The organism is Desulforamulus aquiferis (genome assembly GCF_030577015.1).
Taxonomy (GTDB): Bacteria; Bacillota; Desulfotomaculia; order Desulfotomaculales; family Desulfotomaculaceae; genus Desulfotomaculum; species Desulfotomaculum aquiferis.
In genome coordinates this window covers 1-115,343 of record NZ_JARPTC010000016.1, presented here as the reverse complement: position 1 = coordinate 115,343, position 115,343 = coordinate 1, and the positions used below count along the sequence as shown (strand labels likewise).

At 41.7% G+C, this 115,343-nt stretch carries 115 protein-coding genes and 2 pseudogenes (1 of these 117 running past the window's edge); 60 read left to right on the top strand and 57 right to left on the bottom strand.

All coding sequences use genetic code 11. The annotated features are described in order from the left end of the window. The 5 genes from P6N53_RS11400 to eutJ form a co-directional block, all read left to right on the top strand. Positions 1-596 carry the 3' portion of an energy-coupling factor ABC transporter permease gene (locus P6N53_RS11400; RefSeq protein WP_304543224.1) on the top strand. 148 nt of this gene lie to the left of the window's left edge, so the window shows 596 of its 744 coding nt (coding positions 149-744); its start codon lies beyond the left edge, outside the window; the stop codon is at positions 594-596. Positions 597-609: 13 nt separating this feature from the next. Continuing rightward, positions 610-903 (top strand): energy-coupling factor ABC transporter substrate-binding protein, encoded by a 294-nt coding sequence (locus tag P6N53_RS11395; protein ID WP_304543222.1) that lies wholly within the window; start codon positions 610-612, stop codon positions 901-903. Beyond that, a complete protein-coding gene (gene cbiQ, locus P6N53_RS11390) occupies positions 890-1,669 on the top strand; it encodes a cobalt ECF transporter T component CbiQ (RefSeq protein WP_304543220.1) in 780 nt (259 codons plus the stop codon). The genes P6N53_RS11395 and cbiQ overlap by 14 nt, the downstream gene beginning before the upstream one ends. Further along, complete coding sequence (locus P6N53_RS11385; RefSeq protein WP_304543218.1) at positions 1,670-2,521, top strand: energy-coupling factor ABC transporter ATP-binding protein; 852 nt, start codon at positions 1,670-1,672, stop codon at positions 2,519-2,521. Positions 2,522-2,638: 117 nt separating this feature from the next. Then, a complete protein-coding gene (eutJ, locus tag P6N53_RS11380; RefSeq protein WP_304543216.1) occupies positions 2,639-3,457 on the top strand; it encodes an ethanolamine utilization protein EutJ in 819 nt (272 codons plus the stop codon). Positions 3,458-3,508: 51 nt separating this feature from the next. Here the strand turns inward: eutJ and P6N53_RS11375 are convergent, their stop codons facing one another. Beyond that, positions 3,509-4,666 carry an iron-containing alcohol dehydrogenase gene (locus tag P6N53_RS11375; protein WP_304543214.1) on the bottom strand — a complete coding sequence of 386 codons (1,158 nt, stop codon included), beginning with the start codon at positions 4,664-4,666 and terminating at the stop codon, positions 3,509-3,511. Positions 4,667-4,902: 236 nt separating this feature from the next. On the opposite strand from P6N53_RS11375, the gene eutS reads away from it, so the two are divergent. The 23 genes from eutS to P6N53_RS11260 all read left to right on the top strand — a co-directional run bounded on the left by eutS (position 4,903) and on the right by P6N53_RS11260 (position 23,360). Continuing rightward, positions 4,903-5,244 carry an ethanolamine utilization microcompartment protein EutS gene (eutS, locus tag P6N53_RS11370; protein ID WP_304543212.1) on the top strand — a complete coding sequence of 114 codons (342 nt, stop codon included), beginning with the start codon at positions 4,903-4,905 and terminating at the stop codon, positions 5,242-5,244. A 4-nt stretch (positions 5,245-5,248) separates the two neighbouring features. Next, complete coding sequence (locus P6N53_RS11365) at positions 5,249-5,686, top strand: EutP/PduV family microcompartment system protein (protein ID WP_304543210.1); 438 nt, start codon at positions 5,249-5,251, stop codon at positions 5,684-5,686. Beyond that, entirely contained in the window at positions 5,680-5,955 is a 276-nt protein-coding gene (pduA, locus tag P6N53_RS11360) for a propanediol utilization microcompartment protein PduA (protein WP_304543266.1), read from the top strand. Before P6N53_RS11365 ends, pduA begins: the two co-directional genes overlap by 7 nt. 22 nt (positions 5,956-5,977) lie before the next feature. After that, entirely contained in the window at positions 5,978-6,763 is a 786-nt protein-coding gene (gene pduB, locus P6N53_RS11355) for a propanediol utilization microcompartment protein PduB (protein ID WP_304543208.1), read from the top strand. 19 nt (positions 6,764-6,782) lie between these two features. Beyond that, entirely contained in the window at positions 6,783-8,453 is a 1,671-nt protein-coding gene (locus P6N53_RS11350) for a propanediol/glycerol family dehydratase large subunit (protein WP_304543206.1), read from the top strand. Positions 8,454-8,470: 17 nt separating this feature from the next. Continuing rightward, positions 8,471-9,115, top strand: a complete 645-nt coding sequence (locus P6N53_RS11345) for a propanediol/glycerol family dehydratase medium subunit (RefSeq protein WP_304543204.1) — start codon at positions 8,471-8,473, stop codon at positions 9,113-9,115. Between the two features lie 20 nt (positions 9,116-9,135). Beyond that, on the top strand, positions 9,136-9,657 hold the full coding sequence (locus tag P6N53_RS11340; RefSeq protein ID WP_304543202.1) for a diol dehydratase small subunit: 522 nt from the start codon (positions 9,136-9,138) through the stop codon (positions 9,655-9,657). 11 nt (positions 9,658-9,668) lie between these two features. Next, complete coding sequence (locus P6N53_RS11335) at positions 9,669-11,507, top strand: diol dehydratase reactivase subunit alpha (protein ID WP_304543200.1); 1,839 nt, start codon at positions 9,669-9,671, stop codon at positions 11,505-11,507. A 4-nt stretch (positions 11,508-11,511) separates the two neighbouring features. Further along, a complete protein-coding gene (locus tag P6N53_RS11330; RefSeq protein WP_304543198.1) occupies positions 11,512-11,973 on the top strand; it encodes a glycerol dehydratase reactivase beta/small subunit family protein in 462 nt (153 codons plus the stop codon). Positions 11,974-11,978: 5 nt separating this feature from the next. Then, positions 11,979-12,536: a BMC domain-containing protein gene (locus P6N53_RS11325; protein ID WP_304543196.1), complete on the top strand. Its 558-nt coding sequence runs from the start codon at positions 11,979-11,981 to the stop codon at positions 12,534-12,536. Between the two features lies 1 nt (position 12,537). Then, entirely contained in the window at positions 12,538-12,816 is a 279-nt protein-coding gene (eutM, locus tag P6N53_RS11320; RefSeq protein ID WP_304543194.1) for an ethanolamine utilization microcompartment protein EutM, read from the top strand. Between the two features lie 35 nt (positions 12,817-12,851). Next, a complete protein-coding gene (locus P6N53_RS11315; RefSeq protein WP_304543192.1) occupies positions 12,852-13,520 on the top strand; it encodes a phosphate propanoyltransferase in 669 nt (222 codons plus the stop codon). Beyond that, positions 13,510-14,289, top strand: a complete 780-nt coding sequence (locus tag P6N53_RS11310) for a flavoprotein (protein WP_304543191.1) — start codon at positions 13,510-13,512, stop codon at positions 14,287-14,289. The genes P6N53_RS11315 and P6N53_RS11310 overlap by 11 nt, the downstream gene beginning before the upstream one ends. Before the next feature lie 40 nt (positions 14,290-14,329). Next, the gene (locus P6N53_RS11305) at positions 14,330-14,611 is read left to right on the top strand and encodes a EutN/CcmL family microcompartment protein (protein WP_304543189.1); all 282 of its coding nucleotides are present in this window, start codon (positions 14,330-14,332) and stop codon (positions 14,609-14,611) included. 6 nt (positions 14,612-14,617) lie between these two features. Continuing rightward, complete coding sequence (locus tag P6N53_RS11300; protein WP_304543187.1) at positions 14,618-15,598, top strand: cob(I)yrinic acid a,c-diamide adenosyltransferase; 981 nt, start codon at positions 14,618-14,620, stop codon at positions 15,596-15,598. Between the two features lie 14 nt (positions 15,599-15,612). Continuing rightward, positions 15,613-17,049 carry an aldehyde dehydrogenase family protein gene (locus P6N53_RS11295; RefSeq protein WP_304543185.1) on the top strand — a complete coding sequence of 479 codons (1,437 nt, stop codon included), beginning with the start codon at positions 15,613-15,615 and terminating at the stop codon, positions 17,047-17,049. A 28-nt stretch (positions 17,050-17,077) separates the two neighbouring features. Further along, positions 17,078-18,415, top strand: coding sequence for a 4Fe-4S dicluster domain-containing protein (locus tag P6N53_RS11290; protein ID WP_304543183.1), 1,338 nt, complete (start codon positions 17,078-17,080; stop codon positions 18,413-18,415). Continuing rightward, the gene (locus tag P6N53_RS11285) at positions 18,412-18,963 is read left to right on the top strand and encodes a BMC domain-containing protein (RefSeq protein WP_304543181.1); all 552 of its coding nucleotides are present in this window, start codon (positions 18,412-18,414) and stop codon (positions 18,961-18,963) included. The genes P6N53_RS11290 and P6N53_RS11285 overlap by 4 nt, the downstream gene beginning before the upstream one ends. A 24-nt stretch (positions 18,964-18,987) precedes the next feature. Further along, a complete protein-coding gene (locus P6N53_RS11280) occupies positions 18,988-19,755 on the top strand; it encodes a DUF7973 family transport facilitator (RefSeq protein WP_304543179.1) in 768 nt (255 codons plus the stop codon). A 163-nt stretch (positions 19,756-19,918) separates the two neighbouring features. Then, the gene (locus tag P6N53_RS11275) at positions 19,919-20,581 is read left to right on the top strand and encodes an S-layer homology domain-containing protein (RefSeq protein ID WP_304543177.1); all 663 of its coding nucleotides are present in this window, start codon (positions 19,919-19,921) and stop codon (positions 20,579-20,581) included. A gap of 331 nt (positions 20,582-20,912) precedes the next feature. Continuing rightward, positions 20,913-21,179: a FeoA family protein gene (locus P6N53_RS11270; protein ID WP_304543175.1), complete on the top strand. Its 267-nt coding sequence runs from the start codon at positions 20,913-20,915 to the stop codon at positions 21,177-21,179. Between the two features lie 4 nt (positions 21,180-21,183). After that, positions 21,184-21,972, top strand: coding sequence for a FeoB small GTPase domain-containing protein (locus P6N53_RS11265; RefSeq protein ID WP_304543173.1), 789 nt, complete (start codon positions 21,184-21,186; stop codon positions 21,970-21,972). Beyond that, positions 21,969-23,360: a nucleoside recognition domain-containing protein gene (locus P6N53_RS11260; protein ID WP_304543171.1), complete on the top strand. Its 1,392-nt coding sequence runs from the start codon at positions 21,969-21,971 to the stop codon at positions 23,358-23,360. Before P6N53_RS11265 ends, P6N53_RS11260 begins: the two co-directional genes overlap by 4 nt. On the opposite strand, the gene P6N53_RS11255 is transcribed toward P6N53_RS11260, so the two are convergent. Further along, on the bottom strand, positions 23,357-23,815 hold the full coding sequence (locus P6N53_RS11255) for a metal-dependent transcriptional regulator (protein ID WP_304543169.1): 459 nt from the start codon (positions 23,813-23,815) through the stop codon (positions 23,357-23,359). The two genes, P6N53_RS11260 and P6N53_RS11255, sit on opposite strands and share 4 nt — an antisense overlap. 338 nt (positions 23,816-24,153) lie before the next feature. Between P6N53_RS11255 and P6N53_RS11250 the strand changes: the two genes are divergently transcribed. Further along, on the top strand, positions 24,154-27,207 hold the full coding sequence (locus tag P6N53_RS11250) for an EAL domain-containing protein (protein ID WP_304543167.1): 3,054 nt from the start codon (positions 24,154-24,156) through the stop codon (positions 27,205-27,207). Positions 27,208-27,473: 266 nt separating this feature from the next. On the opposite strand, the gene P6N53_RS11245 is transcribed toward P6N53_RS11250, so the two are convergent. From P6N53_RS11245 to P6N53_RS11225, 5 genes are all read right to left on the bottom strand, one after another. Further along, entirely contained in the window at positions 27,474-27,887 is a 414-nt protein-coding gene (locus P6N53_RS11245; protein WP_304543166.1) for a RidA family protein, read from the bottom strand. Between the two features lie 19 nt (positions 27,888-27,906). Further along, the gene (locus P6N53_RS11240; protein ID WP_304543164.1) at positions 27,907-30,384 is read right to left on the bottom strand and encodes an ATP-binding protein; all 2,478 of its coding nucleotides are present in this window, start codon (positions 30,382-30,384) and stop codon (positions 27,907-27,909) included. Further along, positions 30,384-31,481 (bottom strand): metallophosphoesterase family protein, encoded by a 1,098-nt coding sequence (locus tag P6N53_RS11235; RefSeq protein ID WP_304543162.1) that lies wholly within the window; start codon positions 31,479-31,481, stop codon positions 30,384-30,386. The genes P6N53_RS11240 and P6N53_RS11235 overlap by 1 nt, the downstream gene beginning before the upstream one ends. A 39-nt stretch (positions 31,482-31,520) precedes the next feature. Beyond that, positions 31,521-32,372, bottom strand: a complete 852-nt coding sequence (locus P6N53_RS11230; RefSeq protein ID WP_304543161.1) for a DegV family protein — start codon at positions 32,370-32,372, stop codon at positions 31,521-31,523. A gap of 208 nt (positions 32,373-32,580) precedes the next feature. Then, positions 32,581-34,017, bottom strand: a complete 1,437-nt coding sequence (locus tag P6N53_RS11225) for an NAD(P)/FAD-dependent oxidoreductase (protein ID WP_304543158.1) — start codon at positions 34,015-34,017, stop codon at positions 32,581-32,583. Positions 34,018-34,283: 266 nt separating this feature from the next. Between P6N53_RS11225 and P6N53_RS11220 the strand changes: the two genes are divergently transcribed. The 5 genes from P6N53_RS11220 (at position 34,284) to P6N53_RS11200 (ending at position 38,213) form a co-directional block, all read left to right on the top strand. After that, positions 34,284-35,189, top strand: coding sequence for a phosphate ABC transporter substrate-binding protein (locus P6N53_RS11220; protein ID WP_304543156.1), 906 nt, complete (start codon positions 34,284-34,286; stop codon positions 35,187-35,189). Between the two features lie 61 nt (positions 35,190-35,250). After that, the gene (pstC, locus tag P6N53_RS11215; RefSeq protein WP_304543153.1) at positions 35,251-36,147 is read left to right on the top strand and encodes a phosphate ABC transporter permease subunit PstC; all 897 of its coding nucleotides are present in this window, start codon (positions 35,251-35,253) and stop codon (positions 36,145-36,147) included. Beyond that, on the top strand, positions 36,144-36,983 hold the full coding sequence (gene pstA / locus P6N53_RS11210; protein WP_304543151.1) for a phosphate ABC transporter permease PstA: 840 nt from the start codon (positions 36,144-36,146) through the stop codon (positions 36,981-36,983). Before pstC ends, pstA begins: the two co-directional genes overlap by 4 nt. A 3-nt stretch (positions 36,984-36,986) precedes the next feature. Beyond that, a complete protein-coding gene (locus P6N53_RS11205) occupies positions 36,987-37,730 on the top strand; it encodes a phosphate ABC transporter ATP-binding protein (RefSeq protein WP_304543148.1) in 744 nt (247 codons plus the stop codon). Positions 37,731-37,742: 12 nt separating this feature from the next. Further along, positions 37,743-38,213, top strand: coding sequence for an HAD family hydrolase (locus P6N53_RS11200; RefSeq protein WP_304543146.1), 471 nt, complete (start codon positions 37,743-37,745; stop codon positions 38,211-38,213). A 39-nt stretch (positions 38,214-38,252) separates the two neighbouring features. On the opposite strand, the gene P6N53_RS11195 is transcribed toward P6N53_RS11200, so the two are convergent. The 5 genes from P6N53_RS11195 to P6N53_RS11175 all read right to left on the bottom strand — a co-directional run bounded on the left by P6N53_RS11195 (position 38,253) and on the right by P6N53_RS11175 (position 43,543). Beyond that, the gene (locus tag P6N53_RS11195; protein WP_304543145.1) at positions 38,253-39,830 is read right to left on the bottom strand and encodes a methyl-accepting chemotaxis protein; all 1,578 of its coding nucleotides are present in this window, start codon (positions 39,828-39,830) and stop codon (positions 38,253-38,255) included. A gap of 287 nt (positions 39,831-40,117) precedes the next feature. Further along, complete coding sequence (locus tag P6N53_RS11190; RefSeq protein ID WP_304543143.1) at positions 40,118-41,329, bottom strand: EAL domain-containing protein; 1,212 nt, start codon at positions 41,327-41,329, stop codon at positions 40,118-40,120. A gap of 160 nt (positions 41,330-41,489) precedes the next feature. Further along, positions 41,490-41,993: a hypothetical protein gene (locus P6N53_RS11185; protein ID WP_304543141.1), complete on the bottom strand. Its 504-nt coding sequence runs from the start codon at positions 41,991-41,993 to the stop codon at positions 41,490-41,492. Positions 41,994-42,025: 32 nt separating this feature from the next. Next, complete coding sequence (locus P6N53_RS11180) at positions 42,026-42,910, bottom strand: diacylglycerol kinase (protein ID WP_304543139.1); 885 nt, start codon at positions 42,908-42,910, stop codon at positions 42,026-42,028. A 78-nt stretch (positions 42,911-42,988) separates the two neighbouring features. Beyond that, the gene (locus P6N53_RS11175) at positions 42,989-43,543 is read right to left on the bottom strand and encodes a hypothetical protein (protein ID WP_304543136.1); all 555 of its coding nucleotides are present in this window, start codon (positions 43,541-43,543) and stop codon (positions 42,989-42,991) included. Between the two features lie 168 nt (positions 43,544-43,711). Between P6N53_RS11175 and P6N53_RS11170 the strand changes: the two genes are divergently transcribed. Then, complete coding sequence (locus P6N53_RS11170; RefSeq protein WP_304543134.1) at positions 43,712-44,068, top strand: DUF2512 family protein; 357 nt, start codon at positions 43,712-43,714, stop codon at positions 44,066-44,068. A 306-nt stretch (positions 44,069-44,374) separates the two neighbouring features. Here P6N53_RS11170 and P6N53_RS11165 read toward each other — a convergent pair whose 3' ends face one another. Then, on the bottom strand, positions 44,375-44,560 hold the full coding sequence (locus tag P6N53_RS11165; protein WP_304543132.1) for a hypothetical protein: 186 nt from the start codon (positions 44,558-44,560) through the stop codon (positions 44,375-44,377). A gap of 85 nt (positions 44,561-44,645) precedes the next feature. Next, the gene (locus tag P6N53_RS11160) at positions 44,646-44,891 is read right to left on the bottom strand and encodes a hypothetical protein (RefSeq protein WP_304543131.1); all 246 of its coding nucleotides are present in this window, start codon (positions 44,889-44,891) and stop codon (positions 44,646-44,648) included. A 185-nt stretch (positions 44,892-45,076) separates the two neighbouring features. Here P6N53_RS11160 and P6N53_RS11155 point away from each other — a divergent pair, with 185 nt between their 5' ends. Next, the gene (locus P6N53_RS11155) at positions 45,077-45,505 is read left to right on the top strand and encodes a gamma-glutamylcyclotransferase family protein (protein WP_304543129.1); all 429 of its coding nucleotides are present in this window, start codon (positions 45,077-45,079) and stop codon (positions 45,503-45,505) included. Between the two features lie 40 nt (positions 45,506-45,545). On the opposite strand, the gene P6N53_RS11150 is transcribed toward P6N53_RS11155, so the two are convergent. Continuing rightward, a complete protein-coding gene (locus P6N53_RS11150; protein WP_304543127.1) occupies positions 45,546-47,480 on the bottom strand; it encodes a [Fe-Fe] hydrogenase large subunit C-terminal domain-containing protein in 1,935 nt (644 codons plus the stop codon). Positions 47,481-47,786: 306 nt separating this feature from the next. Between P6N53_RS11150 and P6N53_RS11145 the strand changes: the two genes are divergently transcribed. Further along, positions 47,787-49,112, top strand: a complete 1,326-nt coding sequence (locus P6N53_RS11145; RefSeq protein ID WP_304543125.1) for a substrate-binding domain-containing protein — start codon at positions 47,787-47,789, stop codon at positions 49,110-49,112. A gap of 237 nt (positions 49,113-49,349) precedes the next feature. On the opposite strand, the gene htpG is transcribed toward P6N53_RS11145, so the two are convergent. The 5 genes from htpG to P6N53_RS11120 all read right to left on the bottom strand — a co-directional run bounded on the left by htpG (position 49,350) and on the right by P6N53_RS11120 (position 54,232). Then, a complete protein-coding gene (gene htpG / locus P6N53_RS11140) occupies positions 49,350-51,194 on the bottom strand; it encodes a molecular chaperone HtpG (protein ID WP_304543123.1) in 1,845 nt (614 codons plus the stop codon). A gap of 93 nt (positions 51,195-51,287) precedes the next feature. Beyond that, the gene (locus P6N53_RS11135) at positions 51,288-52,448 is read right to left on the bottom strand and encodes a hypothetical protein (protein ID WP_304543121.1); all 1,161 of its coding nucleotides are present in this window, start codon (positions 52,446-52,448) and stop codon (positions 51,288-51,290) included. Positions 52,449-52,615: 167 nt separating this feature from the next. Beyond that, positions 52,616-53,035, bottom strand: coding sequence for an NUDIX domain-containing protein (locus P6N53_RS11130; RefSeq protein ID WP_304543119.1), 420 nt, complete (start codon positions 53,033-53,035; stop codon positions 52,616-52,618). Between the two features lie 96 nt (positions 53,036-53,131). Further along, entirely contained in the window at positions 53,132-53,512 is a 381-nt protein-coding gene (locus tag P6N53_RS11125) for a DUF4363 family protein (RefSeq protein ID WP_304543117.1), read from the bottom strand. 39 nt (positions 53,513-53,551) lie between these two features. After that, positions 53,552-54,232, bottom strand: coding sequence for a DUF421 domain-containing protein (locus P6N53_RS11120; protein ID WP_304543115.1), 681 nt, complete (start codon positions 54,230-54,232; stop codon positions 53,552-53,554). Positions 54,233-54,432: 200 nt separating this feature from the next. Here P6N53_RS11120 and P6N53_RS11115 point away from each other — a divergent pair, with 200 nt between their 5' ends. From P6N53_RS11115 to P6N53_RS11070, 10 genes are all read left to right on the top strand, one after another. Then, positions 54,433-54,639 carry a DUF1657 domain-containing protein gene (locus tag P6N53_RS11115; RefSeq protein WP_304543114.1) on the top strand — a complete coding sequence of 69 codons (207 nt, stop codon included), beginning with the start codon at positions 54,433-54,435 and terminating at the stop codon, positions 54,637-54,639. Positions 54,640-54,728: 89 nt separating this feature from the next. After that, positions 54,729-54,944, top strand: coding sequence for a DUF1657 domain-containing protein (locus tag P6N53_RS11110; RefSeq protein WP_308447270.1), 216 nt, complete (start codon positions 54,729-54,731; stop codon positions 54,942-54,944). Positions 54,945-54,972: 28 nt separating this feature from the next. After that, positions 54,973-55,833 carry a DUF421 domain-containing protein gene (locus P6N53_RS11105; RefSeq protein WP_304543111.1) on the top strand — a complete coding sequence of 287 codons (861 nt, stop codon included), beginning with the start codon at positions 54,973-54,975 and terminating at the stop codon, positions 55,831-55,833. Positions 55,834-55,844: 11 nt separating this feature from the next. Beyond that, a complete protein-coding gene (gene spoVAC, locus P6N53_RS11100; protein WP_304543109.1) occupies positions 55,845-56,330 on the top strand; it encodes a stage V sporulation protein AC in 486 nt (161 codons plus the stop codon). Next, complete coding sequence (gene spoVAD / locus P6N53_RS11095) at positions 56,331-57,341, top strand: stage V sporulation protein AD (RefSeq protein WP_304543108.1); 1,011 nt, start codon at positions 56,331-56,333, stop codon at positions 57,339-57,341. After that, positions 57,342-57,695 (top strand): stage V sporulation protein AE, encoded by a 354-nt coding sequence (gene spoVAE, locus P6N53_RS11090; RefSeq protein ID WP_304543105.1) that lies wholly within the window; start codon positions 57,342-57,344, stop codon positions 57,693-57,695. 14 nt (positions 57,696-57,709) lie between these two features. Then, a complete protein-coding gene (locus tag P6N53_RS11085; RefSeq protein ID WP_304543103.1) occupies positions 57,710-58,162 on the top strand; it encodes a YhcN/YlaJ family sporulation lipoprotein in 453 nt (150 codons plus the stop codon). 95 nt (positions 58,163-58,257) lie between these two features. Further along, entirely contained in the window at positions 58,258-58,761 is a 504-nt protein-coding gene (locus tag P6N53_RS11080; protein WP_304543101.1) for a BglII/BstYI family type II restriction endonuclease, read from the top strand. A gap of 93 nt (positions 58,762-58,854) precedes the next feature. Beyond that, positions 58,855-60,783, top strand: a complete 1,929-nt coding sequence (nadE, locus tag P6N53_RS11075; RefSeq protein WP_304543099.1) for an NAD(+) synthase — start codon at positions 58,855-58,857, stop codon at positions 60,781-60,783. Between the two features lie 152 nt (positions 60,784-60,935). Further along, the gene (locus tag P6N53_RS11070) at positions 60,936-61,664 is read left to right on the top strand and encodes a hypothetical protein (protein WP_304543097.1); all 729 of its coding nucleotides are present in this window, start codon (positions 60,936-60,938) and stop codon (positions 61,662-61,664) included. A 124-nt stretch (positions 61,665-61,788) separates the two neighbouring features. On the opposite strand, the gene malQ is transcribed toward P6N53_RS11070, so the two are convergent. From malQ to P6N53_RS11030, 8 genes are all read right to left on the bottom strand, one after another. Continuing rightward, on the bottom strand, positions 61,789-63,348 hold the full coding sequence (malQ, locus tag P6N53_RS11065; protein WP_304543095.1) for a 4-alpha-glucanotransferase: 1,560 nt from the start codon (positions 63,346-63,348) through the stop codon (positions 61,789-61,791). Continuing rightward, positions 63,348-65,306 carry a glycoside hydrolase family 13 protein gene (locus P6N53_RS11060; RefSeq protein ID WP_304543093.1) on the bottom strand — a complete coding sequence of 653 codons (1,959 nt, stop codon included), beginning with the start codon at positions 65,304-65,306 and terminating at the stop codon, positions 63,348-63,350. The genes malQ and P6N53_RS11060 overlap by 1 nt, the downstream gene beginning before the upstream one ends. Positions 65,307-65,356: 50 nt before the next feature. Then, a complete protein-coding gene (gene glgA, locus P6N53_RS11055; protein ID WP_304543091.1) occupies positions 65,357-66,781 on the bottom strand; it encodes a glycogen synthase GlgA in 1,425 nt (474 codons plus the stop codon). Between the two features lie 20 nt (positions 66,782-66,801). After that, complete coding sequence (gene glgD / locus P6N53_RS11050; protein ID WP_304543089.1) at positions 66,802-67,917, bottom strand: glucose-1-phosphate adenylyltransferase subunit GlgD; 1,116 nt, start codon at positions 67,915-67,917, stop codon at positions 66,802-66,804. A 33-nt stretch (positions 67,918-67,950) separates the two neighbouring features. Next, complete coding sequence (locus P6N53_RS11045) at positions 67,951-69,150, bottom strand: glucose-1-phosphate adenylyltransferase (RefSeq protein ID WP_304543087.1); 1,200 nt, start codon at positions 69,148-69,150, stop codon at positions 67,951-67,953. A 59-nt stretch (positions 69,151-69,209) separates the two neighbouring features. Beyond that, positions 69,210-71,090, bottom strand: a complete 1,881-nt coding sequence (gene glgB, locus P6N53_RS11040; RefSeq protein WP_304543086.1) for a 1,4-alpha-glucan branching protein GlgB — start codon at positions 71,088-71,090, stop codon at positions 69,210-69,212. Positions 71,091-71,374: 284 nt separating this feature from the next. Further along, positions 71,375-72,223, bottom strand: coding sequence for a prephenate dehydratase (pheA, locus tag P6N53_RS11035; protein ID WP_304543085.1), 849 nt, complete (start codon positions 72,221-72,223; stop codon positions 71,375-71,377). A gap of 30 nt (positions 72,224-72,253) precedes the next feature. Next, positions 72,254-73,639 (bottom strand): methyl-accepting chemotaxis protein, encoded by a 1,386-nt coding sequence (locus P6N53_RS11030; RefSeq protein ID WP_304543083.1) that lies wholly within the window; start codon positions 73,637-73,639, stop codon positions 72,254-72,256. A gap of 255 nt (positions 73,640-73,894) precedes the next feature. Here P6N53_RS11030 and uppS point away from each other — a divergent pair, with 255 nt between their 5' ends. Both uppS and P6N53_RS11020 read left to right on the top strand, forming a co-directional pair. After that, the gene (uppS, locus tag P6N53_RS11025) at positions 73,895-74,551 is read left to right on the top strand and encodes a polyprenyl diphosphate synthase (RefSeq protein ID WP_304543081.1); all 657 of its coding nucleotides are present in this window, start codon (positions 73,895-73,897) and stop codon (positions 74,549-74,551) included. A 236-nt stretch (positions 74,552-74,787) separates the two neighbouring features. Further along, complete coding sequence (locus tag P6N53_RS11020) at positions 74,788-76,002, top strand: DUF4365 domain-containing protein (RefSeq protein WP_304543079.1); 1,215 nt, start codon at positions 74,788-74,790, stop codon at positions 76,000-76,002. 166 nt (positions 76,003-76,168) lie between these two features. Here P6N53_RS11020 and P6N53_RS11015 read toward each other — a convergent pair whose 3' ends face one another. The 3 genes from P6N53_RS11015 to P6N53_RS11005 all read right to left on the bottom strand — a co-directional run bounded on the left by P6N53_RS11015 (position 76,169) and on the right by P6N53_RS11005 (position 80,417). Beyond that, positions 76,169-77,803, bottom strand: coding sequence for a (Fe-S)-binding protein (locus tag P6N53_RS11015; RefSeq protein ID WP_304543077.1), 1,635 nt, complete (start codon positions 77,801-77,803; stop codon positions 76,169-76,171). A 31-nt stretch (positions 77,804-77,834) separates the two neighbouring features. After that, positions 77,835-78,749 carry a respiratory nitrate reductase subunit gamma gene (locus P6N53_RS11010; protein WP_304543075.1) on the bottom strand — a complete coding sequence of 305 codons (915 nt, stop codon included), beginning with the start codon at positions 78,747-78,749 and terminating at the stop codon, positions 77,835-77,837. 1,020 nt (positions 78,750-79,769) lie between these two features. After that, complete coding sequence (locus P6N53_RS11005) at positions 79,770-80,417, bottom strand: O-methyltransferase (protein ID WP_304543073.1); 648 nt, start codon at positions 80,415-80,417, stop codon at positions 79,770-79,772. 133 nt (positions 80,418-80,550) lie between these two features. Between P6N53_RS11005 and P6N53_RS11000 the strand changes: the two genes are divergently transcribed. Next, complete coding sequence (locus P6N53_RS11000) at positions 80,551-81,468, top strand: LysR family transcriptional regulator (RefSeq protein ID WP_304543071.1); 918 nt, start codon at positions 80,551-80,553, stop codon at positions 81,466-81,468. A 320-nt stretch (positions 81,469-81,788) separates the two neighbouring features. Here the strand turns inward: P6N53_RS11000 and P6N53_RS10995 are convergent, their stop codons facing one another. Next, entirely contained in the window at positions 81,789-82,931 is a 1,143-nt protein-coding gene (locus P6N53_RS10995; protein ID WP_304543069.1) for a cache domain-containing protein, read from the bottom strand. A 550-nt stretch (positions 82,932-83,481) separates the two neighbouring features. Between P6N53_RS10995 and P6N53_RS10990 the strand changes: the two genes are divergently transcribed. The 3 genes from P6N53_RS10990 to nrfD are packed head-to-tail and all read left to right on the top strand — an operon-like array spanning position 83,482 to position 87,004. Continuing rightward, complete coding sequence (locus tag P6N53_RS10990; RefSeq protein WP_304543068.1) at positions 83,482-85,047, top strand: [FeFe] hydrogenase, group A; 1,566 nt, start codon at positions 83,482-83,484, stop codon at positions 85,045-85,047. A gap of 24 nt (positions 85,048-85,071) precedes the next feature. Next, complete coding sequence (locus P6N53_RS10985) at positions 85,072-85,848, top strand: 4Fe-4S dicluster domain-containing protein (protein WP_304543067.1); 777 nt, start codon at positions 85,072-85,074, stop codon at positions 85,846-85,848. A 22-nt stretch (positions 85,849-85,870) separates the two neighbouring features. Next, entirely contained in the window at positions 85,871-87,004 is a 1,134-nt protein-coding gene (gene nrfD, locus P6N53_RS10980) for an NrfD/PsrC family molybdoenzyme membrane anchor subunit (protein ID WP_304543065.1), read from the top strand. Between the two features lie 54 nt (positions 87,005-87,058). Here nrfD and P6N53_RS10975 read toward each other — a convergent pair whose 3' ends face one another. From P6N53_RS10975 to P6N53_RS10895, 17 genes and pseudogenes are all read right to left on the bottom strand, one after another. Next, a complete protein-coding gene (locus P6N53_RS10975) occupies positions 87,059-88,519 on the bottom strand; it encodes an SLC13 family permease (protein WP_304543062.1) in 1,461 nt (486 codons plus the stop codon). Between the two features lie 623 nt (positions 88,520-89,142). Beyond that, on the bottom strand, positions 89,143-89,526 hold the full coding sequence (locus tag P6N53_RS10970; RefSeq protein ID WP_304543060.1) for a universal stress protein: 384 nt from the start codon (positions 89,524-89,526) through the stop codon (positions 89,143-89,145). Between the two features lie 32 nt (positions 89,527-89,558). Further along, entirely contained in the window at positions 89,559-91,337 is a 1,779-nt protein-coding gene (locus P6N53_RS10965) for a Na(+)/H(+) antiporter subunit D (protein WP_304543058.1), read from the bottom strand. Further along, positions 91,330-91,575, bottom strand: coding sequence for a hypothetical protein (locus P6N53_RS10960; RefSeq protein ID WP_304543056.1), 246 nt, complete (start codon positions 91,573-91,575; stop codon positions 91,330-91,332). The genes P6N53_RS10965 and P6N53_RS10960 overlap by 8 nt, the downstream gene beginning before the upstream one ends. A 53-nt stretch (positions 91,576-91,628) precedes the next feature. Then, complete coding sequence (locus tag P6N53_RS10955) at positions 91,629-93,101, bottom strand: monovalent cation/H+ antiporter subunit D family protein (protein WP_304543054.1); 1,473 nt, start codon at positions 93,099-93,101, stop codon at positions 91,629-91,631. A 13-nt stretch (positions 93,102-93,114) separates the two neighbouring features. Continuing rightward, positions 93,115-94,635 carry a monovalent cation/H+ antiporter subunit D family protein gene (locus P6N53_RS10950; RefSeq protein ID WP_304543052.1) on the bottom strand — a complete coding sequence of 507 codons (1,521 nt, stop codon included), beginning with the start codon at positions 94,633-94,635 and terminating at the stop codon, positions 93,115-93,117. Further along, positions 94,628-94,987 (bottom strand): cation:proton antiporter subunit C, encoded by a 360-nt coding sequence (locus P6N53_RS10945; RefSeq protein ID WP_304543051.1) that lies wholly within the window; start codon positions 94,985-94,987, stop codon positions 94,628-94,630. Before P6N53_RS10945 ends, P6N53_RS10950 begins: the two co-directional genes overlap by 8 nt. Beyond that, positions 94,980-95,450, bottom strand: a complete 471-nt coding sequence (locus tag P6N53_RS10940) for a Na(+)/H(+) antiporter subunit B (RefSeq protein ID WP_304543049.1) — start codon at positions 95,448-95,450, stop codon at positions 94,980-94,982. The genes P6N53_RS10945 and P6N53_RS10940 overlap by 8 nt, the downstream gene beginning before the upstream one ends. Continuing rightward, positions 95,447-96,007: a DUF4040 domain-containing protein gene (locus P6N53_RS10935; RefSeq protein ID WP_304543047.1), complete on the bottom strand. Its 561-nt coding sequence runs from the start codon at positions 96,005-96,007 to the stop codon at positions 95,447-95,449. Before P6N53_RS10935 ends, P6N53_RS10940 begins: the two co-directional genes overlap by 4 nt. A 36-nt stretch (positions 96,008-96,043) precedes the next feature. Next, a complete protein-coding gene (mnhG, locus tag P6N53_RS10930; RefSeq protein ID WP_304543045.1) occupies positions 96,044-96,436 on the bottom strand; it encodes a monovalent cation/H(+) antiporter subunit G in 393 nt (130 codons plus the stop codon). 31 nt (positions 96,437-96,467) lie between these two features. Then, a complete protein-coding gene (locus tag P6N53_RS10925) occupies positions 96,468-96,737 on the bottom strand; it encodes an MrpF/PhaF family protein (RefSeq protein WP_304543043.1) in 270 nt (89 codons plus the stop codon). Continuing rightward, on the bottom strand, positions 96,730-97,233 hold the full coding sequence (locus P6N53_RS10920) for a Na+/H+ antiporter subunit E (RefSeq protein ID WP_304543041.1): 504 nt from the start codon (positions 97,231-97,233) through the stop codon (positions 96,730-96,732). The genes P6N53_RS10925 and P6N53_RS10920 overlap by 8 nt, the downstream gene beginning before the upstream one ends. A 382-nt stretch (positions 97,234-97,615) precedes the next feature. After that, positions 97,616-99,061: an SLC13 family permease gene (locus tag P6N53_RS10915; RefSeq protein ID WP_304543039.1), complete on the bottom strand. Its 1,446-nt coding sequence runs from the start codon at positions 99,059-99,061 to the stop codon at positions 97,616-97,618. A gap of 181 nt (positions 99,062-99,242) precedes the next feature. Then, positions 99,243-99,425 (bottom strand): annotated as a pseudogene (locus P6N53_RS10910) (IS1634 family transposase N-terminal domain-related protein); the annotation flags it as partial. Positions 99,426-99,679: 254 nt separating this feature from the next. Continuing rightward, a complete protein-coding gene (locus P6N53_RS10905; protein WP_304543035.1) occupies positions 99,680-99,889 on the bottom strand; it encodes a hypothetical protein in 210 nt (69 codons plus the stop codon). A 285-nt stretch (positions 99,890-100,174) separates the two neighbouring features. Further along, positions 100,175-100,546 carry a response regulator gene (locus tag P6N53_RS10900; protein WP_304543033.1) on the bottom strand — a complete coding sequence of 124 codons (372 nt, stop codon included), beginning with the start codon at positions 100,544-100,546 and terminating at the stop codon, positions 100,175-100,177. Between the two features lie 91 nt (positions 100,547-100,637). Continuing rightward, complete coding sequence (locus tag P6N53_RS10895; protein WP_304543031.1) at positions 100,638-102,134, bottom strand: ATP-binding protein; 1,497 nt, start codon at positions 102,132-102,134, stop codon at positions 100,638-100,640. A gap of 299 nt (positions 102,135-102,433) precedes the next feature. Here P6N53_RS10895 and P6N53_RS10890 point away from each other — a divergent pair, with 299 nt between their 5' ends. After that, positions 102,434-102,874: a hypothetical protein gene (locus P6N53_RS10890; RefSeq protein ID WP_304543029.1), complete on the top strand. Its 441-nt coding sequence runs from the start codon at positions 102,434-102,436 to the stop codon at positions 102,872-102,874. A 61-nt stretch (positions 102,875-102,935) separates the two neighbouring features. On the opposite strand, the gene P6N53_RS10885 is transcribed toward P6N53_RS10890, so the two are convergent. Together P6N53_RS10885 and P6N53_RS10880 are read right to left on the bottom strand one after the other, a co-directional pair. Then, positions 102,936-103,436: a CBS domain-containing protein gene (locus P6N53_RS10885; protein WP_304543027.1), complete on the bottom strand. Its 501-nt coding sequence runs from the start codon at positions 103,434-103,436 to the stop codon at positions 102,936-102,938. A gap of 263 nt (positions 103,437-103,699) precedes the next feature. Continuing rightward, a complete protein-coding gene (locus P6N53_RS10880) occupies positions 103,700-104,518 on the bottom strand; it encodes a YkgJ family cysteine cluster protein (RefSeq protein ID WP_304543025.1) in 819 nt (272 codons plus the stop codon). 220 nt (positions 104,519-104,738) lie between these two features. Between P6N53_RS10880 and P6N53_RS10875 the strand changes: the two genes are divergently transcribed. Further along, a complete protein-coding gene (locus P6N53_RS10875) occupies positions 104,739-104,894 on the top strand; it encodes a hypothetical protein (protein ID WP_304543023.1) in 156 nt (51 codons plus the stop codon). Positions 104,895-105,375: 481 nt separating this feature from the next. Beyond that, the gene (locus P6N53_RS10870) at positions 105,376-105,621 is read left to right on the top strand and encodes a hypothetical protein (protein ID WP_304543021.1); all 246 of its coding nucleotides are present in this window, start codon (positions 105,376-105,378) and stop codon (positions 105,619-105,621) included. Between the two features lie 89 nt (positions 105,622-105,710). On the opposite strand, the gene P6N53_RS10865 is transcribed toward P6N53_RS10870, so the two are convergent. The 5 genes from P6N53_RS10865 to P6N53_RS10845 all read right to left on the bottom strand — a co-directional run bounded on the left by P6N53_RS10865 (position 105,711) and on the right by P6N53_RS10845 (position 111,913). After that, positions 105,711-106,985, bottom strand: coding sequence for a [Fe-Fe] hydrogenase large subunit C-terminal domain-containing protein (locus P6N53_RS10865; RefSeq protein ID WP_304543019.1), 1,275 nt, complete (start codon positions 106,983-106,985; stop codon positions 105,711-105,713). 415 nt (positions 106,986-107,400) lie between these two features. Continuing rightward, complete coding sequence (locus P6N53_RS10860; RefSeq protein WP_304543018.1) at positions 107,401-107,814, bottom strand: hypothetical protein; 414 nt, start codon at positions 107,812-107,814, stop codon at positions 107,401-107,403. Between the two features lie 85 nt (positions 107,815-107,899). Then, positions 107,900-109,033, bottom strand: a complete 1,134-nt coding sequence (locus P6N53_RS10855; protein ID WP_304543016.1) for an FUSC family protein — start codon at positions 109,031-109,033, stop codon at positions 107,900-107,902. 26 nt (positions 109,034-109,059) lie between these two features. After that, entirely contained in the window at positions 109,060-110,307 is a 1,248-nt protein-coding gene (locus P6N53_RS10850) for a BaiN/RdsA family NAD(P)/FAD-dependent oxidoreductase (protein WP_304543014.1), read from the bottom strand. After that, positions 110,300-111,913, bottom strand: coding sequence for an NAD(P)/FAD-dependent oxidoreductase (locus P6N53_RS10845; protein WP_304543012.1), 1,614 nt, complete (start codon positions 111,911-111,913; stop codon positions 110,300-110,302). Before P6N53_RS10845 ends, P6N53_RS10850 begins: the two co-directional genes overlap by 8 nt. A gap of 274 nt (positions 111,914-112,187) precedes the next feature. Between P6N53_RS10845 and P6N53_RS10840 the strand changes: the two genes are divergently transcribed. Together P6N53_RS10840 and P6N53_RS10835 are read left to right on the top strand one after the other, a co-directional pair. After that, positions 112,188-112,361, top strand: coding sequence for a hypothetical protein (locus tag P6N53_RS10840; RefSeq protein WP_304543010.1), 174 nt, complete (start codon positions 112,188-112,190; stop codon positions 112,359-112,361). Positions 112,362-112,479: 118 nt separating this feature from the next. Then, the gene (locus P6N53_RS10835; RefSeq protein ID WP_304543008.1) at positions 112,480-112,743 is read left to right on the top strand and encodes a GIY-YIG nuclease family protein; all 264 of its coding nucleotides are present in this window, start codon (positions 112,480-112,482) and stop codon (positions 112,741-112,743) included. 27 nt (positions 112,744-112,770) lie between these two features. Here P6N53_RS10835 and P6N53_RS10830 read toward each other — a convergent pair whose 3' ends face one another. Further along, complete coding sequence (locus P6N53_RS10830; RefSeq protein WP_304543007.1) at positions 112,771-113,607, bottom strand: MBL fold metallo-hydrolase; 837 nt, start codon at positions 113,605-113,607, stop codon at positions 112,771-112,773. A 246-nt stretch (positions 113,608-113,853) separates the two neighbouring features. On the opposite strand from P6N53_RS10830, the gene P6N53_RS10825 reads away from it, so the two are divergent. Further along, complete coding sequence (locus P6N53_RS10825; RefSeq protein WP_304543006.1) at positions 113,854-114,708, top strand: DNRLRE domain-containing protein; 855 nt, start codon at positions 113,854-113,856, stop codon at positions 114,706-114,708. A gap of 52 nt (positions 114,709-114,760) precedes the next feature. Beyond that, positions 114,761-115,343: pseudogene (locus tag P6N53_RS10820) on the top strand (hypothetical protein); the annotation flags it as partial.

Here is a 115,343-nt window from a genome sequence, read left to right as displayed (position 1 = left end):
GGGGCTTCTTCTCCATAAAAAAAATAGTCAGTGAAAAGCCTGAGCTTAAAATGCTGCTGGGCTTGGTATGTGCCTTTGCCTTCGTTCTTTCTGCCCTTAAGATCCCTTCAGTGACCGGCAGCTGTTCACACCCCACCGGTGTAGGTCTGGGTGCAATATTGTTTGGTCCAGCCACCATGAGCGTCCTTGGCAGTATTGTACTCCTGTTTCAGGCCTTATTGTTAGCCCACGGTGGCATAACCACCCTTGGTGCCAACATTTTTTCTATGGCTGTGGTTGGCCCCTTCGTTGCCTATGGTGTTTATTTAATTATAAATAAATCAGGAGGACCTAAGTGGTTGGCGGTTTTCTCTGCTGCTGCCTTAGGTAACCTGCTGACCTATGTAACCACCTCCTTCCAGCTTGCCTTTGCCTTCCCTGACGTGACAGGGGGAATCATGGTTTCCCTAGTTAAGTTCTTGGGTATTTTTGCTGTTACCCAGCTGCCACTGGCAATTAGTGAAGGACTGCTAACGGTGCTAATCTACAACTTACTGACTGCTCACAGCAGCAATGAACTTAAGTCCATCCAGACCCTGAAGTATAATTTAAAATAAAGGGTGATTTTTTATGAAGAAGAATTTAATATTAATCCTTTGTGTTGTCCTACTGGCTGTGGCCCCTATACTTATACTTAATGATGCCGAATTTGGAGGAGCAGATGGGCAGGCTGAAGAAATTATCAGTGAAGTTAGCCCGGACTATACCCCCTGGATGGAGCCAATCTGGGAGCCCCCCAGCGGGGAAATTGAGAGCCTGCTGTTTGCCTTGCAAGCAGCCCTCGGAGCAGGATTTATTGGCTTTTATCTTGGCAGCAAAAGGGGAAGCAGAAAGGCGGCAAGCTCTATAGATGCTTCATCTTGATAGGTACGCTTACAATAATTCCCTAGTACACATACACCCCCTGGAAAGATTTCTCTTTTCAGGGGTCACCCTTATAACCAGTCTGATCTTAAACTGCGAGGTAGTTTCCCTGCTGGTTATCCTATTAATGGCCTGGGTAACTGTCCATAAGGGCAGTTTACCCTTTCGTTTTTACTTTAAACTCATGCTTTTACCTATGACCTTTCTTTTAGTTGGAATTATAGCTATTGCAGTTAATATCGTTCAGGAAACGTCCACCTTACTTTGGGGTGTAAATCTTTTCAGTATGACTATAGGGATAAACTACGATAGCCTATATACAGCAGTCAATCTATTTTTAAGGGCTCTCGCTGCCGTATCCTGCCTTTATTTTCTGTCCCTTACCACACCATTAACAGAAATAATCTCGGTTCTAAGAAGGTTTAAGTGCCCGGAACTACTCTTGGACCTAATGTCCCTTACCTATCGCTTTATATTTGTATTATTGGAAACTGCAGAAAAAATATATACCTCACAGTCTGCCAGACTCGGCTATGCAAGTCTAAGAAAAGGCTACCAGTCCACAGGTAGTTTAGCCACCAGCCTATTTGTCCGTACCTACAAGCGTTCCCTTGATTTATATAACACCCTGGAGGCTAGATGTTATAACGGAAAATTAGAGGTTTTGGAGCAGGATTATGAGGTATCTAAAAAAAATATATTTATGATTCTCTTTATACAGGTTTTATTAGTTTTTATAGCACTATTTTACGGAGGCATTATTTAAATGTCGGCTAGTATACTACAAGTACAAGGGCTTCACTATACCTACCCAGACGGAACCTTAGCCCTGCGGGGGCTTTCCACTGATATTGCAAGGGGTAAAAAAATTGCCCTCCTGGGAGCAAATGGTGCCGGAAAATCTACCTTCTTACTTCATTTAATAGGAATATTAAAACCCTTCAGTGGTAAAATTTTGCTGCATGGGGAGGAAGTAAAATATAATCGCAAAGCACTGCATAATTTGCGCAGTAAAGTGGGCTTTGTATTTCAGGACCCGGACACCCAGCTATTTTCCGCCAGTGTATGGCAGGAGGTATCCTTTGGGCCCATCAATCTAGGTCTATCCAAAGAAGAGGTAAAAGCAAGGGTTATTAAAGCCTTAGATGACACGGGTATTACTAGTCTTAAGGATAAACCAACCCATTTCCTAAGTTATGGCCAAAAAAAGTTGGTGTCTATAGCCGATATTTTGGCCATGGAGCCTGAAGTATTGATCTTCGATGAGCCTACCGCCTCCCTGGATCCACGGTATACAAAGCATGTCATGGAGCTGCTTGACCAATTAAATCAAAGTAACATCACAATAATTATGGCTACCCATTGCGTTGATATCGCCTATGGTTGGGCAGATTGGGTTTTAGTCATGAAGGAAGGTATAATTACCAAAGAAGGCACTCCTGAAGAAATATTTACTAATGATCAGCTGCTCATTTCCACCAACCTTAGCAGACCCTTTTTGCTGGAGGTCTTTCAAGAACTATCTTCCAATAACTACCTACCCAGGAATATCTCCTTGCCAAAAAAGATGGCTGATTTTAAGAAAATCCTGCAAGAAAATGCCCCAAAAAACAAATAGTTTATAAAACGCGTCGGAATTCCCTACGCGTTTTTCCTTTTCCCTGTCAAGGTCTAAAGTGTCGGCACACAGTAAATACTACTGTTAAATTTTTAATTAAGGACGGGGAGATTACCAATGGAAACAGATTATTCCAGAATAAAGCAACTACACCACCTGATAGAAACTAAAACAGCCACTAAGCTTTCTGGTCCCTATAAAGTAGGAGTGGATTTGGGAACTGCAGATGTCGTCCTGGTGGTTACAGATAATGAAGGTAATCCTGTGGCAGGCAGTATGAGGTGGGCCTCGGTGGTTAGGGATGGCTTAGTGGTGGACTTTAGGGGTGCAACATCCATTGTCGAGGAACTAAAGGATGAGGTAGAGCAATTAATTGGTGTCAAGTTAGAAAAGGGTGCCACTGCAGTGCCTCCTGGAACAGTAGGTCGTAATGCCTTAGCCTGTGGTCATGTAATTGCCGGTGCAGGTATAGAACCAGTTTCCCAGGTTGATGAGCCTGTGGCAGCAGCCAAGGCCTTAAATATAGATCATGGTATTGTTGTAGACATTGGAGGTGGTACCACCGGAATAGCTGTTCTAAAAAATGGTGATTTAGCTTTTACAGCCGACGAGCCAACAGGAGGAACACACATTTCCCTTGTGTTATCAGGAGCATATAACATTCCCTTTGCAGAGGCCGAACACATGAAACGTGATGAAAGCCAACATAGAAAAATCATGCCTGTGATCTTTCCAGTTGTTGAAAAAATGGCTACCATTGTGAAGGACATGCTGGCAGGTCACCGGGAGTACCATGACTATCCTGTCTACGTGGTTGGAGGAACTGCTTATTTACAAGATTTTGAAACCCACTTTAGTAAAGCCTTTGGCCGAAGGGTGCATGTCCCCCCCCACCCCTTGCTCGTTACTCCCTTAGGAATTGCCATGTTTGGATAATAAATAAAAAAATCCGGTACTACTGGTTATTCAACAGCAGTACCGGGTTTTTTATACGATGGAGCGATATATTTCCTCAACATCCTCCTGGTTGCCTTGCCGTGGATTTGTGAGCCTGGTAATGTCCTTTAGGGCATTTTCTGCCAATTGGGGAATATCCCCGGCATTAAAGCCTCTTAGTTCACTAAGCTTCAAAGGTATAGATAATTCCTTATTAAGCTGTTCAATTTTTTCTATTAATAACTCTGCGCTCTGCTCGTCAGTCAGACCTCCTGTGTCAATACCTACTGCCCTGGCTACCCTTGCATATTTTTTAGCCACTACCGGGAGGTTAAATCTCATTACCGCTGGCAATAGCACCGCATTGCAGAGACCGTGTGGCAAATCATAAAAACCTCCCAGTTGGTGGGCCATGGCATGTACATAGCCTAAACCCGCATTATTAAAGGCAATTCCTGCTAAAAATTGGGCATAAACCATCCCTTCCCTTGCCTCTATGTTATTACCATCTTTATAGGCTTCCAGAAGGTGATTAAATACCAAGTCTATGGCCTTACGGGCCTGGCAATCTGTTATGGGGCTGGCATTGACAGAAACATAGGCTTCTATGGCGTGGGTTAAGGCATCCATTCCCGTGGTAGAAGTAAGACCTGGGGGCTTGCCTATCATAAGTTCCGCATCATTTACAGCAATCACAGGTGTCACTCGCCAATCATTAATGGCCATCTTTATTTGTCTCTCTTCATCTGTTATGATGCAAAATCTGGTCAGCTCGCTGCCTGTCCCTGCTGTTGTATTTATGGCAATAAGTGGCGCAGAGGACTTTTTAACTTTGTTGATACCCTCGTAATTCCTTATGTCTCCCCCGTTTGTTGCTAATAGGGCAATGGCTTTAGCACAATCATGGGGTGACCCACCGCCAAAGGAGATTAAAAAATCACAGCCGTTATCTTTCATTAATTTTAGGCCAAAATCCACTTGGTTCACTGTTGGGTTGGGTGAAACATCTTTATAAACTATGTACAAAATTCCTTCCCGATCAAGAACGGTATATAACTTATCTACTAAGCCAGTATCTACCAGTACTTTATCCGTTACAATCAGGGCTTTTCTGAACGACATGGGCTTAAGATAATTTTTAAGTTCTTCTAAACACCCTACACCTAAAAGGCTAATTGGAGTAATAAAATACTCAAAAACCTTTTTCAAATTTTCCTCTCCCTTCCAGCCTTGCTTTTATAATGACACCTCATATGCTGAGTATAGTTTTTATTATTTGTGTAAGACCAAAATCCTAAACCAAAATCCTCTGTTAAATATTTTTTATCCCAAAGAATGTCATCATCTCCATAAGGAAATCAGAATTTTTTCTTTTTTTGTGCATAACTAGAAGCTACCGAGAAAGACTTTAGATAGTCTTTTTTATTTTTGTGAGGTAATAAATCATGTGCGCTGAAAAACAGAGAGTGGTTCAAGAGTATGTACCGGGAAAACAAGTTACCTTAGCCCACCTTATAGCCAACCCGAAAGAGGAACTATGTGAAAAGCTTGGTATTAGCAATAACGGTGCCATTGGTATTTTAACAATTACACCTAGCGAGGCAGCAATAATTGCAGCGGATGTTGCTACCAAAACTGCAGCGGTACAGCTTGGGTTTATGGATCGTTTTACAGGCTCTCTAGTTATTACCGGAAATATATCTTCGGTAGAGGCTGCCCTGAAGCAGGTAACTAATCTTTTGGCTGAAGGGCTAGGATTTACTCCAGCCACCATGACTAGGTCCTAAATCTATGATAATGGTAGTCGGTCCCATAGGTACAGGAAAAACATCTCTGCTAAATGCCTTACAGCAAAATGGCCAAAAGGCAGTTAAGACCCAAAGTATCAGCTATGTCAATGGGTCAATTGATACTCCTGGGGAATATGTGCAAATGCCACGTTTTTATTCCTCCCTCACAGTTACTGCTGCTGAGGCCAAAATTGTTCTTGTTGTACAGGATGCAACAGATACCAAGGTTTCACTACCACCTGGTTTTATCTCACTACTTATAAGACCCGTTGTGGGAGTGATTACAAAAATAGATCTTCCCGGTGCTAACCGGGAAAAAGCTAAGGCACTCCTTAAACAAGCGGGAATAAAAGAGCCATATTTTTATGTTTCCGCACATACTGGGGCTGGTTTGCCTGAATTGATTGCATATCTCAGGGAAAGGGGGGAGAAATTATGAACGATGCTTTAGGAATGGTAGAGACCAAGGGTTTAGTAGGAGCAATTGAAGCTGCTGATGCTATGGTGAAGGCAGCAAATGTTTCCCTAGTCGGTTATGAAAAAATTGGTTCCGGTCTGGTTACCGTAATGGTACGTGGTGATGTTGGTGCTATCACTGCTGCCACCGATGCCGGTGCAGCTGCAGCCCGAAACGTAGGAGAGGTCGTCTCAGTTCACGTTATTCCAAGACCTCATTCAGACGTGGAAAAAATTCTTCCTAAGAATTAGAAAGATCATGGAGGTGTAAGAAATGACAGACCAGTTGATCGAAAAGGTCATGGACGAAATTAAAAAGCGTACAGCCACTGTACAGGATTCACCTGCTACTGGCCAGAGGGTTTTTTCTAAGCCCAGTCTAACCGAATTTGTAGGCACTGCAATAGGCGATACTATTGGTCTGGTTATTGCCAATATTGACCCCACTTTGCATGAGAAAATGAAGCTGGATCCCAAGTACCGCTCCCTTGGTATTCTTGGTGCCCGTACCGGTGCAGGTCCCCATATTATGGCCGCAGATGAAGCTGTCAAAGCTACCAATACCGAGATCGTTACTATTGAGCTACCTAGGGATACCAAAGGTGGCGCCGGCCATGGTTCCTTAATTATTTTTGGAGCTGAGGAAGTATCCGATGCCCGCCGGGCCATAGAGGTTGCCTTAGGTGAGCTTGAACGCACCTTCGGAGATGTATATGCCAATGATGCCGGTCACCTTGAAATGCAGTACACCGCCCGGGCCAGCCTAGCAATTAATAAGGCCTTTGGTGCTCCCCTTGGCAAGGCCTTTGGCCTAATCGTAGGAGCCCCGGCTGCCATAGGGGTAGTAATGGCAGATGTGGCTGTAAAAACTGCCAGTGTGGAAGTGGTTGGCTTTGCCAGCCCAGCAAATGGCACCAGCTTCTCTAACGAGGTTATTCTAATGATTACAGGAGATTCCGGTGCAGTACGTCAGTCAGTAATTTCTGCCAGGGAAACCGGAAAAAAATTATTAGAAGCTATGGCTGGCCCTGCTCCATCGGTAACTACTCCTTACATCTAAACAACAGGGGGAAACAGAGATGAAGAGATCAAAACGTTTTGAAATGCTGGCTGCCCGCCCTGTTAACCAGGATGGCTTTGTAGTTGAATGGCCAGAGGTTGGCCTGGTAGCCATGGATAACCCAAAGGATCCTAAGCCAAGTATTAAAATCCAGGGCGGAAAAGTAATTGAAATGGATGGTAAGCCCAGGGAGCAATTTGACTTTATTGACCAGTTTATTGCGGACTATGCCATAGACACAACCGTAGCCGAAAAAGCCATGGCTATGGACAATACCGAAATTGCCAGGATGTTGGTGGATATACATGTCTCCCGGGATGAAGTTATCAAAATTACCCGTGGTTTGACAGCCGCTAAAATCGTTGCAGTCTTAAACACCATGAACGTGGTTGAAATGATGATGGCCATGCAGAAAATGCGTGCCCGTAAAATCCCGTCAAACCAGTGTCACGTTACCAATACCCAGGACAACCCGGTATTAATCGCTGCTGATGCTGCTGAAGCTGCCTTGCGTGGCTTTGATGAGATGGAAACAACTGTGGCGGTTGTTCGCTATGCCCCCTTTAACGCCCTTTCACTGCAGGTAGGGGCCCAGGTGGGACGTGGTGGAGTACTTATCCAGTGTGCTTTGGAAGAAGCAACTGAGCTTCTCCTTGGTATGCGTGGAATCACTGCCTATGCCGAAACAATTTCTGTATACGGCACTGAAAACGTATTTGTTGACGGTGATGATACTCCCTGGTCAAAGGCCTTTCTGGCCTCGGCCTATGCCTCCCGCGGCTTAAAAATGCGCTTTACATCCGGTACCGGTTCCGAGGTGCAAATGGGCTATGCCGAGGGTAAGTCCATGCTGTACCTGGAAGTACGCTGCATTATGTTGACTAAAGGTGCCGGCGTTCAGGGTCTGCAAAACGGTTCTGTAAGCTGTATCGGGGTTCCCGCAGCTGTTCCTTCGGGAATTCGTGCGGTATTGGGTGAAAACCTTACTGCTGCCATGCTTGACCTGGAAGTGGCCTCCAGTAATGACCAGACCTTTACCCACTCGGATATTCGCCGTACCGCCCGTACCCTAATGCAAATGCTGCCAGGCACTGACTTCATTTGCTCCGGCTACAGCGCAAGTCCAAACTATGACAACATGTTCGCAGGTTCCAACTGGGATGTTGATGACTATGATGACTGGAACATCATCCAGCGTGACCTCATGGTTGATGGCGGTCTGCGTCCGGTTTCTGAGGAAGCGGTCATTGCCATACGTCATAAGGCCGGCAAAGCCCTACAGGCTGTGTTTAAGGAATTAGGCTTCCCTGCCATTACTGACGAAGAGGTTGAAGCTGCAACCTATGCCCATGGAACTAAAGAAGTCATCAAACGTAACGTAGTAGAAGATTTAAAAGCAGCTGAAGAAATGATGAAACGTGGTATTACAGGTGTAGACATCGTTAAGGCTCTGGCCAAAAACGGCTTTACAGATGTGGCTGAGAATGTCCTAGGCACACTTAAGCAGCGTGTTTCCGGTGATTACCTACATACATCTGCCATCCTTGACAAGAAGCTTAATGTTATCAGTGCTGTCAATAATAAAAATGATTACAGAGGTCCAGGAACCGGCTACAGACTAAGTAAGGAACGTTGGGATGAAATTAAAAACATACGTCAGGCCATCAATCCAGCCGAACTGGACGTATAACGGGAGAGGTGACAAATATGCAAATAAGTGAACAATTGATCCGGGAAATTGTTGGTCAAGTTCTCTCTGGCATGGAGCAGCCCACACCTGCCAAGAAAATGGCTGTTGCTACCGGGCGCACCATGACCCTATTGGAAAAGGGCAATGCAACCACCGGTACAAAATCAGATGAGGTAGTTATTGCCCTGGCCCCTGCTTTTGGCAAGCATCAAAACAAAACAATTGTAAATATCCCCCATAGTGATGTGCTGCGTGAAGTTATTGCCGGCATTGAGGAAGAAGGTATACGTCCAAGGGTGATCCGGGTATTAGGTACCTCTGACGTTGGCTTCCTCGCCTACGAGGGTGCAAAAATCTGTGGTTCAGGTGTCGCCGTCGGTCTTCAATCCAGAGGCACCACGGTAATTCACCAGAAGGATTTACCACCTTTAAGCAACCTTGAACTTTTCCCCCAGTCACCTCTACTGGATCTAGAAGCCTACCGGGCAATAGGACGTAATGCTGCAAAATATGCCAAGGGTGAGCATCCAACACCAGTGCCCACCAGAAATGACCAAATGGCTCGGCCTAAGTATCAGGCAAAGGCCGCTGTACTTCATATTAAGGAAACAGAGCACGTTGTTCCCGGCGCCAAGCCCGTTGAACTGGAAGTACAGTTTTAATTAAGTGGAGGTGAATAATAATGGCTGATCAAAAAACTATTGAGAATATCGTACGTGAAGTATTGAAATCCATGGCCCAAACACCCCAGGCATCTACACCCAGGGTTACTACCCAGACTGGAGCTGTTGGACTATCTCCAGATCGTGATTACCCCCTGGCTACAAAGCGGCCTGAACTATTAAAAACTCCTACTGGTAAAAAAATACAGGATGTCACCCTTGAGGGTATACTAAACGGCAACATCAAATCAGAGGATGTTCGCATTACACCAGAGACCCTTCGTCTGCAAGCAGAAATCGCCGATGGCGTTGGCAGAACCCAATTTGCTAATAACCTCCGTCGGGCTGCGGAATTGGTGGCAATCCCTGATGAGCGCCTGTTGGAAATCTATAATGCCCTGAGGCCGTACCGCTCAACAAAGCAAGAACTTATGGAAATAGCTGAAGAAATGGAAGTAAAATATAACGCTAAAATTAACGCCGCTTTTGTCAGAGAGGCTGCTGGAGTTTACGAACGACGGAAACGTCTCAAAGCGGAATAGGGTGGGATTTCATGCCTATCATAGCGGGAGTTGATATTGGTAACTCCACCACTGAAGTATGCTTGGCCAAGGTTGATCACGGCCAAATATATGAATATCTGTCCAGCAGCATAACTAAGACAACAGGTATCAAGGGCACCCTTGCCAATGTTCCGGGGGTGGTAACCGCTCTCCGGGATGCAATGAAAAAAGCCAATATCAATATAGAAGATGTGGATCATGTCAGGCTAGATGAAATTAGGCTTAATGAGGCTACCCCGGTTATTGGTGATGTGGCCATGGAAACCATCACTGAAACTATCATTACTGAATCAACAATGATAGGACATAACCCTTCTACACCTGGAGGGATCGGACTGGGGGTTGGAACAACTGTCACCTGGGAAAGTCTTCCTGATATATCCCCCGGCGAAAAGGTAATTTGCCTTATTCCCAAGGGCATTGATTTTGAAGATGCTGCAGAGGGAATAAATGCTGCAATGGAAGCTGGTGTGGATATTCAAGGTGCCGTTGTACGCCAGGATGATGCTGTATTAATAGCCAAAAGGCTTAAGCATCAAATCCCTGTTGTTGATGAAGTAACCCTGATTGAGAAGGTTCCCGTTGGCATGCTGTCAGCTGTTGAAGTTGCTGAGGCCGGTCAAACCATTACTACCCTATCAAATCCCTACGGTCTGGCCACCGTCTTTAACCTTAGCTCCGATGAGACTAGAATTGTGGTGCCAATTGCCCGGGCATTAATAGGTAATCGTTCGGCAGTAGTAATACGCACACCCCAGGGTGATGTAAAGGCCCGCTCAATACCGGCCGGTTCCCTTAATGTCATGGGAGAAAGGGGACGGGTTGAAATTGATGTAGAGTCCGGGGCTGAGGCAATCATGGAAGTTGTGGAGCGGGTTCAGCCAATTAATGACGTGCAGGGAGAGTCTGGAACCCATGTTAACGGCATGCTGGAAAGGGTGCGTCAGGTAATGGCGGAGCTTACCAACCAGCCCCTTTCAGAAATGAAAATACAGGATGTGTTAGCTGTAGACACCTTTGTGCCGCAAAAGGTCCAGGGTGGTCTTGCCGGTGAGTTTGCTTTGGAGAATGCAGTTGCCCTTGCTGCCATGGTTAAAACCAGCAGACTGCCTATGCAGCAAATAGCCGATAAGCTTACCGAGGAATTGGGAACCAGGGTTATTATAGCTGGTGTTGAAGCTAATATGGCTATTCACGGGGCCTTAACAACTCCAGGTACTGATCGTCCTCTGGCAATTTTGGATATGGGCGGCGGATCAACAGATGCTGCCATCGTTACCCGGGAAGGTAAACCCATCTCCATTCATTTAGCCGGGGCCGGTGACATGGTAACCATGCTAATCAATTCGGAGCTTGGCCTAAATGATTTCGATTTAGCGGAGGATATTAAAAAATATCCCCTGGCCAAGGTTGAGAGCCTATATCATGTCAGACTGGAGGATGGGACTGTTAAGTTCTTTGAGGAGCACCTTCCCCCCGAGGTCTTTGCCAGGGTGGTCATATTAAAGGATGACGGAATGACCCCTATCCCCCATGATCACCCAATGGATAAAATCAGGCATATCAGACGGGAATCTAAAAAGCGTGTTTTTGTCACCAATGCCCTTCGCTCCCTGGCCAGGGTTGCCCCTACCGGCAATATAAGGCACATTGAGTTCGTGGTGTTGGTGGGAGGTTCCGCCTTAGACTTTGAAGTGTCTGATATGGTAACTGACGCCTTGGCCCATTATGGCATTGTCTGTGGTCGAGGAAATATTCGCGGGTGCGAAGGTCCTAGAAATGCCGTGGCTACCGGTCTGGTGCTATCTTATCTTAATGGTGAGGCGTGAAGCTATGCGGTCTGATAACAAGCCAACCAAGCCTAGCATTATTATATGCACAGCGGTGCTGCAAGGCTACGAATACAAATTGCGTGAACTTAGGGCGGGCATGGAAGAAGAGGGTATACCCTATTCACTGCAAAGGGTTGAAGGCAGTGATGCAGTATCCCTTGCCTACCAGGGAGCTAATACATCTGAGCTTGGTGTAGGTGTAGGTATTAGCCAAAATAAAATATGCATTCATTTTAAGAGACTGCCCCCACTAAAACCACTTTTCACCATGGATAGTGCGGGAACCCTTGATGAATGGCGACATTTCGGGTTTAATGCTGCCCGCCTGGTTAAAGGACTTCCTTTCAAAGCTATGCCCGGTCAAGGCCCTGTTATTGATTCGGAGGAAGCTGACTTATATGAGCTTGTCCGTAAAATAGTCTTGAAAGTGCTACAGGAGTCTGCTGAGGGCCAAAGGGAGTGAATATTATGGACAAAAACGCTTTAGGCCTTATCGAAGTAGTGGGTTTAGCCGCCGGAATGGAGGCTGCTGATGCAGCAGTGAAAGCAGCCAATATAGAATTAGTAGGCTATGAGCTTACTAAGGGTGGCGGTATGGTGGTTATAAAGCTCTCCGGGGATGTGGGAGCCGTTACGGCGGCTGTGGATGCAGGTGCTGCCGCAGCCTCACGGATTAATCAGGTTTATGCTACCCATGTTATCCCCCGCCCTGCAGGTGGCTTAGAAAAAATAATCACCACTAACGAAACCGTTGGTAACAAAGCTCTCCCGGAAGAAACATCACCCTTGGAGATAATGCCAACTACTCCAACAGAGCAAGCTGATTCCATTTTTGCCAATGTTACCATTGAGGAATCGAACAATGCTTTGGATTTGGCCAATGATACTGCTGATATTGACCAAGTAAAAGAACCCAAGATTTCTCAGTCTCATGTATGTAATTTATGCGGTGATCCTGCCTGCCCCCGAAAAAAAGGTGATCCCAGGGTTTCTTGTATTCATTACCAAAATAAGGAGGATGAGTAGGATGCGTGGAGAGGCATTAGGATTGGTAGAAACTAAAGGCCTTGTGGGTGCCATCGAAGCCGCTGATGCCATGGTAAAAGCCGCCAACGTGATATTGGTGGGCTATGAGAAAATTGGCTCCGGACTGGTTACAGTGATGGTCCGAGGAGATGTTGGAGCTGTCAAGGCTGCCACAGACAGTGGAGCTGCTGCAGCCCAGCGTGTTGGTGAATTAATTTCTGTTCATGTAATACCTCGCCCTCATACCGACGTTGAGAGAATTCTTCCTAAGGTCGAATAGTCTGGCTGTTATATTAAGGCGGAGTGTGGTGAGTTATGGAGCAACAAATGATCGAGCAAGTTGTCAGTCAGGTATTAGCTGAAATCTATAGCAGGGAAAAACAGGGACAGCCGGTAGACGGTATACCTGTGGGTATATCTAACCGGCACATCCACCTCTCTGCTGAGCATATTGAGCAGCTTTTCGGTAAAGGTTATACCTTAACCCCGGAAAAAAATTTGAAGCAGGTTGGGGAATACGCTGCTAAGGAAACCCTTACCCTTGTGGGACCAAAGGGAGCTCTCAGGAATGTTCGGGTCTTAGGCCCAGTGCGTAAATTTACTCAGGTTGAAATCTCCCGTACCGACGGTTTCAATCTAGGTATTGTCCCCCCCATTCGTGATTCGGGAAAATTAGAAGATACCCCAGGTATTGTTTTGGTAGGTCCAAAGGGTGGCGTATCTCTAAACAAAGGTGTAATAGTTGCTGCTAGACACATTCATATGGGAGTTGAAGACGCCCATAGGTACAATGTGTCAGATGGTGACCGAGTTACTATTAAGATTAACGGTCCCCGGGGTGGTTCCTTTGATAATGTCTTGGTTCGGGTCAATCCAAACTTCCGTCTGGAGTTTCACATTGATACGGATGAAGCCAATGCCGCAGCCCTTAAAAACGGCGATACAGTCAGTATTGACATAAGGGAGCAAAGCTGTGGAGCATGAAAAACTTGTGGAGATAATAACCACCGAGGTGCTACGTCGGCTTAGTTCAAAAGACATCCCAGGACATCCCCAGGCTGGTTACTCCAAAAAGGCTCTCGTAGTTTTCACCGGGGGTACCATTGGCCTTAAGTCGGGCCTTGAGGAAATAAAAATTATCAAAGAGCTTGGTACTGACCTAACGCTGGTTCTTTCGGAGGCTGCTGAAAAAATAATTGACGTTACCAGTCTTGTGGAAATGCTAGGTAATGATATCAAAATTATTACCTCTCAATCTCCTTATCCGAAAGAGCCTTTAAGGCAAGCCGACGTAGTAATTATCCCAGTACTAACACAAAATACTGCGGCAAAGGTAGCATTGACCATATCCGACACCATGGCCTCCTATTTAATTATATCTGCATTAATGCTTAGTAAGCCTGTAATTGCTGCCAGGGATGCAGCGGAACCCATTAATCGTCCCCAGGTAGAGTTATCAAAGCTCAAGCCAGCTTTTAGAGAAGTACTGGAGGGCAACCTCAAAAAGCTAAGCACATACGGTATTCAGCTCACTTCCGCAGATAATCTGTCTAAGGTAACAAAAGGGATTTTACTTTCGGAGCGGCTGAACTTAACGGAAATGCCCTTAAAAAGGCAAGTACTTGATGCTGGAACGTTAAAAAGTGCTTTACTTTCAGGAAATAGAACAATTTCTGTAGCAAAGGGTACCATTGTCACCCCTTTGGCCCAGGATATTGCCAGGGAATATAATGCTGAAATTGTGTTTAGATAAATGGAATTACGGTATCTGGTTTGGAAAGGAAGATTTTCCTATGTGGATCGGTAAGGTTGTGGGCACTTTGGTGGCCACACCCAAGAATGAGAGTTTAAAAGGCAGCAAGCTTCTTATTGTTCAGCCATTTTCATTCATCGGCAGTGTACATGAGCCCATCGTGGCTATCGATGCAATCGGTGCGGGAACCGGCGAGAACGTCCTTGTTGTTGAAGGCAGCACAGCACGTTATGTCACCGGCAAGCCTAATGCAGCGGTGGATGCAGCCATTGTAGGCATTGTCGACAGTATGGAGATTGATAGAGGTCTTATTGAGGAGTAGTGCACCATGAAAGTATATACAAAAACCGGGGACCAAGGGCAAACCAGCCTTTTAAGTAAACAAAGGGTTTATAAGGATGATGACCGGGTACACGCTTATGGCACGGTTGATGAGGCTAGCTCTGCCATGGGTTTGGCCAAATCTTTAACCCAAAAGGAATGGGTGGTCAATATTATCCACCCTATCCAAGTAGAGCTAATCAGTTTAGCTGCTGATCTAGCAACCGAGGGCACAGAAGATGCCGGTAAGTATCGAATATCCGAGAGTCATGTACAAAACCTTGAGGGCATAATTGACGAGTTGGAACAGCAGCGCATCCCTGATAAACATTTTGTGATTCCGGGCGGTACACCCGTCAGCGCAGCATTAGATTTGGCCCGGACCATAGTGCGCCGGGCCGAGCGCTGCGTAGTCAAGGTTAGACGCTTAGATCATGTTCATCCTCCTGTTGCCCTGTATTTAAACCGTTTATCGGACTTATTATTTGTTTTGGCCAGGTGTGTTGAACAGGAAGAATTGGTGGTTAAGGTGACCAGCAACGTTATGGAAAATCTTGCTGGGACAAACAACGTGAGCGGTGAGATTGTAAACATGATGACATTAAACAAGGCCATGAAAATGATCCAGACAGCAGAAGCTAAGGCTAAAGAAATTGAGGTGCCAATGGTTATTGCCGTGGTTGACTGCGGCGGCAATCTTGTGGCCCAGCATCGCATGGATGGTGCAATACTGGCCAGTATCTCCATATCACTGGACAAAGCCTATACTGCGGTGTCCCTTAAGATGCCTACAGAAAAGGCAGCGAAGCCCGCTAGTCCGGGCCAATCCCTTTACGGCCTTAACACCACCAATGGTGGTCGACTGGTAATCTTCGGTGGCGGCATACCCGTCTTTGACAAGGGAGTGTTAATTGGAGGCATCGGAGTAAGCGGGGGGTCCGTTGAAGATGATATCACCGTAGCCAAGGCTGGATTAGCAGGCCTTTAAAAGGAGGTACCTATGTGGTAATTGATCAAAGTATTATTTCCAAAATCACTGCCGAGGTTTTAGCCAGAGTACAGGAGCAAAACAGCTCTACCTCTGGTCAGAACGGTATTTTTCAAACAATTGATGAAGCTACTGCCGCAGCCCGACAAGCCCATAGACAGTTAAGAAAACTGTCCCTGGAGACTCGGGAAAAGTTAATTCAAGCCATGAGGGATGTCAGTTTAGAAAATGCTGTTCTTTTATCTGAAATGGCTGTTAAGGAAACCGGCATGGGTCGTGTCTCGGACAAAATTTTAAAAAATCAACTTGCCGCCAGTAAGACACCCGGTACCGAAGACTTAAAAACCGAGGCCTGGACCGGTGATCGTGGGTTAACACTGGTTGAAATGGCCCCCTTTGGTGTAATAGGGTCCATAACTCCAACCACAAACCCCTCTGAGACAATCATAAATAATGGCATTAGTATGATTGCTGGGGGAAACTCAGTTGTTTTCAGCCCCCACCCCACTGCCAAAAATACATCCCTGAAAACTATAGGCCTATTAAATGAGGCTATTGTTAAGGCAGGGGGACCACCCAATTTACTAACTGCGGTGGCTAAGCCCTCCTTAGATTCAACAAATGCTATGTTAAAGCATCCTGATATCAATATGCTTGTGGCTACAGGCGGTCCCGCCATCGTCAAAATAGTCATGTCCTCAGGAAAAAAAGCCATTGGTGCAGGTGCCGGCAATCCTCCCGTCATTGTAGATGAGACTGCGGATCTTGATAAAGCAGCTAAGGACATAATGTTAGGGTGCTCCTTTGATAATAATTTACCCTGTATTGCAGAAAAGGAAGCCATTGTTCTAAACTGCATCGCCGATAAGCTGATTTCTAATATGCAAAAACATGGGGGCTACCTGATTTCAGGACAGGATATTAATAAACTCATGAAGGTTATCCTGACGGAAAAAGAAGAAAATGCTGCAGCCGGCTGTACTATCAAACCCAAGAGAACGTATATGATTAACAAAAATTTTGTTGGTAAGGATGCCAAATATATTCTAAGTAAAATAGGCATAGATGTACCGGATACTATCAGGGCCATTATTTGTGAAACAACCGAAGATCACCCCTTTGTGCTGGAAGAGTTGATGATGCCCGTATTACCTATTATCCAGGTAAAAAATCTCGATGAAGCCATCGAGTTAGCAATTAGTGTTGAGCATGGCAATCGTCATACGGCAATCATGCACTCACGCAATGTAGATAATTTGACCCGCTATGCTAAGGCTATAGATACAACCATCTTTGTTAAAAATGCTCCTGCCTATGCAGGAATTGGTGCCGGTTCAGAGGGTTACACATCCTTTACATTGGCAGGTCCCACAGGTGAAGGACTCACCTCGGCTAGAAGTTTTACACGCCAGCGTCGCTGTGTACTTGTGGATGCATTATCTATTGTGTAGTGACCCCCCTTAGGAAGTAGGTGGAGATTTGCGCGAGGAAATTATCGCAGCGGTTAAGGCAGCTGGTGTGGTTGGGGCTGGTGGTGCGGGTTTTCCAACCCATGTAAAAATTAACGCCAATGCAGAGATTGTCATTGTTAATGGGGCGGAGTGTGAACCTCTTTTAAGGGCCGATCAACACCTAATGGCCAGTGAGAGTGAGAAACTAATTATAGGCCTCAAGGCTGTTATGCTTGCCACAGGTGCCGGCAAGGGTTACATTAGCCTGAAACTTAAGTATGAAGATGCAGTAAGAAATTTGCAAGACACCTTGAAGCAAATGGATGCCCAGGGAATTGAGCTTTTTTTCATACCTGATATGTACCCGGCTGGTGACGAGCATGTTCTCGTGCATGAGGTTACCGGCAGGATAGTGCCTGAGGGTGGTATTCCCCTTCATGTGGGAGTGGTGGTCTCTAATGTCCAAACCCTTATTAATATTGCCCAGGCACTGGAAGGACAACCTGTCACAGACAAATACGTCACGGTGACGGGTGAAGTTGGTAAGCCTAGTACCGTCAAAGTACCAATAGGCATGTTAATAGATGAAATCCTTTTATTGGCCGGTGGAACCACAGTAAGAGAATATACTGTAATTGACGGCGGACCCATGATGGGTAAGCTTATCCAAAAGGATGCCACCATAAGAAAGACTACCGGCGGTATTATAGTCCTGCCCCAGGACCATTCCCTGGTGGTAGAAAAAGGCCTGACCTGGCCTGTAATTTCCAACCGGGCAAAGTCTGTCTGCTGTAACTGCAGGGCCTGTACCGATGTATGTCCTCGCAATCTTCTGGGACATAGATTAGAACCCCATCGTATTATGCAGGCCATAGGCAGAGGTCAGATAAACGAGTCGGAGGTTCTTTCCAAGGCATTCCTTTGTTCTGAATGTGGTGCCTGCGATACATATGGTTGTTCCATGGGCCTGTCACCCCGTCGGGTAAACGCAGAGCTTAAGCGCCAGTTCGCCGGTGCAGGTATTAGAAACCCCCATAATGAAAAACCCGAAAGCTCCCGTATTAATCGTGAGTTCCGGCGAATACCAACCAAGCGATTACTATATCGTTTGGGTTTGGACAAGTATGAACATAAGGCACCCTTAAATCTAGAGCCTGTACTAACCAAAAATGTTAAAATATTGCTTTCGCAACATATTGGCGCCCCCGCAAAGCCTGTGGTAGAGCTTGGCAGTATGGTAAATAAAGGTGATCTCATAGCAGAAATTCCTGAAGGATCACTGGGGGCTAACTTGCACGCAAGCATTTCTGGGCAGGTCTATAATGTGGAGGGCTGGATTGGTATCCAGCAGGGGGTGAATATATGAAACGAGCTATAGGTTTAATAGAGACGAAAAATATAATCAAGGGTATTTCCGTGGCGGATGCAATGTTGAAGTCTGCCAATGTTGATTTGATTATGGCCCACTCCGTGTGTCCAGGAAAATATTTTATCATGGTGGGAGGTGATGTAGGGGCAGTACAAAATGCCGTTCGCAGTGGTAAAGCTACCGGAGGAAATGAAAATATAGTTGATGATATTGTTCTTTCCAACATTCATCCAGACGTATTTCATGCCCTAAGTGGCTGTTCCGAGGTAAAAGAAATTAAGTCCCTGGGAGTTATAGAAAGCTACTCGGTGGCCTCTGCCATTCTTGCCGCTGATACCGCAGTAAAATCTGCCACTGTTCAGCTTATTGAAGTCCGCTTAGCCCGCGGTATGGGAGGAAAATCACTGGTCACTTTAAGTGGCGAGGTTGGAGCAGTAACAGCGGCAGTACGTGCCGGAAGCAACGCCATTCAGGATAGCGGCTTTTTAATCGGTGATCTGGTAATTGCTGCTCCACATCAAGGACTACATAAAGCATTATTCTAATACACTTAAAGGAGTGAAAATTTGATGTTCGGAGGTCTAGAAATAGTCGCCGCCTTTGGTGGTGGGGTGTTTGGTGCAGCCGTAGGTGCGTTGCCCGCATTTATTATGACTGGTATTTTGGTCTTGGCAGGATTTACGGATATGGCCTTTGGTCCCTGGTTTGGGCCACACGTAGCCTTTGCTGGTGGTGTGGCTGCAGCTGCCTTTGCAGCTAAGAATGATTTAGAAAGCGGTAAAGATATTTTAACTCCCCTCATAAAATTCAACGACGGCTCAATTCTACTTGTAGGCGGTATCTTTGGTGCTATAGGTATGGCTGTTCAGCAGTTTTTCGCTGGAATAAATACCCCTACCGATACTGTTGCACTTACTGTAGCCATTTCCGGTATTGCAGCCAGACTAATTTTTGGCGAAAAGAAACTATTCCACGGTTACAGCATGCCGGACGGCAAAACCGGCTTATCTTTATTAGTTCTTGGCTTGGGGGTAGGCCTAATTTCCTCCTATGGTTCCATCGCCACAGATAATGCGGTCCTTGGTTTTGGTATTGCAGCAACTTCACTTATCTTTGTGCAAATCATGGGAGTAGGCCCGGTAACTCACCATATTGCCTTACCCGCGGCCCTGGCAGCAATGGCAGCAGGTAATATATGGATCGGGGGATTATTCGGTATAATCGGTGCTTTATTAGGGGATTTTTTCACCAAAACCATGAACGAAGGCAATACCCATGTGGACCCTCCTGCCTTTGTTATCGCACTATTAACATTAATTGTGGTACTTTTCATGTAGATATGTCTCCTATAATCAAGTACAAATGTAGGGAATTTTAGGCTTCTGTAGGAACCAGTAGGTCTCCGGCAGAAGCCTGTTGATTTTACATAGGTGGATTTTACCTGTTACATCTCCTCCCTAACACCGTCTATATGGTATATGGAATAAAGGAGCTGTATTTATGAAAAACAAACTGGTTGCAATTCTCCTGGTTTTATTTCTAATTGCCCCAAGCCTCAGTTTTGCCAACACTCCATTTACTGATACCACTGAACATTGGGCTTCTAAGGATATCGAATTAGCTTTCCAGCATGGCTTATTGAAGGGTGTTGGGGAGGATCGGTTTAATCCCGAAGGTACCCTCACCAGGGCAGAGCTGGCTGTTTGCCTGGATCGCATCTTTGATTTTAACTTTAGTGCCATGTTATTCCTTAAGGAACCTGTCCTTACCGATTATTTTGATGATGTACAGGAAAGTGAGTGGTACAGTCAATCAATTCTTGAGAGCGCAGTTTTCAACATTTTCGATATCCAGGACAGAAAATTTAAGCCCGGGGAACCAGTAACCAGACTTGAGGTTGCTGAAGCCATTGCAAAGTCCTTTGAGGCTAAAAGCCTAAGCGTAGCTACCATACTTCTGTGGCCACATTTCAAAGATATTGAGACAACCAATACATTAGCCTTCATACACAATACCGGTATTATGAAGGGCCGTGCAGAAGGTCAGTTTTTCCCCGATGAAAAACTAACCAGGGCAGAATTTGCAGCCATTGTAAATCGCTGCCTGGATACAGTATCCTTAGCCCATTCCTACGAAAAACAATTAGAGCCCTCCGCTGAATAAAAATAGACAGCTCTCAGCAGACATATCCTGAGAGCTGTCTATTTTTATTTTAATGGCCAGTTCCTCTCCTACTAAGAATAATGTTTTATCAGGGCACCTGCTCAATATGATGGTAGATTACATGCCCCCCTTTCCTTAGATTATTATTTACTAGTAACCACTGGACTCCCAAGCACATAGTATGTGTTAGCTGATTAAAGTAAGTTAGTTTTATCTAACTAACTTACGCCAGGCAAATAGGTTGGGTGGCACAACATCAAAAAATTAGTAAGAGCTCTTAACCTATAGTTAGCCGAGACTAAGTTAATTGACAAGTGGGGGTGGGAATTATATGAAAAATAGCTTCAGGAGGTTCGAGGGGAATGTTATGGCCCTATATGATTTGCCCATTGGGAAAACAGCGGTAGTTGATTCCATAGAGGCCGAGGGCCTTGCCAGGAGAAGAATGCTGGATTTGGGCCTTATTCCCGGCACTAAGATAGAGGCTCTGCGGGTAAGTCCCTCGGGAGACCCCAAGGCCTTTAAAATTAGGGGAGCAGTCATAGCCTTTAGGGAAGAAGAAAGTACACAAATCATGGTTAGCTATAAGGAGGATTAGGCTCATGGGTTTGACACATCAGTCCTGCGGTGCCGGGGCAAATAAAGAATCACTTAAGGGCTCAACAACCAAAAAAGCAGACTATGTGATAGCATTAGCCGGCAATCCCAACACCGGCAAAAGCACCGTGTTCAATGCCCTAACAGGATTAAACCAGCATACAGGCAATTGGCCCGGTAAAACAGTATTGAGGGCTGAGGGAAAGTATATTAATCAAGGGTATGTGTATAATCTAGTTGATCTACCTGGCACCTACTCTCTGCTGGCCAATTCCGTTGAGGAACAAGTGGCTAGGGATTACCTCTGCTTTGGCAGACCAGACGCCACAGTGATTGTGGTGGATGCCACCTGCCTGGAAAGGAATTTAAACTTAGTATTGCAGGTTCTCGAAATAACTTCAAAGGTTGTAGTCTGCGTAAATCTGATTGATGAAGCCCGCAGAAAAAATATTACGGTCAACACTGAAGCATTAGAAAAAATATTAGGTGTTCCTGTTGTTGCCACAGCTGCCAGGGATAGGATCGGCCTGAACGAATTGATTAACGCTATTTCTAATGTGGCTAATGACAGGCTAGTAACAAATCCCTATGTTGTTAGATACACTGAGCAGATTGAGGCTGCCATTTCTAAAATAGAACCTATTATTAAGGAACTGGTTGGAGAAAAATTAAACAGCCGCTGGCTTGCATTGAGACTATTAGATAAGGACCAAACAATAATCACTAAGCTGGAGGAGCTATATCCACAGAGGGATAGTCTCGTAACAAAGGTTGGAGGTGAACTGTGGGCATGAGCCAGGTTTTCCCAACAAGACTTAGTGCAATTTTAACTGAGATTGAGCAGTTACATCCCCATGGCAATCTACAGCTTAATGATTCTATAGTAAATAGTATTTACAATTCAGCAGAGAGTATAGCTCAGCAGGTAGTTAACCAAAATGAGCAGCCTCGCACAGATTGGGATAAAAGGATTGATGATATTCTTACTTCCCGGGTATTTGGCTTTCCCTCCATGCTGCTGCTCCTGGGAATGATTTTCTGGATGACAGTGGCCGGTGCCAACGTCCCCTCAGCCATGCTGGCAGATACTTTATTCTGGGGGCAGGATCGTCTAACTGAGCTTTGTAATGTTCTACATGCCCCAGCCTGGTTTCACGGTCTTTTTATAGAGGGTGTTTACAGTACCCTTGCCTGGGTTATATCGGTTATGCTGCCACCCATGGCTATTTTCTTCCCTTGCTTCACCTTGCTTGAAGACCTAGGCTATCTGCCCAGGGTTGCCTTTAACCTAGATCGCCTTTTCAAGAAAGCAGGAGCCCACGGCAAGCAGTCCCTGACCATGAGTATGGGGTTTGGCTGCAACGCCGCCGGGGTTATAGCTTGCCGAATAATTGAGTCGCCCAGGGAACGTATGATAGCTATGTTAACCAATGTCTTTGTTCCCTGCAACGGCCGTTTCCCCACCCTAATTGCACTGTCGGGAATTTTAGTCTTTGGCATGGGTGGTACCCTTGGCGCCACAGCCATTGTGGTGGGAATTGTCCTATTGGGAATCACGGTAACCTTAGCTGTATCCTGGAGTCTTTCCAAAACCCTATTAAGGGGGATTCCCTCCTCCTTCACCTTGGAACTTCCTCCCTACCGAAAGCCTCAAATAGGAAATATTATTGTCCGTTCAATCTTCGACCGCACCCTCTTTGTACTAAAACGAGCTATTATTGTAGCAGCTCCCGCAGGGGTAATTATCTGGTTAATGGCAAATATTTATGTAGGTGAAATAAGTATTTTAGCCTATTGTGCCAACTGGCTAAATCCCTTTGCCCAGCTTATGGGACTGGATGGCTTCATTTTAATGGCCTTTATACTAGGTTTGCCGGCCAATGAAATTGTTCTGCCCATACTAATAATGAGCTATCTGGCCGTGGGAAGCATGACCGAGTTGGAAAGCATTAGGGACCTATATAACCTCTTTGTGGTACAACATGGCTGGACTTGGCTTACTGCTGTCTCTATGATGCTCTTTACTTTACTGCATTACCCCTGTGGAACCACATTATTAACTATTCAGAAAGAGTCTGGTAGCATTAAATGGACTATATTAGCCGCTTTAATACCCCTGGCAATTGGCTGTGCTGTCTGCATCCTTGTGGCCCAGACTGCCAGAATAATGGGCTGGGTCTAAACCTTTGAATCAGGCCGGGTAAGCTTACCCCGGTCATTTTCTTTATCTGCTATCTGGCAAAAACCCTTATACTCCTCTAGCCAAACCGGATTATGCTTGCTAAACTTAACAAATTTGGTTATTGCCGTTATGGTAGGCACTGAGAGATAGTGCTCCATAGCCTCCGCCTCTGCTTCAAAATCACACTGGGAGCCGAGTAACTGCAAAAATTCCCTTATAATCCTATTTCTCTCCACCAGGAAATGGCCTAATTCTTTACCCTTATTCGTAAGTACTATTTCTCTATAGCGACGATAATTAATATAATTACACTCATCAAGCTTTTGCAGGGCCCTTGTAACAGAAGGCAGGCTAACATTTAAACAAGCGGCAATATCAGTTACCCTTATTGTTTCTCCACTTTGACTTATCCGATAGATTTCTTCCAAATAGTCTTCCAGGCTGGGAGATAACAAATAACCACCCCCTTTAAAATCAAGATATAAAAGGGGGGAATAATTATTACACTTTTTTATCTTGCTGATTTAAATATTCCCCGGGGTGTGATATAGATGGGAGATTACTTACTTGGTCTAGTCCTTTCAATTATTTTATTTTCTATTAATGGATTTATCAAAATGCTTTTCAAAAGACTTTGCTTCCTGTTTATTAGTAAATATTATGATAAGTAAGTCCTTATTTACTTATTTTGCTAAACTTACTATATAAATAACCGATATAACTTAATAAAATATAGCAGCGCGGCGGATGAACCTAGAGCCATAATTATATCCTTATATAAAGAGGGATCGTTATGAAGATTGCTAACAGATTTCTAGCCATGATGATAATCCTGGGATTAATGATCATTGGGGGCCTATTCTGGACAACCCATTATGTAATCATTCCCTGGCACATAGAAACCATGTCTCAAAAAGCTAGGGAGTTAGCCTCCTATATTGAAAAGACTACTCCTTTATTATCAGAAGCCCAGATGCAAAAACATTTAACCCAAATACAAGGGGAGCAGGCAGATTTAAGCTATATCCTCCTTGTTGATAGAAACGGCAAGGCCCTTTTTCACAGCGACCCTTACCGGGTAGGAATGGTATTTGATGACCAAGGTACTTTAGCTGCTGCCCGAGAGGGAAAGACTGTTGAGCAGATATATATTAGAGACGCCGATAACCCCCAGTCAAACTTCCATGGTGAGAGAATACTTGACATCCTGGTGCCCTACTATAACAACACCAATAGTTTAGCTGGTGCGGTAAATGTTGGTCTATCCCTGAAAAGTATAGATTTGGCGACAAAACGTTATTATACAATCATTTCCATTAATGCCTTTCTATTTTTATCTTTTCTTATTTTCTTAACCTACAAGCATGTTAAGGATGTGATATCACCCCTCTCATCCATTGCTGAAATGGCGCGGCGTTTTGGAGAGGGTAATCCTGATCACACCATTAGGATTAACAGAAATGACGAAATTGGTATACTTGCAGCAGAATTTAATAAAATGTCACAAAATATATCTAATCAAATCCTTGAACGTAATAGAACGGAATTAGAGCTTAGGGCTTCCTACGAGGAACTAACGGCAACAAATGAAGAGTTAGTGGCAAGCAACGAAGAACTTATTGCTGTTGAGGAGGAACTTAAATTATCCTATGAGGAAATCAATAAGTCCCATACCAAGATAAGTAATTTACTAGAGAGCATTGAGGATGGATTTTGTTCATTAGACTCCAATTTCAAAATTACATATTTAAATAGTGAAGCTGAAATGCTATTACACATTTCAAAGGATGAAATACTAGTCAGGGAATGGTGGGCTGCTTTTTCAGATATAAAATCCCTTTCCGTTTTTTCTGAGCTGCAGCGGGTCCTTGAAGAAAAATCATCTGCTCAATTCGAAACCTATAACAATATCATCTGTAAATGGTTAGAATTTCGTGCCTACCCTTCCCCTGAAGGTCTGTCTCTTTATTTTCATGACATTAGTGCTAGGAAGCATTCAGAAGAGCAATTAGTCAGTAAAAATAGGTACCTCTCATCTTTGTATGAAACCACCCTTGACTTAATCAATAGGCTTGACATTGATGACTTGTTAGCTGCAATTCTAAAAAGGGCCTGCTCCCTCCTAGGTACGGAACATGGACTATTGTATTTGATCAATGATCAAAAGGACGAATTATCTTTACACTTAGGAACCGGTTTATATAAAGACTATATTGGGTTTACCCTAAAACCCGGGGAAGGTTTGGCAGGCAAGGTGTGGCATAGCGGTAAGCCTTTGGCGGTGAACGACTACAGCGCCTGGAGCGGACGTTCCTCAAGGGTAAGCGATTTGTTTAGGGAGACAGTCGCCTTTCCATTGAAATCGGGCAATCAGGTGGTTGGGGTTTTTGGGCTGGCCTACCTGGAAAAGGGACAAAGAATTGGTGGACAGGAAATGAAATTGTTGGAAAGCTTTTCCCAGCTGGCTTCTATAGCCCTGGAAAATGCCAGACTTTATACTGCTTCCCAACAAGAGGTTGCCGAGCGAATAAAGGCAGAGGAGGTAATAAAATACCAGGCACAGCACGATTACCTCACTGATTTGCCCAACAGACTGCTTTTCAATGACAGACTTTTTATTTCCCTGGCCCATGCGGAGCGAAAGAATAAAAGCTTAGGAGTTCTATTTCTGGATATAGACTGTTTTAAACTAGTCAATGATACAATGGGACACGATGTTGGAGATCAACTATTAAAGTCCATTGCTAAACGTGTATCTGACACCCTAGAGGATAGTGACACAATTGCTCGAATAGGCGGTGATGAGTTCACCATCTTGTTATCAGATCTTGATCGGCAGGAGGATGCTGCCAAGGTGGCGGAAAAAATAATACACTCCTTAGAAGAGCCCTTTGTATTAGATGGGCGAGAATTTTATATCACCACCAGCATTGGAATAGCTGTTTACCCCTCTGACGGCCTGGATGTTAAAACTCTCCTTAAACATGCTGATATAGCCATGTATCAGGCTAAGAATCAAGGACGTAACAACTATCAATTTTTTGCACCTTCAATGAATGAAAGCAATATGCACAGGCTAGAATTAGAGCATTCCCTTAGAAGGGGCCTTGAGAAAAATGAGTTTACCGTTCATTACCAGCCACAGATAGATATACCTAATAATAGTATTGTTGGAATCGAGGCGCTGCTAAGGTGGGATCATCCCCAGAAGGGGATCATATCTCCTGCATATTTTATTTCTATTGCTGAGGAGACCGGTTTAATTGTTCCTATCGGTGAACAGGTTTTAAGATATGCCTGTCTTCAAAATAAAGAATGGCAATTGTCAGGTTTACCACCAATGCGGGTGGCAGTCAATCTCTCCCCCCGTCAATTCCAGCAGCAAAATTTAGTTCAGGTAATTACTGATATATTACAGGAAACAGGGATGGAACCCCATTACCTTGAACTAGAGATTACCGAAAGCCTAGCCATGCATGATGTTGAATTTACCATTAAAACACTAAATGAATTAAGGAAAATGGGCATAACCATTGCCATTGATGACTTTGGTACAGGCTATTCCTCCCTCAGTTACTTAAAAAGGCTGCCCATCGACATACTAAAAATAGACAGGTACTTCATAAGGGATGTTACCAAGGACCCAGGTAATGAAGCCATTGTAGATGCCATAATATTATTAGCTCACAACCTGAAGCTGCAGGTTATTGCGGAGGGTGTAGAAACCGAAGAACAGCTTAATTATCTCCGAAGCAAAAACTGCGATCTAGTTCAAGGTTACTATTTCTATAAACCTCTGCCGGTTGTCGGCATTACAAATCTATTGCTTAATACCTTCAAAAAGTAAAGCCAGCATCGCTGGCTCAGATTGTCGAGAAACTACCTATATTCGGGTTTTAAAATCCCTCACGACTCCTATCTCCGCAGTGGACAGTGCTAATCGCTTGCTTCGGGCGAAAATGGGCCGCCTTCGAGTAAACATCGTGTTTACCTCAGGCCTTCGCGGACGTCCATGTCCGCTCACCCATTTTCGCATCCTCAGCTTCGCGAAGCGCTGTTTCCACTGCTTCGAATATCGCTGCTCGGGATTATTAAAACCCAGTTGTAGCTTTTTCAATAGTCTGAGCCAGCATCGCTGGCTTCTTTATATGGTCTCCGGGCAATCAGCTCAATTTCAACCCCGGCACCCAGGGGCAATGATGCTACTCCAATGGTGGTTCTTGCCGGGTAAGGTGAAGCAAATTGTCTTGCATATACCTCATTCATTGCAGCAAAATCCTGCATATCCGTCAAAAACACATTGACTTTAACTACATGCTCCGGTCCCAGGCCTGCTGCTGACAAAACGTTAAGCAAATTGGCAAAGCATTGTTCTGTCTGTGCTGAAATATTACCTTCAACTAACTTACCGCTCTGGGGATCAATGGGCGTTTGCCCGGATAAATATACCAAATCACCCGATTCAACGGCGTGTGAGTAAGGACCTATAGCAACTGCCCCGGTTGCACTGAAGGCTTTTCTCGACATATTAGTAGTCCCCTTCCTATTATTGAATCCCTGCCAGGTTTATGATATTATCTGCTAAGCCATCATAATAGTCTTGGCAACTGAAGATAATAATCTGGTGCTCTGCGGCAATCTCTCGAAGTATTTCATAGGCCCTTTGTCTTCTTCCCTCATCAAAAAATGCCAAGGAATCATCTATAAGTATGGGAGGTTTTTTCCCCTTGGTTATTGCCGGCACTAAGGCTAAACGAAAGGCTAAATAGGCTTGATCCCTGGTTCCCGTGGAAAGTTCCTCGTTTATTTCTACGTGACTACCCTTGGCGTCTGAGTAAACCTTCATTTCCAATTCACCGGAATCAAGGTCAATTTTATTATAGCGACCTCCTGTAAGCCTTGTAAGGTAATCCTGGGCCCTGGTTCCAATCTCACCGGTAATTTTGGCCAGGGTTTGTCCCCTGGCTTCTATAATTAGATTCTTAACGGCTTGCAGTATGCGATATTCCCTGCGGTATGCTTCCAGTACCCCCTGATAGTGTTCAAGTTCTTCTTCCAGCCCAACAATATCATCTACTCCATATCTTGCTTGGTTCATGGCCTCAGTAAGCAGTCTTCTCTCCAGTTCCATGGAGTTATATTGTTTCTCCAAACTCCCAATTGCCCTTTCCAAAGCCACAACCTTTTCTAAGCTCATATCCGGCAAATTAAGGGCTTCCAGCACAGTTTGAGCTTTAATAGTCTCCATAGCCAATCTTGCTTTATCATTATTTATTTGTTCATCCGGGGGAAGGTTTTGCAGCGCTCCCAAGGCTTGTTGAAACTCATTATTTATAATCCTGGCTTTACTATCCAGATTCCTTTTAGTCTGCTGGTATTCAATTTTTTTAACTTTTAGCAATTCAAGGCAAGTCTCAGGTTCCTGTGAAAAAACTAATTCCGGCTCCACCGCCCTTACTAATTCTTTGACATTAGGATACTCATTTAAAACCCTGTTTTTCAGGTCTGACCAGGCTGTTTCCTGTGCTTCTAAGCTTCGCCTGTACTCTTCTGGCTGCTTACCTGCCAATAGGGTTTGGATAGCTATTTTTCTCTTTTCCAACTCTGTGTTAATTAAGGACCACTTATTGTATAGTTCCATTAATTCCTGTATAGTTGAAACCTTATACTTTGCTAGCCTTTGATTCAGTTCCTTTGAAAGGAGTTTTTCCTTTTCCAGGTTTTTATTAGCTTCCAGGTTCTTGTTTGCCACTTTAATCCTGGCTATATCAGGAATGGTTATGATAACCTCGCTGCGGCCGTCAATGGCCTCGCCCGGAACAAAGGATTGCTTATCCTTATCAATTATAAGCTCCGGTCTGATATCAGACAAAGGTGTCAGGTCTATTACAAAGCCTTGCTCAATACCTGTTCTTCGCAGCACCTCAATTTCTGTAGCCATTGAACTGCAGACCTTTAAATCACCGCTGGCTACAGAAATACATTTTGCTAAGTCCTCCCGGGATTCCATTAATAGCTTCTCTGACTCATCTAGCCTGGACACCAGATTACTGATTCTGCTAAACCTCTGCTCAGCATCTTTATAGTTATCCATCATGTTTATAAAGTTTTCAATGGCCGGGATAACTGGCTCAAGCTTAGCCATATCAGCCTCTACCTTTTTCAGCCCATCCCTAGACTCATTGGAGGCCCGTTCCAGATCCTTTTTCCTTTGTTCTAGCAACACCACCTCTGAAAAATACCTATTGAATTGATCATAGTTTTCCCTGGCGGTTTTCCAGGTCCGGGATTTATCATGCTCCGCCCTTTTCTGCTCTAGTTCTCTAATCAAGTCCTGGTGATTACCATTTAATTCGGTAAGTTTTTCGATATTCTTGGCTGTGCTTTCCACTTCATTTTTTACTAGGGTAAGATTCTGTTTAAGACTTTCAATTTTATCAAGGACAACCTTCACTGCGCCCGGGTATTTGGCAGGTTTAGTTACCCCTTTATTTAATTCACCTAATTTGCCATCAATACTTTTTAGGATCTGGGTAATGGATACCCCGTCAACGCCGGAAAGCTTTTCTTCCAACCTAGCCCTAAGCTCAGGGGCGTTCTTTACTTGCTGAAGCTCCTCTGCTGAAAAAAAGACTGTATTTTTAAAAAGCACCTCTGTGGGAAGTCCTGAAATTTCTGATATAACCTCTGCAATTTTTTGCTTGGAGGATAATTTTTTGCCTGAACCAATTTCTTCCAAAACCATTGTTTTAGCTTCAAAATCCTTAGTTAGCAAATACTCTTCCTTGTCCGAGGCAATTTGCATGGAAACCTCATACATTACGTCATTGCCCCAGGTTTGCATGCTTTGAATCTTGCTGCTGGTACTTTTAGGGTCAGCATAAAGGGCCAGATTGATGGTCTGGCGAAGGGATGACTTCCCTCCCTCATTTGGGGCCTTGACCAGGTTTATACCGGATGTGAAAGTCAGGTCAACGGATCGTAGGTTGCGGAAATTTTTCACCTTTAGCTTTTTTATTAACATTATTCCACCTCGCCGTTCACCAGAATATTACACCCACGCTGCATTACTTCTTCCCATAGTTGCTTTTGCTCCGGATCAGCTTGATCTATTTTTTGACTTGCTAAGCGGATGAATTGACCTACCACTGTTGTTTCTGGAAAAGAAGCTAAATCAATTTGTATATTCCCTTTTTCCCCTTGACCATGCTCCAGATGAAAATCAAAAAAAGATTCATTATATCTTTCTTGTATTTCTATTATTATGGCTTTTTCTTCCTCGGATATATTACCCTTGATTCTGACCCTTAGCAAAATATTCGGTCCAGCAAGTCTTTCCACTTCCTCTGCCAGTTCCCGGACATTACATTCTACCCTCGTCCATTTATGGTAAGCTACTTCCTTCCGGGTAACCTCTACTCCCCGCTCGGTTAGCTCAACTATGTTTACCGTACCGTTATCTTCGCCAAAACCCAGGGTAGTGGCTGAGCCACAGTATGAAGCAAGGGTTTTGCCTAGCCTTATGTCCCCTAGAAAACTGTGCCAGTGACCAAGGGCTAGGTAATCCATTTCTAAAGCTTCGATATCCTTAAATTCTATGGGATAATCATCCTCAGCTGATTTGCCGGTGATCTGCAGGGAACCATGGGCCAGGGCGATATTCCAGCGGGCTTCAGGGTGGGGGGTCAATCCCTTAATAGGACTCACACTATCCCTATTTGATGTATTTGGTTTTCCGTGGACTGCCAGTGATAGCTGGGGATAAAATAGGGCTTGTCCCGCCTCCTCAGAAAAAATAACAACATTTTCCAGCCTTGACCATTCAAAGCGTCTGTAAATGGATTCCTTGTTATATGAGTCGTGGGTTCCTGGCAATATGACCCCGGGCATTTTCAATTTACTTAACTGGCTGGTAATAAAATTAACCATAGCTGGAGAAAGCCTGTTGGAATCAGCTATATCTCCTGCAAACACTACTAAATCAACATTCTCTTCATTGGCCAAATTAATAATATTTTGAAAGGTTTGCTTAGCCCCCTCCCTAAGTTCCTTACCCTTTACTGTAAACTGCTTAAAGGGAGCCCCCAGGTGAATATCGGCTGCATGCAATATCTTTGGCAAGAGTCCACCTCCTTATAAAGCTCATCCAGGTACATTCTATTACTCCTTAGTATAATAGGCAATTCCAAGGGTGCCTGGACCCACATGAAGACCAATTACCGGGCCAATGGCACATACGGGCAAAGCCTCACCAAGGGTATCTTCTAATTGCCGGGCCAATTTACGGGCTTCCGGCTCATAATTGATGTGATGGATAACTGCTTCCCCCAGTCCTCTACTTTTTGTATCCTGTAAAAATATTTTTATAATTTCTTGAACTGCCCGGTCCTTTTTGCGAACTTTACTCAGCAGTGCCGTTTTACCATCAATTACCGTAAGAATCGGCCTTATCTGCAGCAGAGAACCTAATAGTGCTGAGGCACCACCTATCCTACCACCCTTGTGTAGATATTCCAGGGTATCTGGAACAAATATAAATCTGCTCCTGGCAATAACCCTTTTAGTCTCATTTATTACTCCTGCCATGGCTTGTCCGTAACTGGCGGCCCGGGCGGCCGCTAGTGCGGCAAAGCCCAGTTCCATGCAATTGGATCTGGAGTCGATAATTTCAATGCAAGCATCTGGATATTTCTCAATAATCATCTTTTTAACTAAACAGGCTCCAGAAAAGGTCCCACTCATTTCGGAAGATAGAAATATGCCCACCACCGAATGTCCCTCTAAAACAAGCTTCTCAAATACTTGAAATATCTCCTGGGGCGAAGGCTGAGAGGAAGTCGGGATAGTTTTACTCCGGGACATTTTATTATAAAAGGTTAAGTTGTCTATCTCTTCTTCACGATAAGTCTCTGAATCAAAGGTTACAGACAAAGAAACAACAGTAATATCATATTTTTTTCTTAATTCCAAAGGTATATATGAAGTACTATCAGTTACAATCTTAACGGACATTTCTATAGCAACCCCACTTTCGAACAATTTCCTTCTCTCTGATTAAATTATATAACTACTGTCCACAATACAGCAAATATTTCAAGCATTTCCTGGATTACAACAAAAATAATAATATCTAAAAAATATAAAAAGCCCCTTCCACATTGGATGGGGCTACAAACTGTCGAGAAACTACCTTAGGGTTATAGTACCCTCACGACTTATTTTAGGCTTGTTTTTCTATAATGTCCCTGGCAATTACCACACCGCAGGCTCCGGCCTGGGCCAGTCCCCTGGTGATGCCTGCACCGTCACCACCTGCATATAAACCCCTAATTTCCGTTTCAAATCTATTGGTCAGCTTGGGGCGGGCTGAATAAAACTTGGCCTCTACCCCATAGAGCAGGGTATGCTCGGAGGCGATGCCGGGTGTGACTTTATCTAAGGCCTCCAGCATCTCGATAATACTTTTCATTGTATTATAGGGAAGGGCTAAGCCTAAGGCACCAGGTTCTGCCTCTTTTAGAGTCGGCTCCACAAAGCCTACCTGAATGCGTTTTTTAGTGGACCTGCGCCCCTTTAGGATGTCCCCATATTTTTGAACGATAACACTGCCGTTGGATAGGTCATTAGCCAGCTTGGAAATATATTTAGCATATTCAATTGGTTTATCAAAGGGATAAGAGAACTTATGAGAAACCAGTAAGGCAAAGTTGGTATTGCTACTACCCAGGTTTTTATCCTTAAAGGCGTGACCATTGGCCAGCATAACACCTGAATGGTTCTCGATAACAACATGGCCAGAAGGATTGCTGCAAAAGCTTCTTACGGAGGTTCCAACGGAAGACCTGAAAATAAACTTGCCCTCATAAAGGTTCTCATTTATTTCTTCCATAATGGCATTTAGGGTCTCTACACGAACACCAACATCAACCTGGTTGTTATCCATGGCTAGGCCATGCTTTTTGAGAATACCTGATAACCACTCAGAGCCATCACGCCCCGGTACAACAACAACCTTATCAGCACTGTATTCTTCCCCTGACTTCGTAATAACCCCTTTGATAGAGAGTACTTCCCTATCCTTGGTGATAACTAAATCCTCTACCTCTTTTTCAAACATCATATCTATATTTTTGTTTTTCAAAAACTCAAAGATGCTTTTCAGAATTTCTAGGTTTTGTTCAGTCCCCAGATGCCTTACCTGGGCACGTAGAAGCTTCAGCCCAACGGCCAAGCCACGCTTTTCGATAGACTTGACAGCATCAGTGGTGGGATCAGTTGTCTCAGATTGTGCCCCGTGCTTGATATTGATGCTATCAACATATTTTATCAAGTTAAGGACTTCCGAAGGGACCAGATAATCGGTCATCCAGCCACCAAACTCGGTGGTAATATTAAATTTACCGTCTGAATATGCTCCTGCTCCACCAAAGCCGTTAGTTATGGAGCAGGCTGGTACACAGCCGGCGTGGTCTTTTTTAGCGGTAGGCGGTGGGCATTTGATTGTTCTTTTTTGAAGAATCGGACAAACCCTTTTATAGATGTCCCTTCCCTTATCAATCAGCAGCACTTTTATGTGCGGTGCCTTTAAAGCTAATTCATAGCAGGCATAAATACCTGCAGGACCGGCGCCGACAACAATTACATCGTATTTTTTCATGTCATCACGTCCTGTCTAATAGTTCACAATTGTGAAATTCACAAACAGATTCATTATGAACTATATAGTTAGAAAGATCAATAGTTATTTTATAGTAACCTTTCCATACCAGAGCTTATTACCCATTAACAGTTATATCTTACCTGAAATATATAAATATCTTTCATTTCACAGGGTAATAATAATGTGCTATGTTAAGAACATGTTGAATATTTGTTAATCTTTTCCTGAAGGGAAAAGACAAAGCAACAAGGAGGTTGTTTTTTATGAGAAAAAGTAGGTTTGTTTATGCATTGGTGCTTCTAATGTCTTTTTTTATGCTGCTTGGCTGTGGCCAAAGCGAACAGCCTAAGGCTGAGTCCGAGTCAAAAGCAGCATATATTAAGCTAGGTGGTTCCAGTACCCTGGCCCCTGTGATTGCTAAATGTGCCGATGATTTTACCGAGCACTACAAAACCTGGAACAATGTTGATGCAAAATTTGCTGAGGAACCCATAGTTTTATTTGTTTCCACCGGCGGTTCCGGCTTTGGAGTAAAATCAGCTCTGGACGGCACCGTAGATATCGGTCTTGTCTCAAGGGAAATTAAAGATACGGAAAAGGAAAAAATGCCCAACGGGAAAATCATAAAACTTGGCTCCGATGCTTTGACCATTGCTGTTAATCCTCAAAACCCGGTTGTTCGGGTTAAGCCAAATCTAACCACCGAAGAAGTAAAACAGATTTTTGCTGGGGAAATTAAGACCTGGAAAGACCTTGATGCAAATTTGCCCGAACGACCCATCGTCCTTGCCATACGTGATTTGGGTGGTGGAGCCAGTCAGGTATTTGACGAGCTGGTTATGAAAGGTACCCCCGTTGCCAAAGAGGCTCAGCAACTACCCTCCATGGGGGCACTGGCCGGAAAGGTAGCAGAAAACGTTGATGCCATTGGCTATGTATCAGTAGGATTGGTAAAACAAAACGAGGGTAAAATCTCTGTACTAAAAATAGATGAAGTGGAGCCTACCACTGAAAATATTGCCAGCGGCGAATACAAGATTGCCCGCCCGCTGCTTCTGGTTACTAAAGAGCAGCCTGATGAAAAACAACAGATTTTTATTGACTATCTCTTATCTGAAAAAGGCCTGACTGTTGTGGAAGAATTAGGTTTTATTCCCCCGGCAAAATAGGAGTTGACCTGGGTAGTTGAATAATTCAGCTACCCATAATATTTTACAGGGTTGTGTATATATGCCTCAGATTAAAACAAACAAACTTGCCATTTTTTCCACCAGCACTCTATTCCAACTGGTTTCACTTTCCAGTGCCCTGTTATTACTGTCCATTTTTGCCTTTATGGCGGTCCAAAGCTGGCCCCTGTGGCAACCCCTTTCCTTGATAAACTTTATTACAGGGACTGACTGGCAACCCCTTTCAGCTCCCCCCCTTTTTGGTATAGGCACCATGATCCTAAGTACCTTTTGGACTGCCCTGGGGGCGGTATTTCTGGCAACTCCCCTAGGATTTAGCTGTGCAATATTCCTGGCTGAATTTGCACCTGTATGGTTGGCAAGCCTTATTAGGCCGGTGCTTAATTTATTAACAGGCATACCCTCGGTTGTCTATGGCTTTTTGGGAGCTGCTGTGTTGGTAAAGTATTTTGAAGTCACCTTTGATATGGCCAGTGGAGAATCCCTTTTCTGCGCCTCCCTGGTGCTCACCCTAATGGTATTACCCTATATTGTTAGCACTGCAGAATCAGCCCTAAGGTCTGTCCCCGGAGAATATCGTCAGGTAGCTCTGGGTCTAGGTGTATCTAAGGTATACTTTGTCTTGAAGGTACTATTACCCATGGCTAAAAGGGGACTGCTTGGGGCACTCATACTTGCCTTTGGCCGAGCAGCCGGTGAAACCATGGCTGTGTTAATGCTGGCCGGCAATACCCTGGTACTTCCAACCTCTTGGTTTAGCAAGGGTGAACCACTGCCTGCACTGATTGCCCTGGAGCTTGGCACGTCCGAGGTGGGCAGTCTTCATTACCAGGCCCTATTTGGTGCCGGACTGGTGCTGCTTGTATTTGTTGTTAGCGTTAATCTGCTATTCACCCTGTTCAGGAGGGGCCGTAGAAACGAGGTGAACCAACCTTGAAGCTAAGACCCTTAATTGATTTTCTTTGGTTATCCCTGTTTTGGTGCAGCGGACTTCTTCTTTTACTTGTGCTTATTTCTATTTTGGGCTATCTATTTTACAAGGGATACTCCTCCTTAACAGCAGAATTTATCCTATCAGTGCCCAAGGGATTACCCCTGGGAGCTGAGGGTGGCATTTTTCCTGCCATAAGGGGTACCCTTTCCTTGATCCTTCTGGCCATTGCCGCCGCTTCCGGGCCGGCCCTGTCCACTGCAATCTATCTGACCCAGTACGCCAAAGCCAGTAGAGTTAGCAGCCTAGTAAATATAACAGTGCAATGTATGGCCGGGATTCCTTCCATAGTGACAGGTCTCTTTGCCTATGCGCTATTTGTTGTGAAATTTGGCTTTGGTATTTCCCTCTTGTCTGGTGGGTTGGCCTTAGCCATTATGATCTTTCCTGTAATCGTTGTAACCTCCAGGGATGCGCTCCTGTCAGTGAACAGTAATTACCTGCTTGTTGCTAAAGCCCTAGGGGTCTCCCAGGGCTATATTTTGGTCCGAATCCTATTACCCCAAGCAGCCACAGGAATATTAGCAGGGCTTCTGCTAGCCATGGGATATGCGGCAGGGGCAACTGCCCCAATTATGGTCACCGCTGCAGTTATTGCCACCCCTCCCACAGTAAGCCTATATGAGCCAGTAATGGCCATGCCTTACCATCTTTATATACTATTTAGCCAACAGGTATCCCTGGATAAGGCCTATGGTACAGCTCTGGTGCTGGTGCTGTTACTCTTATTGTTAAATATTATTGCCTTATGGTTGAATAAATTGAACAAAAAAGGGGCCTAGAAGATGTCAATAGTTGTTCAAAACTTACAGGTCTGGTTTGGAAAACAACAAATTTTAAAGGAGATTAACCATACCTTCGCCGAAAACAGAATCTCTGCCATTATAGGCCCCTCTGGGTGTGGTAAAACAACTTTTTTGAAAAGCCTCAACAGAACCTTAGAATTAGATGCTGGCTATCGCCTGGAAGGTAAAGTATTAGTTTCGGGTGAAGACATCTATCAAAGGGAGGCCGGGGACATACGCCGCAGGATAGGAATAGTATTCCAAACCCCGGTGGCGTTACCCTTAAGCATTAAAGAAAACCTATTGTTTGGGGTCCGTTACCACGGGGAGCGGAACAAAAAGAGGTTAAATGATATTACTGAAAATTGCCTAACCCAGGCAGGTTTATGGAATGAAGTAAAGGATAAATTAAACAGTCCGGCCAATAAGCTCTCAGGCGGTCAGATTCAACGTCTTTCCATAGCCCGGGTTCTTGCGGTAGATCCAGAGGTTTTATTACTGGACGAGCCATGCTCTAATTTAGACCCTGCTTCCACCAGGCTAATAGAGGAATTGTTAGTCGAACTGGCGAAGAAATTACCCGTTGTTCTTGTTACCCACAATCTTTTCCAGGCTAAACGCATCGCCCACATGACTATCTTTATGATCAACGGTCAGCTTCTGGAAAGTGCTGAGACTACAAAGCTGTTCACCAACCCTGACAAACAGGAAACCAGTGATTTTATAGCTGGTCTAACATGGTGATAGGAGGTTACTATGATTTCTTTACAAATTCCCGGCAGGGGAGAACTTCATATAAAGTCTGTAGTCCTAGACTATAACGGTACCATAGCCTTGGACGGCAAGCTAGTTCATGGAGTGTTAGAAAATCTAAATAATCTAGCTACAATACTTGATATTTATGTAATAACTGCAGATACCTTTGGTCAGGCTGCTGCTGAGTGTCAATCATTAAATGGAAAGGTTGTTATTCTAAAGAACCATCTGGGAGCAGGAGAAAAAGAAGCCTTCGTAGCCGCTCTGGGTGCTGAAAATGTGATTGCCCTTGGCAATGGGGCCAATGACTGCCTGATGTTAAAGAAAGCCGCCCTGGGAATAGCTGTGATTGGTCACGAGGGTGCCTCGGTTAAAGCTGTTAACTCTGCCGATATAGTGGTAAAGGATATCAATGAAGGCCTTGGGCTGCTCCTGAACCTCAAAAGATTAAAAGCAACCCTGAGAGGTTAAAAAGAGGACGGATTTACCGTCCCCTTTTGGTATTTATTGCTATAGTTTAAATTTATTTACCAATTGGTCAATATCACTTGCCATCTTCTTCAGATTTTCTGTTGAGGCCGAAACCTCCTGCATAGCAGCAGTTTGTTCCTCAGTTGAGCTCGCCACATTCTCTACTCCCGCAGAAACTTGCTCTGATGCTGCAGCGACATCATGTATCTTCTCCGAAAGACCGCCGATTTCAGATAAAATTCCTGTAAGAATTTCCCCTACCTCATTTGCTACCTGAACCCCTAGGGTTACTTCATGGTTGCCTTGATTCATTGTTTCAACTGCCAGCTGTGATTCTGTTTGCACATTTTGGATTAATCCGGTAATTTGCTTGGCCGCATTGGAGGACTGTTCCGCTAATTTCCTCACCTCTTCAGCAACTACCGCAAAACCACGTCCCTGTTCCCCGGCCCTAGCTGCTTCAATGGCTGCATTTAAGGCTAATAGATTGGTTTGATCAGCTATACCTGTTATTAAGTTTACAATCTGTCCTACTTTGTTAAGGGTTTGCGAGAGATTTTCAATAACTCCTGAGGCTTTCTCGCTGGAAGTGCTGATGATAGTAATTTGCTTATTTAGTTGTTCAATTCCCTCATTACCCTTCATCGCCTTTTGGGAAATGCCCGTTGATACCGAGGATACATTATTAGAATCCTGGGCTACCTGATCAATAGTAGTAGCAATTTCCTCAACGGTGGCAGCATTCTCTGTGGCAGCAGCAGACGTTTGTTCCGCCTGACTGGCCAATCCTGATGATGTCTCCGATATTTCTCGGGCTGTAACGGCCAAATGTCCAATGGCAGCGTTTAAGTTATTCTTCATACTATTAAAAGAATCTGCTAGGCTGCTAATTTCATTCTTCCCTTTAACTCTGATATCCTCTACCGTGAGGTCTCCGGCTGCAAGCATATTGGCGTTCTTCTCTATATTTTTAAGGGGTGTTGTAATACTACGGCTAATAAAGTAGGCGGCGGAAATACCTAGGAGGGCTGCTATAAGGATGGCTGACAGGAGTAGGGATTGTGATTGCTTATGAAGGGTATGTACTTCAAGGCTAGCTTTATCTGCATTGTCTTGATTATAGTTTACCAGATCAGCCAATGCATGTCTGGCATAACTATAAAGGGCTTGTGATTCCTGTTGCATAGTATCCATGGCTTCCTGATTTTTATTCTCTCTACTTAGATTAATAACCCTTTGGTCGGCCTCAAGAAAATTCCGCCATTCAGAACGTGTAACTATTAGCAGGTTTTTATTGTGGTTGTCATAGACATTTTTTTCGTATTCGGCTAAGTAATTTTCAATTTCCTGTTTATTGTTGGCAATTAATTCCTCCATTTCATTAATATCTTTTTCCCTTGTGGCAGCTATATGTCTGAATTCATTAATCCTGATATCTGCCACAAGGGTTTCTATATCTCCGGCTAATTCGACCCCTGGCAGCCAAGTACTTGTTATTTCTAAAGATTTGTCATTGACTACCTGCAGGGTGAAATTTGCATAGAGACCCAAAGATAATGTAATGATAATTAATAATCCAAATGCCAAGAATAGTCGGTGTTTTACTGTTAAGTTCATCTCATCACTCCTCGAGGGTTAATTATATGTTATACATTAACCCAAAATATTGGTATTACCTATTACCTTTTCAGTTTACAAAAACAGACAATATTTGACAAGATCTTATAGCTAAATACTTTGTGCATTTGGCCATATTTCTGTGTTTTTTCAGCAAAATATCCTCTAATGATATGAAAAGACGGAAATTACTTAGCCGGGTAAAATAATTTCCGTCTTTTCATATCTTGCTATTAATTTGCTTGATAACATATAAAAGGTAAGCAGTTTATAATATAAGTCATTCTCTAATCGTAAATAAAATCTATACATAATATTAAAGGTTGATTCTGCATACGGGCAGAGCCAGTTATGGTTAAACTGCCGGAAGCCATAGAAATATAGGGGTCGCTAAAGTAAAACTCTTGCTCGTTGCTTGAGAGAAGGTAGTAAAAATCCCTTAACGAATGATCTGTTCCCCTTTTAGCAGGATAAAAAATGGCATTTCTATTGAGTTCCCTTTGATTGCATACCGTCTCACTCACTTGAATTCCCGCATTGTCCAAAACATAGATACATTCAACCGAAGGACATTCTGCCACCTTTGATAATAGCGCATTCATTTCTTCCGCCTTTAGGGCTGAAAGGTCGTTACGGGCATCTTCCAATAATTGTTCAAAATAGATGCGTCTATTTCTTTCAAAGTCAATTTTTTTAAGTTTATATGATTTAAACTTTTCTACAATTCCTTCTATCCTTTGATTTAAAATCCTTAAGTTCCTATCGTCGGTAATCGTCATGGGCTTCATAAAATAGTAGCCCTGTAATATATCAACCCCTAAATCCAAACAGGTTATGACTTCCCTCTCTTCCTCAACACCTTCAGCCACCACCAGCGCTCCAATTTTTCGGGATAGATTTATCAAAGCCCTGCAAATCTCTTGCTTATAAAAAAAATTATGAATACCACTTATTAGTGCCCTGTCAAATTTGATGATATCTGGTTTGGTAATAATTATTCTATCAAGATTAGAACAACCGGCCCCCACATCATCTAGGGCAATCAAAAAGCCAAAGCCCCTGTATAACTCAATAAACCTCTGTAATGCAAGGATATCATCAGTATCAGATTCAATTATTTCTATTACAACGTTTTTTGGGTTTATACCGTAATATTTGACAAAATTCACTATATGACCAGAACCCACAAGGGGTGTTTTCAGTATACTGGTATTAAGATTAAAAAACAGGAGTTGATCTTCCCCTGTAGGAAATGACCTTGCGAAATTTTCAAAGGCTTTCTCTCTGCATAATCTATCTAATTCCACAGTTAAATTTTCTTTGGCTGCAGCTTTAAATAAGATATCCGGGGGAATAATCTCGTTCTCATATATGCTCCTGGATAAAGCCTCTACCCCTAGAACGGATTTCTTCCTAATAGATATTAAAGGTTGAAAATGTGTAATTATTTGCTTATCGGATATTATACTTTTTATTTCAAGTTGATTATGCACTGTCATTTTCGCACCTATCCTGCTTTTTAAAAAAACAGAGCCTATCCCTTTAAGGATAGGCTTCTTTGCCAAGTTAATCTATTCACATAAAATAAAAATACTTATTTGAATTATACCAGAAATATTTTCCTACTGAACAATTATTAGCATATAATACATTATACAATTACTTACCTTCTCCCCGCTTGCCCCAGGGCTTAAAAACAGAAATAAAGACAGTTAACACAAGGAGTAATGCCTGTGTACTGCCAAACCAGGCATTCATATTGCGGAAGTGTAAAAAGGTAGGGTTATCAAAGGCCCCTGAGCGCTCAAGGTCAGCTATTGAAGTCATTCCGTTAACCCATGGTCCAAGCCAAAAGGTGCCGAATAAAATAGTGCCTACGGTTATTACCCACTTGACCGTTAGCCAATGAAATTTGAAAAACCCCCAATTAGTCAATAGACTAAAAAGTAATCCGGTAAATAAGGTACACAGGGCTGCTGGTATAATAATAAAATCATCAATTATCTTTATAGATGCCTGAACAGCATATAGTTCATCCCCTGTTGCAGGATTGGCGGCAAATGTAAGTAGATTCATAGCAAGGGCTGCTCCTACCCAGGCACAGCAAAAGAAAATATGAAAACCCTTCAGCCATTTCTTCCCATTAAGACCCAACTTTTTCATTGATGTACCTCCCTTTGTTTAAATCGTTATAGTTATTCAGGGACCATCATATACAAATGATGATGTAAATTTGTAAATATACCTGGCAATAATCCTCCATATTCACCATCTAGATTTACCGGCATATTATTCTCAACGGATACTTTAACCTCCCGGGCCTGGGCATAAATAACATATTGATCGTTAATATGGTACCCCCTAATAGCCTCACCTGCCAGATGTATAAAACGAACTAAATCTGTTTTCTTGATAATTAGTAAATCAAATAGTCCATCATCTATGGCTGCCCTAGGAGCAAGCCTTTCAAATCCGCCTACGGAGTTGGTATTGGCCAGTAAGAACAGCATTATTTCGCCTTCAAAGCACTCATCGTTAAATTCGATTCTCACCCTTGAGGATTTAATATGGGGTAATTTTTCAAAGCCCTTTAAATAATACGCCAATTGCCCGATGATGGTCTTTAACTTATAAGGGACTTCGTAGGTTAGCTCTGTTAGGGCCCCTCCTGCTGCAATATTGATAAAATACCGGCCATTAAACTTACCGATATCCACAGGAATCGCCCGCCCCTTTGTTAAGGTATGGCAGGCCTTATCAAAACCACCTCCAATCCCAAGTCCCCGGGCCAGGTCATTGGTCGTACCAAAGGGCAACAGCCCTAAGGTGGGTCTATATTCAAGCTCGGCCAGGCCATTTATCACCTCATAGACTGTCCCATCTCCACCGGCAGCAACTACTAAATCTACCCCTTGCTCTGCTGCCTCCCTTGCACCCATCGTAGCACTTCCCTGACCATTTGTAGGATACCCAATGGTTAAGAATCCGTTATAAGTCAGGTTTTCAATAATACCTGGCAGGTGGCGTTTTGCCATCTCTCTTCCAGCCGTGGGATTATAAATTATCATAGCTCTTTTCAATAAGATCACCTGTTATTATTATGGAAAATTTTACTTCCATTGATACTCAAATTTTCTCCTTTACAAAAAAACACCAGTCTATTTGACCAGGTGTGTATATTTACTGTCTTGAATAATATCCTTTAGGGCAATCTTTACATATTGCCTGGAATTATCGTTTATTTTGTTTTTAAATTTATTAAATGTCCATCTGCGGATGGTCTCATCCTCTAACTCCTGTTCAATTACTGAAAAGGCATGTATGAAAAATCTTTTCCATTCTTGTTCCAGGGGTTGATTATTCCTTTCATTAAATCTCATGGCAGCAGGATTTTTTAGCAGCCTTAATTTTTGATCCATAACCTTGCCCAAAGTAACTACCTGCTCATCAAGGCCTTTAATAATTCTACCTCTTAAATCTTTGTCCAATACAGTTTCTTCAACCGAAGAATAAATCAGCTTAATAGCACCAATCAGAGCATCACTCTTTTTTGCCGTCTTTGGTATTACAAAGAAATAGTAATGATAAAAAATTAGGCCGGGAACAAGGGCTAGAAATATTACAATATATTGTTCTTTATTCATTCTCGGTATTATGTTAACTGAAAGTAAAGCAAACAAAATCAACAGAATGATCCCGAGATTTCTAAACAAAAAATCACCCCTGCTAGGCAATATGTAACTTAATAAATTTTACCATGTCAATTTAATTATAGCTAGACTTCGAAAATAATATTTTTTGAATAATTCTGTCTGTTAGCTTTTAACTACATATTAAGCCTTCCTTTTGAGCATTATTATAATGCCAAAGGGGGTGAATTCTTGAACTCAATCTTCTTATCTCTGGCAATAAAATTCTTTATGATTCTTGTGACAGCTTGGATTGCTATTACCTTTATAGCAGCTAATTCCTGGTCCTGGGCATTGGCTGTGGCTGTCATTGTAACAGTGGCAACATATTTTGCCGGGGATCGCTTTATACTTACAAGGTATGGTAATCCATCGGCAACTATTATAGAAGGGGTTTTGGCTGCGTTTATTTTATTGATTATAGATTTTGCCTCGGCGGACTTAAGGTTAACCATAATGTCCTATATTATCTTCGGTCTATTGATAGCAGTAGGTGAGTACTTCTTTCACAGATATTTAGTAGAAGCCGACATAGTTGAAACAAAATGACCGGTTAACCCGGTCATTTTCAGATTGTCGAGAAACTACCTATATTCGGGTTTTAATAATCCCTCACGACTCCTGTCTCCGCAGTGGACAGCGCTAATCCCTTGCTTTGGGCGAAAATGGGCCGCCTTCGAGTAAACATCGTGTTTACCTCAGGCTTGAGCGGACGTCCATGTCCGCTCACCCATTTTCGCATCCTCAGCTTCGCGAAGCGCTGTTTCCACTGCTTCGAATGTCGCTGTTCGGGATTATTAAAACCCAAGTTGTATCTTTTCAATAGACTGAAAATGACCGGTCAACCCGGTCATTTTATTCTTCCTCGTCTTCTTTTTCTACCTTTCCTTCATAGGGCTCAATCCAAAAACTTGTACCCTCCACCTGAGATGGCCTGACTATTTCCCGAAGGTAACCAAGGGATAAGGGCATGGTTGCTTCCACAGAGCCGTCTTCATGCTTCTCCCTTAGTATAAACCTTGGCTTATCGTCATTTTTCACCTTATCAACCCCCTATTTAGCTGCTTTCCTATATTGTCCCGTATCAGCCTAAAAATAATTCGGGGGATAGTATTAAATATAAAAACTAAAAAGACAGGTGAAGTTTATATTTTTCTGCCTCATCCTTACTATTAAACAATAAGGTATTCTTTAGTTCCAAGGTCTCTAGCTGATCGTTTTGTATTAGATAGCTATCTTCTGTTACTTTAATTAGCCTGGCCTTATAAACCACATAATTATTCAAGTTGAATTCTCCGCCCTGGTGTTTAAGCTCCGGATTAAACTTAACAAAATAATAATCCCTTCCTGCTTGCGGTCTATCAGTCCCCATCTGTTTAACCTCCTCAGAAAGATTTCAATAAAATTTAGCCCAAGTTCTTGTGTTTAATACTTCCTTTAAAATACAATTAAAGATAATATCCCTGGAAGTTAAGGTATGATCTATCTAATAAATTTTCCTCCATGATGCTATTTTTGTCAACTTAGGCTATAAAATACTAAGGAGAGGTGAACAGTATGTATTTGAATAATCTTTTTGTATATGGCACCTTGTTGCCTGGCTTAGAAAATTACCAGCGCTTTGTTGAGAATTACAAGCCAGTGGTCTATGTAGCCAAGGCTAAGGGAGTAATGTATTATCTCCCCGAGGACGGCTATCCGGTAGTTCTTAGCGGTGAAGGGGAAATAAAGGGAGTAATGTTTGACACCAGGGAAATGCCTGTAATTCTCCCACAAATTGACGAAATTCAAAAATACACCGGTGTTGAAAGTCAAAGTCACCTTATTAGGGAAATAAAAGATGTTGTGCTTGAGTCAGGTGAAACAGTTAAAGCCCACATGTATCTTTGGCCACCTTCAAAAGCCCAGTGGTTAAGAGAAAATGCTCAAGTAATACCAGATGGCGACTGGGCAAAATTTCTCAAGGAAAAGCTAGCATCAAAATAAGCAAAGGGCGACCCAAGCATATAGGCTTGGTCGCCTTTTTTTACTTTATTATTGATTTTAGGTTTTCTGTCGCAGCAAATAACTCTTCAGAAGATGCTGAAATCTGCTCTGCCACTGCTGCTGAGGAATTTGCCAATTCACTGACCTGTGTGGAATCATTTATAAGTTTAGAGATTATCCGATCAAGTTCCTGCTGATTTGTGGCTACCTCATTTTTATAAGCATTAACTGACTTAAGTTTTTCATGGGTCTCGGCGGATAACTTTCCGACTTCACCGGCAACCACGGCAAATCCCCTGCCTGTTTCCCCTGCCCTGGCCGCCTCTATCTGGGCATTCAAGCTTAACATTTTTGTTTGGTCTGCTATACTTGCTATGCTGTTTGACATATCCGTGAAATAACTTAAGGTTTTGATTATATCATTGATTTTGCTTCGTAGGTTAAGAATTTCCTCACCGTGTTCCTCTATGCTTGCGAGAAGTCTGTTAGACATTTGGGCATTACTTTGATTACCTTTAACTATTTCATTTATAGTTAAGATCAGTGCCTCGGTATTCTCTAGTACTGTTACATTTACTGCCTGGGCCTCAGCGTGAAGCTTCTGGGCCAATTCCTTTTGGTGTATCACACATCCTCCGGCAACGTTCTCTCTATTATATACAGCAATGGCCCTCTCCCTGCAGGTTTTATAGCCGCAGGCCCGGCAATTAAGCTCATCATCTATGGAGTATTTGCCGTCCTGGGCCAGGATGGCCTTAAGTTCAGTATCCATAGGGTGATCCTTATTATATTTTTGACTTTCCCAAGAACGATAAAATCTATTGCCCTTTATCAGTTGCTCCACAATATCAATCCAGCCTTTGAAGTCCGGTGCCTTAACTGTATTTTTTACTAAGAATTGATAACCCTTGTGTTTTTTAAAGAGTCCCTTTTCTTTTACCTTTTTAAATCTATTTTGAGTGTAGTCGGCAACAATCCTTTTGCTTTCTAGAAAATTACTTTTTACACCCATAGCTTTGCCAACAATACAGCCATCGCAATATAGAATATCAATTAGCTGGGGATAATTAGTTAATTCTTTATCCCTTTTCTTATCCTCCGCCATTTGTTTCAAAAATTCTAAGCTTCTATGTTCCCCTTCAATGACAAGTATGTCACTGCCAATGGGGTTAATTTCTAATCCACTGGAGAATTGTTCCAGGGTCTTGGCCAAACCGCCAGATATGGGAAATCCTGCACCATATAGGGCTTGAATACCATCAAATTCGGCTGCCTCTAAGGATGATGGATTAATATTCTCCATATCCAGCCACTCACATAACTCTTCAAAGGTCAGCACTTCTTCAAACAGCCCTAGGGACTGATCAAGGAGTTCTGATTTTTTTGCCGGGCAGGGACTTCCACCAATAATAACCACATCATTATTGTTCCATTGCTTTGCCAGTACTGCCTGGGCTGCCATGGGGCTTAGAATCGGGGCAAACTCATCAATTAGCTCAGGAACGTGTTTCTCTATAAAGTTCATTAGTGACGGGCAGGGGCTTGTAATAACATGGGTCTTTTCTTTTCCACTTGACTGAATTTTATTCTTAACATATTCAATATAAACCTTTGTTACTACATCTGCTCCAAAACTTGACTCATATACTAGGGAGAAACCTAGCTTTTTTAAGGCCGTGCAAAATTGTTCGGGTGAACAACCATATCTTTTCTTGGCAACAATAACATAGGAGGGAGCAAGGACCATGGCACACTTCTTCTTTCCCGCTAGACTCTTGACATTTTCCAAGCTTCTTTTATAAGCCTTAGCCCCTTTACTGCAAACGTTGATACACAGACCACAATTAAGGCAGCTGCCCTTTATTATTTGGCCCTTTCCATCCTCAAATCTTATTGACTTTGTTTCACACACTTGGAGACAGGCAGAACACTCTTTACATTTGTCTAGATCTGTATAAACCACGCCTTCTAACATCTGGTCCCTCCTGTTTGTATAGTATGAATTTTAAAAACATTCTCTTTTTTGGCTATTAAAGAAGTAAACCAATTGGCACATATGTAACCAATTGGTTCCAAACAAATTAGTTAAATTTTAACATATTATCGTTAGTTTAGGAACTAAAATTAGATAAATTTCGACCGATAGGTAATCTAACGTCATGTTAATTTTCATATATATTCGATATTAATACTAGTTCATTCAGGCTCTAAACAAAATAATCATATTTATCGGCTTTTAAGTAATAATAAATGTAACAACGTTAAATACAGAGGTGACGTGATGACCTTTAAAACTATTAAAACTGCAGGTCTAGGTATACTGCTTGCTTCGTTTATGATATTTTCTACAGGCTGCCCGGGTCAGGAGCCACAGCCTAAACCCCAAACAAACAATGTAAAAATTGGCGTTAGTCTAGCTTCCATGGACTTTGACGGCAACCAGACTATAAAAAAGTATATGGATCAAAGAAAGCAAAGGGAAAATGTGCAAATCACCTGGATGGACGCCCAAATGGATCCTTCCAAGCAGGAACAGGATATTGACAAGCTAATAGAACAAAAGGTTAAGGCCATTGTCCTACAGGTTGTAAGTCCCCAAGAGGGGGTAAGGCTGGTAGAGAAGATCACCCAGGCAAAAATAAAGGTAATAGGCCTGGAAACCTTACCAGCTAATGCACCATTGGACGGTTATATAGCCTCGGATCATACCCGCGCCGGAGAGCTACAAGGTATGCTGGCACTAAATAAAATGCTGGTTCAGTCTCAGCAGACCGGCCAGCAACCAAATTTTAATGTACTTATACTAAAGGGAGATCCCGTGGACCCTGTATCCCAAAAAATTGCCTCGGGTGCCCAGGGAGTTTTACAACAAAGTCAAAATGTTGGAAATGTAAAGGTTGTCGAACATTCAGAAGGTAAGCCTGAATTTGCCCAGATGACCGTGCAGAAAAGCCTCCAAACCGAAAAGGTTGATGCCATCTTGGCAACAGATGGTCAATTATGTATGGCTGCCTTAAAGGAGCTAAAAAAACAAGGTCTGGAAGGTCAGATTGTCACTGTGGGGGTTGGGGCTGACAAGCAGTCATCCCAGGCCCTGGCTGCAGGTGAACATGACGCAGAAATTGATATCATGCCTGAACAATTGGCGAACTTTGCCTTTGATGCAGCAGTGGATTTAATTAATAAGGGCAATTGGAACAGTGACACCAGGATACAAAATGGCAATTTTGATATTCCCGCTAAGATTATCCCTGTTCGCCTTGTACAACAGGAACAAATTTACCTATTAGAGGAACGTTGGGGTAAGTTAGAGCCACAGCAAGGGGGCCAGCAGCAAGGGCAGCAAGAACAACAGGGCCAACAGGGACAGGAAAATTCTCCTGGCCAAGGTGATCAGGAAGGCCAGGAAGGTTCGGAACAACAGTCTGACCAAGGTCAAGGGGGTGGCCAGAAAACCAAGGTCAGGATCGTTACCCAGGACGGCAAGGTTATGGAAGTAGAGGTTGATGGTGAGATTAAAGCCATTGAATCTCAAGGTGCCGAAGGTGGCCAAGAAGGCCAGGCCGGTGAACAAGAGGGTGGTGGACAAGGGGGCGGTGGGCAGTAGATAACTGGTCTACCCAAATTCCCCTGCCCGGACTTGGACGTCCTGGCAAGCCTGAGGTAAACACGATGTTTACTCGAAGGCGGCCCATTTTCGCCAGAAGCAAGGGAGTAGCGCTGTCCACTCGGAGAGAGGAGTCGTGAGGGATTATTAAAGCTTCTCGACAAACTGAGGGTCCCGGCTAAACAGCCGGGACCCAACTTCTTATATAAAAAAAGTATAGTCCTTGATCCCAGTCCTTTAATTCAAAGCCCGCTCCAAAATTCTATTCATCCTCTCCACAATACCCCTTGGGTCCACCATTAGTCCAGCGGCGATAAGGGCATTGTCATAAACCTGCTCTGCTGCCATATTGGCTAAAGGATCCTTTTTTTTGCTTAGCTTACTGAGACCTTTGATAATTGAATGACTTGTATTGATCTCTAATACCTTTGGTCCTATGGCACTGAGATCCTTATTCATTAACTGCATCATTCTCTGGATGCTGCTGCTAAGATGATCCGGGTTTAGCACAATGGCGGGACTATCGGCTAATCGTTTGGATTCCTTTACCTCAGTGACTTTATCCCCCAGGGCATCCTTCAGCCAGGTGATAAGGTCATTTGTTTCTTCAGCAGATAGTGACTGGGCTTGATCCCTATCAGCAAATCCCTCTATATCCAGATCGGACTGATCAACACTTACAATTTTTTTGCCTTCAAATTCTCCCAACTGGCTTAATATATAATCATCGGCCGCTTCCCTGGTGTAAAGGACCTCCAGGTCCTTATCTTTAAAGATTTCCATATAAGGGCTGGCCTCAATTGTCTCACGATTAGGTCCGTTAAAGTAATAGATTTGCTGCTGGTCTTCTTTCATTCTGTCTAAATAATCCTGTAGCGAAGCCAGTTGTTCCGATTTAGAAGACTCGAAGCGAAGTAGCTTAACCAATTCATTCCGATGAGTAAAATCAGTAGCCAGTCCTTCTTTAAGATAAGCACCAAAGGTTTCCCAAAACTCATTGTATTTCTCAGGAGAATTTTTAGCCTGCTCATTAAGGAACTTGAGGAAACGTCCTGTCAGCACCCGACGCAGCTTGGATATCAGTGCACTATCCTGCATGGTCTCCCGGGAAATATTCAAGGGAAGTTCCTCGCTATCAACAACACCCTTTACGAATCTTAGCCAATCGGGCAAAATTTCCTTGGATTGCTGTTGAATTAATACCTTACGGCAATAGAGACTTACCCCTGGCTCCATTCTACCAAATCCAAAACCTTCGAGATTTGTCTTTGGAACAAATAACAGGGCATTGATATTAATAGGTGCATCTGCAGAAAAATGCAGCTTTAGAAGTGGCTCGTCATAGGCATTGGCCACATACTTATAGAATTCATTGTAATCCTCTTCAGAGACCTCGTTTTTATTTTTTGTCCAAATGGCTTGAACGGTATTTATCTTTTCACCTTGAACTAAAATTGGAAAAGGTACAAAACCAGAGTACTGCTTAATAATCCTTTTAATGGTTTCCGCTTTAGAAAACTGCTGGGCATCTTCCTTTAGTTTAAGAGTTATCCTGGTACCCCTGGTTAGCTCAGCATTATCTTCTATGGTATAGCTGCCTGCCCCCTCAGATCTCCAGGTGCAGCCAGTGGCCCCGGGCAAATATGACTGACTCTCAACAGTAACCTTCTCGGCAACCATAAAGGCGGAATAAAAACCAACACCAAATTGACCAATCAGGTTGAAATCCTTCTTATCTCCCTCAGAAAGGTATTTTATAAAGGCCTTTGAACCTGAATGGGCTATGGTGCCTAAATTTTGAATTAATTCTTCCCTGGTCATGCCTATACCTGTATCAATGATTGATAGGCTATTTTGCTCTTCATTTAATTCAATCCCAATTTCTAAAGATAGCTCTTCATTGTCAACATTTTCACCGGCAACCCTTTGATAGCGTAGTTTCTCCAAGGCATCAGCAGCATTTGATATTAACTCACGCAGGAAAATTTCCCGGTCAGTATAAAGAGAATGAATGACAATATTAAGTAGTTGCTTGACCTCAGCCTGAAATTCCATAGTTTGATTTTGTGGGTTATTAGTCATTTTATTAACCTCCTCTACTGATTTAATTTGTATGGGAATTTCCATAAAGTAATATAAAATGAAATTCTTGCCTTGTCAACCTGTTTAATGCTCTTAATCCTCGGTAAGTTTTGTTTTTGTATCTGTCCATGTGAATTCATCAATAATTTTATTTACCCTGGGGATGAATCCTTCTGAAAACTCTTCCGGGTAATAAAGCATTACCTGAAATACCCTATCCCTGTGCTTACCTATAACAATGTTACCCAGATACGAAATGTTATTTGTTTGACTTAAGAAGGGCCACTCGCTTTCAGACCAGGGATATTGCTTTATGGTATTACCCTCGGAGTAATTAACCTTTTCCCATCTATTGTTGATGATTAAGCTGTTGGCAAATTTTACTGCATCCTCAGTGCTAGTTCCCTCGGGATAAAAAAATATGGACATTAATGCATCTTCCCTCTTAGTTCCCGAGAAATTTGCCATTATCCTAAAGGTATCCCCCTCCCCAGAGCTAACCCTGTCATCTACCATATCTGAGGGAAAATAGGTATAAAAGGGTAATGGGGAGCCGTCAAGCAGATTTAGGGTGAACTCCTGGGGAATCCCCTCAATGCTGATGGTAGCTTGTTTAATTTGGGCTAATGGCTTAGTTTTGGTCATGGATTTTAATCGGGAGACTATCTTCTCTTGATCAATGATAAACTCCCTCATAATCAGCCCAACATTTTCAGCATAGTATTCGTATTGTTCGGAACCACTCGCCTCTAATTCCATTGAGGTGATTTTAACCTTTACCACCTGTCCATAGTTTCCTGCAGGAACCTTAACCTCTTCATTTACACTGATTATTTCTCTTTTGAATCGCTCATTTTGCCAGGTGGTGCCTACCTCAAGTGGTCCCTTAAGGATAACCTCGTGCATATTGGGAGGTCCCTGTAAAATATTTTCATTAGTGTAAAATTCTGGCTCTGAGTAAAGCTTGGCGATCTCGTTATCGCCAACTTGATATACCAGTGCTACCTTTGTTCCTCCATTATCTTCAGCAATCTGTAGCCTATCACCCTCCTGATACATAACTCTCCTGGTAAAACTAGCATATTCATTTCCTTCGCCTTCATATTGCCAGGTAAGATCCTGTTCCATCGGGAAATATGCCTCAAGTTCTTTCCCCTTTTTTACCTGCTTAGGACTCTCCTGCCGAGCACATCCGCTTAATACTAATAGACAAATGATAATTAATAGTAAAATATTAGTTTTTTTGAAATGCATACCCTTTCCTCCTTACCTATGCACACTCAAATTAAAAGACTTCCTCTTTATGAAATTGTTTCTTATGGGTCCAGCTAATTCATCATTACAGTTTCTGCCATTTCACTATGAATTATTACTTATAACTACTGAACAAAAAAGGGAGCTCCCAGGAACTCCCGTAAAATTTATAATGGAATCATTTGACCGCCAGAAAATTTCCTGACAGCATTCTTTGCAGATATTGTTGTATTCTCAGGTAAAAGTTCCGCAGGATACCATCTCCATTCTTTTACCTCCTGTGGTTCGGTAACTTCAGCTTTCCCTTGCCCATAGGCTACCAGATTTATAAATACCACATGCTTCTCACTGCAGCTCTCAGATACTACATCGATCAGACCTTGTACTGTTACTTCCATGTTGCACTCTTCAAGCACTTCCCTTGCTGCACACTGGGCTATGGTTTCACCAAACTCAATTTGCCCACCTGGAAAAATCCAATTATTTGAGTGAAATCCCCTGTTTTTTAAACCTAGCAGAACCTCTCCCTCCGGGTTGATAATCATCACCCGGATAGAATATTTGGTTTTTGGGCCGGCTAAAACCATTGCTTCCTCTCCCCTCAAGAGTAAAGGATTTTGTATACAATTACTATATGAGGGTATTTATTACCTGCTGAAAAATTAAAATATTTATAATAATAGCTATAATATATTTTTTAAGTTTATAGCCTCTTTTTCCGGCAGGTGTATAAATATTAATCTTAGCTCTGCCAGTTCTCCCAAGGATTGTACCTTATCCTTTTCCCTTATATACTCCTTCACCTTGGCCAGGGAAAACTGTATATTATCAATCTCCTGGTGATCCATTACAATGGGCCACCATTTACCCTTTTGGGACCACTTTTCCTCCAATTCCATTATTTTAGCATTGGCTAAATCCCAGTTTCCTTGGGTAATGTTATCTTTTATGCCATCAATATGTTTAGAGAACTGGTCGGCATCATTTTCTATTGTTTGGCCAATCCATAAACCGGCGGTAATGATAAGGGCAAGTACTGTAAAAAGTATTAGCAAAAGCCTCATTGTCCATCTCCAATTCACTTTGCATGTTTAAACATTAGGTTAACCTGCCTGGGTTTTTACCTGATAAAAAAGATTCCCCTCGGTATCAAGGCTTGCCAATAATACTTTTTTAAAATCATTTATCCCAAACTTGCTTAGCTCTGACCTTAACCATTCTTCAGTCAGGTTTAACTTTGATAAATTCTGTCTAAAAACATAACCATCTATAATCAAGGTGACTGGAATTCCTTCATATTTTGTGGGAACCTGTAAATCAGCAGGCGTAACCGGCCTTTTTTGCGACTTTGGGATGATCGTGATGTCTCCCTTAGTTTCCAAAATGGCAAATTCTATATCGGCAATATTAGGGTAGTTCTTGGACCTGAGCTGTTCCAACAAATCATTTACGTTATACCTTAATTTTCTAAGCTCTTGCTCAATAATTTTCCCATTTTCGACCAGTACACTTGGGGTTCCGGATACTATGCCCCTTAATTTTTCGCTTTTTAAAGTAGAGTAAGAGATGCAGATTTCTATTAATAGAAGTGTGAAAATTGGGATTACCCCACTCATCAAAGGGATATTAACGGATTCCATTGGAATTGCAGCTAAGTCCGCAATCATTATGATAATTACCAGCTCATATGGTTGCAGCTGACCAATCTGTCTTTTACCCATTATTCTCAATGCGATGACAACCATAAGAAACAAGAGCAAGGTACGAATCATAATAATCAGCACTGACTTAACCTCCAACTCTGATGAGCGAACCGTTATTACCAAATAATAATATTGCCTAATTCAAGGAGAATATGTATAAAAAGACCAGCATAGAAATCAGATCCATTTTTATACCCTTCTTCCAAACTTGTACTGTGTAAAAGTATCCCTTCTAGGAAAGTATAATATCGGATCAAATAAATTTTCTAGGAGGTATAAACATGACTGTAGCATCACAAGTAAAACAAACCCTGGCCGGCCTTAAGAGCGCCCAATCAAGCCTTGAGACCTTTGCTTTGCAGACTCAGAACCAAGAGGCAAAGCAGCTTTATACAAGTGCTGCCCAGCAAACCCAGGCTATCGTACAAAGTCTGGAGCCCCGTATCCATCAAATAGAATCCGAGGAACCTCAGTACAAAGGCTTCTAAATAACTAAGTGGCCGGGTCATGAAAATTGGCCCGGTTATTTATCTTGGTATATTAGCCCAGTTGTTGATGCAAAATATGCTTCATGGGGGTGAATATTTTGACTGTTGCAGCTCAGGTAAAACAAACTGTAGCCAGCCTTAAGGGGGCTAGGGCCACTTTAGAAGCCTTTTATTCCTATGAGCCAAAGGTTGAGATTAAGGAATCTATTCAAAGGAATTGCAGCATCATTAATAGCGTTATAAATGATTTAGAAAAAAGGGTAAAGACCTTGGAATTTGAGGAACCACAATATAAGGGATTCTAAGCAACTTGCCTGTAAGGAGTAATAGCCTATGCCTGATATGTTAATGGTCTTAATGCGTTCAGTGGGTTTTTTTGCCTTAGCCTTTCTTCTTATCCGTCTTTTAGGAAAAAGACTTAGTACCCGACTTACAATTTTTGATCAAGTTAATGTAATCGTTATTGCGGTTATTGTTGCAATTGCCTCGATAAACTTAAATATTAATGCTGGTTCTGGTGTCCTGGCATTGCTAGTTTGGATTGTCCTTCCTGTGGCCATTCACTATTTATCTTTAAAATATAAGACCTTTAGGGATCTGTTTCAGGGCAAGGAAACAATCCTAATTAATAACGGTAAAGTCCTTGAGGACAAACTTTTGGAGGCACGCTTTACACCCGAGGACCTGCTAAGCAAGCTGAGAAGAAAAAATGCCTTTAAGGTTGCCGATGTTGAATTCGCCATGCTGGAGCCAAACGGAGAGATAAGCGTTCTCCTAAAAAAGGACAAACAGCCCCTTACAGCAAGTACTGCTGCCATGAAGGTCAGTCAGGAAAGTGTCCCCCAGACTGTCATGCTGGACGGCGAAATAATGGACGAGCCCCTTACCGCCATGGGACTCAATCGAAATTGGCTGCATACTGAGCTAGAAAAAGTTGGAGTGGCTCCCGAGAATGTCTTTATAGCCCAGGTTGATTCCCTGGGCCAGCTCTATCTGGATCTTTTTAATGATGCCATCCTGGTTCCTCAGCCTAAAACCAAGGACCTGTTATATGCTACCCTAAAGAAATGCCAGGCAGACTGTGAAATATATGCCTTAGGAACCAGGCAGCAGCAGGCTAAAGGAATGTACGTAAAGTGTGCCAAGAAACTAGATCAAACAATTAAGGATTTGGAACCTTTACTTAAAAGGTAAGAGGTGTATCTATGTCTGATAAAAAAAAGAAAAAGTTAACACCAACACAGCAAGAATATCAAGCCTTCGCAAAGGAACGGGAACCCCAAAGGCCGGTTCTAGCTAATTGCCTTAAGGCTTTTCTGGTTGGCGGGGCCATTTGTCTTCTAGGACAAGGAATACAGGATTTCTTCATTTGGAACTTTGATTTCACCGAAAAAACCGCCGGCAACCCCACCATCGCCGTATTAATATTCCTATCTGTGGTTCTAACCTCATTGGGAGTTTATGATCATCTGGCCCAGTGGGCCGGAGCCGGCAGTGCTGTACCAGTTACGGGCTTTGCCAATTCCATGGCCTCAGCGGCTATTGAACACAGAACAGAGGGATTCGTTCTTGGCGTAGGTGGAAAAATGTTTAAGCTGGCGGGATCTGTTATTGTCTTTGGGGTTTTTGCAGCCTTTATTGTGGCCCTTATAAAAACCCTTTTAACAATGCTTCTTGGGGGTGGTTCATAAATGCTGCAAGGGCACCAATCATGGGTATTCCCTAATAAGCCCACCATTTTATCCTCTGCCACTGTGGTGGGTCCCTTTGAGGGAGAGGGACCACTGGCTAATGATTATGATTTTATTCACAGTGACCTATGGCTAGGTCAAGATAGTTATGAAAAGGCCGAAGAAAAGATGATGGAGGAGGCCTGTGAAAGGGCTATTCACAAGGCTGGGTTACAAAAGGAGGATATTCAGTTTTTCCTCAGCGGTGACCTGCTAAATCAAATTATTTCCAGTAGTTTTGCTGCCAGGACCCTGGCAGTCCCTTATCTGGGACTCTTTGGTGCCTGCTCCACATCAATGGAAAGCCTGGCCTTGGCCTCACTGTTGGTAGATAGCAAATACGCCAAATATGCCCTATGCGGCACTTCAAGTCATAATGCCGCAGTTGAAAAACAATTCCGCTACCCCAATGAATATGGGGCTCAAAAGCCACCCACAGCCCAATGGACCGTAACGGGAGCCGGAGCAGCGGTAGTCAGTCCCCAGGGAGATGGCCCAAAGGTGACCTCGGCAACCATTGGAAGGGTTATAGATATGGGTATCTCTGATCCCTTCAATATGGGTGCGGCCATGGCTCCAGCTGCAGTTGATACTATAACTGCCCACCTGAGGGACCTAGATATATCTCCATGGGAATATGATTTGATCGCAACCGGGGATCTGGGCAATGTAGGGTTTAACATAGCCAGGGACCTGTTTAAAAAGCATAGAATAGACATTCCTGAGGATAGATATTTTGACTGTGGCCTAATGATCTATCATGAGGACCAGCCTGTTCTGGCTGGCGGAAGTGGTTGTGGCTGCTCTGCCTCGGTATTTTATGGTCATATTATCAATAAAATTAAAAAAGGTGAATTAAAAAAGGTTCTTATTGTGGCAACAGGGGCACTCCTATCTCCCCTTTCCTACCAACAGAAAGAAAGCATTCCCTGCATTGCACATGCCGTTTCTATTGAGCAAGGAGTGATATAAATGGAAGTCTACCTGTGGGCCTTTGTCGTTGGCGGGCTTATTTGTGTAATCGGCCAAATATTATTGGATGTGGCCAAGCTTACTCCTGCCCATGTCATGAGTATTCTGGTTGTTTCAGGGGCGGTATTGTCCGGCCTGGGACTTTATGAGCCACTGATCGATTTTGCAGGGGCCGGTGCAACAGTTCCTATCACCAGTTTTGGCAATTCCCTTACCAAAGGAGCGTTGTCTGAAGCAGAAAGGACAGGTCTAGTTGGAATAATAACTGGTATTTTTGAGGTGACCAGTGCAGGTATCTCCGCAGCAATTATTTTTGGCTTTATAGCTGCTTTATTATTTAAACCAAAAGGTTAGAAAGGTGATATCAAGTGAGAATTAGACTCTTTAGCTTGATTTTAATACTATTACTGGTGATGATAGGCTGTACAAACTCTCCTGCCCAAAAGCCCCAGTCCCAAGATCAAGATACAAAGCAGGAAGAAAAACAAGTAGCTGTAGACCCTGAATTGGCCGACCAGGTTAAGCAAAGTGCAAAATCCGTGGGGGGAGTTGAGGATGCCACCTCCGTGGTGGTTGATAAAAAAATATCCGCAGCCATTAAAGTAACGGGATTTGAACGTCTTAAGCTAAAATCAATTAAAGAAGAGGTACATATTAAACTGCATCAGGAAAACCCCGGCTACATAGTTTTAGTAACATCAGATAAAAAACTCTTTAAACAGCTCCAGGAAATAGAAAAGCAGCTTGGGGAAAATCCCCAGGAAAATCTTACTGACATTAAAAAGAAGGTTGACAAAATTAATAAAGACATGCATGGTTAGATTAGATTAGGTTAATTTTTCTATATGGCAGGATATTTAAATCCCCACATTGAAGTTAACAGAATAATTATTAATTTACGACAGGGGGGACGGTAGTGAAGCTATGTATAAGAAAACAGTCCTACCGGTTGGCAAATCAAATTATTAACCCTTCTACTATAGAGGATATTGAGGAGCTTCTAACGGATAACAGTATTGATATGCATTCTTTATCAAGATCAAACTTTAATGATTTTTTAAGAAATATTTTTATTGATAAGGGCTGGCAAAATAATCCATCGTCCTTTAACGAAATAATAAATCCCTTTGCAAAACTTGAGTATATAAAGGATAACGTAGGTCTTGAGGTGGGTTTTAGGCACACTTCTTTGATCGGGTATAATCTAATTAAATTTCAACTATCTCCCCAACATAACTGTTATTTTATTAATGGGGGTATCTATATAGTCACTACTCAAAATTTCCAAAAACATATTAAAAAGAAATATAATCAGAACTGGACCGGAGCCATGAGCTATGAAAAAGTTGATCGATATTTGAGACACTTCAAAAGTACCATTAAAATACCCATCTATCTCATCGGTATAGATGTGGCTTAATCATTAAGGCAATTATTTGTCCGTACTTTAAGTGACGGGCATTTTGCTGTTTATTGAGGTTCTCTAAATAATATAACAAGAGGCGATTTGACAATGGAAATTAAGATTGCTTTGGGACAAATGAAGATCGTTCCCGGCAGGCCCGATTTGAATTTTAATATTATGAAGCAAATGATACAAAATGCTAAAAGCAAAAATGCTCATATAATCGTTTTTCCTGAAATGGCAATTCCCGGTTACCTACTGGGAGACACCTGGGAGCAACAATCTTTCCTTAGGGACTGCGAAGAGTACGGACGTTTAATTATTGAAGCATCAGAGGATATTGTTATTCTCTTTGGCAATGTTGGCATTGATTGGAACAAGACTGGTGATGATGGGCGAGTAAGGAAATATAATGCCTTTTTTATCGCACAAAATGGTAGGCAGCTTGGGGATGAAAATTTCCCATATCCCTTTAGGATTAAAACCCTGTTACCTAACTATCGGGAATTTGATGATGAGCGGCATTTCTATAGCCTTTCTAAATTGGCCTTGGAGCTTGGCCAAAAACCAGAGGATATGCTAACCCCAGTCAACATTAACCTTGCCGGAAATAATATAGGCCTTGGCTGTATTCTTTGTGAGGATGGCTGGAGCGAAGATTATAACACCAAACCCGTTGAAGCTATCTCCGCGAAAGGGTCTGTTGACCTTTTTGTCAATATATCAAGCTCCCCCTTCACTCTGGGTAAAAACAATAAAAGAAACAGGGTGTTCTCAAAGCAGGCCCGGGAGACAGAAATTCCCCTGGTATATGTTAATAATGTAGGTCTTCAAAATAACGGAAAGACAGTCTATGGTTTTGATGGCTCCAGTACAGTCTATAATAAAAATGGTGATGTGGTCTTCTACAGTAGTCCGCCCTTTGCCCAAGGTCTGGATATATTCACATTAGATCTATCTAAGGGTGGAAGCAATCTACCAAAGGCCAACGTTCCCGATGACAGTGATATAAGCTATATTTACCAAGCATTAAACTACGGCATACAAAACTTTACCCAGACCCTGGGCATAAACAAGGTTGTCATTGGGATTTCCGGCGGTATTGACTCTGCAGTATCTGCTGCCCTCTATGCCAGAGCAATTGGCCCAGAAAACCTTTTGCTTGTCAACATGCCAAGCATTTATAACTCCCAGACAACCAGAAACCTAGCCAAGCAATTGGCAGAAAACCTAGGTTGTCTGTATACCGTGGTGCCAATTCAGAAATCAGTTGAACATACCATTAAACAGGTTGAAAGCACCCCTGTGCTAAACCCTTCAACCGGAGAACAAAGCTATCTAAAAATAAGCCCTTTCATAACTGAGAATATTCAGGCCCGGGATCGTTCCGCCCGTGTTCTATCGGCCCTAGCAGCAGCATTTGGGGGAGGTTTCACCTGTAACGCCAATAAAGCTGAAACAACTGTTGGTTATTCAACCCTATATGGTGATCTGGCGGGATTCCTTGCTGCCCTGGCAGATTTATGGAAACATCAAGTCTATGAACTAGCCAGGTACATAAACAAGGAAGTATATCAACGAGAGGTAATCCCTGAGGGTATCTTAAACATCGTTCCCAGTGCCGAGCTAAGCTTTGATCAGTCGGTGGATCAGGGCAAGGGTGACCCAATTTCCTATCCCTATCATGATTACCTTTTTAGGTCCTTTGTTCAATGGTGGAATAGGGCAACTCCTGAGGATATTTTAATCTGGTATTCTGAGGGTGTACTGGAGGAAAAATTAGGCTGCCGTCCCGGCATCATAAAAGAACTTTTCCCAACCCCTGCCGACTTCATCTCAGACCTGGAAAGATGGTGGCGTCTCTATAACGGCATGGGACTTGCTAAAAGAATCCAAGCCCCCCCCATCCTGGCAGTCAGCAGACGAGCCTTCGGCTTCGACCACCGGGAGGCCCAAAATGGTGTCTACTACACCAAAAAATACCTTGAAACCAAAGAAACCCTCCTCACCCCCCTGTCACGGGGACGGTTCTGTTGACAGGGATCAGTTTTTTCGGGGACTCCTGTCACAAAACATCAAACTGACGCTGCGGGGTTGTCAAAAGAATCGTCCCATTGACACACAACAAGGTTGTCAGGAGAACCGTCCCCGTGACAACGCTAACTGAGATGCTATGTAAAGAAGGTTAGATGATGCATATAAAAAACATATTTATAGTTTCCGCATTACTCCTCCTGGTTGTAGGCTGTGGTCAATTCTCTGAAGAACCTAATGTGAATAATTCTACCAATGATAAGAATGTTCATCAGTCCCTTGAAGAATTAGTGGAGCAGGGAGTTGAAATTGCCAGGGCAGGTGATCTTTCATTACTTGCTACTAAGCAAGGGAATGTATTTAAGGGAATTACACTCCAGACTAAGGCTATAAGTAAGACCTTTCCTTGGACTAGCTTAACAACCTATTATCCAGACTTTCCCTCCATCCATGTCGTGGATGTGGATGGCGATGGCAAGATAATTGTCATATTATTAAAGGAAACTGGAACAGGGTTTCATATCCAAGAGATTCATGTTCTAAATTTTGAGGATCTCAATGAAATTGTTCCTGAAGTGGAGAATCCACTTAAATATATAGAGGAAAAGGTAACCTCCAAAATCATAAAAAATAATGGCAAAGTAACTTTAATAGTAGAATGTAATGATAAAATTATCGAAAAAACCTTCAACGAATCTGATGCGGGGGTTTGGAATGAACATGTTGCCTTCGGAGGTATTGTAAGATTTAAGCTTCACAATAACCACATTTATGCTGAAATACCGGGAACTGTTGCTTCTACTTGGTATGTTGTAACTGCGATAGTTGAATATGGTCCAAATCTTAATGTGGTAAATGTAACTATAGAAGATATAGATCAATAATTCCTGTGTTGCCCCTTGAGTCAAGGAGCTAGCTTTCTAACTAATTTTTGACAACCCCTGTCATGACAACCCCTGTCACGGGGACGGTTCCGTTGACAGGGATAAGTTTTTTCGGAGACGCCTGTCACAGGACATCAAACTGACGCTGCAGGTTGTCAGGAGAACCGTCCCCGTGACAGGGGGTTAGGAAGCGGTAGTGTTCTTTTGCCAGTTTTATTAATTTGTTTACCAGGGCTGAAGTGTGGTAGTTTTTAGGAGCCCTCCAGTCCCAGTTGCCTCCCACTGTGCCTGGTCGGTTCATTCTGGCGTCGCTGTCAAGGCATAGGGTGTCCTGTAAAGGGATGATGACTGTGTCGGCTTCTGATTCGTAGGCCACTTCTATGACACGCCAGCAGATATCCTCTAGGGTCATATCATTATCTAGGTCCAGATATTCCTCTAAAAACTCTATCTCCTGGAGGTTAACAGCTAAGAGTCTGCGATACCACCCCACCGTGGTATCGTTGTCATGGGTACCAGTGTAAACTACACAGTTTTGTTCGAAATTATGGGGAAGATATAACTCTTTCTCGCCGCTGTTTAGAATGAAGTGTAAAACCTTCATTCCCGGAAAATCCAATTTTTCTTTTAGTTCTTCTACTTCCGGGGTAATTATTCCTAAATCCTCGGCTATAACCGGGATATCACCAAGGGACTTTTTTATGGCTTTAAACAACTTTTCTCCCGGTGCCTTGACCCATTCTCCATTGATGGCTGTTTCCTCTCCATAGGGAATTTCCCAATAGGACTCAAAGCCTCTGAAATGATCTATTCTAATGATATCCACCATTTCCAGCAAGGATGAAAAACGGTCTATCCACCATTTAAACCCATCCCGCTCCATCACTTCCCAATTATAATGGGGATTACCCCATAGTTGTCCTGTCTCACTAAAATAATCTGGGGGTACGCCTGCAACGGTAATGGGATTACCCCTATCATCCAGCTTGAATAGGGAGGGATTTGCCCAGACATCGCTGCTGTCATAGGAAATAAAGATGGGTAGGTCTCCTACTATTCTAATTTCCCGCTCGTTGCTATATTGTCTTAATTCTTGCCACTGCTTGAAAAACTGATATTGAATAAACTTATGATACAGGATTTCTTCCTTTAATAGAACTTTGTAGTTATCCAGGGCTTTAGGCTTCCTGAAGGCAACATCCTTATCCCAATTGTTCCAGGCCGCTCCGTCGTAATAATCCTTTAGGGACATAAAAAGAGCATAATCTTCCAGCCAGTGGGAATCCCTAATAAACCTTTCAAAACCATGGCTAGGCATACTATTTTTAAACTTCTCATAGGCCTTTTTCAGTAGACCAAATTTATATTTCCTAACAGAGTTAAACTCCACCCTTTTATCATTGAATTGGGGAATTTCACTTATCTCTTGGGCTGACAGCAAACCTTCATCCATTAGCTTATCTATACTTATTAATAATGGATTACCGGCAAAGGCTGAATAGCATTGAAATGGTGATTCACCATAGCCCACTGGATTTAGGGGTAAGATTTGCCATAAGGATTGGTTGCTATTGGAAAGAAAATCAACAAAATCATAGGCTTCTGTACCAAAATCTCCAATACCATATTTTGATGGCAGTGAGGTTGGATGAAGAAGAATTCCACATTGCCTTTGAAATTTCATTACTTTCCCCCGTCTATATATATTTTTCCTTCCAAGGGCTTAAGGGTGATGTCCAAAATCCCATCAACAATGGAATGGGCTTGACCTGTAATAAGATCCAACATATTACTCTGCCGATATTTCTTAATATCTATATTTAAGCTGATTTCCTGCTCCGTGTTTGTATTGAGCAATATAATTGCCAGGTTATTCGGCCTTTTTTGTTGAAAAACGTCTAATCCATTTTCAATTAACCTAATGTAACCATAGACCGAGCCTTCTGCCAGTACAGGCAGCCATTTACCAGTTTTTAACACAGCATATTTGTTCCTAATAGAAATCATTTTTTTATACCAGCTTAATATTTCTTGCTCCTCATTTCCCCAGGGATAAGTACCTCGATTTAAAGGATCCCTGTAGCCGTGCATACCAGCTTCATCTCCGTAGTATATACAGGGGACTCCCGGAAAGGTCATTTGGAATAGGGAGAGCAGTTTCATTCTGGCCATCCCCAACTCCCATTGTTCAGGTGCTAATCTGTATCCGCTCTGTTCTTCCTTGGATAAGGTATGCTCAGGGGGTGCCCCGCTTAACAGTGTTAAAGCCCTTTCGACGTCGTGGGTTCCAATAATATTCATTGTTGAATAAAAGTATTGGGCTGGATAATTTTCATATAACCTCATAAGGGCCAAATGGGTTTGCTGTCCATCCTTTTTACCGAGCAGAAAGTCTAGTAATATGCTGCGAAAGGGATAGTTCATCACCGAGTCCAGTTCATCACCTAAAAGATAGTCCCTGATATGTCCATAGGCAATCTTATTAGAAGCATCCTCCCAAACCTCACCGATTAAGACTGAATCAGGATCTAGTTCCTTCAAGATCCGGTAGATTTTTTTTACAAACTCCTGGGGCAGTTCATCAACCACATCAAGTCGCCATCCCTTAGCACCCTGTCTAATCCAATATTTAATTACACTGTTCTCTCCACTAATTATAAAATCTTGATAGGACGGCTCCATTTCATTTACGTTAGGCAGTGTGTCGATTCCCCACCAACAATCATATTTATCAGGGTATTCCTCAAATCGGTACCAGGAATAGTATGGGGACTCCTTGGATTGATAGGCTCCTAATGAAGGATATTTGCCTTCCCGATTAAAATAAATACTGTCACTGCCGGTATGACTGAAAACTCCATCAAGTATGATTGATATACCCATATCATTGGCCCTGTGGCATAGTTCCTTAAACAGCTCGTTATTGCCAAACATGGGATCAATTTTTTTATAATCCCCTGTATCGTATTTATGGCTGGTGGAGGCCTCAAAAATTGGGTTAAGGTAAATTACATTAATACCAAGTTCCTTTAGATAGGGCAATTTTTTCATTACCCCCAGCAGGTTACCGCCGAAAAAATCATGGCAGACTGTCTTGCCTGTTTGGGGACACTTGCCATATACCGGTGTATCATCCCAGCGGGGATAGATAACACAGTGTTTCTTTGGGTTTAATATTTCCCCTTCATCATAACCATTACAAAATCTATCCACAAAAATTTGATACATTATTGATTCTTTGAACCAGTTAGGAGTGGTTGCTTCTTTCTTGAAGACTGTTATCTGGTAAGAAGGTGGTTCATGGTTGTAAATTCGACCTATTCCTCCAAGATTTTCATAGTTATTGCCGTAGTAATAGGTCTCTTCTCCACAGATAATTATAAAGAAATACCATAGTAGGCCCGCCTTAGGAGGAGTAGAAATGTATCCGCTGTATATCCTTTTTTCTCCTAGTTCTTCGGACAACACCATATCAACCTGTTCCTCACGATGGTCCTTCCACAAACGAAGTATTACCCTATCTACGGACTCCTTTAAGCTTAGTTCCAAAGAAAGGGTTACAACCTCGCCACAAGGAACAGCCCCAAAGGGGCTGCGAAAGCGCAACTTATGTGAATCGTGCAGAATTGAGATGTTCTTCATAATAATTTTTCCCTCTGTCTGCCAAATTACTTAGTTTGGTTTCTTTGATTTTAAAGGTTATTATACAAGTCTTTATATTTTTGTGCAGATTTATACCAGCTAAAATCAGATAACATAGCACGCACAACAAGTTTAGACCATATTTCCTTTTCTTGATAACATTTAATAGCAAGCCTAATGGTATTTAACATATCGTGGGCATTGAAATTGGTAAAGCTAAAACCATTGCCCTCACCGCTAAATTCATTATAGGGTGAAATAGTATCCTTCAGGCCACCAGTTTCCCTAACCACAGGCAGGCTGCCATAGCGCAGGGCAATTAGTTGGCTTAATCCGCAAGGCTCAAAAAGAGAAGGCATCAAAAAGATATCAGATGCTGCATAAACCCTATGGGCTAATATCTCCTCAAACATTATATTTGCCGATATTTTGTTTATATGTCTTCTAGCTGCACCCTTAAAAAGTTCCTCATATCTTGTTTCCCCGGTCCCCAGTACAACCATTTGTATATCTAAATCCATTAACTCCTCAAGTACATGGACTACCAGATCAAGTCCCTTCTGACTGCTTAACCTTGAGACCAAAGCAATCATTGGAATATCCCTATCTACAGGTAGACAGAGGTATCTTTGAAGCTTTTCCTTATTATCCTTCTTCCTTTGCCAGGATCTCCAAGTATAATTAGTGCAAATGTACTGATCAGTTTTTGGATTATATAGTTCATAATCTATTCCGTTTAATATACCCCTAAGGTCATCTTTCCTGTGTTTTAAAAGACCGTCCATTCTTTCACCATAAAAGGGAGTCTGTATCTCCATTCCATAGGTTTGGCTAACAGTTGTCAGTGAATCTGAAAAAACTAAGCCAGCCTTCAAAAAGCTAATTTGCCCGAAGTATTCTAATCTATCAATGGTAAAGTAATCATCACTTAACCCCAATAAGCTCTCTAAAATACCCTTTGGAAAAATTCCTTGATAGGCTAAATTGTGGATGGTAAAAACAGTTCTAATATCCTTGTACAGGGGATTTTCTTTATAATGGGTTTTCAAAAAGACACTAATAACCCCTGTGTGCCAATCATGACAGTGGATTATTGAAGGCAAAAATCCCAGGTGCGGGATTGCCTCCAATACAGCCCTGCAAAAGAAGGCGTATCTTTCTGCCTCATCCCAAAAGCCGTATAAACCAGAGCGATTAAAGTAGTAATCATTATCTATGAAGTAGTAAGTAACCCCCTGGAAGTTTAGCTCCCAAAGACCGCAATATTGCTCCCTATCCCCCAGGGGAATATCCATTTTTTTAATGAATGTCATTTTATCAATATGATCCCTTGGGATAGATCCATATTTAGGTAAAATGACCCTAACATCCAAGTCTATTTTTATTAGTTCTTTCGGCAAGGAGCCAATCACATCAGCTAAGCCGCCGGTTTTGGCAAAGGGAACACCTTCAGAAGCCGCAAACAGAATATTCAATCCCTCACCTCCTTTCCTGACTAGATTACTGTTTCTTTAGCAATCACAAAGGGGTATTTGCTATCTCCTATTAATTTTTTGCCCTTAGATATTATTACTTTTTTATCTGTAATAATATTTTCAATCACTGCCCCTTCTTCGATTTCACATTTTTGCATGACAATACTATTTTTTATATGGGCACCTTTAGAAATCCTTACTCCCCTAAAGATAATACTGTTTTCAACCGTTCCGCCAATGATACAGTCATTGGCAACAATAGAATTTTGAACACAGGAACTCTCTAAATACTTGGTGGGAGCACCATCTTTAACCTTTGTATAGATATAACCGTGCTTAAAAAATAACTCCTGCCATATCTCCGGTTCTAATAGATTCATGCTATGGGTGTAATAATCTCGAGTGGAGCTAATTCGTGCCAAATATCCTTTAAAGGGGTAACCGACAATTCTGTATCTATTTAAATTTTTTATTAAACCATGCCTTACCAGGTCACATTCACCCTTGGAAGCACAGCAGTTAATCAAATCTATTAATAATGACTTTTCCATGATACACATTTCCATAGATATTTTGTTGCTGCTTATTTTATCCGGGCTAATTTCCATGTCCAGAACCCTATAGTCTTGGTCAGTTTCGATAACTGCATAGGGTGAACTTTCTTCATTAATTACGTCCATTTCTTTATATAAAAGGGTTATATCTGCCCTTTGCTCCCTGTGAAAATTAATAACGTCACGATAATCAAGGTTACAAATCATGTTGCTACCAGTTATAATAATATAATTTTGCCTGCTGTTATTAATGTAATCCAGATGATGCTGGAAATGTCGCAAGTCAAACCTAGTTCCCAGGGGATAACGCATCTGGGTGGGGGGCAAGAAAAATAGACCGTCTCTCTTTCTATCCAAATCCCACTCTTTGCCTCTGCCCAGGTGATCTATTAATGAGCGATACTTATTTTGGACAATTATACCTACATTTCTTATTCCGGAATTTACCATGTTTGATAAAACAAAGTCGATCATCCGGTACCGGCCGCCAAAGGGAACAGCAGCAACCAAACGGTGGTGGCTTATTTCTTTCAAGATTCCTTCAGGCTCCATTAGATTTACCATAGCCATTACATCTTTCATATGTTCACCCCGTTTCATAAATACCGTTTATATTTAATGATGTTCGCAGGTTTTACTTAGCTTAGTATTATTCGGTACAGTTATGTTTCCTTCAACCACAGTAATTCTGCAGCAGTCCCGTCCACATTTTTCACATAAGTGATGTTGAAAACACCCTATGCTGCAATTTTCTCCAATCACAGTTTCAACACCAATGATGGCCTTCTCGATAAATACATTACTGCCTATCCGCACATTAGGCATTATTACCGAATCAACAATCCTGGTGCCACTCCCAACATAAACCCCCGGAAAGAGTATGGTTCTGGTCACTTCACCGTGAACCACACATCCTTCATTAACTAAAGAACTACTAATTTGAGCCTGACCAGAAATATATTGAGGAGGCAGCGTCGGGTTAACTGTATATATTTTCCATTTAGGGTCATTTAGATTTAACATTGGCTCATCTGCTAAGAGATCCATATTGGCCTGCCAAAGGCTCTCGATGGTTCCGACGTCCCTCCAATATCCCTTAAAGGGATAGGCAAATAGTTTCTGATCTCCATTCAACATCATAGGTATGATATTTTTCCCAAAATCATTATTTGAGCGGGGATTTTGCTCATCTATCTCTAAATACTCCTTTAGTAAGGACCAATTAAATATATAAACACCCATTGATGCCAGATTACTCTTTGGTATTGCAGGTTTTTCTTCAAATTCAACAATCCTACCGTCTCCATTGGCATTCATAATGCCAAAGGAACTTGCTTCTTGCCACGGTACTTCTATAACCGCAATGGTAGCATCGGCACCTTTAGCTTTATGAAAATCCAGCATTAAGGAGTAATCCATTTTATAAATATGATCCCCTGATAGGACAAGTAAATAATCGGGGTTATAGCGATCCGCAAACTCAATATTTTGATATACTGCATTGGCTGTTCCTTTGTACCATTCCCCTCCCATTAATTTAACAAAGGGAGGTAATACAGTAACTCCACCACTTTTTCTGTCCAAATCCCAATGGCTTCCTATGCCTATGTAGGTATTTAGAGCCAAGGGTTCATATTGAGTTAATACTCCCACCGTTTCAATACCCGAGTTGTTGCAATTACTTAATGTAAAATCAATGATTCTGTACTTTCCCCCAAAGGGAACAGCTGGTTTGGCTAGCTTTTTTGTTAATACACCTAGCCTGGTCCCCTGCCCCCCCGCCAGTAGCATTGCTATACATTCCTTTTTATACATCTAACCTCCACCCCCTGTTCTTTTTATAATCAATTAATGGCTCCTTTTAGCTTGGACAGTTAAAGAGCATGAACTGGTTTAAGAAATACCGCTGCCAAGGGAGGAATCTTTATTTCCAAGCTATAGGGTTGGTTGTGCCATGCAATTTCGCTGACCTTTAGTTTACCGTTAATTTGTCCTGAACCTCCGAAAGACGGTTCATCGGTGTTAAAAATCTCTATATAATCCTGCAACTGGGGCACCCCTATGCGATACTCATTCCGAACCACAGGAGTAAAATTGCAAACTATAATAAGATAATCTTTAGGGTCACTGGAATATCTGATGAAGCTTATAACACTTTGTTCAAAATCATGGGGATCAATCCATTCAAAGCCCTGCTTCTGGTGGTCTAGTTCCCACAAACCTTGCTCCCTTAAATAGAAATGGTTAAGTTCCTTCACAAAATAATTAAATTTGCTGTGCATCTCATACTGCAATAAGTGCCAGTCTAAACTTTGGTTTTCATTCCATTCAATAAACTGGGCAAAGTCACCACCCATAAACAACAGCTTTTTTCCCGGGTGAGCCATCATATATCCAAACAGCAGCCTTAAGCCGGCAAATTTTTGCCAATAATCTCCCGTCATTTTATTCACTAAGGAGCCTTTGCCGTGAACTACTTCATCATGGGAAAGGGGTAAAATGAAGTTTTCTGAAAATGTATACATAAAGGAAAATGTAAGAAAGTTATGGCTCCACTTCCTATGAACTGATTCCATGGACATATATTTCAATACATCATTCATCCAGCCCATATTCCATTTATAATTGAATCCTAATCCTCCCAGGTAGGTTGGTCCTGTTACCTGAGGCCATTCTGTTGATTCCTCTGCAATCATCAGGGCCTGGGGAAAGTAATTGAAAACCACTTCATTCAGTTTCTTCAGAAAGGCAACTGCTTCCAGGTTTTCTTTGCCCCCATATTGATTGGGAACCCACATGCCCTGTGGCTTACCATAATCAAGATAGAGCATACAGGCCACAGCATCTACCCTGAGCCCATCAATGTGAAAAATGTCCATCCAAAAGACTGCGTTAGATATCAAAAAGCTCTGAACTTCTGGTTTGCTAAAATCAAAATTTCTTGTACCCCATTGTTGATTCTCTGATCTCATGGGATTATCAGACTCATAGAGATTTGTCCCATCAAAATTAATTAAGCCATGGCTATCTTTACAAAAATGCCCCGGTACCCAATCTAAAATTACACCAATGCCCCTTTGATGGCATCTGTCTACAAAATACATTAATTCATGGGGATCGCCATAGCGGCTGGTAGCTGAATAGTACCCGGTTGTTTGATAGCCCCATGAACCATCATAGGGGTGTTCGGTCAAAGGTAAAAGTTCCAAGTGTGTATAGCCCATTTCAGCAACATAATCAACCAGTTCTTGGGCCAAATCTCTGTAGGATAAAAAGCCTCCGTCCTTTCTCTTCCACGAGCCAAGGTGAACCTCATATATCAATACGGGGCTGTTATATATGACATTGTTCTTTTTCTCTTCTTGCCATTCGCTATCACCCCAGCAATAACCAGACAGATCAAAAAACCTAGATGCAGTTCCTGGCCGCAACTCAGAATAGAAACCATAGGGATCAGCCTTTAGCAAAACATTTCCGTTAAATGTGTGAATCTCATACTTATAAAGCTCCCCATCCATTAATTCAGGAACAAATATAGACCAAATCCCAGACTTTCCCCTTTCTAGGACGTGCTTATCTCCCCGCCAACCATTAAAATCTCCCACCAAAGATACCTGCTTAGCCTTAGGGGCCCATACCGAAAACCTCACTCCCCGGCATCCTTCAACAATTACCGGATGAGCACCTAGCATCTGATAGCTTAAAAAATGTGAGCCTTGATGAAATAAGAATAAATCATGGTCACTATGATACATTTAATGCACCCCTAAACTGTAACTAATTGACTAAATCAAAACTTCAGCTTCTAAATGGATATAGTGTAAAAAGCAACGCATATTGTAATTTCGCGTTGCTTTTTATTAATTACGGCAGTTTCCAGTTAATTCCTTTTAGTTCAGGTTAAGTATTTATCGCAAAATCGGACAATATTCCCCCAATTAATAAGGTTTTACTGTTTTTTACCATTTTTATTTAATTATTTCAATATACTTAACTATTTTCTTGCCAAATTTTAAGATTTACTCAATCTAACTTATCCCTAAAGGCTTTTCTCCTTATCCTTTGCATAACAACCAATGATCCTAAACTCAACGGTTAATTTTTTAACTTCCGCCAGGGCTTCACAAACTTGGGGCTGATTAATGTGACCGTCTAGATCTATGAAAAAAATATACTCCCCCAGCCTGGTTCTGGCTGGTCGAGATTCAATCTTTGTCAGGTTAATACCCCTTAGGGCAAGTTGCTTAAGTATTTCATATAACGTCCCTGGTTGATCAACAATGGATAGGATCAAAGATGTACGACTATTAGCATATTCCTCTGTTTCAACCATGATCTGTTGTTCCTTAGCTATAACAATAAATCTGGTGTAATTCTCAGCCATATCCTGAATGTTAGTCATTAATTTAGACAAATTATACCGACTGGAAGCCTCATCATTACCAATGGCGGCAAGGCTTGGTCCACACTCACTTATGATGCTGGCCGCCCTAGCTGTACTTTCAACTTCCTGAAGTTTTGCATGGGATAGATATTTTGAAATGAAGCCTGAGCATTGTGCTAAAGCCTGGGGGTGTGAGAGGATGGATTGAACTTCAGCGAGGCTAGTCCCAGGGTGTCCTAGCAAGTGGTGGCATACATGAACCACCACCTCACCAGTAATCTTAACTTTGTCATTCCGGGCCAGGAGGTCCAACACCCTCACAACAGTCCCCTCACAAGAGTTTTCTAGGGGTAAAACACCAAGGGCAACCTCATTGGTTATAATACCTTCAAAAATGGAATCAAAAGTCGTGCATGGCTTCAAGATGTAGGATAGGCCTGCATATGATTTTGCAGCCTTTTCCGAATAGGTTCCTTCAGGACCAAGGTAGCCAATTTTCTTCAAAAAAGCTCCTCCTTTTTCTAATGTATCCTCCTACCCTAACCCTATGTCGGCACCTAATACACCAATAATGTTGCCATTATAGGCAATTGGCACTGCGACTGTTAGACAGGGTTTTCTGGTGATTGCCGATATATATACAGGGGATACAAATACCCTACCATTTATAGCTTCCTGCCACCACTGGCGAACTTTAGCATTGGCAAGGGCAGCCTCTGGAAAGGAAAATATAAAATTACCCTCTTGATCATTTGACCAAATGGCTTCAATCTCCACATGCTCTTCCTTTAGCCCTGAAAGAACATCATTATGTTTTTCTGTCTCCATTAAGGTTATATCGGGGACCATAGACACATCATTTAATATAGCTTTAATAGTTTCAATTCTACTTTCAGCCTGGGATTTAACCACATAATTCAATTGGTTTTCACCCACAAGCACCTCTAATTGATCTGCTAAATTTGTCATTAGTTTGCCTGTTGAAACGATTGCCCCCAAATCCCTATTGCGAGCTTCCAGGGTTACTGCCAGTTGCTGAAGATTTACATTAATATCTTCAAAGGTATCTCTTGCTGCAAGGTTTACTTTTTTAATCAAATTAAAACTTTCCTCAAATACCATTCCTACCTGGTTTAGCTTGTCCGCTGCTACATTTGAGGAATCTAAACTATTATTAATGCTAAGTACTACCGAGTCAACATCCTTTTTCATTTGCAGCAAAACGGCTGCAGTTTGATTAACAGCGCTGGCAGTACGGTCTGATAATTTACCAATCTCCAGTGCCACAACGCCAAAGCCACGTCCCATATCTCCTGCCCTGGCGGCCTCTATAGCTGCGTTTAATGCCAGCAGCTTTGTTTGTTCGGAAATATCACCAATGGTTTCCGATATGCTCCTAACTTGGTTTACTGCGCTTTCCAAGGTCTTTATTTGCTTACTTAGGACATTATTATTATCGCTTATCTCTGAGATTACCTTGTCAACCTGCTTTATGGCATTACTACTTTCAATCACTGCACCTTCACTGGAGCTAAAGTCCTGTTCCAATGAACTTGCAGTTTGGTACAGGCTAGAAGCCATACTGTGCAAGCGATTAAAGGTCATGGATATATCGTCTGTGGCGCTTACCGAAATATTCATTTGCTCAGCTGCAGAACGAACCTGCTGTGATGTTAGCTGTATTTCCTGGGCAAGGCTTCTTGCTTTTTCTGTCAGACTGCAAACCGAATTACTCAGACCTTGAAACTTATCACCTGCCTCAACCTTACATGCTGTCGGTAATTCAACCTGCCTCCATAGGCTTGTCTCATTTTCAATTTTATTAATTAATCCCATCAGTTGCCTTCTCTGCCTTCTATGCATAATTATACCAACTATTGCTGCAAATCCAAAACCCAATAAAAAAGCTAAAATTATCATATCAATTCCCCCTGATTAATATAAAAAAACCTACCTCTATTAAGGAAGTAGGCTTCAATGCCTTGTTTACACCGAATACCTCATTGTACTCGACACTAATATATAAATTTTACCATAATCTAGTTAAGATATTAAGTCCATTATTTTATGAAAAATAAATTGCTTCCTTTTTTGTTCTAAGAGCCTAATTTAGGTATATGTTAGCCCCACACATGTCAATATTAGTCCTATATTATGAACATCAAGGAGTTGCCAATGAAACCAAAATTTAAGAGAGTTCCCAAACATATAGGAATTATTCCAGACGGTAACCGTAGATGGGCCGAGCAACAAGGTATGCCAAAGGAATCAGGGTATAGTCATGGTATTGATCCTGGGCTGGCCCTTTACGAGACCTGTGTGGAGCTAGGTATCCCTGAGGTAACCTTTTATGGGTTTACCCAAGATAATACAAAACGTCCATCAGCCCAAAAACTTGCCTTTCAACAGGCTTGTATAGATGCAGTAAATCTACTATCCAATCGGGATGCATCATTGCTGGTAATTGGCAACACGGAATCCCCCCAGTTTCCAAAGGAATTGCTCCCCTATACAGTTAGACAAACCTTTGGCAAAGACTTGATAAAGATTAATTTTCTAGTAAATTACGGCTGGAAATGGGATCTTGCCAACGGTCTAAAAAGCGAAAAACCTAGGGACGATATCCACAAAACCATTGCATCAAGAGACATATCTAGAATTGATCTGATTGTCAGGTGGGGCGGTAGAAGGAGGCTAAGTGGTTTTTTACCGGTTCAATCTATTTATGCTGATTTTTATGTAGTGGATGATTATTGGCCAAATTTTGATAGGTCTCACTTTTATGACGCCCTAAAATGGTATGATGAGCAGGATATAACCCTTGGTGGATAATTAATTATGCCAAATAAATTCTTGGCTAAATTATGGTTAAATTTTTATTGATATATATTCCTTGTCGTGTTACTATAATTCTAATGATAGCGTAATTTCCCAATAGCCCTAGGGTAAACACTAATAAGCTAACTTAGTTATAACAAATTAGGGACAACCCCGTCATCATATGTTTGAATTTTCAAAATTTATAGTATAGCTAGAGTTATTTGAAAGTATTAGTAGGAGGGGAAGAAATGATTGATTCATTGGAAAACAAGGTGTCCATATCAACACCTGTAACCTCCCAAAACAACAAACCTATGAAAGCTTCCACTGCACACCAAATCTTATTTAGTATTTTACCTTCATCCTGGACAAGGCGGGAAGACTACTCCAACCATTATATTGACTATATCTTTGAAATAAAACAGGCCGGATTACCTAAAGGTATTAGGTTTTCGGCAGTTATAAAATTATCAACTAGTTTAAAAGTAATTGATGACTCAATTATACTTCAGCTTGAAACGGAAAAAATAAAATATATTAATGACAAAACAGATGAACCGGTGCTTATAATTCTAATTAATCCAAAAAGTGAAGAAGTCTACTGGCTTTTTCTCCAAGAATATGTACATAACATTCTTGAGAACTCATCTCCCGGTTGGCAGAATAAGAAGAATGTTACATTAAGACTGCCCATTGCCAACCAATTGATAAATTCAACCGTTCCTTTAGAAGAAGCTGTTTTGAGAGGCTGGGAATTTATCTATGTCAGCAAATTCCATATGCCTTACCGGATAGTTCAAGAAAAAATTAAAGGATTTTTTGAATCCCCGCAAAATGTAGAAAAGGCTTTGTCAATTGCGTCAAATCGCCCCTATGGTAAGCATTTATCAAAATCAAATAGCAACTGTTCAAGTGATTCCTGTTCCTCCTGTTCTCAAGAACCGGAGCCCGATATCTCAACTTCTGCAGATAATGATGTTCAATTAAGTTTAAACCATGCACAGGGTTTAAAACTTCTAGACCCCCGGGAAAATCGTCAGGCATATTATCTCATTTATAACGCCTTAAATCAGGCTGGAGACAATATTTCAGCAGGAATGCGGTGTACTGCAATGGGAGAAATGGCCTTTTATGACTATCTGCTGCATTTTATGAGATCCTTTGAATTAGAAGGTACAGGGTCTATTATCCATTTGTCTCGCTTAGAAGAGCACCTGCGGTATTTTAAAGCTATTGACCAACTGGTTGCATTTATAATAGTTGCTCTGGACGAATGTGAGCTAATACCAACCAGTCTGCTAACTATTCGCTTAGCTGATACATATCTTTTTGCAACCCCATATATTAGTCGAACCTTTGGACAAGACAAGGCTGCACCTCTTATGGATTATGCCCAATCTTTATTAATTTTTTCCCATGAAATAGCATCCTTTATCGAATCACCTGGTTCAATTATTCAATAACCCGGCAGAATAGAAGCCCGGACATTGTCCGGGCACCCATTTTCGCATCCTCAGCTTCGCGAAGCGCTGTTTCCACTGCTCCGAATGTCGCTGTTCGGGATTATTAAAACCCAGTTGTATCTTTTTCAACAATCTGAAGCCCGGACATTGTCCGGGCTTTTACCTATTACTTTTTGTTTTTAACATGTGTTTCATAGAATTCCTCTTCATCAAGGAACTCCAAGAAGGGCTTATCAAATTGAACCATTGCATTAACTACCAGTTCAACTAGACCAGCATAGTGTACGTTGAATTTAGCAGTGGCCTGATAGTACTCCAGGATATCTCTGATGGCGCCCTTACAGTTAGAACAGGGTGCACATACATATTTAGGAATATCTGATTCCATATCTCCCTGGAAAGCTTCCAGAATCTGCTTAAACTTCATTCTGCTGGTAACCTTGTTTCTAAACTCTGGGAAGTTAAAGGATTTCATAATGGCAAAGCCACTACCACCACCACAGCAGAAGTTCTTTGCACCGTGGGGATACATTTCCCTAAATTGGGGAGCAATTACCTTTAAAATTTCACGTTGGGGCTGAATTACACCCATCATCCTAGCAACGTTACAGGGATCATGCAGGGTTACCGGGAAATTGTTTCTCATGGGATCCAGCTTAAATACGTTATTTCTAATTAAATCCCATAGGAGAGGTAAGAAACTCTCTCTGGGTATATTGTCTTCTCCCACAAATGCCCGGTCAATACTAACCATGGCTGCTTTATGGGCGTGACCACACTCACCCACTACAATTCTTCTTACTCCCAGGTCTTTGGCTGCTTTCATTTGACCAAGACCGATTTTTCTACTCTGGGCATCATCGTAGAAGAGCCCGTAGTTAACGTTGTCATAACCCAGTAATTCACTAGAGAGAGTCCAGTCCAGACCTGCTTCCTCAAAAATAATTGCAAAGGCAGCGGGGTTTTCTGGCCAGGCCATATATTCACCGGCATTGTGGGTTAACAGAATATCTGCGCCCTTTTTATCCACCGGAATTTTATACTGTTTACCTGTTCTTTCATAGATGTCTTCTTCTAAAAACTCAATCATGTCTAAGAAAGCTTCTCTGGTAATACCAGTACTAGAGCCAGTTTTCAACTGTAGCATGGAGCCCTTTTCATGAAGGGGCTTGGGAGCAATGCCCATTTCCATACTAAATACTTTTCTAAGTTCCCTAGCTAATAGACCATTGTCCAGGCCTAATGGACAGGTTTGTGCACAGCGGCGGCAGAGGTTGCAGCGGTAAGCCAGCTCACCTAAACGGAAAATGGTCTCAAAATTGATATCAATATCTCCACCTGCGAATTTGCTTAATAATCCACCCCCACCGAAGTGCTTTTTAGCAATCTTTCTCATTACTTCGGAACGGAAAATGGGACGGTATATTTCAGCCTCTCCACTGGCCTTAAACACATGACAAGCTTCCGAACAGGTATTACATTTAGCACAGTACTCAAAGGAGAGCATTAGAGGCTGCAAGTAGTTTCTATTGGTCTCATCGGAGAACAATCTCTCAAGGCCGGTTAAGAACTGCTTAACCATAGCCTCTTCTTCTTCTTTAGTTTTAGGTCTTACCAAGGTTTCATTACCTACAAACCCGTCCAGGCTTGTACAGTAGGTATCTTTCCAGGCATCCTTCGGTGTACTAAAGTCAGGTTCCATGCCAGGCTTGTCATAGGGAGCCGGTAGGGGCATTAAATTCTCTATTTTGCACAACTGCTCGGATGGTTTACCCATATCCTGGGGTCTGATATTTGCCATCAAGCTATCCTCCTATTCTAAAAAAATAGTTTTATTTCTCGTCCTTAGGAGCCGGAGCCGGCGGTTTAATATGAGGTGCTGACCAGGAGGCCTTAGGCTTATAGCTGATAGCTCCTTTAATAACTTCTTCCATCTTGGAATTTCTAAGGTTTGGCTCATTATCCCAAAGAATTTTGTGAAATGCGAAATATTTCCCAACATAGTGACTCATTTTGGTTTGAGGAATGTAGATTAACAGAACCCCCAGCAAAATGATATGAGCTGTTAAGGCACCATCTGCTTGGATTGGTGAGAAGGTAAACAGGCCCTTCATAATTTCTCGACCGTAGTTAAAACCAGGATCTGCACTCCAGACCATCAGTCCGCTTATTACTACAGCAAAGATAAAGAACAGGTTGAAATATTCCTGGGGTGTAGTGTACTTACTAAAGGTTTCGTTAAACATTCTCTTTAAGAAGAGGCTTATTGATCCAAAAGCCACCAGTAAGGCCCCTACAGAACCGGAAATAAATGTAATGTAATATACCATGGAAGCAGCAAAGCTAGCAGAAACTCCTTCAGCAGTAGTTAATGGTATTCCTGATAATTCCATGACTGCACCAACTGCCAACAGAACGGTCCACAGACCTAATAAATAAATACCAAGGTGTAAAGCATAGGATAGCCACCACTGATGCCGTTGGTTTACAAACAAATTCTTAATAAACAGCATTTCCTTCATCATGTCAATAATTTCCCCGGAATGGGACACCTGTCTGGGTTTATTCCACCACTCCAGATCCTCGTAATAGGATCCACCGTAGTGCCCTTTCTCACCCGGCTCCTTTGGAACAGGATACAGTTCCCAACGTCCGTGCATGGGCATTTTGGCATACTGGTACGCCTTGTACAACGAGATACCAATGAAAGCGATAATGGATGCATAGATAAATACCGTCAGCAGCAAGTCAACATACCTCCTTGAGATTAATAATTAAGTACTCCTCCTAAAACCGATTCTTCCGTCCTTCATTCTACACAGAATCCTTTTTGTTGGAGAAATACAAAAAACCCGGTTCACAAGCCAGTAAACTTGGCCACCCCATCATACTCTTTGGTTGCCACGTTAACTTAGGTACTAACACCTTTGCTAATGCTATTAATAGCGCTAAACCCCATTATAATCAGTATAAAAAAAGAAGTTTGTTAGCATTCTGCCAGGCATGTACCCCACTGGATTTGCCTAATGCGCCCTCACTCCTTCCAATTTAATCCATCCGTTCAGGCAAGGTGAACCGACAATTATACAAGGGTAATTATAGACAACTATAGTTAACTAATCAATATTAAATAGACGGCTAAATTACCACATTATGTAACTTAAATTACATTCTTTATATTAAGTATGTTTTTGCTTGTATGTATTATTATATCTAGTCCATAATTTTACCTTGATTTATTATTTGATTTGACAGATAAATGTTAATTATTTTATTAGCAAAAAAAAACTAAAATATATTTACCCTTCATAAGTTATATGTATTGTTTATATTGTTTGTTATTGAGGTTTTGATTGCTTTGTTTTTTATAGGAACGTTCTTATTCTGCTATTAATAGTAATTTTTTAACACAAGATAAAGTTCGTTCATAATCTCAATCCATAGTTTAGTACCTATGGACCATTATCAAGTTTGATATTTTAATAGTTGGAATTGATTCACTATTACTAATTATTCATCAAGCTATTACGCTGATTTTAATATAAATTTATCCTTTTATGTAGTATAAAATATATTATTGAACTAATATTATAATATTTTATATTTTAGTTTATTTATTTGTTTTTAGTTTTGTTCTATAAATTATTTTAGGTGATTCTTGTTGTTTTTTTCTGATTTACATTTATATTTTATTATTTTTTTGCAATTAACTAATATATTATATTTCAGTTCATTTATTTAATATATTTATGCGATTATCTTTTAAGTTAAGTCTTTGTGCTAATTGCTAGTCCATCTCCAATAGGTATTACAACCGTGTTAAGCTGGGGGTGGCTGGATACAATTTTAAGGTAGTCCCTTAATCTTAACATAGCGGTTTTATTTCTTCTTTTATCTATATCTCCCGTTATTACCATTCCCCTCATGAATACGTCTTCCGCAATTAATAACCCTCCCGGCTCCAAAATATCTATACATTTACTAAGAAACTCTACATACTTACCTTTAGCAGCATCCAAAAATATAAAGTCATATGGGCCTGGCAAATCAAAAAGTATCTCTCTGGCATCTCCAAAAACCAAATTTATCTCTTTCTCTACCCCAGCCCTAGAAAAATATTTAGAAGCCATCTCATATCTTGGTCTATTGATTTCTATGGTGGTTATTTTGCCTCCCTGTGGCATTACAGCTTTGGCGAGCCACAGGGTTGAGTATCCCATGGCCGTGCCAATTTCTAATACTCTACTGCTACCCTTGGTTTTAGCCAGCCAGTATAGAAAATGACCAATCTCCGGCTCTACTATGGGTATAATCTTTTCCTTCGCCTCCCTCTCCATTTCTAGAAATAACTCATCCCTAGGTGGTAATAAATTTCTTATATAATCCATTACTTCATGATTAATGATATCAGACACTAGTACCCTCCTAACTTTATGCAACAAGACTAAGTTGATTAGTATTGTCAGCAATATGGCAGACAAATCTGAGTAAAAATATAAAAATGGAAATATTAAAGATAATACCATTATAAACTAAGGGTGAATAATAATGAACATAATGCATTTAAGGGTCTTTAAGCTCCTGGCCGAGAATGAAAGCTTAAATAAAACCTCCAAAATTCTAAACATATCTCAGCCCACTATAAATCACAATGTTTATTTATTAGAGCAGCATTACGGTGCTAAATTATTTGATCGTTCCAGTAAAAAAATTAAGTTAACCCGCTTTGGGGAGGTCCTCAATAATTATGTCAGTGAGATGTTGAATCTCTTAGAACAATCAGAAAAGCATATTCAAAGTCTGGTGGGAGAGGTCAGTGGAAATTTATATCTTGGAGCAAGTCATACAATAGCTGAAAATGTACTCCCAAAAATCATGGGTATGTTTAACCATGATTATCCTGAAGTGGATATACACCTTGAGGTCACCAATACGCAACATATTGCAGAACGCATTCTAGAGCAAAAATTGGATTTAGGCCTTATAGAAGGTCCTGTGGATCATATTGAAATAAAAAATATACCCTTTATGAGGGATGAATTGCTGGTGGTTTTACCCTACAACCATCCCTTGGCCATTAAAAAGAGCCTAACCCTTAAGGAACTATCTACCCTCCCCTTTGTACTAAGGGAACCCGGTTCTGGTACCAGGGTAGTAATGGAATCTTCCCTTAAGGCCGCTGGTTTAGATCCCCGGGAATTAAATACCGTAATGGAATTAGGCAATACCCAGGCAGTTATTGGGGCGGTTGAGGCAGGATTAGGAGCTACAATTCTATCAGAGTTGGCAGTAACCAAGGAGATACAATTGAAAACAGTAAAAACCTGCAAAATAGCTAATATAGAAATAAAAAGAAGCTTCTCCCTAATATTCCATCAAGAAAGGCCACTATCAACAGTTTGCGAAACATTCCTAGCATTTATAAATTCACAGGAAATCGCTAGCATTTTCAAAGATCGTGACTAAAAAAGGTTCTGGCTTTTGCCAGAACCTTTCAGCCTGTTGAAAAAGATTTAACTGGGTTTTAATAATCCAGAACAGCGACATTCGAAGCAGTGGAAACAGCGCTTCGCGAAGCTGAGGATGCGAAAATGGGTGCCCGGACATGGACGTCCGGGCAAGCCTGAGGTAAACACGATGTTTACTCGAAGGCGGCCCATTTTTGCCCGAAGAGAGCGATTAGCGCTGTCCACTGCGGAGAGAGGAATCGTGAGGGATTATTAAAACCCGAATATAGGTAGTTCTCGACAATCTGAAAGGTTCTGGCTTTTGCCAGAACCTTTCCTCTACTGTTCAATATCCAACCTATATAATTTTAGAGGACGTCCAACAGGGCCATATTGCATATCCACATTTACCTTTCCACATCTTTCCATGAAGTCCAGGTAACGTCGTACGGTAACTTTAGTAAGCTTTACTGCCCTGGCTATTTCCGATGCAGATAGACTACAATCCTTTTCTTTCATGTAGTTTAAAATTTGGTTAAGTGTTACTTCATTTAAGCCTTTGGATAGCTCCCCCCATTGCTTTTCCCTGTTGACATTCCTTTTAATACAATTGCTGCATTCCTCTTCGAGAAAGCTACTATCGGCACCTGAAGCAATTTGCTTTGCCACAGGTGCATTTATTTGCGTAGCCTTATTAATTTGATAATTTAGGGCCTGGACCCACTCTCCCATTTCTTTTATTGATCTGGCCAGTTCACCTATTTCATTATTACTATCAATTTTGGTTGGGTAATATAGAGAACAGAAATCCCCCTTTGTAAACTTTTGTGTCTCTTCAGTAAGTAGTTTAAGGGGTTCTGTAATTACCCTTTTTGTAAAATAAATTGCTCCAAAGAAAACCATTATGGTCAAGGCTATACCAATAAGGGCCATTCTGGTTAGTGAATCTACAAACAGAGTATCATAAAACTTTTTAGAAATTCCAACATAAAACATTCCAATAATGTTGCCATTCTGATCAAGCAAAGGCTTGTAAGCCGTCTGATATCGCTGTCCGACCACTTCTGCCTCACCAAGATATTCCTTCCCTTCAGTAAGCACTTTCTTAGCAACTTCCTCAGATGCATGGGTACCAACTGCCCTTTCCCCATTTTCTTTCTTAACTGTTGTGGCTACCCTTGTTTTGCCTAAAAATATGGTAGACGTATTACCCGTCAAACTGCTTATATAATCAACAATTTCATTATTATTGTTAATTCTTATGTTCCCTTTATAAAGGAAACCATCTTCCTCCCTCCAGGGTCCCGGATACTTAAAATTTATTAGTGCCTCCCCGGTGGATAAGTCGCTTTTAGCCTTGGTTATACAGGCCAAAACTGCAGTGTCTTTTATTTGCATGCCAATGGCAACCATAATACTCACTGCTAATATTAAAGTTGAGGCAACTACAAGCACAGTAATTTGATGTTTTAATGACTGCATGCGACCACTCCCTGTCCCCTTTAAAACAATTCAATATATTTAACACAATTTATGTGAATTGCATAACTTTCTTTTATTATTCAACTAAATAATTATGAATTTTTTAAATACCTAGCCGCGGCCATATTTTAATACTACAATAACAATTGTGCAATAATTTGTAAATTTAGAATATTAAAAAAATAATTACAAAATTAGTCCCTTAATTTTGTCAATCTCTATTAGCTATTCTATTGCAATGACAATGGTTTTGTAAATTAAAATAATTAAGTAAATTTTTATTTAAAAAAACTTTCTAAATAGTTTTTATATTGCAGGAATTTTCACAAAAGCAAAGAATAACCTTTAATAAAGGGTTAGTGATTGTGCTCCTTTTCATAACTTTAGCAAATCTATTTATTACTACCCGGTGCAAGGTAAATACGTACTACTTGTGCGGATAAAATTACAGCGTTGGGAATGGTCAGAAGTTGCTTATTACGCACATTCTGACCATTTTTCCTTTTCCTAAACTATTTAAATAAATAACTAAAATAAAGGAGGAAAGTGCATGGAAAACCTCACTGTAAAGCCAAAGTCAGTAACAAGACGGGGCTTCCTTAAAATGATCGGGGGAGTTGGGCTGACCGGAATAGCAGTTACTATTTCTGGCTGCAGTCAGGAACCAGCTGGTGGAAAAGGGTGGCTGCCACAGCAGTATCAGGTGGCCAGCTCTTGGCCCGTTCAGGTAAAAGGGCGTATACCCATTGACCCCTACAATCCCTCAATAGTAAGGGACGATAAAAAGTGTATCCTATGTGGTCAATGCATTGAGGTCTGTGAACGTATCCAGACGGTTTATGGCTATTACGATTTACCAATTAAAGATGACATTACCTGTGTCAATTGTGGTCAATGCACACTATGGTGCCCAACTGCTGCTATTACCGAGCGGGATGAAATTGATAAAGTATTGGCAGCCATAGAGAATAAGGAGCTTCATGTAGTGGTGCAGACAGCACCTGCTACCAGGGTTGCCCTGGGTGAAGAATTTGGGATGGCCCCAGGGAGTATTGTTGAAGGTAAACAGGTTGCCGCATTAAAGAAGCTTGGATTTGATGCTGTATTTGATACTAATTTTACTGCAGACCTTACCATCATGGAAGAAGGTACAGAATTAGTTCGTCGTGTCACAGGAGATCTGCCTGCTCCACTGCCCCAGTTTACTTCCTGTAGCCCAGGCTGGGTCAAATTCTGTGAGTACTTTTACCCTGATTTGTTGGAGCATATGTCCTCCTGTAAATCTCCCCAGCAAATGCTGGGAGCATTAATTAAAACATATTACGCCAAGGAAAAGGGTATTAACCCGGAACAAATCTTTTCTGTATCAATAATGCCTTGCACTGCCAAAAAGTATGAATGCAATCGCCCTGAAATGAATGATGCCGGACATCATGATGGAAAGCCTGAGATGCGAGATGTTGACGTAGTTCTGACCACCCGTGAATTAGCCCGCATGATAAAAAGAAAGGGTATAGACTTAACAGCCCTTGCTGACGCCAAATATGACCCCCTTATGGGAGAAGGTACTGGAGCTGCTGTAATCTTTGGTGCTACCGGAGGAGTTATGGAGGCTGCAGTTCGCTCAGCTTACTTCTTAATTACAAGTCAAAATCCACCGGAAGCTTTATTTAACCTCACACCCGTAAGGGGCCTACAGGGTGTTAAGGAGGCCTCCTTAGAAGTGCCTGGCGTTGGTCAGGTTAATGTGGCGGTATCCCACGGTTTGAGTAATGCCAGGGTTATTTTAGATCAGCTAAGAGAGGATAAACGCCAGGGACTTCCTCCCAGGTATCATTTTATTGAGTTCATGAGCTGTCCTGGAGGCTGCATTAGTGGAGGTGGACAGCCAAGAACATCACTCCCACCTTCTGATGATATACGTAAGGCCCGTTTAGCCAGTACCTATCAAATAGACGCCCAGATATATAAAAAGCGGCTGAGTCATGAAAATGCTGAAGTAGCATTGATTTATGAAAAATTCTTAGGGAAGCCAAACAGTCATTTAGCCCATGAATTACTGCATACAGAATACGAAGATCGCAGTAAACACTTAACCCCAAAGAAAAAAGTTTAATGTAATTCTCAGGAGGTGAATTAAATGGCAAAGGGTGTACTGGTTGACCTAACAAAGTGTGTAGGGTGTGGAAGCTGTACTGTGGCCTGTAAATTGTGGAATGACATAAAATTTGATTCAAGCCCTGCAGTAGGAGAGCAAGTAAAACTAACCGATAAGAATTGGACCGTTGTAAATTTTAATATGGTTCAATCACCGGAAGGAACTCCGGTATTTAGATTTGTTAAGCAGCAATGCCTGCATTGTCAAGATCCTGCCTGTGCTTCAGCATGTTTTGCCAAGGCACTGCAGAAAACTGAGGATGGGCCAGTAATCTACTATCCTCACCTATGTGTTGGATGTCGCTATTGTATGATTGCCTGCCCCTTTAATATTCCTAAATATGAGTGGGATAAGGCTTTTCCATTGGTAACTAAATGTCAAATGTGCTCCACTAAGGTGGAGAGGGGTGAGTCACCCGCTTGTGTTTCAGTTTGCCCCGCCGGAGTATTTACCTTTGGAGATAGGGATAAAATCCTTGCTGAGGCTAAGTCAACCATTGCTAAGGACGGCAGGTACATTAAAGAGGTTTATGGAGAAAAAGAAGTTGGTGGTACATCCTGGTTATATATTTCCGACGTTCCCTTTGAACAGTTAGGCTTTAATACTAATCTTGGAACCACTCCCCTATCTACCTATTCCCACGACTTCCTTAAATACACACCTATAGTTGCTGTTAGCTGGGGTGTAATATTGACAGGATTATACCATTACACCAAGCGTCGCAACGAAATTTCTAAAGACAAAAATATTAAAGCCTAGAATATTATAAGGGGGGATATAAATGGCAACTCAAGGCTGGAGTTTTAAGATGACTCCCATAAGAAAGTTATTGATTCTTTTGGCAATTATTTGTACCGTTGTAGCAATTTTTCGTTTAGTCACCGGGCTAGGTATAGTCACAAATCTAAGTGATGAATGGCCCTGGGGACTTTGGATCGGCTTTGACGTTCTTACAGGTGTTGCATTGGCCGGTGGCGGATACTTTACTGCCATTATAGTTCATGTTTTACACAAGGATAAATACCATGCCATAGCTCGCAGTGCCATGTTAACTTCTTTACTGGGATATTTACTGGTAATGGCAGGCTTATTCCTTGATATTGGCCAGTGGTTCAATTTCTGGAGGCCCTTTGTATCCTGGGGTCATACTTCTGTATTATTTGAAGTTTTCTGGTGTGTATCCTGTTATACCACCATTCAGGTGTTGGAATTTGGAGAAATTTTCACGGAGAAGGTTGGTGTAAAATGGCACAATGCCTTTAAATCTGCCATGCCCTTCCTATTAATCATTGGTATTATCTTTCCTACCTTGCACCAATCTTCCCTAGGTGGATTGTATCTGGTGGCGGTGCATAAGTTGTATCCCCTTTGGTGGTCTACAATGATTCCCTACTTCTTTTTAATCTCCTCATTCTTTGTCGGACCAGCCATGATTTGTGTGGAATCCACCTTGGCCGGGCGTGCCTACAATCATAAAGTTCCTGTAGATGTTTTAAGGGGTTTAGCAAAGATCGGCGGTTACTTTATGTTACTGTACTTGGCCCTAAAGATTTTTGACCTTTCCAGCCGCAATGTCTGGAACCTGGTCTTTGCCGGTAACCTTGAGGGCAACTTGTTCCTGGCTGAGTTAGTACTTGGCGTTATAATACCAATCCTCATTGTCTTTACAGGCGCTGGTGCTACCCGTTCTGGCTTGTTTATCTACGGCCTGCTGGTCAGCGGAGGTGTTATTCTAAACCGGATGAATGTAGTCTTTACTGGTATGTCTGGCTCCACCGGCGGCTGGTACTTCCCCTCGGTTTGGGAGTGGTCGGTAAGTATTGGCCTAGTTGCCATCGGTATACTTGCCTATTGTTTCATTGTAGAGAACTTCCGAATTATTGATCATGATGACCATAATAAAATTGCAGCATAAATATAACCCCGGGGATTTCCTCCCGGGGTTCTTACTTTTACTGTTAAGGATTAATTACACAAGGCCGATAACTTTCCACCAGGTCATGGCCACCAGAGCCAGAATGAGGACCCCCAGGGGTAGAGCAACCAGACCTGCCTTTGCCATTTGGGAAGGTTTAAAATAACCTGTAGTATAAGATACTACGTTAGGGGGGCATCCCACAACCAGCAGATAGGCGAAGGATGTGTACATTCCAAGGGCCATGGCCACTATCACTGGATTAATACCATTCATTTGTGCTAAAGGAATTGCGATTGGTAAAATAAGAGCTGCTGCTGCCACGTTGGCCATCAGGTTGGTTAACAGTGCTGCAAAGACTCCCATTCCAACAAACAATATCAGCCAGCCTTTTCCATCAATAAGCGGGAAAAATATTTCCTTGGCCAGATAGTCTGCAGCACCACTGGTTCCCATTGCTGTTCCTAGGGCGATGCCGCCACCAAAAACCATCAATGCCACTGCCCACTCTGTCTTATGGTTTAATTCTTCCCAGTTAATTAATCTCATAATTAGTGCCAGTATTGCACCCCCAAAAACCACTATGGAATAATCCTGGCCATGCCAATCCTTAGTAAAAAACCCAAGGAAAACTAGAGCCACAACTATTAGTGCTTTAATCTCTGCTGTGGTGAAGGGCTTTTTTGCCTTCTGTTCTTCAGACAATTCTTTAAAGTGCAGATTGCGATTGGGGCGAAATACCAGGTAAACAGCACACCATACAGCCGGAATAGCTAAAATAGCGGCAGGCATTGCATAAAGGGTCCATTCAAAAAAAGATATATCTATTCCGGTGATATCCTTTAAGAACGCCGCCGAAACCATATTCCGACCGCCCCCCACCAGTGTACCCATGCCACCTGCTGAACAGCTAAAGGGCAGAGCCAATAAAAGGAATGCACCTTCACGACTGCCCGGATGAATATTTGCCGCTTTCATCAGGGGTAGCATAGCCATGATACCAATTGTTGTAGCAGCAACATCATGCATGATAGAGGAGGCAACACCTAACCCAAAACAAGAAATAAAAGAAAACTTTACTATATTAGTTCCCGTATGCCTAAGAATAAGGCGTCCAAGTCTCTCAGTTAAACCCACATGCTCGGCAATAATTGCAATCATCAGGCAGCCAATCACAAAGAACACTGTAGGATTAGCATAACCTGCCCAAACTACCTTTACCTGCTCGATGCCAAGCAATACCATAGCTAAACCTGAAGAGGCCATAACCATCGGAAGTGGAATAGGTTCTGTCAAGAACATTATTAATAATGCAGCTAGCAGTGCTAGGTAAGTATGTCCTTTTTCAGACAGACCCTCAGGAGTAGGCAACATCCATACTGCTACTCCAACACCAATTGCAAGCAATATCAGTAATAGAGTTCTTTGCATAGAATGTCCCTGGGGAGCCTCAGGATAGCCTTGTTTTTCAACCACATGACCTTGCAGTTGAAGTTCAGCTTCAACCTTTGCCATATACATTTCTCCTCTCTTATCTGCTTCCTAATATTTATAATTCTCTTAACTTGTGATTTTTTTAACTTTCCACAAATACAAAGTATATAATTATTATTTTCTAATAGTTATTTTTTCAGTATATTAGTTCCTCCCTATCCTTTAGTTTTATTTGGTATCTGTTTAGTAGTTTATTAATAGGGCTTTGTGTTTTTTCTGTCATTGAAAATTACTTTTACAATTGTCTAATTGGTAAAGTAATTTATTATCACCTCCAATTTTTTCTCAGTTTCTGCCGTCTCCAGAATTTAGAATAAAATAGGCCAACTATCCCCGCATTTTTATTTAGGGATGTTGGCCTATCGTTTTTCGATTCAGCATATGTATTTTAATTTTCTAATCTGAGTGAAAGGTATCACACTTAAAAATTATTGTCAATGAGGTAATCTATATTTTATACTAGAGGTAACGTTCAGCATATATTTTTAATTTTGTCAATTAGCAAGCATTAATATACTATTCCAAAATCAAATTTTTACTTTAAGATCAAGATGTTATGGTTTGTGATATTCTTCTCTATCCTTGCTAAAAAAACCACCATCCCTCATGGACAGTGGTTTTTAATGTATCAAAAGGAAATATAATTATTTAATTAGGGTTATAGGGCATTTGCACAGTTGTATTACCTTCTGGCTTACGCTGCCTAGAAGTATTACCTTAACCTGTCCCAAACCCCTTACTCCCATAACAATATGGTCTACTCCCAGCAGTTCTGCAGTTTCTGCGATTACCTCTCCGGGATCTCCTTCTTTGATAACGGTATTAACAGGAATGCCTGCATTTTTAAATAACCCAGCTGTTTTATGACTGACATCTTCAACTGATTCAGTAAACCAAGCCGCAACTTCCTGTACGCTTAGTACTGTAACCTCAATACTCTTTCTATGGGTGGTAGCAATATCAAGCAAATACAAGGCTGCCCGCATAGAGTTTTCTGAACCGTCTGTGGCTAGCAAATATTTATACATGGTGACCTCCTTCCGGTTATCCTAATATCATTTTACCTAAAGAAGAATAACATCATGTAGGCTGCAAATAACACCATGGCAATTGCTACAGCAGAACTAATTGACCACTGCTTTAGAACGCCAGGGTAAGCCGCCTTTTCTTGCTCTAACCGTTTCTTAGCTTCTTTTCCACCGACCATAGATACAACCAAGGTATCTGCTCCAATCTTGATAGCCCCCAATGGATTCTTCCCAAACCAAATTACAAAGTTGGGGATTTTCTCCAGGAAAATATACCCAAGCTTATTATGGGTCCAGGATACTGGAATAGCAAGGGCTGCAACTACAATTTTTGCTCCCCTTCTGTAAAACCAGTCAGTATCAAGGGTAAGGGTCTCTGTTCTCTTGAGGTACTTCAATAGCATGAAGAAGGCTAAGGCCGAGAACATGAGCAACTGAAGCTGGCTAACAACGTGATCCCCGGTGTACGGTACATAATCAACGGGATACGGAAGAAGTTGGTACAATACCTGGGGATATACCCCGATTAAGATACACATGAAAGATAGGAAGCCCATGGCTACCAGCATGTTTACAGGTAAATCCTTTTCGCTGGGTCTTAACCCGGAATCCTTTGCAAAAAATACAAAGTAAGGGAACTTGATACCAGCATGTAAGAATACACCTGCGGATGCCAGGGTTAACAATAACCATATAATGGTGATATGCTCATGTCCCGCAGCAGATGCAATCATTGACTTGGTGGTAAAACCTCCCGTTAGCGGGAAGGAAGATATTGACGCTGCTCCAACAAGGCAGAATATAAGGGTCCAATGCATGGTCTTATATAAGCCGCCCAATTCGGTACACCTACTTCGGCCGGTCAGATAAAGCACCGCACCTGCAGACATCATCAAAAGTGCCTTATACAAAATATGCGCAAAGGCATGGGATGCTGCACCGTTTATGGCCAGGGTAGTACCTATTCCGATACCTACAATCATAAAGCCCACCTGGTTAATAATACTGTAGGACAATACTCGTCTCATATCATTTTCCAGGATGGCAAATACAATACCATAAATAATCATGGTAATACCAGCCCACATTAGGATCTCAGTACCGGCAAAGCCCCTTGCTAGGGTATAAACTGCTGTCTTGGTAGTAAATGCACTGAGGAATACTGTTCCAATCACAGTACTCTCCGGGTATGCATCTGTAAGCCAAGCAGAAAGTGGAGGAATGGCTGCATTTAATGCAAAGCCAAGCAAGATGAATACTGAGGCCAACCCGTCTAAACCAATTAAGTTGAATTCCAGGGAGCCAGTTTCCGCAACATGCATCAGTATACCTATTAGCAGCAGTAGGCCGCCGAAAAGGTGTACCATGATGTACCTGAAGGCTGCTTTAATGGCCGCCTGGGTATCCCTGGCAAACACCAGGCATACAGATGCAAAGGCCATAATCTCCCAGAAGATAAACAGAGTTAATAAATCTCCTGCAAATACAACACCCAATGAACTACCGGCATAGAGAAACGCTGCCGTAAGCTGCATCTTATCCTTTTCATGTAGTGCAAATATAGCACCGGCAAAGGACATGATCACAAAGATATAGGCAAAAACCATACTAAGTTTGTCTACCCGGGCAAAGGTTAGTTGATACTCCCAAAAATTCAGAACCCAGCTATTGCCCTCTGGCATATTGAGCAGGTTTAAGAATGCAAGACAGGGGAGAAGAATCATATATGCCTGCCTGAGTCTCCCGTTAAGGAAAGGAATCAGAGCCGCCCCTGCTATAAATATAAAGGCAGGCGGTAGAAAGCTAGTCATAGTAATCCTCCCCTTTTTGTAGCCAAAACTTGCCCAGCAGTTTGGAAACTGCAATGATTACTGCACAGGCGAAAAAACCATAGACTGCGAAAAAGGTTGGAAAGGCTGCCCAATGAAAATATGGGTGCTTCTCAATAAATAATTCGGCTATAAGAAGTAACACCAGGCTGGCATAAAATATATAGCGAACTGCTTTCCCAACCTCTGGTCTTTCGAAATATTCCACAATTTTATTCATTTTCGTTCCTGTTTGCCCCCCTGTCTTCCCTATTTACGGTTACTTTTTCACTATTACACCACGAGGGCCACTACCATTTTGGCAAGATCCAGCAGCAGTGCCGGGTAGAAAAACAGTGTGATTGCTCCAATTGCAGTTAGAACCAATGGAACAACTACCATAGGTGGAGCCTCCTGTACTCCCTGCCCATCCTCTTCCGGCGGGTTTTTAAAGAATGCTGCATAGATTATGGGTAAAAAGTAAGCCGCGTTTAATAAAGTACTTAACACAATTACCCCAAGGATAGGAAGCATGTCTGCTTCAATTGCCCCAAGTGTAAGATACCACTTACTAACAATCCCGCCAACCGGCGGTACAGCTATCATGGACAGGGCCCCCACTGTGAAGGCTGCCATGGTAAACGGCATCTTCTTGCCTATCCCATTCATTTGGCTAATATACTTTTTATGCGTAGCCACGTAAATTGCTCCGGCTACAAAAAAGAGAGTAATCTTACCAAAGGCGTGAATGGTAATGTGTATTATACTGCTGGTAATACCGCTTGGTGTTAATAATGCCACCGCGAGAACAATATAAGATAGCTGACTCACTGTGGAGTATGCCAAACGAAGTTTTAAATTATCCTGTCTCAGGGCTATTATGGAAGCAACTATGATGGTGAAGGATGCAAAATAAGCTAATAATGTACCAAGACCGATTTCCTGTAACAAATCAACACCAAATACAAACAGGACAATACGAAGAACCGTAAATACGCCCACCTTAACAACTGCCACTGCATGCAGAAGGGCACTTACCGGAGTAGGCGCGACCATGGCAGCTGGCAGCCAAAGATGGAAGGGCATCATGCCGGCTTTACCTATACCAGCTATAAAAAGGACAAAGATTACGGCTATAACTGCATTAGGAGCAGTCCCGGCCAGTATTCCATGGCTTGCAAAATCCAAAGTACCTGCATAGTTATAGGTTAAAAACATTGCCGGTAAAAAGAATAATATCGATGTACCCAGCAAGTAGGTTAGATATCTTCTCGCACCTTTGATGGCAGCCGGAGTTTCTTCGTGGGCAACAAGGGCGTAGGTACTTACGGTGATTACCTCATAGAACACAAATAGTGTAAATATATTTGCCGCGAAGGCTGCACCCATGGCTGCGGATAAGGCAATGGCAAAGCACATAAAAAATCTTGTTTGAGCATGCTCATCCAGAGACCGCATATAGCCAATGGCATAAACCGAGGTAATAATCCATAGAAAAGATGCAGTTAGGGCAAGGGTCATGCCTAGGGCATCAACCTTGAAGGCTAAATCAAGACCGGGTAATATTGTAGCTAGATGATACTCAATTACCTTGCCTTCCAATATTGTAGGAAGCATTGAAACTACAAGGCCAAATTTAATTAGGGAGGCCAATATGGTCCATCCTTCCCTAAGGTTAGGGTACCTACCTGATACACCTATCAATATTACTGCCAGCAGTGAAACAAGAACTGCTAATCCCGGCCTTGCTGATTCGATTATTTCCAAGTTTATCACCTCTTTACTTTAAAAGAATCACGGCCGCTTTTTCTGCAAGGGAAACAGGTGCATAGGCAAAGACACCGAAAACTATGCATAATACAGCCACTGTAACTGTAGGTATCAACATGGATACAGGAGCATCATTTGATTTAATAGGTGCATGGTGGCAATCATGTCCGTGTCCCCGTTCATGAGTCTCTTCTCCCGGTGCACACTTAAACCAAATATTATCAATTACTCTCCAGAAATAAGCTGCGGTAAGCAGTGAGCTAATTAGGATAATGGGCACCAACCACCACATGCCGACTTCAATGGAAGCAACCGCTAAATACCACTTGCTGACAAATCCTACAGTAAGGGGCACACCAATCATAGAAAGGGCAGCGATGGTGAAGGCCGCCATTGAGAAGGGCATTTTCTTACCAAGTCCTCTGAAGCCTTCTATACTGGTATAACCTGTTCTGTATACTACCGCACCTACCACCAGGAAGAGAGCTCCCTTCATCATAGCGTGGTTTAACAGGTGCATCAGTGAGCCAATCATTCCAGTTACACTCATGAGTGAAATACCCAGTACAATGTAGCCTATCTGCCCCACACTGGAATAAGCCAGCATCTTCTTGATATCTGTCTGTGCCAGAGCAATAATAGACCCTGCCAAAATGGCAATTACCGAGAAGAAAAGTAACGTATACTCAATGTTAAAAGGAACCTGGGCATAAAATTCTGGGTTAAACAGGGTAAACATTACACGAATTAATGCATAGGCTGCTACCTTAGTAGCTGTTGCAGCCATAACCGCACTGATAGTTGATGGAGCATAGGCATAGGCACCGGGCAACCATATATGCACAGGGAAAAGTGCCAACTTAATGCATAGACCCACTAAGAGGAAGGCAAAAGCTGTAAAGATAGCTTTGGTATGATAAAATTCCGGCAGTCTAGCTGCCAGATCAGCAATATTTAGGGTCCCTGTCATTAAATACAGATAGCCTATACCTAGAAGGAAAAAGGTAGCTCCTATGGTTCCCATTACCAGGTAGTTAAACCCTGCAAACAGAGCTTGACGCTTTCTGCCTATAGCTATAAGGGCATATCCTGATATAGATGTGATTTCCAAAAACACATAGATATTGAAAATATCCCCTGTTGCAGCCATGCCCATCAGGCCGGTTACAAATAATAGGTACACCCCATAGAAAATAGGTTTTCTATCTTCGTCAATTTCAATGTTAATGTTGTTCTTGGAGAATATGGCTCCAACAAAAGCCATAAAAGAAACGATCAGCAATACAAAAATATTTAGATAATCAATTACATACTCAATACCCCAGGGCGGCTCCCAGCCACCCATCCAGTAGCTTATACTCCCTTGATCCAATACAGTTTGCAAAAGCGAAAGGGAGATAGCAAAGCATATGAATGTTGTTATGGTCGCGGCATACCAACTTAACACCCTGTTTATTCGGCCAACGATGGGGGTAATAATCGCAGCCAGCAGGGGTATCACTATTAACAGAGCTGGCAAATGTTTAATCATTATGCTTGTTCATCTCCAGTATTTGATCTTCTTCAATGGTCCCATATTCCTTGTAAATTAACATTACAATGGCCAGGGCCACAGCGGTAATACTCACACCCACCACAATGGCGGTTAGCATTAATACTTGAGGAAGGGGGTTATCGTATAGATGTTGTCCCTTCAAGAGGACAGGCGCGGTTCCACCCTCAATTTTGGACATGGATACGAAAAACAGAAGAACAGCCGTTTGAAAGACGTTAAGTCCAATGATCTTTTTGATCAAATTCTGCTTGGCCATTACTCCGTATAACCCAACTGTTAACAGGATTATTACAATCCAATAATTATATTTTGCTAATAGTTCAATCATTGTCATCTCGCCTTACCGTTTCATAGAATAGTGTAATCATTACCGCGGCAACTGTCATACCTACTCCTATTTCAATACCTAGTATTCCATAATGGCTACCTAGCTTAGGATCAGGGAGCAAGGCCCGATACTCAAGGTAGTTCCCGCCCAAGATCAGTGCTAAAACGCCGATACCACCATAAATCAATGCTCCCGAGGAAACCAAGAGATCATTAGTCTTGATAGACATTCTCTTTTGACCTTCTTTTAGGCCAAATACCAAGCAGTAAACTATTACGCTAACTCCCAGGATAACACCTCCCTGGAAGCCTCCGCCTGGTCCCAATTCTCCGTGCGCTATTACATACAGCCCAAAGAGTTGGATAAAAGGTATTAATAACTTAGTTACTGTTTTCTTAATAATGTCTCTATCCTGTTCGGCACCGGCCGGACCCGGTTCCATTTGGTTTACATGTTTATTCATGTACGTGAGCCCGTCCTTTCCTCCGAATCACCTGTGCTCCGTCCCTTTCTGAGCTGCCTTAGAAGTAGAATCAGACAAAAACCGGCGGTGGCAACCACTACAGTTTCACCTAAAGTATCATAACCCCTGTATGAAGCAAGAATTGCTGCAACAACGTTTATCATACCTGTCTCTTCATAGGATTTCTCCAAATAATAAGGTGCAACATGGGCACTAGGCGCAATATTAGGATCCCTCAAATTGGGAAGATCGGCGGTTCCATACAGGAGAATAGCTGCTACTGCAGCGGCAACCAAAAGGGCTGGAATACTGACGGGTTTCTTGCCCTCGTCCACGTATTTTGTACGGCTTAAAACAACCATAAAAAGTACCGTGGAGATGCCTGCCCCCACTGCTGCCTCGGTAATAGCCACGTCAACAGCATTAAGGCGAACCCATTCAATAGCCATAACCAGGCTGTATACTGAAAAAATCATTATTGAACTCATTAAATCTTTTACCAGTAGTACTGCAATGCCACAAACCACCAGAAAAAGCGGAATGGCTATATCAATCATACCTTCAACTCCATAAACGTGATTTTGTGTTAACCATTACCTTTTTGCCTTAACTTTGGCTTTTTTACCGGCAACGCTAGTGTCACAGGATACACCAAATGGGTCTGACTCCCCATACTTGCAGCCCTTTTCCCATGGTTTTACACCCTTCATATAGGCTGCCTTGGCCAAGTAGTGGGTGGCAGTAGGGTTAATGACATAAATCATAGCCATGATAATAAGCAGTTTAAGGCTCACCAGGTTAAATCCTGAGTAAATGATTAGTCCAATTAAAATGCAGGACTGTCCCATGGTATCGGCCTTACCCGCCGCATGCATCCTGGAAAAGAAATCAGGAAATCTGATTACCCCAATGGATGCAACCAGTAATAAGAAACATCCTAAAGCCAGGAATAATCCTGTAAAAATTATTCGAATATCTATATCCATATTTCCCCATCCTGTTGATTAGTAATTATTATCACCTGTCAAAACGGCCAGACTCGACATACTTTAGAAAGGCCAAAACAGCCGTAAAGTTAATCAGAGCATAAACAATTGCAATATCTAAAAAGACATCAGGTCTACCGTACATGAAACCCACCAGGACCAGGATTACTACTGTTTTTGTACCAAAGAAGTTTACTGACATAATCCTGTTAAAAACAAACGGTCCTACCACTGCTCTGTAAAGGACGAGAACTGCAGCTAAGACTATAGTGACTGTTGCAATTTCAAACATATTACCCATGCTGCTTACTCATCTCCTTCGTTCCGCCCTCAATTTCTTTAACTCTTGCCTGCATATCACCTGACAACAAATCCTGGGCAGTTTTACTTGATACTGCATGAACTATATATTCATTCCTATCAGCATCTATTGTAATTGTACCAGGAGTCAAGGTAATGGAGTTAGCAAGAAGTGTGATACCCATATCGGTCTTTAAATCGTGCTTAAATCTCACTATGGTTGGTTCAATGGGCATTTTGGGATGCAGGACAAGGTATATTAGATGCAAGTTGGACAATACAATCTGCCAGGCTAACCATGGGATATATTTAATCATACGGAAGATTCTCCCTATGTCTGGTCCCTTCTCCATCTTGCCTATTAACAAATCATGTGACCAGTAGGCAACCAGTAAACTGGATATTACCCCTAGTATTAGCAATAGTGGTATTGTCTGTCCGGATAAACTAAACCAAAATACAAACATTAAAATCGCAGTTAGTAAAAAACTAAGCATATTTCCCCTCAACTCACAATTTTTTTGTTATTTTTGTCACTTGCGCCAGAATATTTTCCGTTAACTTTTTTGTTGATGGCAATAGTATTCTTAGAAATACCTCTCCCCAAAAGCATCCCCCCTATTGTATATTCCACCAAAAAAAACCCTCACATTATACTATAGTATTTTCGTTTTATAAGCAACCCTTTCCTTTTTACATCTATTAAGATAGGAAGACAAAGGTTTTTGTCACTACGTTCTATAAAAAAAATTATGACAACTATTCGACAGTTATGCCTAGACTATTATGAAGCCCCGGTAATTCCCGGGGCTTCATATTTACTTGTCTCAATTTTAGCAAGCTTATAATTGAGGTTATTTTTTTTAGTATATTACATTTTTATACTAAACCAATAATTTTCCACCAAGTCATGCCAATGATAGCCATAATAATTACCCCCACGGGCAAAGCCACTATACCCGCCTTCATTAAATCAGACGCCTTAAAATAATTGAAACTATAGGCAACTACGTTAGGCGGACAACCAATAACAAGAAGATAGGCGAAGGAAGTGTACATTCCTAAAGCCATGGCAACTATCACCGGGTTGATGCCGCTCATTTGTGCCATGGGGATAGCAATGGGCAAAATCAGTGCAGCTGCTGCCACATTGGCCATCAAATTTGTAAGCACAGCAGCGAAGAACCCTAATCCTACAAACAGCACCAACCAACCCTTGCCTTCAACTAGCGGAAATAACTGAGCTGCCAAATATTCCGCAGCACCACTGGACCCCATAGCAGTACCAAGGGCAATGCCGCCACCAAAGACCATAAAACATACTGCCCACTCAGTCTTTTCTTCAAGCTGTTTCCACGGAATCAAATCAAGAACAAGCATTAAGATAACTCCAGTTATAACTACTATAGAGTAATCCATACCATGCCAATTCTTCGTGAAAAATCCCCCAAAAACAAGGGCTACCACAGCTAAAGCCTTAATTTCTTTAGCAGTAAAGGGTTTCTTTGCCAGCTGCTCTTCAGTTAAGGGCTTAAAGTGTATCGTTCTATCCGGCCGGAATACCAGGAACACAGCTAACCATACGGCAGGAATTGCCAACATGGCAGCAGGGTAAGCATAAATGGCCCAGTCAATAAAGCTAATTTCTATACCGGTAATATCCTTTAGGAACGCCGCTGATACCATATTTCTGCCACCGCCCACCAGAGTCCCCATTCCACCGGCCGAGCAGCTGAAGGGAAGGGCGATCATTAAGAATATGCCTGTTCTACTGCCCGGATGAATACCGGCGGCCTTCATTAAGGGCAGCATAGCCATTATTCCAATGGTAGCAGCAGCAATATCATGCATAATGGCAGAGGCTAAACCCAGACCCATACAGGATATAAATGAAAATCTAACCACATTGGTTCCAGTATATCTTAAAATAAGATTTCCCAGCCTATCAGTAAGTCCCACGGTTTCGGCAATAATGGCAACCATTAAACAGCCAAGAACAAAAAACACAACAGGGTTGGCATAGCCTGCCCATACCGTCTTAACATCATCAATACCCAAAATAATAAGTCCTAAACCGGAGGTAGCCATTACCATAGGCAATGGAATAGGCTCAGTTAAAAATAAAACCAAAAGACCCGCCAGTAGGGATAGATACATATGACCCTTGGCAGATAATCCTTCTGGAGTTGGAATCATGTAAACTAAAACACCTACTAAAAGGGCCAAACCTAGCAAAAACAATTTTCTTTGCAAAGTGGGGCCGGGGCCTTGGATTTCAATGCCATGTTCAGCTTTTTCCACTGCAAGTTCCCCTGCTTTTTGCACTATCATAACCCCCCGTTCCAGAATATAGTCACCTTAAAAGAATAAGTATTATTAATAATTAACTGGTTTGTTCTATTTATCACTTAGTCCTCCAAAAAAGATACCTTGGTGTCCACCCCCTTCCATACCAAGGTTTAAATACTTTTACTCATTTCCCACAGGCACACTTTTTCTGTTCATGACCACAAATCCTCATCAAGCCGTTGACTAAATCATTAATCTTTTCGGGTGTTAAATCCTCAATATTCCCAAGGTTACCTACAACTCTTTGCTTGACCTTTCCATCTTCTCTGTAATTCTTAATAAGCTTTACGTATGCATACTCCTTACCGTTGACGCGAGTTATTATTTTGCGGAAAAACATAGGCGTCACCCTCCCTATATTTTTGTTTATTTGTTAATTGGCTATTGCAACCAATTACTTTCATTTTTCTTGGCACTACAAATTTCAAAAAATAATAGGCCGATTTAATCTTACTTATCTGAAGCAAGATTAAATCGGCCTATCGTTGTTCGATTCAGCCATTAATTTTTTACTATGCATGAAAGGTACCAAATTAAATTTATATTGTCAATTAGTTAGCTATATTATTCCTAATAATTATAATTAAATACTTGTTAGTCACCAGCCTCTGGTTTTCTTTGGCGCTGAACTTTAGGTTTAAGGGGTTTATCATCAAGCCTAATTGTTTTTACTGCCTCATATATAAGAACAGGTTCACCATTCTCTACTCTAATCTTCATATCGCCCCAACTGAGTTCACGAATAAATAAAATTAATTGTTTTTCTTTGTTGCTTAATCCCCGTGCATTCCGTTCTTCTGCCATCTCTGGAACCTCCTTGAAGCACCGCCTTGGAAGTTAGCTTGTGCCGCAGTCAAAACCTTGTATTCTCTTAGCTGAAATCACAATTAGTATTTCATAATCTATAGATATAAATGCCCTTGTTAAGTTTGTAAAACAAAAAAATAATAGGCTAATTCCCCTGCAAATTGCAAGGTTAAAAGCCTATCGTTGTTCGATTCGGCCAAAGGTAATCTTGCTTGAAAATTATCAAATATCCTCTTTTTTGTCAATCAAATCTAAAGTTAATTGCCAGCATAAATAAAAGCTCTAAAGCTCTGAACCCAAGGCCCTCCGCAAGGTCACCTTTAAATCATCCAAACGAAATGGCTTTGATACATAGGCGGTGGTTCCTTTGGCCATTGAATCCGTTGCCGTAGTAATACTATTATACCCTGTCATAAATATCACCGGCAGCTCAGGCCATCTCTGTCTAATTTCCTCTAATACCTCAAGTCCGGTCATGCCCGGCATTTTATAGTCTAACAATACTACTGAAATATTCTCTTCAGACAATATCCTCAGACCATCTTCACCATTATCAGCCTTAACAATGTGGTAGCCTTCCTGGGCCAGCCCCTTCTCCAAAGCCCAGTGCATTTCAAGTTCATCGTCTATTATTAATATTCTATTACCAGGCATTCACCAGTACCTCCTTGCATTATTTAGTCTACACACAACCGGCAGTCAATATGCTTTTTACACAATTCATTAATTATGATATTATGTAGTTTTATTGATAATCAGGAAAACAAAGGGTGAACTTAGCTCCATTACCTGGGATACTCTCTACCTGCATGGTTCCCCCATGGCTCTCCACTATTTTTTTACTTATGGCTAACCCTAATCCACTGCCCCCGGCTTTTTTTGAGAAGAAGGGTTGAAATATCTTTGAGATATCTTCAGGCTTTATTCCCTCACCTGTATCTGAAAATGCAACACAGGCAGTATTTTCACCCACAAAGGTTTCGATAGTTAGCGTTCCTCCCTTTGGCATAGCTTGGATAGCATTAATGATTAAGTTTATAAAGGTTTGGGTCAACTTTTCTTGGTCGCCCCTAATATTAGGTAAAATATTACTAGTAACAACTTTAAGCTCAATATTACTCTTCCTAAGCAATTGCTCTGTTTGTGCGGTTACGGTTCTTACCAACTCCCTCAGATCAAAGGGGTCCATCTTCACTTGAGTGGGGCTGCCAAAGTTCAGTAGTTCAGTGGTAAGTCGGCTGTGGCGGTCTAATTGTTTTTGAATCATCTCTACACACTCTTTTAAGTCCGACTGATTCTTGACCCTCGGTTCCATTAGATCGACGGTGGTCTGGATAATGCTAACCGGACTCCTTAATTCATGGGCAATGTCCGTCACAAACCTCCCCAGTTCGGATAAATATTCTGAACGTCGCAATTGTTCTGCCATATGCTCCTTTTCCGAGAGATTAGCTGCCATCCTATTAATAGCCTTTGTTATCTGGCCCATTTCACCTGACATATCCGGCAAAGAATTGTTCAGATCCTTTTCCAGGCTCATAAGCCCGTCCTTAATTCTACTTACCTTTTTAACCCATGATAAAACAGAAAATATAGTGGCCCCAACCCCAAAACCAAATACAATCAGGGTAAATACCAAAAGTATTTGCCTGGCCTTAGCACTTTGAGCAAAAACCGGGTGCATTCTCTCCTGGGCCCATACAACAGCCACCAGCTTGGAGTCAACATTTATAGGCACCAAGTACTCAAGAAATCTATCATCCCATGTTTTTCCTAATTTCGATATTGGAAGCCCTCCGGCCACAGCGGCCTTGATGCCAGCAGCCGTCTCATTATAGATTCTCTGCTCACGGGTATTAGGACTTTCTCCACCGGGAGGCCGATTGTCATGCAAATAGCCCCTAATATAAATCTCGTCCTGCTGAACGACATATAACCCAATCCTTACCCCTTTATTTATATCTAAAATTGGCTCGGTAGCATCTTCAAAGGCGTTTACCAGGGTCTGGGACAGATTCACTTCGGGCCTCTCCTCTAATTGTTCCTCAACTTGATTCTGTATCTGGGAACTCATTCTGTCAACAATACGTGTTAGTTTTGTTTCAAGATCCTGAACCAAGACATCATCAGTTTTAGATATATATGCAATATCAAAAGCCATAATCATGACCGGAACCAATAATAGTATAGAAACTATCGCCACGACCTGGAATCGAAAGCTCTTTGGCCAAAATCCAGACATGATTCTCTTCCTCCAATATAAATCTAAATAGTTTTATAGTAATAACCATTCTAACATATTAATGAACTACCCCATAGAAAAAATTGCATATTTTCATTCAGCTTAGGGGTGTAGCTAGTTGACCCTCTTTTGTTTTTATGCTAGTATTTAATCAAATTAACTTAATACTTGCAAGGTCAAATCGAACAACGATAGACCAAAGTTTCACAATCCCGTTGAAACTTTGGTCTATTTCTTTTTATTAAGTGTAGTTTTTGGCAAAAATAATAATAATCCATTTAAGAAAGGAATGGGATTATATGTCTAGCCTTTCACATTCCGGCGAACAATCCTCAGGAATAGAATTTACTCATCTGTTAAGCTACATAAAAAAATCCCTGGCAGGTTTTTTTCGTAGTAAGCAAATTACCAAATCAGCAAAAATCTATCACGTTAATTGTGAATATGATTTGATCCCAAACACAGCAATAAACTCATTTTCTAATATGTCTCGTATAACCTGTGTAGATACAGGTGATTTGTATATTTGTATTTTTGATCAACCTCATTACCAGGGTCAATATCAGCTTCTCAAGCCTCGGGAAAAGATTATCCTTGGTCACTGTGGTTCAATGGTGATCAGCCTAAATCCGATTCCAATTGAGGCCTTTCGCATGGCCGGTCAGGCACCTAGCTGGTGTTGGGAGATGTCTGTACAAAGATATATGTGGCATTTTTCCTCAGGCTATAAATACGTATAGCTAATTAAATAATAAACCACCTCTGCTCAAGGTGGTTTGTGGACTTAATTTGTATTAAAAACTATTCAAGGGCATCAAGAACATCCAATGCACTTATTACACCGACAGCCCTATATTCGTTAAATACCGGAACTGACTCCATACTATTATTAATCATGACATCCCTTGCCCTGGTAACAGCATCATTGGTGTAGACAATGTTCTGTTCTAGGGGGCGAATTGATTGACCAACTTTGGTACAGGTATGACCATTTTGGGGATCTGTATCAGCATAACAGCCATATCCCAGGCCGAAGGCTTTAGATATGGAGAACTTTTCCCTGTCAAAGCCAAGTACATTTTTTCTGATAGTATTTAGAATATCTCGCTCACTTAAAATGCCCATAAACTGTTTAATATTTCCCGGCTTTCTTTGATAAACAACCAGTGAACGGTATAGATTTCCTTCAAGAATACTTGCTTTTAGCTTTTTAATGGCCTCCTCAAGGGTATCATCATCATAAATTGCTGGATAATCGTATAAAGGAATCATTATATCTTGAACTAATCTTACTGGTGGCATAGTGACACAGCCTCCTTCTGGGATCTATAATCCCACGGAACAATAGACATAATTATAAAGAATGACCCCTTGTAAAAAAAATCAAATAACTTATAGCTAACCCTGGATCAGCCATGCTATCGTGGGTGTTTTGTGATCTTATCTTTATTCCTAATATACTACTATTAATGAGTTATATCAATATGACAAAGAGCCATTTGTCATCAAAAATATTATAAGTAAACCCCCCTCTTTTATTAGTAAAGGGGGGGCTGTAACTTTTTTTAACCTTTGACTAGTAGCTCCTTAATTCTATCCATTATGCTCCCACCTAAACCCATTCCTTCTTCAGCCCTTTCAACCGGACCATAACCAAAACCAGCAGCAATATCCATCAATATCACTTTTAAGGCTTTAATCCTTCTCCGATAAAACTCCTCATGACTTAAATATTCTTCCGAAAGACCTAGCTTATTTCTCAACAAATCCGGTCCATATAGTAAGGGCATTAGCATTTGTGCAATATTTCTATTCATCCACACTCTACTATTAAGCTGGCTGGTGGCGTAGTGAATCAATTCCAGGTAGAGATCTGAAAGTTCATAAAACTTCTCACACTCAGCATCATCAAGCCATTCTTTCACTGTCCAAGACTTCTCACATTTATGTCCAAGACAAAAATCCATTTTGTCCACCATAAACACTCTTTCAATTTTCTTGCCGTCTTGTTCAAAGCGTACCGCTCGGCCTATGGGATAGGTTCGACAATTCCTTGATCTGGCAGTGTATATTTCACATCTACCATCTTCCAACATAAAAATACAGGGACCATCCTCAGCATGCTTCAGTCTAACATAGGGCCATTTCAGCTCAGGGCTAAAGTCATATTTACAATACTCTGCCAAAAACTCTCTTCCAGTTATATTTAGTTGTCTGGCCATTATTTCTATATCCCAAGGATCTAACAAAATGGTAATGCTGTTACAGCATCTGCCCATACAGGCTGTTTTACACTCAAAGGTAAATTGATGTTCCATTGATAGACCTGAGATTGATCCATCATCCAATTTGTTCATTATTTCCTTCTTATAATTGTATAACATATGACCTCTCTCCTAAATTATTAATGTATTTTTTATAAAGTTCGACGAGTTCAATAACATTCCTTGATATTTGAAATGATATTTACAAATATCCATATACTGATTATTCCAATAATTATAATTAATCTTTCTAGTGTTATTATTATCCTCATATGTATTTTATTTAAAATTTTTATGCTATATTATGGCTAGTGAATATTATCACATGGAGGTAATAAGCATGAGTAAGTTTCTTAAAATCACCTTGATGGCACTTCTATCAATTCCGTCCCTAATTTTAATCGCCTTTTCTTTTTTGGTAAAGTCATTAATTTTCTGTGGACTTGGCTTTATCTTGCTAAACTTCAGGCAAAAAATAAGCACTAAAAATATTTAGATAATAATGCTCTTTCTTTTAAGTTTTTTATATTATTCAATAGGATTGTTTTCTGTATTTTCTTTTAATTCAAAATATATTGAATTTTCTTTATTATCTAAAGTTTTTATGCTATGATCATATTAAAAAAGGAGTGGTTGGGATGATTAACAACGCATCACTGGCTTCTATGTTTCTGGCCTCGTTTCCTTTCTTAATCTTATTATTTTTATCCTGTTTTTTACTTTGCTTAATTAGTGCAATTTCTTGGATATTAATAAAGGGACCCAGGTTGTCTTTCTGTAATATTTTTTCAGTATGTAAAATGCCAAATAATAATTATCAAACTAGTTACATGTCTAAACCATCATTTAGTAAGGCTTCAAGAATTGCCTAATCATTAGGCTCTTTTTTTTTGCTGTTTTTTAATATTTGATCAAAATCACTAAATTAGATATTATGTTGTAAGAAAGATGACAATTTTGCTAAGGGGTGAAGGATTATGGAGGAGAACAAAGAGTTTGAACTAAATCTATCAGAGGAAACCATTGCAAAGCTAGAAGCTTATGCGTCAAAGCAAGGTTCTAATCCCGAGGATGTGGCGGAGTACATAATTTACGAATTCTTACGCAATCAATTACATATCATCGAAAAAAAATCCGAAGAAACAGGAGTCCCCATGAAAGAATTAGTTAATATGCAATTTGCCCGTATTTTGGATTACCTCTGTCAAAAGGATCAAAACTAGTTTTTAAACATTAATCCCGTATTTAAAAATACGGGATTAATGTTTAAAAAGATACAACTGGGTTTTAATAATCCCGAACAGCGACATTTTTAAAATTTACGTACAAACATTTTTGCCTTTTTCGGGTCAAAGAGCTCATCTATCTCATTGAAACCCAAGCTTTTAAGCAAGGCTAAAACATATTTATTATCTGCTGCAGTCAAACTGTTAGCTTCCTCCCCATATTCGTTAACCTTCTCTGCACCCTGTTCCGGGTCTATCAATACATGGGGCCCACCAACACAGCCGCCCTTGCAGCCCATTCCTTCGATAAAATTTGCCTCTACCTTTCCATCCAGCACATTCTGCAGCAGCTGACGACATTCCTTTACCCCATGAGCCTGTACAGCTTGAATATGTATATTCCTCTCCGGTCTTATCCTTTTAAGGGTATCAGCTACAGCTTCACTTACACCTCCAGACCTTGCATAAATCCTTCCCCCAGTGGAGGAATGTTCCTTGTCGTCCTCCTCCAATTCAGCTGGTTTTATGCCCACTGCCTCAAATATTTGCTTTAATTCCTTGAAGGTTATCACAACATCCACTGCATCCCTTACATCCTCTTCCTTTGCCTCGGCCTTTTTAGCAATACAGGGCCCAATAAACACAACTTTAGCATCGGGATGAAGCTTTTTAAGACCTCTACCGCAGGCAACCATGGGAGAAACCGATGGGGATATATGAGGTATTAATCTCTGATAAACCTTTTTTACCATAGACACCCAGATTGGACAGCACATACTGGTTAAGACAAAATCCCCCTGTTTTTGTACATGGGAATCAAATTCCAGGGCTTCTCGAAAGCTTAAAATATCAGCAAAGAGCGCTACCTCCACCATACCATAAAATCCGAGTCTTTTTAGGGCAGCCCTGATTTTTCCCGGTGAAACATCTGGTCCAAACTGTCCAATAAAAGCAGGAGCAACGATAGCGAAAACCGGCACCTTGCGATCTCTTAAAGTATCTACCAGTGGGATAAATTCCTTTTTATCTATTAAACAATCGTGTTCACAAACCTCCACACATTGCCCACAGTGTGAGCAAGACTTGTCCCGGATAACTACATTTCCATATTCATCCCTTGCTATGGCTTGCAGCAAACAAGCTACTTGACAGTTTTCACTCTCACACCCACAGTCATTCTTACAATCCTTTATTTTAAAAACCACCTTGTTTGCCTCTCCTCCCCCGGTGGCGTAGGTTATATATTTGTCTACCTCCTTGTCATTTCTTTCCTCTAAACCCTTTATTTCCTCCGGCAGATTGCCCTGGTAAGCTGCCTTTACCAAATCCTTAAAGATTTGGTTGTATGTTAGCCTAGTCACCCTTTACCTCCGACTCTACAATATTTTTCCTAGTATTTCTCCAGGTATTAAAATTATGACCGGAGTAATATTTAATAAACCTTAACGCTATAAAAAGAAGGCTATAACTCAAAGGGTTATAGCCTTCAGGCTGAAATTACCTATATTCGGGTTTTAATAATCCCTCACGACTCCTCTCTCCGCAGTGGACAGCGCTAATCGCTCGCTTCGGGCGAAAATGGGCCGCCTTCGAGTAAACATCGTGTTTACCTCAGGCTTTAGCGGACGTCCATGTCCGCTCACCCATTTTCGTATCCTCAGCTTCGCGAAGCGCTGATTCCACTGCTCCGAATGTTGCTGTTCGGGATTATTAAAACCCAGTTGTATCTTTTTCAACAGTCTGAAGGCTATAACTCAAAGGGTTATAGCCTTGGTACTAATTCTTATTTTTTTTCTTTCCCCTTGCAGGTTTCTGGGCAGAAGTAACCGCTTTTGTTTCATTAGCCCTTCTGGCCGGTTCTTCGGTTGTGATGCCCTTTTTGGCATTAAGCTCCATTTGACCGCTCTTATAGAGCAAGTAAAGCAATCCTAACCAAGATACAACAGGTAAAATTGCCAGCATACTCATAAACCAGGTGGTTTGTTTACTTATGCCCACGGCATATCCGAACCAAAGATAAAGCCCTGCAACGGCTATCCTTCCTGCTAGATAAACATATTGTTGAATTGTCTCACTTATGTTTGCTTCCGCCAGCTGCCAGTTAATGAGGTAAAAACCTACGGTTAAAGAAATAAATACTAGGGTAAATGTAATCCTTTTCCTTTTAATCTCCTGGGCTGCTTGGTTCAAGGAATTCAACACTCCAAACTACATTATTTTGCATTTAAAACAGTATACCAAAAATAAGCCTTAACGAAAAGGTTATAAAAACTCCCTAGTTTTCTTTGAGCTTTTCCTGAATAGCCACACAGCCAAAATCCTGATTCTCGTGAATGATATTTAAAAATTCCTTGGCAGTCCTATTGGCAAATTTTAAATTATTTGCAACAACGGCCAAAAACATGAATGCATGTAGGTAATGTGACCCTGTCAGTCTCTCATGCCATTGGTCAACAAAGGTACTCATTTCCTGCCAGAATTCCTCATCCACAGGATAATGCTCTGCTGACTCTCCTTCAAATAATGATCCCTGCAAACGTTTATTTAGTCTCACAAAATCTTTATTCCCATGTGCCAGCATTGCCAGGATGGCTTCAAATTCCGGAGATATACTTGGGTTGCCATGTTGTTTCCTCCACTGTATTCTCTCTTCTGTGGCCTCATATATATCTTTGCTTTTGTGATAAAGGTTCGAGTTGAAGTCTATGTATCTCTCCAATAGCTGATCCTGCCAGGGCAGCTGTTTTGTTTCCTTGCCCGACTGTTCCTTCCATAATTCAAGATAGACCCTACACTCGGTCAACAGGCTTTTTATCTCATTTCTTTTAGACAAATACTCTTCATCCGGCATGGGACTAATATTGTTAAAGCGGGTAGCCAGGGAACAAAAAAATTCTGCCATAACCTCATTTAACCTCTTAGAAACTTCTATTAACTTCTCCCGGTAGTGGGGCGGTGCGATAAGTCCATTAACCAGCACCCCTGAAACTAACCCTATAAAAATGCCGATACTTCGGTTAAATGCCTCGGTCAAAAAGGCCTCTCTAGGTGAACTTAAAATAATGACCATGGGTACCAGAGCCATTACCACTTCTCCTAAACCTAATCTTAATACTAACCATATGACTAGTGGAGTAGCCAGGCCCATTTCAAGGGGTCCCGGAGCCCATAAAAAGCCAACTGCAAGCCCTACTACAACACCAACCATGTGTACTGCCAGCTGTTCCCAGGCATTACGCAAAGACCTGTTTAATGATGGCTGCACATTAATTATGGCTGTTATGGCTGCCACCACAGAATTTAAATTAAAGGCCTCGGCAAGATACACAGTCAGCATTACTGCCAGGGCAGTTTTTATCATTCTTGCACCAAAGGGCATTTTTAAACGAAATTTCCTTAAACCTGCCATCCCTAAAATCTCCCTAAAATATTACTTTAATTAGCTGATTTAGCCGCACTAATTCCTGCCAGATAACCCGAGGACCATGCCCACTGCAGATTATATCCACCACAGTCACCGTCAATATCCATTACTTCTCCGCCAAAGTATAATCCTTCGACTAGTTTTGATTGCATTGTTCTTGGATCAATATCCTTAACGTCAATACCACCGGCTGTGGTCTGGGCAGCTGACCAGGTATTTGTGCCCTCCACCTCAAAACGCCAATCCTGTAATAAACTAATAATCCCATCTTTTTCTGCAGAGCTAAGCTCAGATACTCTTTTATTTAGGTCAGCAATACCTGCTTGCTTTAAGAACACTGGTATCAATTGTTTGTTAATAAAGCCAACAAAACTAAAGCTTACTGTCTTCCCAGGGTTATCCTTAAATCTCTTATTAGTATAGCTAATTATCTCCTCCCTAGATAGGTGATTAATTATTACCACCTTAAGCCAAACCTGCTTACCCTTTTTAATCCATTCTGATGCCGAACGACTGACTTGAAAGATTGGCGGCCCCGAAATGCCATATTCTGTAAATAAGATCTCACCTCTGGCCCTAGCCATAGTTTTATTACCCACAATTATCTCGGCATCCCCATCAAATTTAATTCCTTTTATTTGTTTTAGATAGGGATAATTAAGTTTTAGCTGTACCAGGGCGGGAAATGGTTCTACTAGGCTATGTCCAAAAGTCTGGGCTAGTAAATACCCGCTCCCGGTGGTTCCAAGATTTGGAGCAGCCTTGCCCCCTGTTGCTATAATAACTTTATCAGCCGAAATAGCCTCTCCTCCCTTTAGGGTTATCTGAAACCCCCTATTGTTCCTTTTAATCCCCTTTGTTTCAGCCTCTACAATAACTTTTACGCCAATTGACTCCATTTCATGCCTCAATACATCCAGCACACTTGATGCTTGGTTTGAAAAGGGAAATACCTTACCCTGCTCCTCCACTTTATGGGAAATACCTAATTTCTCAAAAAACTCAATGGCCCGGTAGTTGTCAAAGCGATTTAGGGCATAAAAGGCAAATTTTGGATTTAAGCCATGGAAGTGAGAGATATCTATGTCGGTATTAGTTAAATTACAACGACCATTACCTGTCACCAGTAATTTCTTTCCAACTCTTTGATTCTTTTCTAAGACTGTAACTTCGGCCCCTTCTCTCCGAGCAGCAATGGCTGCTATCATACCTGAAGCTCCCCCACCCACTACGACAACTTTAGTTACCGAACTAGACATAGCTCTCAACCCCTAACGGCTTAAACCTCTGGGCAACAGCCTCAGCGACTCTGATTCCATCCACTGCTGCGGAAACAATTCCCCCTGCATAGCCGGCACCTTCACCGGCAGGGTATAGACCGGCTATATTAGACTCCCGCTGATCATTTCTCTCTATGCGCACCGGAGAAGAGCTCCTGGTTTCTACACCTGTCATTAGGGCATCGGCCAATGCAAAACCCTTGAGTTTTTGTTCGAAATAAGGTATTGCTTCCCTTAATACGGCGGTTACATAATCTGGTAAGGATAGTTTTAAGTCAGTCATGGTAACGCCTCTACTATAGGAGGGTGTAATACTACCCCAACTGCTGGAAGGGCGGTTTTTTAAAAAATCTCCTACTAATTGTGCCGGGGCCTGATAGGTTCCCCCACCTAATTGGAAGGCCCTCTGCTCCCATTTACGTTGGAAATCCACCCCCGCCAGGGGGTGTTTACTGGGGAAATCACCCGGTGTGACACTAACAAGCAGGGCACTATTGGCATTTGCCTCATTACGGGCATGTTCACTCATACCATTGGTTACCACAGCCCCTTCCTCCGAGGCCGCTGCCACAACAACACCACCTGGACACATGCAAAAAGTATAAGCCGACCTTCCCGATGGAGAGTGGTAGGAAAGCTTATATTCCGCCGGTCCAAGCCTTGGGTGTCCTGCAAATTGCTTATATTGGGCTAGATCTATAAGCTGCTGGGGGTGTTCTATTCTTACACCCATTGAAAATGCCTTAGGGGTTAACTTTGTCCCTAAATCATAAAGCATCTGAAAGGTATCCCTAGCACTATGTCCGATGGCTAAAATTACAGCTTCGGCAGGAATTCTATCACTATCGTTAACTATTACTCCCATAACCCTATTAGAATTTATTTCTAGACCTGTTACCCTAGCTCCAAAGCGAACTTCTCCACCTAGCCCTTCGATCTTTTGCCTGATGTTTTTAACCACTGTTCTAAGAATGTCTGTACCCACGTGGGGTTTGTGGGAATAAATAATTTCCTCCGGCGCTCCAGCTTCCACCATTTCTTCGAGAACTTTTCTACACCTTAAATCCCTTATTAGTGTAGTTAGCTTTCCATCAGAAAAGGTACCCGCTCCCCCCTCACCAAATTGAACATTGCACTGGGGGTTGAGCTTGCCTGTCCGCCAAAAGTTCTTTACTGCTTCAGTCCTTTTATCCACATCTTCTCCCCGCTCTAGAATCAGTGGCATATACCCCATTTGGGCAAGTATCAGCCCGGCAAACAAGCCGGCAGGACCACTGCCAATTATGATCGGTCTGTTTTCCAATGGCGCCAGCCCAGCCACTACATATTCATACTCCAAGTTAGGTGTAACCACGATATCCTTATCTTCTTTAAATCTACTTAATACTTTTTGCTCATTGCTAACAACAGCATCTACCGTATATACGAAGAATATCTGTTCTCTTCTTCTGGCATCTATTGACCTCTTGAATATACTATAATCTACCAGTTCATTATCCCGGATCTTTAGCCTGGCTAATAGACGCTCCTTTATCTCTAACTCAGCACGATCTATAGCAAGTTTTATGCCTGATATTCTAATCATATCTTAGTTTCTTTCCTTCCCATGACTATGTAAATGGCTAAATAGCAATTTGGCCTTCTTATATGTTACATCTCTTGTTCAAAGTTTACCAGTTCCTCCTTGCTCAATTATTATTTATAGGTTATTTAATTATTTATCCACCATTTTCTTTGATAGTTTCTTGTTCGTAACATCAATTTCTTTATTGTTATTATTTACTATTAACCTTGTGTTAAACCAACCATTGGAATATAATAGTTTCATATACAACTAGTTACTAAAGGAGGTGACATAAATGGCAACCAAATTCTGTGAAAAAATAAATGAAGAGGTAACCATTGAGCCCAAAATGGATTATGAGACCAGACAAACACAGGTTGGCTGGTTATTTTTTACCTGCTATAATTTCTACCGTAAATGTAAAGGCGCATGTCCCCGTCAGGAGCACCTTATTAAAGATAGCAAATAAACACTGATAAGCAACCATTTGGGTTGCTTATTTATTTATCTAAAATTATATGTTTTAATTAAGGGAGGGATATGTGTAGCTTAGAATTATCCCTGCAAATTTATCCTAGGAGACAGATATGTCTAATAATAGTTCCTACTCAGTTTATATTCTCAAATGCTCCGATGAAACCTTATATACCGGCATAACTAATAATTTAAATCAAAGATTACACCACCATATTCTAGGCAAGGCAAGTAAATACACCCGCTCCAGGTTACCCATTAAGCTGGTTTACGTTGAAGCTAATTATACCAAAAGTGATGCCCTTGCCAGAGAAAGGGCTATAAAAAAGCTCTCCAGAAAGCAAAAACTGCAGCTAGTCTTTTCAAGTAAGACATGAACCGGGGCAACCCCCGGCAAAAAAAATCTAATCATGAAAGTTTAAGGTATGTCCTACATTATTTAAAATAAAACCATGACCAAAGGCTTCTTTTAATTTCATTTGGGCGTGAAATCCAGTGCAGTGTGATACTGCCATCTTCTCTACCTTCATTTCCTGCAATGCCTTAATTGTCAAATCTATTCTCCCGTCATCCGCCGCAACTAAATGAGTGCCTCCAACCACAGCATAAATATCTTTGCTTTCAGTAACCTCACAGGCATATCGTAAAATATTAATTAAACCAGAGTGGCTGCAGCCAACAACCACCACAGTTCCCCTGGGAGTCCTAATAAATAGAGCCTGATCATCAAAAAGAGGATCAATCTGGTACTCTTGATTTTTCTTTACAATAAAGTGGGGATTAATTGCTTCAAAATCCGTAACCCTTGGTATTTGACCTGACAGAATAATATTCTCGGCAAGCTTAATAGGCCCCTTATTTAGATGAAACTGCACTCCCAAAGACTCCAGCTCCATCTTGGAAAAAGGCATTCCGTTTGGGCAATGGGGACCATCTGAAGTGGTGGCATATTTCTCATCAAAAATTCCTGGATGTCCGAATACATCCTTAGGGCCACCTAGGCTCAGCACCTTCTTTAGACCTCCTGTATGATCATTATGTCCATGGCTTAAGGCTATAGAATTTATCTCCTGAAGGTTTACCCTCAGTTTTTTTAAATTTGGCTCAACAGCCATCCCCTGCCCCGTATCAAATAAAACCTTATACTGCGGGGTCTCGATTAATAGAGACAATCCATGCTCAGCCAATAGATCCCTCTTTGTTACAGAGTTTTCAGTAATTACAGTAATTTTCAATTCCATTGCCTTTCTCCCCCTATATTTTATAACCTGCAAAAAATATTGTACTCAAATACCAAAATATAATGCTTCTTCCAACCTTAATCCTCTTTAAAGTTCTTTAACTTAGCTATAAATCCTGCCGGTTAAGTTGTAAAACCCAGGTATTTAATATAAATCCTATATTCACAAAATTTCTATTGCTTGCATAAGTTACAATGACCATTTATTTCCTTGTATTGTCCTATATAAAGATAGCCGAGGTGTCCTATGGAAAAAGAAGCTATAATATTAAGGCCTGAAAAAAGCACTTATGTTACAAGTCGCAAACCTTTCTTTATTTCTTGCAATTCTTCCACTCTTCCTGTGGGTTCCTTGTGTGCTTCAAGATTTATATCCTACCTTTATTTTGACCTATCAAGTCTTCCTTCGGATCTTATAATAAAATCTGCTTTATTAACTTTATATCTTAAAGCTCCTCCATATAAAGGAATTCCACCAAACACAATAATAATTCATCCTCTTAAGAATACCTTCGAGGATTGTGAAACATTCTTTATTGATCGTCCCCGTAATTTTGAGGAAATTAAATTAACCGCCAATTATATTCCTGAATCTCCTAAATTTGAGTTGGCAATAACAGAAATCTTTAATAGATGGTATTCTCAAACACTGCCAAACCACGGACTTTCTCTTTCTACGTCTGATTTATTTAATAGCGGCTATTTAAAATTTCACAGTAGCAACATTATTGATACTTCCCAACAACCCACCTTAACAATTGAGACATCCATCTCCAAGGAATATGATATAGTTAATACCGAGGAAGATTTAGAGGTTTTATCGATGAATAGCTATAGTAGCACCAGGGAGGTTTGGTGTTTCTCTGTCTTTAGTTTTATAGTAAAAAATACAGGCATAAATCAAATATTACTTACAATACAGGATAGTGCCGATGGTCTTGATTTTATTGATGAAGGACCTGAGCGTTCTTTACTTCCTGGTCAATCCGTTATCTTGGTAAATAGATTTTTTGCCCGTTATGCTCGACTAAAGGCCAGATTAGCTCCCGGTGAAAGTGCTACTGGTATATTAAAGATATTCCTGCAGGGAAGGATTACCTAAGTGGCAATTTTTTACATGGCAACATATGTTAATGGTAAAGGAGGAAAAAAAGATGCCTAACTTTACCGTGTTTAACTTTGACCCTGATGTTCTAAGAAGCAAAATATTTGGTTCCATGGATGTTGCCATTACCACTGATGCTGACGGAAGGCTAGAAATTGCCGGCATTTCTGATTCTATTACTGTTACTGCCACTGATTTAGATATCCGGGACCTCTGTGCCGATAATGACAACGTCCTGGTATTTGGTTTCGACGGAACCAATGTTCAGCCCATCACAACGGACGAAGACGGCCGGCTAGAAATTGCCAGCATCTCTGACTCTGTTACCATTACTGCCGCTGATTTAGATATCCGGGACCTCTGTGCCAATAATGACAACGTCCTGGTATTTGGTTTCGATGGAACCAATGTTCAGCCCATCACAACGGATGAAGACGGCCGGCTAGAAATTGCCAGCATCTCTGACTCTGTTACCATTACCGCCGCTGATTTAGATATCCGGGACCTCTGTGCCGATAATGACAACGTCCTGGTATTTGGTTTCGACGGAACCAATGTTCAGCCCATCACAACGGACGAAGACGGCCGGCTAGAAATTGCCAGCATCTCTGACTCTGTTACCATTACTGCCG

Coding starts and splice junctions, on each gene's coding strand:
- P6N53_RS11365 (WP_304543210.1), top strand. CDS start 5,249: ATGATAATGGTAGTCGGTCCCATAGGTACAGGAAAAACATCTCTGCTA.
- P6N53_RS10940 (WP_304543049.1), bottom strand. CDS start 95,450: ATGAATAAACATGTAAACCAAATGGAACCGGGTCCGGCCGGTGCCGAA.
- P6N53_RS11225 (WP_304543158.1), bottom strand. CDS start 34,017: ATGAAAAAATACGATGTAATTGTTGTCGGCGCCGGTCCTGCAGGTATT.
- P6N53_RS11335 (WP_304543200.1), top strand. CDS start 9,669: ATGCCTATCATAGCGGGAGTTGATATTGGTAACTCCACCACTGAAGTA.
- nadE (WP_304543099.1), top strand. CDS start 58,855: ATGGAAATTAAGATTGCTTTGGGACAAATGAAGATCGTTCCCGGCAGG.
- P6N53_RS11265 (WP_304543173.1), top strand. CDS start 21,184: ATGGGTTTGACACATCAGTCCTGCGGTGCCGGGGCAAATAAAGAATCA.
- P6N53_RS10880 (WP_304543025.1), bottom strand. CDS start 104,518: ATGTTATACAATTATAAGAAGGAAATAATGAACAAATTGGATGATGGA.
- P6N53_RS10905 (WP_304543035.1), bottom strand. CDS start 99,889: ATGGCAGAAGAACGGAATGCACGGGGATTAAGCAACAAAGAAAAACAA.
- htpG (WP_304543123.1), bottom strand. CDS start 51,194: ATGACTAATAACCCACAAAATCAAACTATGGAATTTCAGGCTGAGGTC.
- P6N53_RS11325 (WP_304543196.1), top strand. CDS start 11,979: ATGGACAAAAACGCTTTAGGCCTTATCGAAGTAGTGGGTTTAGCCGCC.
- P6N53_RS10835 (WP_304543008.1), top strand. CDS start 112,480: ATGTCTAATAATAGTTCCTACTCAGTTTATATTCTCAAATGCTCCGAT.
- P6N53_RS10950 (WP_304543052.1), bottom strand. CDS start 94,635: ATGATTAAACATTTGCCAGCTCTGTTAATAGTGATACCCCTGCTGGCT.
- P6N53_RS10895 (WP_304543031.1), bottom strand. CDS start 102,134: ATGTCTGGATTTTGGCCAAAGAGCTTTCGATTCCAGGTCGTGGCGATA.
- P6N53_RS10920 (WP_304543041.1), bottom strand. CDS start 97,233: ATGCTTAGTTTTTTACTAACTGCGATTTTAATGTTTGTATTTTGGTTT.
- P6N53_RS10945 (WP_304543051.1), bottom strand. CDS start 94,987: ATGATTGAACTATTAGCAAAATATAATTATTGGATTGTAATAATCCTG.
- P6N53_RS11015 (WP_304543077.1), bottom strand. CDS start 77,803: ATGGCAAATATCAGACCCCAGGATATGGGTAAACCATCCGAGCAGTTG.
- P6N53_RS11195 (WP_304543145.1), bottom strand. CDS start 39,830: ATGAACTTAACAGTAAAACACCGACTATTCTTGGCATTTGGATTATTA.
- P6N53_RS10825 (WP_304543006.1), top strand. CDS start 113,854: ATGGAAAAAGAAGCTATAATATTAAGGCCTGAAAAAAGCACTTATGTT.
- P6N53_RS11205 (WP_304543148.1), top strand. CDS start 36,987: ATGTCAATAGTTGTTCAAAACTTACAGGTCTGGTTTGGAAAACAACAA.
- P6N53_RS11155 (WP_304543129.1), top strand. CDS start 45,077: ATGTATTTGAATAATCTTTTTGTATATGGCACCTTGTTGCCTGGCTTA.
- P6N53_RS11070 (WP_304543097.1), top strand. CDS start 60,936: ATGATGCATATAAAAAACATATTTATAGTTTCCGCATTACTCCTCCTG.
- P6N53_RS11220 (WP_304543156.1), top strand. CDS start 34,284: ATGAGAAAAAGTAGGTTTGTTTATGCATTGGTGCTTCTAATGTCTTTT.
- P6N53_RS11330 (WP_304543198.1), top strand. CDS start 11,512: ATGCGGTCTGATAACAAGCCAACCAAGCCTAGCATTATTATATGCACA.
- P6N53_RS11345 (WP_304543204.1), top strand. CDS start 8,471: ATGCAAATAAGTGAACAATTGATCCGGGAAATTGTTGGTCAAGTTCTC.
- P6N53_RS11385 (WP_304543218.1), top strand. CDS start 1,670: ATGTCGGCTAGTATACTACAAGTACAAGGGCTTCACTATACCTACCCA.
- P6N53_RS11340 (WP_304543202.1), top strand. CDS start 9,136: ATGGCTGATCAAAAAACTATTGAGAATATCGTACGTGAAGTATTGAAA.
- P6N53_RS10995 (WP_304543069.1), bottom strand. CDS start 82,931: ATGCAGTCATTAAAACATCAAATTACTGTGCTTGTAGTTGCCTCAACT.
- P6N53_RS10850 (WP_304543014.1), bottom strand. CDS start 110,307: ATGTCTAGTTCGGTAACTAAAGTTGTCGTAGTGGGTGGGGGAGCTTCA.
- P6N53_RS10965 (WP_304543058.1), bottom strand. CDS start 91,337: ATGACTAGCTTTCTACCGCCTGCCTTTATATTTATAGCAGGGGCGGCT.
- malQ (WP_304543095.1), bottom strand. CDS start 63,348: ATGAAATTTCAAAGGCAATGTGGAATTCTTCTTCATCCAACCTCACTG.
- pduB (WP_304543208.1), top strand. CDS start 5,978: ATGACAGACCAGTTGATCGAAAAGGTCATGGACGAAATTAAAAAGCGT.
- pstC (WP_304543153.1), top strand. CDS start 35,251: ATGCCTCAGATTAAAACAAACAAACTTGCCATTTTTTCCACCAGCACT.
- P6N53_RS11260 (WP_304543171.1), top strand. CDS start 21,969: ATGAGCCAGGTTTTCCCAACAAGACTTAGTGCAATTTTAACTGAGATT.
- P6N53_RS11145 (WP_304543125.1), top strand. CDS start 47,787: ATGACCTTTAAAACTATTAAAACTGCAGGTCTAGGTATACTGCTTGCT.
- P6N53_RS11030 (WP_304543083.1), bottom strand. CDS start 73,639: ATGATAATTTTAGCTTTTTTATTGGGTTTTGGATTTGCAGCAATAGTT.
- P6N53_RS10985 (WP_304543067.1), top strand. CDS start 85,072: ATGGCAAAGGGTGTACTGGTTGACCTAACAAAGTGTGTAGGGTGTGGA.
- eutS (WP_304543212.1), top strand. CDS start 4,903: ATGTGCGCTGAAAAACAGAGAGTGGTTCAAGAGTATGTACCGGGAAAA.
- P6N53_RS10935 (WP_304543047.1), bottom strand. CDS start 96,007: ATGATTGATATAGCCATTCCGCTTTTTCTGGTGGTTTGTGGCATTGCA.
- glgD (WP_304543089.1), bottom strand. CDS start 67,917: ATGAAAGATGTAATGGCTATGGTAAATCTAATGGAGCCTGAAGGAATC.
- P6N53_RS11185 (WP_304543141.1), bottom strand. CDS start 41,993: ATGAAAAAGTTGGGTCTTAATGGGAAGAAATGGCTGAAGGGTTTTCAT.
- P6N53_RS11130 (WP_304543119.1), bottom strand. CDS start 53,035: ATGGTTTTAGCCGGCCCAAAAACCAAATATTCTATCCGGGTGATGATT.
- P6N53_RS10970 (WP_304543060.1), bottom strand. CDS start 89,526: ATGTATAAATATTTGCTAGCCACAGACGGTTCAGAAAACTCTATGCGG.
- uppS (WP_304543081.1), top strand. CDS start 73,895: ATGAAACCAAAATTTAAGAGAGTTCCCAAACATATAGGAATTATTCCA.
- P6N53_RS11200 (WP_304543146.1), top strand. CDS start 37,743: ATGATTTCTTTACAAATTCCCGGCAGGGGAGAACTTCATATAAAGTCT.
- P6N53_RS10870 (WP_304543021.1), top strand. CDS start 105,376: ATGGAGGAGAACAAAGAGTTTGAACTAAATCTATCAGAGGAAACCATT.
- mnhG (WP_304543045.1), bottom strand. CDS start 96,436: ATGGATATAGATATTCGAATAATTTTTACAGGATTATTCCTGGCTTTA.
- P6N53_RS10875 (WP_304543023.1), top strand. CDS start 104,739: ATGAGTAAGTTTCTTAAAATCACCTTGATGGCACTTCTATCAATTCCG.
- P6N53_RS11135 (WP_304543121.1), bottom strand. CDS start 52,448: ATGCATTTCAAAAAAACTAATATTTTACTATTAATTATCATTTGTCTA.
- P6N53_RS10885 (WP_304543027.1), bottom strand. CDS start 103,436: ATGCCACCAGTAAGATTAGTTCAAGATATAATGATTCCTTTATACGAT.
- spoVAE (WP_304543105.1), top strand. CDS start 57,342: ATGGAAGTCTACCTGTGGGCCTTTGTCGTTGGCGGGCTTATTTGTGTA.
- P6N53_RS10925 (WP_304543043.1), bottom strand. CDS start 96,737: ATGGGTAATATGTTTGAAATTGCAACAGTCACTATAGTCTTAGCTGCA.
- P6N53_RS11315 (WP_304543192.1), top strand. CDS start 12,852: ATGGAGCAACAAATGATCGAGCAAGTTGTCAGTCAGGTATTAGCTGAA.
- P6N53_RS11105 (WP_304543111.1), top strand. CDS start 54,973: ATGCCTGATATGTTAATGGTCTTAATGCGTTCAGTGGGTTTTTTTGCC.
- P6N53_RS11280 (WP_304543179.1), top strand. CDS start 18,988: ATGTTCGGAGGTCTAGAAATAGTCGCCGCCTTTGGTGGTGGGGTGTTT.
- P6N53_RS11020 (WP_304543079.1), top strand. CDS start 74,788: ATGATTGATTCATTGGAAAACAAGGTGTCCATATCAACACCTGTAACC.
- spoVAC (WP_304543109.1), top strand. CDS start 55,845: ATGTCTGATAAAAAAAAGAAAAAGTTAACACCAACACAGCAAGAATAT.
- P6N53_RS11285 (WP_304543181.1), top strand. CDS start 18,412: ATGAAACGAGCTATAGGTTTAATAGAGACGAAAAATATAATCAAGGGT.
- P6N53_RS11150 (WP_304543127.1), bottom strand. CDS start 47,480: ATGTTAGAAGGCGTGGTTTATACAGATCTAGACAAATGTAAAGAGTGT.
- P6N53_RS10890 (WP_304543029.1), top strand. CDS start 102,434: ATGTCTAGCCTTTCACATTCCGGCGAACAATCCTCAGGAATAGAATTT.
- P6N53_RS11395 (WP_304543222.1), top strand. CDS start 610: ATGAAGAAGAATTTAATATTAATCCTTTGTGTTGTCCTACTGGCTGTG.
- P6N53_RS11250 (WP_304543167.1), top strand. CDS start 24,154: ATGAAGATTGCTAACAGATTTCTAGCCATGATGATAATCCTGGGATTA.
- P6N53_RS11060 (WP_304543093.1), bottom strand. CDS start 65,306: ATGAAGAACATCTCAATTCTGCACGATTCACATAAGTTGCGCTTTCGC.
- P6N53_RS11305 (WP_304543189.1), top strand. CDS start 14,330: ATGTGGATCGGTAAGGTTGTGGGCACTTTGGTGGCCACACCCAAGAAT.
- P6N53_RS10830 (WP_304543007.1), bottom strand. CDS start 113,607: ATGGAATTGAAAATTACTGTAATTACTGAAAACTCTGTAACAAAGAGG.
- P6N53_RS11125 (WP_304543117.1), bottom strand. CDS start 53,512: ATGAGGCTTTTGCTAATACTTTTTACAGTACTTGCCCTTATCATTACC.
- P6N53_RS10855 (WP_304543016.1), bottom strand. CDS start 109,033: ATGGCAGGTTTAAGGAAATTTCGTTTAAAAATGCCCTTTGGTGCAAGA.
- eutJ (WP_304543216.1), top strand. CDS start 2,639: ATGGAAACAGATTATTCCAGAATAAAGCAACTACACCACCTGATAGAA.
- P6N53_RS10840 (WP_304543010.1), top strand. CDS start 112,188: ATGGCAACCAAATTCTGTGAAAAAATAAATGAAGAGGTAACCATTGAG.
- P6N53_RS11240 (WP_304543164.1), bottom strand. CDS start 30,384: ATGTTAATAAAAAAGCTAAAGGTGAAAAATTTCCGCAACCTACGATCC.
- P6N53_RS10845 (WP_304543012.1), bottom strand. CDS start 111,913: ATGATTAGAATATCAGGCATAAAACTTGCTATAGATCGTGCTGAGTTA.
- glgB (WP_304543086.1), bottom strand. CDS start 71,090: ATGTATCATAGTGACCATGATTTATTCTTATTTCATCAAGGCTCACAT.
- P6N53_RS11300 (WP_304543187.1), top strand. CDS start 14,618: ATGAAAGTATATACAAAAACCGGGGACCAAGGGCAAACCAGCCTTTTA.
- P6N53_RS11045 (WP_304543087.1), bottom strand. CDS start 69,150: ATGTATAAAAAGGAATGTATAGCAATGCTACTGGCGGGGGGGCAGGGG.
- P6N53_RS11115 (WP_304543114.1), top strand. CDS start 54,433: ATGACTGTAGCATCACAAGTAAAACAAACCCTGGCCGGCCTTAAGAGC.
- spoVAD (WP_304543108.1), top strand. CDS start 56,331: ATGCTGCAAGGGCACCAATCATGGGTATTCCCTAATAAGCCCACCATT.
- P6N53_RS10975 (WP_304543062.1), bottom strand. CDS start 88,519: ATGGCAAAGGTTGAAGCTGAACTTCAACTGCAAGGTCATGTGGTTGAA.
- P6N53_RS11275 (WP_304543177.1), top strand. CDS start 19,919: ATGAAAAACAAACTGGTTGCAATTCTCCTGGTTTTATTTCTAATTGCC.
- cbiQ (WP_304543220.1), top strand. CDS start 890: ATGCTTCATCTTGATAGGTACGCTTACAATAATTCCCTAGTACACATA.
- nrfD (WP_304543065.1), top strand. CDS start 85,871: ATGGCAACTCAAGGCTGGAGTTTTAAGATGACTCCCATAAGAAAGTTA.
- P6N53_RS10900 (WP_304543033.1), bottom strand. CDS start 100,546: ATGCCTGGTAATAGAATATTAATAATAGACGATGAACTTGAAATGCAC.
- P6N53_RS10960 (WP_304543056.1), bottom strand. CDS start 91,575: ATGAATAAAATTGTGGAATATTTCGAAAGACCAGAGGTTGGGAAAGCA.
- P6N53_RS11000 (WP_304543071.1), top strand. CDS start 80,551: ATGAACATAATGCATTTAAGGGTCTTTAAGCTCCTGGCCGAGAATGAA.
- P6N53_RS11190 (WP_304543143.1), bottom strand. CDS start 41,329: ATGACAGTGCATAATCAACTTGAAATAAAAAGTATAATATCCGATAAG.
- eutM (WP_304543194.1), top strand. CDS start 12,538: ATGCGTGGAGAGGCATTAGGATTGGTAGAAACTAAAGGCCTTGTGGGT.
- P6N53_RS11350 (WP_304543206.1), top strand. CDS start 6,783: ATGAAGAGATCAAAACGTTTTGAAATGCTGGCTGCCCGCCCTGTTAAC.
- P6N53_RS11230 (WP_304543161.1), bottom strand. CDS start 32,372: ATGTCCGTTAAGATTGTAACTGATAGTACTTCATATATACCTTTGGAA.
- P6N53_RS11270 (WP_304543175.1), top strand. CDS start 20,913: ATGAAAAATAGCTTCAGGAGGTTCGAGGGGAATGTTATGGCCCTATAT.
- P6N53_RS10990 (WP_304543068.1), top strand. CDS start 83,482: ATGGAAAACCTCACTGTAAAGCCAAAGTCAGTAACAAGACGGGGCTTC.
- P6N53_RS11160 (WP_304543131.1), bottom strand. CDS start 44,891: ATGGGGACTGATAGACCGCAAGCAGGAAGGGATTATTATTTTGTTAAG.
- P6N53_RS11245 (WP_304543166.1), bottom strand. CDS start 27,887: ATGTCGAGAAAAGCCTTCAGTGCAACCGGGGCAGTTGCTATAGGTCCT.